The organism is Nostoc sp. (assembly GCF_036917435.1).
In the GTDB taxonomy this organism is placed as follows: Bacteria; Cyanobacteriota; Cyanobacteriia; order Cyanobacteriales; family Nostocaceae; genus Nostoc.
In genome coordinates, this window is record NZ_JBALDM010000031.1 from 1 (window position 1) to 115,343 (window position 115,343).

The 115,343-nt window shown below is 40.7% G+C and carries 84 protein-coding genes, 3 pseudogenes and 1 riboswitch; of the genes and pseudogenes, 36 read left to right on the top strand and 51 right to left on the bottom strand.

Annotation, left to right across the window (positions count from 1 at the left end):
• The 4 genes from V7K98_RS12990 to V7K98_RS13005 form a co-directional block, all read right to left on the bottom strand.
• A partial coding sequence (locus V7K98_RS12990; protein WP_335022341.1) for a tetratricopeptide repeat protein occupies window positions 1-693 on the bottom strand: 693 nt, incomplete at its 3' end.
• Window positions 687-2,135, bottom strand: coding sequence for an NB-ARC domain-containing protein (locus V7K98_RS12995; protein ID WP_335022343.1), 1,449 nt, complete (start codon window positions 2,133-2,135; stop codon window positions 687-689). The genes V7K98_RS12990 and V7K98_RS12995, both read right to left, overlap by 7 nt.
• A gap of 302 nt (window positions 2,136-2,437) precedes the next feature.
• The gene (locus tag V7K98_RS13000; RefSeq protein WP_335022345.1) at window positions 2,438-3,613 is read right to left on the bottom strand and encodes a hypothetical protein; all 1,176 of its coding nucleotides are present in this window, start codon (window positions 3,611-3,613) and stop codon (window positions 2,438-2,440) included.
• A 140-nt stretch (window positions 3,614-3,753) separates the two neighbouring features.
• Window positions 3,754-4,167, bottom strand: a complete 414-nt coding sequence (locus V7K98_RS13005; protein WP_335022347.1) for a hypothetical protein — start codon at window positions 4,165-4,167, stop codon at window positions 3,754-3,756.
• Between the two features lie 253 nt (window positions 4,168-4,420).
• Between V7K98_RS13005 and V7K98_RS13010 the strand changes: the two genes are divergently transcribed.
• The 3 genes from V7K98_RS13010 to aroC all read left to right on the top strand — a co-directional run bounded on the left by V7K98_RS13010 (window position 4,421) and on the right by aroC (window position 7,682).
• Complete coding sequence (locus V7K98_RS13010) at window positions 4,421-4,987, top strand: PadR family transcriptional regulator (protein ID WP_335022349.1); 567 nt, start codon at window positions 4,421-4,423, stop codon at window positions 4,985-4,987.
• Between the two features lies 1 nt (window position 4,988).
• Window positions 4,989-6,371 (top strand): carotenoid oxygenase family protein, encoded by a 1,383-nt coding sequence (locus V7K98_RS13015; protein ID WP_335022351.1) that lies wholly within the window; start codon window positions 4,989-4,991, stop codon window positions 6,369-6,371.
• A gap of 222 nt (window positions 6,372-6,593) precedes the next feature.
• The gene (gene aroC, locus V7K98_RS13020) at window positions 6,594-7,682 is read left to right on the top strand and encodes a chorismate synthase (RefSeq protein WP_335022352.1); all 1,089 of its coding nucleotides are present in this window, start codon (window positions 6,594-6,596) and stop codon (window positions 7,680-7,682) included.
• 87 nt (window positions 7,683-7,769) lie between these two features.
• On the opposite strand, the gene V7K98_RS13025 is transcribed toward aroC, so the two are convergent.
• The gene (locus V7K98_RS13025; RefSeq protein ID WP_335022354.1) at window positions 7,770-8,066 is read right to left on the bottom strand and encodes a DUF3288 family protein; all 297 of its coding nucleotides are present in this window, start codon (window positions 8,064-8,066) and stop codon (window positions 7,770-7,772) included.
• Between the two features lie 339 nt (window positions 8,067-8,405).
• On the opposite strand from V7K98_RS13025, the gene V7K98_RS13030 reads away from it, so the two are divergent.
• Window positions 8,406-10,859, top strand: a complete 2,454-nt coding sequence (locus tag V7K98_RS13030; protein ID WP_335022356.1) for an ATP-dependent Clp protease ATP-binding subunit — start codon at window positions 8,406-8,408, stop codon at window positions 10,857-10,859.
• Between the two features lie 349 nt (window positions 10,860-11,208).
• Here the strand turns inward: V7K98_RS13030 and V7K98_RS13035 are convergent, their stop codons facing one another.
• The 3 genes from V7K98_RS13035 to V7K98_RS13045 form a co-directional block, all read right to left on the bottom strand.
• A complete protein-coding gene (locus tag V7K98_RS13035) occupies window positions 11,209-12,303 on the bottom strand; it encodes an AI-2E family transporter (protein ID WP_335022358.1) in 1,095 nt (364 codons plus the stop codon).
• Window positions 12,304-12,414: 111 nt separating this feature from the next.
• Window positions 12,415-13,848, bottom strand: coding sequence for a bifunctional orotidine-5'-phosphate decarboxylase/orotate phosphoribosyltransferase (locus V7K98_RS13040; protein ID WP_335022360.1), 1,434 nt, complete (start codon window positions 13,846-13,848; stop codon window positions 12,415-12,417).
• Window positions 13,849-13,875: 27 nt separating this feature from the next.
• Complete coding sequence (locus V7K98_RS13045; RefSeq protein WP_335022362.1) at window positions 13,876-14,469, bottom strand: cytochrome b/b6 domain-containing protein; 594 nt, start codon at window positions 14,467-14,469, stop codon at window positions 13,876-13,878.
• A 352-nt stretch (window positions 14,470-14,821) separates the two neighbouring features.
• Between V7K98_RS13045 and V7K98_RS13050 the strand changes: the two genes are divergently transcribed.
• The 5 genes and pseudogenes from V7K98_RS13050 (at window position 14,822) to V7K98_RS13070 (ending at window position 20,293) form a co-directional block, all read left to right on the top strand.
• Window positions 14,822-16,276, top strand: coding sequence for a carotenoid oxygenase family protein (locus V7K98_RS13050; RefSeq protein ID WP_335022364.1), 1,455 nt, complete (start codon window positions 14,822-14,824; stop codon window positions 16,274-16,276).
• Between the two features lie 82 nt (window positions 16,277-16,358).
• A pseudogene (locus V7K98_RS13055) lies at window positions 16,359-16,541 on the top strand (Uma2 family endonuclease); the annotation flags it as partial.
• Between the two features lie 356 nt (window positions 16,542-16,897).
• The gene (locus V7K98_RS13060) at window positions 16,898-17,548 is read left to right on the top strand and encodes a response regulator transcription factor (RefSeq protein ID WP_335022366.1); all 651 of its coding nucleotides are present in this window, start codon (window positions 16,898-16,900) and stop codon (window positions 17,546-17,548) included.
• 46 nt (window positions 17,549-17,594) lie between these two features.
• Window positions 17,595-19,502, top strand: coding sequence for a sensor histidine kinase (locus V7K98_RS13065; RefSeq protein ID WP_335022368.1), 1,908 nt, complete (start codon window positions 17,595-17,597; stop codon window positions 19,500-19,502).
• 53 nt (window positions 19,503-19,555) lie between these two features.
• Window positions 19,556-20,293, top strand: coding sequence for a DUF928 domain-containing protein (locus V7K98_RS13070; RefSeq protein ID WP_335022370.1), 738 nt, complete (start codon window positions 19,556-19,558; stop codon window positions 20,291-20,293).
• 155 nt (window positions 20,294-20,448) lie between these two features.
• On the opposite strand, the gene V7K98_RS13075 is transcribed toward V7K98_RS13070, so the two are convergent.
• From V7K98_RS13075 to V7K98_RS13090, 4 genes are all read right to left on the bottom strand, one after another.
• Entirely contained in the window at window positions 20,449-23,100 is a 2,652-nt protein-coding gene (locus V7K98_RS13075; protein WP_335022372.1) for a CHAT domain-containing tetratricopeptide repeat protein, read from the bottom strand.
• Between the two features lie 185 nt (window positions 23,101-23,285).
• On the bottom strand, window positions 23,286-25,577 hold the full coding sequence (gene glgB, locus V7K98_RS13080) for a 1,4-alpha-glucan branching enzyme (protein ID WP_335022374.1): 2,292 nt from the start codon (window positions 25,575-25,577) through the stop codon (window positions 23,286-23,288).
• A gap of 51 nt (window positions 25,578-25,628) precedes the next feature.
• A complete protein-coding gene (locus V7K98_RS13085) occupies window positions 25,629-25,751 on the bottom strand; it encodes a hypothetical protein (protein WP_335022376.1) in 123 nt (40 codons plus the stop codon).
• Window positions 25,752-25,810: 59 nt separating this feature from the next.
• Window positions 25,811-26,143 carry a hypothetical protein gene (locus V7K98_RS13090; protein WP_335022378.1) on the bottom strand — a complete coding sequence of 111 codons (333 nt, stop codon included), beginning with the start codon at window positions 26,141-26,143 and terminating at the stop codon, window positions 25,811-25,813.
• Window positions 26,144-26,169: 26 nt separating this feature from the next.
• Between V7K98_RS13090 and V7K98_RS13095 the strand changes: the two genes are divergently transcribed.
• Complete coding sequence (locus V7K98_RS13095; protein WP_335022380.1) at window positions 26,170-26,355, top strand: hypothetical protein; 186 nt, start codon at window positions 26,170-26,172, stop codon at window positions 26,353-26,355.
• A 347-nt stretch (window positions 26,356-26,702) separates the two neighbouring features.
• On the opposite strand, the gene V7K98_RS13100 is transcribed toward V7K98_RS13095, so the two are convergent.
• Window positions 26,703-26,924 (bottom strand): hypothetical protein, encoded by a 222-nt coding sequence (locus V7K98_RS13100; RefSeq protein ID WP_335022382.1) that lies wholly within the window; start codon window positions 26,922-26,924, stop codon window positions 26,703-26,705.
• Window positions 26,925-27,535: 611 nt separating this feature from the next.
• Here V7K98_RS13100 and V7K98_RS13105 point away from each other — a divergent pair.
• Window positions 27,536-28,210 carry a hypothetical protein gene (locus V7K98_RS13105; RefSeq protein ID WP_335022384.1) on the top strand — a complete coding sequence of 225 codons (675 nt, stop codon included), beginning with the start codon at window positions 27,536-27,538 and terminating at the stop codon, window positions 28,208-28,210.
• A 315-nt stretch (window positions 28,211-28,525) separates the two neighbouring features.
• Window positions 28,526-30,199 (top strand): peptidoglycan D,D-transpeptidase FtsI family protein, encoded by a 1,674-nt coding sequence (locus V7K98_RS13110; RefSeq protein ID WP_335022386.1) that lies wholly within the window; start codon window positions 28,526-28,528, stop codon window positions 30,197-30,199.
• 148 nt (window positions 30,200-30,347) lie between these two features.
• Here V7K98_RS13110 and V7K98_RS13115 read toward each other — a convergent pair whose 3' ends face one another.
• The 4 genes from V7K98_RS13115 to vnfD (V7K98_RS13130) all read right to left on the bottom strand — a co-directional run bounded on the left by V7K98_RS13115 (window position 30,348) and on the right by vnfD (V7K98_RS13130) (window position 37,872).
• Entirely contained in the window at window positions 30,348-31,694 is a 1,347-nt protein-coding gene (locus V7K98_RS13115; protein WP_335022388.1) for a nitrogenase component 1, read from the bottom strand.
• Window positions 31,695-32,338: 644 nt separating this feature from the next.
• The gene (locus tag V7K98_RS13120) at window positions 32,339-33,868 is read right to left on the bottom strand and encodes a nitrogenase component 1 (RefSeq protein ID WP_335022390.1); all 1,530 of its coding nucleotides are present in this window, start codon (window positions 33,866-33,868) and stop codon (window positions 32,339-32,341) included.
• 129 nt (window positions 33,869-33,997) lie between these two features.
• Complete coding sequence (gene vnfK, locus V7K98_RS13125; RefSeq protein WP_335022392.1) at window positions 33,998-35,383, bottom strand: V-containing nitrogenase subunit beta; 1,386 nt, start codon at window positions 35,381-35,383, stop codon at window positions 33,998-34,000.
• Between the two features lie 398 nt (window positions 35,384-35,781).
• The gene (gene vnfD, locus V7K98_RS13130; RefSeq protein ID WP_335022394.1) at window positions 35,782-37,872 is read right to left on the bottom strand and encodes a nitrogenase vanadium-iron protein, alpha chain; all 2,091 of its coding nucleotides are present in this window, start codon (window positions 37,870-37,872) and stop codon (window positions 35,782-35,784) included.
• A 973-nt stretch (window positions 37,873-38,845) separates the two neighbouring features.
• Here vnfD (V7K98_RS13130) and V7K98_RS13135 point away from each other — a divergent pair.
• The 4 genes from V7K98_RS13135 (at window position 38,846) to V7K98_RS13150 (ending at window position 41,621) form a co-directional block, all read left to right on the top strand.
• Window positions 38,846-39,439: a TetR/AcrR family transcriptional regulator gene (locus V7K98_RS13135; RefSeq protein ID WP_335022396.1), complete on the top strand. Its 594-nt coding sequence runs from the start codon at window positions 38,846-38,848 to the stop codon at window positions 39,437-39,439.
• A 120-nt stretch (window positions 39,440-39,559) separates the two neighbouring features.
• Window positions 39,560-39,691 (top strand): glutamine amidotransferase-related protein, encoded by a 132-nt coding sequence (locus V7K98_RS13140; RefSeq protein ID WP_335022826.1) that lies wholly within the window; start codon window positions 39,560-39,562, stop codon window positions 39,689-39,691.
• Window positions 39,660-41,117: a mCpol domain-containing protein gene (locus V7K98_RS13145; RefSeq protein ID WP_335022398.1), complete on the top strand. Its 1,458-nt coding sequence runs from the start codon at window positions 39,660-39,662 to the stop codon at window positions 41,115-41,117. The genes V7K98_RS13140 and V7K98_RS13145 overlap by 32 nt, the downstream gene beginning before the upstream one ends.
• 138 nt (window positions 41,118-41,255) lie before the next feature.
• Entirely contained in the window at window positions 41,256-41,621 is a 366-nt protein-coding gene (locus V7K98_RS13150) for a hypothetical protein (RefSeq protein WP_335022400.1), read from the top strand.
• Here the strand turns inward: V7K98_RS13150 and V7K98_RS13155 are convergent.
• The 3 genes from V7K98_RS13155 to V7K98_RS13165 form a co-directional block, all read right to left on the bottom strand.
• Window positions 41,599-42,681 carry an energy-coupling factor ABC transporter ATP-binding protein gene (locus tag V7K98_RS13155; protein WP_335022402.1) on the bottom strand — a complete coding sequence of 361 codons (1,083 nt, stop codon included), beginning with the start codon at window positions 42,679-42,681 and terminating at the stop codon, window positions 41,599-41,601. The two genes, V7K98_RS13150 and V7K98_RS13155, sit on opposite strands and share 23 nt — an antisense overlap.
• Window positions 42,678-43,376 carry an ABC transporter permease gene (locus V7K98_RS13160; RefSeq protein ID WP_335022404.1) on the bottom strand — a complete coding sequence of 233 codons (699 nt, stop codon included), beginning with the start codon at window positions 43,374-43,376 and terminating at the stop codon, window positions 42,678-42,680. Before V7K98_RS13160 ends, V7K98_RS13155 begins: the two co-directional genes overlap by 4 nt.
• Window positions 43,377-43,453: 77 nt before the next feature.
• Window positions 43,454-44,338, bottom strand: a complete 885-nt coding sequence (locus V7K98_RS13165) for a substrate-binding domain-containing protein (protein ID WP_335022406.1) — start codon at window positions 44,336-44,338, stop codon at window positions 43,454-43,456.
• Window positions 44,339-44,505: 167 nt separating this feature from the next.
• On the opposite strand from V7K98_RS13165, the pseudogene V7K98_RS13170 reads away from it, so the two are divergent.
• The 5 genes and pseudogenes from V7K98_RS13170 to V7K98_RS13190 form a co-directional block, all read left to right on the top strand.
• Window positions 44,506-44,814 (top strand): annotated as a pseudogene (locus V7K98_RS13170) (Rpn family recombination-promoting nuclease/putative transposase); the annotation flags it as partial.
• 82 nt (window positions 44,815-44,896) lie between these two features.
• Entirely contained in the window at window positions 44,897-45,175 is a 279-nt protein-coding gene (locus V7K98_RS13175) for a hypothetical protein (protein ID WP_335022408.1), read from the top strand.
• On the top strand, window positions 45,168-45,305 hold the full coding sequence (locus V7K98_RS13180; RefSeq protein WP_335022848.1) for a type II toxin-antitoxin system RelE family toxin: 138 nt from the start codon (window positions 45,168-45,170) through the stop codon (window positions 45,303-45,305). Before V7K98_RS13175 ends, V7K98_RS13180 begins: the two co-directional genes overlap by 8 nt.
• On the top strand, window positions 45,262-45,432 hold the full coding sequence (locus V7K98_RS13185; protein WP_335022410.1) for a type II toxin-antitoxin system RelE family toxin: 171 nt from the start codon (window positions 45,262-45,264) through the stop codon (window positions 45,430-45,432). The genes V7K98_RS13180 and V7K98_RS13185 overlap by 44 nt, the downstream gene beginning before the upstream one ends.
• Window positions 45,433-45,641: 209 nt before the next feature.
• Entirely contained in the window at window positions 45,642-46,253 is a 612-nt protein-coding gene (locus V7K98_RS13190; RefSeq protein WP_335022412.1) for a hypothetical protein, read from the top strand.
• Between the two features lie 74 nt (window positions 46,254-46,327).
• On the opposite strand, the gene V7K98_RS13195 is transcribed toward V7K98_RS13190, so the two are convergent.
• The 8 genes from V7K98_RS13195 to nifH form a co-directional block, all read right to left on the bottom strand.
• On the bottom strand, window positions 46,328-46,555 hold the full coding sequence (locus V7K98_RS13195; RefSeq protein WP_335022414.1) for a hypothetical protein: 228 nt from the start codon (window positions 46,553-46,555) through the stop codon (window positions 46,328-46,330).
• A gap of 358 nt (window positions 46,556-46,913) precedes the next feature.
• Window positions 46,914-47,735 (bottom strand): NADPH-dependent oxidoreductase, encoded by an 822-nt coding sequence (locus V7K98_RS13200; RefSeq protein WP_335022416.1) that lies wholly within the window; start codon window positions 47,733-47,735, stop codon window positions 46,914-46,916.
• 75 nt (window positions 47,736-47,810) lie between these two features.
• Complete coding sequence (locus tag V7K98_RS13205) at window positions 47,811-48,521, bottom strand: 2OG-Fe(II) oxygenase (protein ID WP_335022418.1); 711 nt, start codon at window positions 48,519-48,521, stop codon at window positions 47,811-47,813.
• A gap of 136 nt (window positions 48,522-48,657) precedes the next feature.
• Complete coding sequence (locus V7K98_RS13210; RefSeq protein ID WP_335022420.1) at window positions 48,658-48,930, bottom strand: hypothetical protein; 273 nt, start codon at window positions 48,928-48,930, stop codon at window positions 48,658-48,660.
• A gap of 73 nt (window positions 48,931-49,003) precedes the next feature.
• Window positions 49,004-50,122: a homocitrate synthase gene (gene nifV / locus V7K98_RS13215; RefSeq protein ID WP_335022828.1), complete on the bottom strand. Its 1,119-nt coding sequence runs from the start codon at window positions 50,120-50,122 to the stop codon at window positions 49,004-49,006.
• 235 nt (window positions 50,123-50,357) lie between these two features.
• A complete protein-coding gene (locus V7K98_RS13220) occupies window positions 50,358-51,614 on the bottom strand; it encodes a substrate-binding domain-containing protein (protein ID WP_335022422.1) in 1,257 nt (418 codons plus the stop codon).
• A 252-nt stretch (window positions 51,615-51,866) separates the two neighbouring features.
• On the bottom strand, window positions 51,867-52,253 hold the full coding sequence (locus V7K98_RS13225; protein ID WP_335022424.1) for a hypothetical protein: 387 nt from the start codon (window positions 52,251-52,253) through the stop codon (window positions 51,867-51,869).
• 162 nt (window positions 52,254-52,415) lie between these two features.
• A complete protein-coding gene (gene nifH, locus V7K98_RS13230) occupies window positions 52,416-53,240 on the bottom strand; it encodes a nitrogenase iron protein (RefSeq protein WP_335022426.1) in 825 nt (274 codons plus the stop codon).
• 1,211 nt (window positions 53,241-54,451) lie between these two features.
• On the opposite strand from nifH, the gene vnfD (V7K98_RS13235) reads away from it, so the two are divergent.
• Both vnfD (V7K98_RS13235) and V7K98_RS13240 read left to right on the top strand, forming a co-directional pair.
• The gene (gene vnfD / locus V7K98_RS13235; protein WP_335022428.1) at window positions 54,452-56,413 is read left to right on the top strand and encodes a nitrogenase vanadium-iron protein, alpha chain; all 1,962 of its coding nucleotides are present in this window, start codon (window positions 54,452-54,454) and stop codon (window positions 56,411-56,413) included.
• A 236-nt stretch (window positions 56,414-56,649) separates the two neighbouring features.
• Window positions 56,650-56,856, top strand: a pseudogene (locus tag V7K98_RS13240) (DUF4277 domain-containing protein); the annotation flags it as partial.
• A 135-nt stretch (window positions 56,857-56,991) separates the two neighbouring features.
• On the opposite strand, the gene V7K98_RS13245 reads toward V7K98_RS13240, so the two are convergent.
• The 4 genes from V7K98_RS13245 to V7K98_RS13260 form a co-directional block, all read right to left on the bottom strand.
• A complete protein-coding gene (locus V7K98_RS13245; RefSeq protein WP_335022430.1) occupies window positions 56,992-58,884 on the bottom strand; it encodes a sensor histidine kinase in 1,893 nt (630 codons plus the stop codon).
• A gap of 63 nt (window positions 58,885-58,947) precedes the next feature.
• Complete coding sequence (locus V7K98_RS13250) at window positions 58,948-59,619, bottom strand: response regulator transcription factor (protein ID WP_335022432.1); 672 nt, start codon at window positions 59,617-59,619, stop codon at window positions 58,948-58,950.
• Between the two features lie 150 nt (window positions 59,620-59,769).
• On the bottom strand, window positions 59,770-60,375 hold the full coding sequence (locus tag V7K98_RS13255) for a hypothetical protein (RefSeq protein ID WP_335022434.1): 606 nt from the start codon (window positions 60,373-60,375) through the stop codon (window positions 59,770-59,772).
• A 468-nt stretch (window positions 60,376-60,843) separates the two neighbouring features.
• Window positions 60,844-60,966: a hypothetical protein gene (locus V7K98_RS13260; protein ID WP_335022436.1), complete on the bottom strand. Its 123-nt coding sequence runs from the start codon at window positions 60,964-60,966 to the stop codon at window positions 60,844-60,846.
• Window positions 60,967-61,190: 224 nt separating this feature from the next.
• Between V7K98_RS13260 and V7K98_RS13265 the strand changes: the two genes are divergently transcribed.
• From V7K98_RS13265 to V7K98_RS13290, 6 genes are all read left to right on the top strand, one after another.
• Complete coding sequence (locus V7K98_RS13265) at window positions 61,191-61,868, top strand: hypothetical protein (protein WP_335022438.1); 678 nt, start codon at window positions 61,191-61,193, stop codon at window positions 61,866-61,868.
• A 451-nt stretch (window positions 61,869-62,319) separates the two neighbouring features.
• Window positions 62,320-63,225 carry a hypothetical protein gene (locus tag V7K98_RS13270; RefSeq protein WP_335022440.1) on the top strand — a complete coding sequence of 302 codons (906 nt, stop codon included), beginning with the start codon at window positions 62,320-62,322 and terminating at the stop codon, window positions 63,223-63,225.
• Window positions 63,226-63,253: 28 nt separating this feature from the next.
• Window positions 63,254-63,424 (top strand): hypothetical protein, encoded by a 171-nt coding sequence (locus V7K98_RS13275; RefSeq protein WP_335022442.1) that lies wholly within the window; start codon window positions 63,254-63,256, stop codon window positions 63,422-63,424.
• 165 nt (window positions 63,425-63,589) lie between these two features.
• Complete coding sequence (locus V7K98_RS13280; RefSeq protein WP_335022444.1) at window positions 63,590-63,904, top strand: hypothetical protein; 315 nt, start codon at window positions 63,590-63,592, stop codon at window positions 63,902-63,904.
• A 21-nt stretch (window positions 63,905-63,925) separates the two neighbouring features.
• A complete protein-coding gene (locus V7K98_RS13285) occupies window positions 63,926-64,357 on the top strand; it encodes a DUF2752 domain-containing protein (RefSeq protein WP_335022446.1) in 432 nt (143 codons plus the stop codon).
• A 54-nt stretch (window positions 64,358-64,411) separates the two neighbouring features.
• Entirely contained in the window at window positions 64,412-65,191 is a 780-nt protein-coding gene (locus V7K98_RS13290; protein ID WP_335022448.1) for a DUF928 domain-containing protein, read from the top strand.
• Window positions 65,192-65,319: 128 nt separating this feature from the next.
• On the opposite strand, the gene V7K98_RS13295 is transcribed toward V7K98_RS13290, so the two are convergent.
• Window positions 65,320-67,962 (bottom strand): CHAT domain-containing protein, encoded by a 2,643-nt coding sequence (locus tag V7K98_RS13295; RefSeq protein WP_335022449.1) that lies wholly within the window; start codon window positions 67,960-67,962, stop codon window positions 65,320-65,322.
• Window positions 67,963-68,164: 202 nt separating this feature from the next.
• Here V7K98_RS13295 and V7K98_RS13300 point away from each other — a divergent pair, with 202 nt between their 5' ends.
• The gene (locus V7K98_RS13300) at window positions 68,165-70,960 is read left to right on the top strand and encodes a two-partner secretion domain-containing protein (protein WP_335022451.1); all 2,796 of its coding nucleotides are present in this window, start codon (window positions 68,165-68,167) and stop codon (window positions 70,958-70,960) included.
• A gap of 79 nt (window positions 70,961-71,039) precedes the next feature.
• Here the strand turns inward: V7K98_RS13300 and V7K98_RS13305 are convergent, their stop codons facing one another.
• Window positions 71,040-72,416 (bottom strand): cytochrome P450, encoded by a 1,377-nt coding sequence (locus V7K98_RS13305; RefSeq protein WP_335022453.1) that lies wholly within the window; start codon window positions 72,414-72,416, stop codon window positions 71,040-71,042.
• A gap of 71 nt (window positions 72,417-72,487) precedes the next feature.
• Between V7K98_RS13305 and V7K98_RS13310 the strand changes: the two genes are divergently transcribed.
• Window positions 72,488-72,610 (top strand): hypothetical protein, encoded by a 123-nt coding sequence (locus V7K98_RS13310; protein ID WP_335022455.1) that lies wholly within the window; start codon window positions 72,488-72,490, stop codon window positions 72,608-72,610.
• Between the two features lie 145 nt (window positions 72,611-72,755).
• Here the strand turns inward: V7K98_RS13310 and V7K98_RS13315 are convergent, their stop codons facing one another.
• The 15 genes from V7K98_RS13315 to V7K98_RS13385 all read right to left on the bottom strand — a co-directional run bounded on the left by V7K98_RS13315 (window position 72,756) and on the right by V7K98_RS13385 (window position 106,184).
• Window positions 72,756-73,154, bottom strand: coding sequence for a hypothetical protein (locus V7K98_RS13315; RefSeq protein ID WP_335022457.1), 399 nt, complete (start codon window positions 73,152-73,154; stop codon window positions 72,756-72,758).
• A gap of 80 nt (window positions 73,155-73,234) precedes the next feature.
• Window positions 73,235-74,626, bottom strand: a complete 1,392-nt coding sequence (locus tag V7K98_RS13320) for a cytochrome P450 (RefSeq protein ID WP_335022459.1) — start codon at window positions 74,624-74,626, stop codon at window positions 73,235-73,237.
• Between the two features lie 180 nt (window positions 74,627-74,806).
• Complete coding sequence (locus V7K98_RS13325; RefSeq protein WP_335022461.1) at window positions 74,807-76,051, bottom strand: MFS transporter; 1,245 nt, start codon at window positions 76,049-76,051, stop codon at window positions 74,807-74,809.
• A gap of 219 nt (window positions 76,052-76,270) precedes the next feature.
• Complete coding sequence (locus V7K98_RS13330; protein ID WP_335022463.1) at window positions 76,271-80,356, bottom strand: amino acid adenylation domain-containing protein; 4,086 nt, start codon at window positions 80,354-80,356, stop codon at window positions 76,271-76,273.
• Window positions 80,357-80,613: 257 nt separating this feature from the next.
• Window positions 80,614-83,655 (bottom strand): type I polyketide synthase, encoded by a 3,042-nt coding sequence (locus V7K98_RS13335; protein WP_335022465.1) that lies wholly within the window; start codon window positions 83,653-83,655, stop codon window positions 80,614-80,616.
• Entirely contained in the window at window positions 83,648-88,315 is a 4,668-nt protein-coding gene (locus V7K98_RS13340) for a type I polyketide synthase (protein ID WP_335022467.1), read from the bottom strand. Before V7K98_RS13340 ends, V7K98_RS13335 begins: the two co-directional genes overlap by 8 nt.
• 176 nt (window positions 88,316-88,491) lie before the next feature.
• Window positions 88,492-91,887, bottom strand: coding sequence for a non-ribosomal peptide synthetase (locus tag V7K98_RS13345; protein ID WP_335022469.1), 3,396 nt, complete (start codon window positions 91,885-91,887; stop codon window positions 88,492-88,494).
• 369 nt (window positions 91,888-92,256) lie between these two features.
• Complete coding sequence (locus V7K98_RS13350; RefSeq protein WP_335022471.1) at window positions 92,257-96,870, bottom strand: type I polyketide synthase; 4,614 nt, start codon at window positions 96,868-96,870, stop codon at window positions 92,257-92,259.
• Between the two features lie 105 nt (window positions 96,871-96,975).
• A complete protein-coding gene (locus V7K98_RS13355; protein ID WP_335022473.1) occupies window positions 96,976-100,437 on the bottom strand; it encodes a non-ribosomal peptide synthetase in 3,462 nt (1,153 codons plus the stop codon).
• Between the two features lie 43 nt (window positions 100,438-100,480).
• Entirely contained in the window at window positions 100,481-101,995 is a 1,515-nt protein-coding gene (locus V7K98_RS13360; protein WP_335022475.1) for a 3-oxoacyl-[acyl-carrier-protein] synthase III C-terminal domain-containing protein, read from the bottom strand.
• Window positions 101,996-102,103: 108 nt separating this feature from the next.
• Entirely contained in the window at window positions 102,104-102,547 is a 444-nt protein-coding gene (acpS, locus tag V7K98_RS13365; protein ID WP_335022477.1) for a holo-ACP synthase, read from the bottom strand.
• A gap of 14 nt (window positions 102,548-102,561) precedes the next feature.
• The gene (locus V7K98_RS13370) at window positions 102,562-103,884 is read right to left on the bottom strand and encodes an anthranilate synthase component I family protein (protein WP_335022479.1); all 1,323 of its coding nucleotides are present in this window, start codon (window positions 103,882-103,884) and stop codon (window positions 102,562-102,564) included.
• Window positions 103,885-103,909: 25 nt separating this feature from the next.
• Window positions 103,910-105,472: a benzoate-CoA ligase family protein gene (locus tag V7K98_RS13375; protein ID WP_335022481.1), complete on the bottom strand. Its 1,563-nt coding sequence runs from the start codon at window positions 105,470-105,472 to the stop codon at window positions 103,910-103,912.
• A 28-nt stretch (window positions 105,473-105,500) separates the two neighbouring features.
• Entirely contained in the window at window positions 105,501-105,899 is a 399-nt protein-coding gene (locus tag V7K98_RS13380; protein ID WP_335022483.1) for a holo-ACP synthase, read from the bottom strand.
• Between the two features lie 3 nt (window positions 105,900-105,902).
• Window positions 105,903-106,184: an acyl carrier protein gene (locus V7K98_RS13385; RefSeq protein ID WP_335022485.1), complete on the bottom strand. Its 282-nt coding sequence runs from the start codon at window positions 106,182-106,184 to the stop codon at window positions 105,903-105,905.
• A gap of 722 nt (window positions 106,185-106,906) precedes the next feature.
• Between V7K98_RS13385 and V7K98_RS13390 the strand changes: the two genes are divergently transcribed.
• Window positions 106,907-107,689: an ABC transporter ATP-binding protein gene (locus V7K98_RS13390; RefSeq protein ID WP_335022486.1), complete on the top strand. Its 783-nt coding sequence runs from the start codon at window positions 106,907-106,909 to the stop codon at window positions 107,687-107,689.
• Window positions 107,690-107,819: 130 nt separating this feature from the next.
• On the opposite strand, the gene V7K98_RS13395 is transcribed toward V7K98_RS13390, so the two are convergent.
• Both V7K98_RS13395 and V7K98_RS13400 read right to left on the bottom strand, forming a co-directional pair.
• On the bottom strand, window positions 107,820-108,872 hold the full coding sequence (locus V7K98_RS13395; protein WP_335022488.1) for a PepSY-associated TM helix domain-containing protein: 1,053 nt from the start codon (window positions 108,870-108,872) through the stop codon (window positions 107,820-107,822).
• A gap of 223 nt (window positions 108,873-109,095) precedes the next feature.
• Window positions 109,096-111,795 (bottom strand): TonB-dependent siderophore receptor, encoded by a 2,700-nt coding sequence (locus V7K98_RS13400; RefSeq protein WP_335022490.1) that lies wholly within the window; start codon window positions 111,793-111,795, stop codon window positions 109,096-109,098.
• A gap of 281 nt (window positions 111,796-112,076) precedes the next feature.
• Window positions 112,077-112,219: riboswitch (cobalamin riboswitch) on the top strand.
• A gap of 371 nt (window positions 112,220-112,590) precedes the next feature.
• On the opposite strand from V7K98_RS13400, the gene V7K98_RS13405 reads away from it, so the two are divergent.
• The 4 genes from V7K98_RS13405 (at window position 112,591) to V7K98_RS13420 (ending at window position 115,079) form a co-directional block, all read left to right on the top strand.
• Window positions 112,591-112,866, top strand: coding sequence for a hypothetical protein (locus tag V7K98_RS13405; RefSeq protein ID WP_335022492.1), 276 nt, complete (start codon window positions 112,591-112,593; stop codon window positions 112,864-112,866).
• A 118-nt stretch (window positions 112,867-112,984) separates the two neighbouring features.
• Complete coding sequence (locus tag V7K98_RS13410; protein ID WP_335022494.1) at window positions 112,985-114,145, top strand: methyltransferase domain-containing protein; 1,161 nt, start codon at window positions 112,985-112,987, stop codon at window positions 114,143-114,145.
• A 4-nt stretch (window positions 114,146-114,149) separates the two neighbouring features.
• Window positions 114,150-114,614: a hypothetical protein gene (locus tag V7K98_RS13415; protein WP_335022496.1), complete on the top strand. Its 465-nt coding sequence runs from the start codon at window positions 114,150-114,152 to the stop codon at window positions 114,612-114,614.
• A gap of 54 nt (window positions 114,615-114,668) precedes the next feature.
• Window positions 114,669-115,079 carry a DUF1636 family protein gene (locus tag V7K98_RS13420; RefSeq protein ID WP_335022498.1) on the top strand — a complete coding sequence of 137 codons (411 nt, stop codon included), beginning with the start codon at window positions 114,669-114,671 and terminating at the stop codon, window positions 115,077-115,079.
• Window positions 115,080-115,343 lie beyond the last annotated feature (264 nt).

Below are 115,343 nucleotides of genomic sequence, written 5' to 3' on the forward strand. Positions count from 1 at the left end.
AGCTTCGATGTACAAAGGTTCGGCATCGCTATACCTTCCCTGTGATTTGTAGAGTCCTGCCAAATTGTTCAGGCTAGTTGCCACATCTGGGTGTTCATCCCCAAAACGTTTTCTAGTAACTGATAAACTTTGTTCGTACCAAGGTAAAGCTTGCGCGTAGGCTCCTTGACCTTGGTAAAATCTAGCCAAGCCTAAAAAAGGCCAGATTAAATCATCATCACTTAACCAAGCTTGGTAAACTGTAGCAGTTCCGGCAAGGTGAGGGATGACAAGAGTTGCTTGAGCAATTTCTATCAATGTGGGTGTCTGAGGAATATCCTGTGCTAAAGCTACCATTGCTTGACAAAAGCCGCGTTTGAGTTCATCAGCTTCCGCTAACTCTTCTAACTTCTGCTGCAATAATTCTCGAATGCGATCGTGAACTTGGTAAGTGTCTTCTGCCAATTCTTGCAGCAAATAACGCTCAACTAAAATAGTGCAGTTAGCTTTGAGGTCAAATTCTAAATGGCTAGCACTTGCTGCTGATTCAACCATTGACCAGGGGATAGGAGCCAAAGCAAACAAACTCAATAGACTTGCCAATTTTTGTGCTTCTGATTCCAAGCTTTGCCAATTCAACTCAAAAGCTGCTGCTATGCCAGACTCGCCTGCTGATGCTTGCTTTTGTAGCTGTGCAAGTATGTCTGCTAGCATAATACTCCTCCTCCGTTTTGACTATGCCCCGCTATTTGGTAGAGTGCAATGGGTAAATAACCGACTAATTTGCAAATTTTTCTTGCTGTCTCTTTTTCCTGTTGAACATATTCATCCCCCAATAGTTTTGCTAATAATTCTAAAGCTGCATCTTCTGATAATCCACCTAATGGCATTGGGGTATATGGTAACTCTCTATTTAGACGAGTCGTAATTAACACCTTAAACCGAGAACCTTTGAGTGGTAGGTATGGTTGAATTTGTTTCCAGTCTTTAACATCATCAAATATTAATAAAACTTTGCCAGCTTGCCAGTTCTTCCAGCAATATAAAACTTTACCTATTGCATCTAATTGCTCAGGAGGATTGAAGTTAGAGAAATGAATCATTCCAAAGTTGATTAACTGGGTTCCTAAATCAGTTGCTTGGGGATTTAACCAACAACACCCGCCAGAATAATCTTCCAAATATTGCCATGAGTATTGAATAGCTAACTCTGTTTTACCCACGCCACCTTGTCCAGTCACATCGCTAATAGCTACAACATCATTTACTTGCAATAGCTGACGCAAATGTTCTAATTGCTCATCCCTCCCAACAAACTTACGAGCTTGACTCTGTTGGATATTATGCGGGATATCAAACGGGTTGAAATGAGATTTTTCAATATCTCCATCCCAACTGCGGGAATAAAAATAAGTCGGCAGTTGTTTTTTATCTAAACTAATAAATCGCTGCTTAACTGCCTCAGTAACTCCCTTCATATCCGGCGGGAAATTCCCATTAGCTTCAGCGAAAGCCTCTCTCACCGCTTGAGAAAAGTATCCTGTTTTATTTTCAGAATTTACCTCAGCTTTTTCTCCTTCCCGCGTAGCCAGTAACACAAATTGTTGACTATCTTTATGTGGCTGTCCACTCAAAAAAGCTTTGCCACCTAAATTAGTTGGTCTTCCCTTCGACTCTAAAACATAATTGGCACAGGCATCAATAATACAAATATGATTCCGAATATGAAATTTATCGGAACCCAACAAAACTAATAAAGAATTCAAATCTAAATTCTGCCAATTCTGTTTATTTGCATCAGCACAAAGCAACCGACGCTCTCGTTCTGAGGTAATCAAACCATGTCCCGCCCAAAAAATGTAGAGTAAATCCCCCGACTTTGGGGATAAAAAGTTAGTCACAATGTCGGAGATATTTTGCTCAGTTGCAAACTCTACAGTTAACCCACATTCCCCAATTAACTGATGATTTTCTACCAGCGCTGATAAACATAACCGAATATTCTCTTTCGGTACACCGCGCCGATGCAGCCAATGAGCAAATTTCAGCGCGTCATCGGCTGGCCCCCCACCCGTCACATTCCAAGTAGATTCGTGGTACTTTTCAATACCCACAATTAACCCAAAAGTCCGCTCAGGTTTAGCCATCAACTGCATGATGACCTAGCCTCTCACATTATGGGGAAAATGACCTAACCCTCTAACTCCCTTCTTTACTACTAGGCAAGGAGGAAAATTTAAAGCCTCTCTCTTTGTAGAGGCTAGGGTGTACACACAACTCTGAAGTCGTTTACTAATATGGTTTTTACCCCACCCTAACCCTCCCCTTGTAAAGGGGAGGGAACTAGATTTCCGGCTTCCCCCCTTTACAAGGGGGGATTGAGGGGGGTAACTCGAATTGTCTGTACACCTTAGCCTTATTGGAGAGAGGTTTTCTAGATACCGTAAAAAATAAAACATTATGGCAACCTCGAAATAATCGCCTCCCAGGTTTTAGCATTTGTCCAATAAGCACCGTGAGAACGGGGAAATGGTTGTCTGCTATCCACTCGCACATCCTGCACTCTATCAGGGAAAATATTCTTACCAACGTAACTGAGAAAATCCCGTAAATCGTAGATATTCAACCATTCCGGGAAATGCTCTGGTAATAACTGTCCATATTCTAAGCTGTGGAGGGCATTAATCTCATATAAAAATGGTGCTTGGGAACCAACTGTTACCAATAATTCCACTTGAGATAACTGCTGCTGCACTAGCAAATCTACACAAGCGATACCTCCCAAACTATGGGCGATTAAAACTACTGGCGGTTCTGCTTGGGCAATTTGTTGCTGGATAAACGCCCTAATTTTTTCACCTCGCGCCTGATACAACAAAATATCACCAGGCATAGGCGAAATTTTATCAGTTAACTCATGGCGGTTTCCTCTAACATAATTCGTTCCGCCGTGCTGTAGTAGTCCATAAAGTGGCTTTAATAACCAGCTACCAAATCCTAACTCCGCCTCTGTCAAAGCCAGAGTCAGCAATTCCACAACGTTATCGCGCAATTGGGCATCGGTGAGGATGGGGGGAAATTTTTCTTGTTGTTCGCTAATAAACATTGTTTGAGCTACAACTGCTCTAGCTATTGGTGCATAATATTCACTCAAGTCAGATTCAGAAACTGTGAGCAATGCCTGATGATACGGTTCGCTAAGAGTCACAGCCTCTCGTGCTTCGGCAAATATCTCTGCAATTTCCGCCTCTTGCAACTTAGCTTCTAGTTGAGATGTCGGCGTGAAACTCGCTACACGAGATTGTAAAATATCCCCTGAATCTTCCCCAAAAGCATTTCCTGACTCAATGGGTTTCAAAGATAACAGCCGCAATTCATACAAAGGATCGCGGTATAATTTTTCCCATAATATAATATCTGCATCTTCTTCTGGCTGAGATAAAGCCAGTGTCGCATCCTCTAAGGGTACTGATGCCCGATTTTCATTGAACTTTGCACCCAATGCACCCCAAAGGCAGGGAGCAACTTTGATGTCAGGACGTTGAGCGTGAATTTTTTGCTCAATTATCTCAAAAGTTTCGTTATATTCTCGTTCTCTAATGCCAGTGCCATGTACAAATATTACAGTGGTCATTGTTATTATAAATGGGCTATGCCTACGCAAAGCTGGTCTTCTATATTATTCATGACCACGTTATCTGATACAAGAAAACTTATGCCGATAGCCTGTGAAATTGCTCTAGAACTTGGGGTTTAAGCCCCAAGTCTTGGTCTTTAAACCTTAGTCGTGAGAAATCTTGATATTTCCGCATGTGCCAACACAGCAGCAGGTTCGCTCTGGAGAGCATTGTAATATTTTCTCTCGAAGGTGTTACCCGTTTCTAACGGTACAATCAGCGTGCGGACATCAGCAATTAACTTTTCAAAATCTTCCATTGCGATCGGTTCGTCAGCTTGGAGCATTTCATCAACTTGCACAACCATCTCGGAAATCCGATGTAGCCAAGCAAATTGTTCATGAGCGATAACTAGCTGAAGAAGTTCTCCACTTGATACTCGTCCACTAACCTGTTCGTAGGCAATACGTTCTGTGTCGAGCAACATTTTGTGCAGATGAAGCAATTTGTTGCGTAAATCACGCAGATATTGATGTTGACGTATTCTTTCTGAAAGTGTGTTAGAAGTCAATGTTACCCATCCTTTCGTTACAATAATAGTGTTTTACTAATTCGTAATTCGTAATTAAAGTTTTAATTCTGCATCTGTGCAAACAGCATTGTTAACTATCTGCTTAAGCTCGGTTGCTGAATTCGGTTTCCTTGTTAAGGAGCATTCATTACATTATAACTGTTGTATCTTATATTGGATTAATCATATAATAGCATAAACTTATAAGAAGTACATCTATTGAGGAAATGTCAATTATGGGAAAACTGCCTTAATGTCCCTAGCATACATAATTCTAGGTTTTCTTCAGCAGCAAGAAATGACGGGCTACGACCTCAAAACAAGCTGCTTCGATGAATGTATTGCCCATTTGTGGCCAGCAGATCAGGCACAAATTTATAGAACTCTTGATAAGCTAGTTGAGCAAGGCTGGATTACCTGTACAATCGAGATTCAACGCGATCGCCCCAACCGTAAAGTCTATAGTGTAACGGAGCCAGGAAAAGCCGAATTTGCCCGATGGCTTGAGACTCATCAGCCCTTACCGACTATCCGAGAACCTCTGCTGCTCCAGTTGCATTTTGCAGAGCAGTTGCCGAATGAAACCATTATTCATCTACTAGAGCAGCAATTGGCGGCTCGAATCAAAAAGCTTGCTGAGTGTGAAATCATTGATTTGCCATTACTTGATGATGAGTCTGCCAACCGTGAGCAAGTAATGCAAAGACTGGTGCTGGAGTTAGCGATCCGAAGAGAACAGACTTATATTGATTGGTTGAAGATAGCAATAAATGTTATCAGTAAACAAAAGCCATGTACATCACATTATCAGATTTTATAAAATGGCAACAATAGCAGTTAATCCTTATCTCGATCGCAATTTTGCTCCAATCCGTGAAGAAATCACCACCGACAAACTGCTAGTCATCGGTGAATTACCCCTTGATTTGTCGGGGATGTTTGTACGGAATGGCCCTAACCCTCAATGGACACCCATCGGTCAATATCACTGGTTCGACGGAGATGGGATGTTGCATGGTGTACAAATTAGCAACGGCGTAGCCATTTATCGCAACCGTTACATCCAGACAGCCGGATGGAAAAAAGAACGAGAAGCAGGTAAGGCTTTGTGGACAGGATTGTTAGAACCACGACGAATAGATAATCCTCACGGCCCCCGCAAAAACACCGCCAACACCGCCTTAGTTTGGCACGCTGGTCAGATGTTGGCATTGAACGAGGGAGGTAAACCTCACGCTATCAAGCTTCCTGAATTAGAAACTATTGGCGAATATACTTACAATGATAAGCTGATTTCTGCCTTCACAGCCCATCCCAAGGTAGACCCAGTTACAGGCGAGATGATCTTCTTTGGCTACTCTCTGTTTACACCACCATACGTCCAATATAGTGTAGTTTCGGCACAAGGCGAACTGTTGCGGACAGTGCCAATCGAACTGGCCATAGGGGTGATGATGCACGATTTCGCCATCACTGAAAACTACACAATTTTCATGGATTTGCCTTTGACTTTTAGCGTCGAGCGATCGCAACGGCAAGAACCCGTTATGATGTTTGAGCGCGATCGCCCCAGTCGTTTTGGCATTGTACCACGTCACGGTGACAACAGTAATATCCGATGGTTTGAGACTCCTGCTTGCTACGTCTTCCATACCCTCAACGCTTACGAAGACGGCGACGAAGTAGTACTGATTGCCTGTCGCATGAGTTCTACCACTGTTTTGGGTGCTGATGATTCGCAACCCGACTCAGAAGGAGATATCCCCCGCTTATATCGTTGGAGATTTAACCTCAATACGGGGACAGTGCGTGAGGAGATGCTAGACGATGTAGCTTCAGAATTTCCCCGCGTCAACGAAAATCTATTGGGGCGACAAACTCGATATGGCTACACCAACAAAATGGCCAATAGTCCCCTACCATTATTTGAAGGGATCATTAAGTACGACTTCAGTAGTGGAAAGTCCCAAACCCACCTATTCGGACAGGGGCGCTATGGTGGTGAAGCTGTATTTGCGCCGCGTCCTGGTGCAATTACTGAAGATGATGGCTGGCTTGTGACTTTCGTCCACGATGAAAACTCAAACACTTCAGAATTAGTAGTGGTTAATGCCCAAGATGTGACTGCTAAACCTGTAGCACGAGTCATAATTCCTCAACGAGTGCCTTATGGATTTCATGGTACTTGGGTTGCTGAAGAATAGGATGAAGAGTGCTGAGTAAAAAGTGCTGAGTCAGTAAAAGGGACTGGGGATTACCCGGATTTATCACAAGTGAGAAAAAATCATTGACGTAAGCAAAATTTAGAGAATTGAAAAAGTCTACACTATCTAAGTAGCTAATAATACTCCCTCTTGATAGGGAGTATTTAGCATCAATTAACCCGCTAAAGTGAATACATAAGCCTCACTTTTTTCCTAAAAATCATGGGCAATATTTTTGGTCATCTATTTCGTATCAGTACTTTTGGTGAATCTCACGGTGGTGGTGTGGGGGTTGTGATTGATGGTTGTCCTCCACAACTAGAAATTTCGGCAGAAGAAATTCAAGTAGAACTAGATAGAAGGCGGCCAGGACAAAGTAAAATTACCACCCCTCGCAAAGAAGCGGATACTTGTGAGATTCTCTCAGGGGTATTTGAAGGCAAAACGATGGGAACGCCTATCACAATTTTGGTACGTAATCAAGACACTCGTTCCCAAGATTACGACGAGATGGTACAAAAGTATCGGCCTTCTCATGCGGATGCAACTTATGATGCAAAATATGGCATTCGCAATTGGCAAGGTGGAGGTAGGTCGTCAGCGCGTGAGACAATTGGGAGAGTAGCAGCAGGTGCGATCGCTAAAAAAATTCTTCGTCAAGTCGCCAATGTCGAAATTATTGCTTATGTTAAGCGCATTAAAGACTTGGAAGGTATAGTTGATCCTAATACTGTCACCTTAGAACAGGTAGAAAGCAATATCGTTCGCTGTCCTGATGCTGAATGTGGCGATCGCATGATTGAATTAATTGAGCAAACAGGTAGAGAAGGCGATTCTATCGGCGGTGTCGTAGAATGTGTGGCGCGAAATGTGCCAAAAGGTTTAGGCGAACCAGTATTTGATAAATTAGAAGCTGATATCGCTAAAGGTGTCATGTCCCTGCCTGCTAGCAAAGGCTTTGAAATTGGTTCCGGTTTTGCGGGAACGCTGCTAACTGGAATTGAGCATAACGACGAATTTTATATTGACTCAAATGGTGAAATTCGTACAGTAACAAACCGTTCTGGCGGTATTCAAGGCGGAATTTCCAATGGAGAAAATATCATTTTGCGAGTTGCATTTAAGCCGACAGCAACAATTAGAAAAGAGCAGAAAACTGTAACTCGTGAGGGCGAAGAAACCTTATTAGCAGCAAAAGGACGACACGATCCTTGTGTATTACCCCGTGCAGTTCCAATGGTTGAAGCAATGGTGGCCTTGGTACTGTGCGATCATGTGTTACGGCATCATGGGCAGTGTAAAGTCTTGTAGGCTATATCTGGACTGAGTTTGGAGTTTGGAGTTTCGAGTTGGAAGTGCAAGGGAATAATTAATGCCCAATGCCCAATGCCCAATGCCCTAATTCCAATCCTGTTCATCTTTTTTACCGCGACTTTTGTAAATACCCCCTAAATCGTGGATTTGGCGAGTTTTCTCAAAAAGCTCGGCTTCAGTCAAACCCCACTGTTGCAAGACTTTATCTAGGTCTTTTTGAATATCTCTCGCCCCTGGAAAGCCTTGATAACGCATTCGCAGTCTGGCTAATTCTGCTAAGTTATAGTCTGTCGCCTCTTGAGCGAGTAAGATATCAATAAGGGGGCGATCGCGGTTATAAAGAGGATGTTGTTGGTCTTTCCCAACCCTTGGTTCAGTCATTGTGAGTCCTGAGTGTTGAATGCTGTTAGCGGACAGCTATGGTTTAGCCCATCCTAAGTTTCAAGTTTACCTAAGAGAAGGGGGCAGAACAGAGACAAGAAAATTGTCAAATTCTGAAAAATTAACTCTCAACTTTGCAACTCTTTACTTCCTCCACTCAGCACTCATCACTCATCACTCTTAGTAGACGGCTAGTACACCTGATGTCTTACGGCTCTCACCACTGCCACTTAACTTTAAATAAAGTTACATTAGTCCTTAAGAAAATACAAAAAACTTTAGATGAGGGTGAAATTTATCTCACCCAAAGTCCAAGCAGCGAGGGAGCAAGAACCCATTATGTTTGAACACTTCACTTCCGAAGCCATTAGAGTAATTATGTTAGCTCAGGAAGAAGCACGTCGCCTGGGACACAATTTCGTAGGAACTGAACAAATTCTCCTGGGTTTGATGGGAGAAGGAACTGGGGTTGCTGCTAAAGTGCTGGCCGAGTTAGGCGTTACCCTCAAAGACGCACGTCGTGAGGTAGAAAAAATTATTGGTAGGGGTTCTGGCTTTGTACCACCAGAAATTCCTTTCACTCCCAAGGTGAAAAGCCTCTTCGAGCAATCTTTTAAAGAAGCTCATAGTCTGGGACAGAATTACATCAACACTGAACACTTACTCTTAGGCTTAACCGAGGCTGGTGAAGGTGTCGCCGCCAAAGTCCTGCAAAATCTAGGGGTTGACTTCAAGAGTGTCCGCAGTGCCATAGTTCGCCGTTTGGGTGAAAATGCGCCGGCTTTTGCTGGCAGTGGTGGTCAAAAGCGCACCCAACCGCTAACGATGGAAGAATATGGCAGAAATTTGACCAAATTAGCGCAAGAAGGCAGACTTGACCCTGTAGTTGGTCGTGAGAAGGAGATTGAGCGGGCTATCCAAATTCTCGGTCGCCGCACCAAGAATAACCCGGTGTTGATTGGTGAACCAGGAGTTGGTAAAACTGCGATCGCAGAAGGTCTAGCTCAACGTATTATTAACCAAGATGTTCCCGAAACCCTACAGGGTAAGCAAGTTATCAGCCTCGATATGGGGTCATTGGTAGCTGGAACTCGTTTCCGTGGCGATTTTGAAGAACGCATCAAAAAAGTCGTGGAAGAAGTTCGCACTGTGGGCAACATCATTTTGGTAATTGACGAAATTCACACCTTAGTCGGTGCTGGTGGTACAGAAGGTGGTTTGGATGCAGCCAACATCCTCAAACCTGCCTTAGCACGGGGTGAACTCCAGTGCATCGGCGCAACTACCCTTGATGAATATCGGAAGCACATCGAGCGCGATGCCGCCCTAGAGCGTCGTTTCCAACCAATTATGGTTGGCGAACCCTCTGTAGAGGAAACCGTACAAATTCTCTACGGCTTGCGCGGCGCTTACGAACAGCACCACAAAGTCACAATTTTGGATGCGGCCCTTGTCGCAGCAGCAGAATTATCAGACCGCTATATTAGCGATCGCTTCTTGCCCGATAAGGCAATAGACTTAATTGATGAAGCTGGTTCTCGCGTTCGTCTGCGGAACTCTCAAAATTCTCCTAATAAAGAACTCAAGCGTGAACTCGCTGGCGTTACCAAAGAAAAGGAAGCAGCAATCAGAGTCCAAGATTTTGACAAAGCTGTAACCCTGCGCGACCAAGAATTAAAACTCGCAGAACAACTGCAAGCAACGCTTACACCAAACGAGCAACCTGTCAACTGTACTGTAGTTGACGAAGAAGACATCGCTCAAATCGTTGCCTCTTGGACTGGTGTACCAGTCAACAAGCTGACTGAATCTGAGTCAGAATTGCTTCTCCATCTAGAAGACACTCTGCATCAACGGCTCATCGGTCAAGAGCAAGCAGTCTCTGCTGTATCTCGCGGTATCCGTCGCGCCCGCGTCGGCTTGAAAAATCCCAATCGTCCCATTGCTAGCTTTATCTTCTCTGGCCCTACCGGAGTCGGTAAAACAGAATTGGCGAAGGCACTAGCTTCTTACTTCTTCGGTGCGGAAGACTCAATGATTCGGCTGGATATGTCCGAATACATGGAAAGCCACACAGTCGCCAAGCTAATTGGTTCGCCTCCTGGTTATGTCGGATACGACGAAGGCGGACAACTTACAGAAGCCGTGCGGCGGAAACCCTACACAGTGTTGCTATTCGACGAAATCGAAAAAGCACACCCCGATGTATTCAATATGCTGCTGCAAATCTTGGATGACGGTCATCTTACCGATGCCAAAGGTCGGAAAGTGGACTTCAAGAACACGCTGATCATTTTGACTTCTAACATCGGTTCCAAGGTGATTGAAAAAGGTGGTAGTGGTTTAGGCTTTGATTTCGACACTCAAGCCGACGCTAGTTATAACCGCATCCGCACCTTAGTAAATGAGGAATTGAAAGCTTACTTCCGTCCTGAATTCCTGAACCGTCTTGATGAAATTATCGTCTTCACCCAGCTTTCTAGGGATGAAGTGAAGCAAATCGCTGAGATTATGCTTCGTGAAGTTTCTAAACGCTTGACAGAAAAGGGAATTATTCTTGAAGTTAGCGATCGCTTCAAAGAACTTGTAGTACAAGAAGGCTATAACCCCAGTTATGGCGCTAGGCCATTACGTCGGGCAATTATGCGCCTTTTAGAAGATTCTCTTGCTGAAGCAATGCTATCTGGACAAATTACAGATGGAGACACAGCGTTTATCGATGTTGACGATGACTCTAAAGTGAGAGTACAAAAATCAGAAAAACGAGAATTGCTCTTGGCAAATGTTAGCTAATTTTATACCCAATCCCTTTTTGTTGTAATGTAATATTTGAGTAGTACTTTAACCTCTTCTCTAAGTAGAGGCATAAAGCAGGGGCATCTGCAACAAACATAAAGTGAAATGGTATTATTTCTCACCCCTAGTAGAAATACTGGGGGTTTTTTTATGCAATTTTATTTTTAGTGGGTAATACCCAGTTACCCACAGGTGTTTATAATGAGTTTAGGATATAGCAGCAATATAAGAACCCCACCCCCAACCCCCTCTCCGCAAGCGAGGAAGGGGCTATGATGTAACTCATGTGATTAAGAAACGCTATAGCAGTAGATATGGCATCTTAACTGTTATAAATAACTTATTTCTATACTGATTCCTCTGGCAATAATTCTGATGCTACTTCACTATCAACTACCTTCTCAGAATCACCAGACTTAGAAAAACCATCTGCTGCATCTTTGATAAAACCAGCTACAGGTACCGCGATTAGCAAACCCAAGACTCCACCGACATTGGTTCCTACAAGTAAAGCAATTAACACCCAGATTGGTCTAAGTCCAGTAAATCTGCCTAAAAGCCGTGGTGCGATCGCCTGATCGATTAACTGATCAATGACAACAGCTACCGCAAGAACCTTCACTGCTAGCCAAAAGTCATGTGTGGCTATTATAAAAGTGATTACAACAAGACTGATAACATCGCCAAAGGGAATTAAACTCAAAAGCCCAACTCCCAAACCAAAGAGTAAAGCAAACTCAACTCTAAAAGCTAAAAACAATAATGTTATTGAAACACCCATTAGCAAAGCCAAAGTTCCCTGACCAATCAAGTAATTTTGGAAGTTTTGCTGAATAGACTGGCTTACCTGTTGGGCAAAATTACCTGGTAACTTCTTAAATATCCCTTCCCAAATTCTTGGGCCATCTAACAAGAGATAAAAAGTCAATACTACTATGATTAATGCATCAGAAACACTATCAATCGTATCTATAATAATGCTTAAAAGTTTATCGGAAACAAACTCTAATTCATTGGGTAATTGGTCAGTAATTCGTGTTAATAGCTGACTTAAGTTCACATTTACTTTATGCCTAGAAAACCAATCATTTAAAATCTGAAGTTTTTCTTCACTAGAATCAATCCATTGAGGAAGGACTTTCATCATCTCATTAAATTGCTCTAAAACAATGGGAAGCAAAGTGATACCAAAAGCAACGATAATTATCAATGCTGATATAAAAACTAATGCTACTGCATACCCACGTTTGACTCCTCGCTTTTGGAGAATGGCAACAGGGTAATTTAAAACGAATGCAAGCAAAGTAGCTAAGAAAAGAATTGTGACGACAGGTTGAAAATTTTTAACAAGCAAAATTCCTAGCCAACCATTAAGAAACACTAGAGGAAATAGCAGCGTAAAAATTAACCATTTAAGTAGTTGATTGAGTGAAAAATTCATAATTAATTTAAAAATCAAAATTATTCTAGTTACTAGATTCAACCTGGGAATTAAATATACTCAATAGCAAGCAAATGAGAAAAATCTTCCCAAATTCACAATTCCCAATTATTAACTTTCAGCAAAAGCTAAAAATTGCTCCTCATTTATTCGCCCTGCTTGATACAGAGTATTAGTAATTTCCGAGATAGTTAAAACTGCATGACTGCGATAACCATTTTGCTGCAACCTATCTTTTACACCCTGTTCATGGTCGATCAATACCACAATATCATTAACTTTTAATCCTGCTGATTCCAACTTCCCTGCCCCTTCCATAACACTTTTACCACTGATGAGAATATCGTCAACCACTACAACTGTTTCACCAGGATGAAAGTTACCCTCAATAACTCTCCGCGTTCCGTGGGCTTTTACCTCTTTTCTAGGGAAAATCATCGGACAATGAAGACGCAAAGCTAAACCAGTCGCAGTAGGCAAAGAACCATAAGGAATACCTGCTAACCTATCAAAATTAAGATTCTTCAAAATATCCTCATAAGCAGTGAGAACTTGATTAAAAACTTGGGGATTGGAAATAATTTTACGTAAATCGATGTAATAAGGAAATATTGCTCCTGATGCTTGAATAAAGCTGCCAAACATAATGCAGTCAATATCATAAAGTTGTAAAATTAAATCCTGGTAGGGATGCTGATTTAGGAAACAAACATCAGGAAACCACACAGAACATGTAGAATTTTCGTGAATAATTTCAGTTTTTAGTTGATTAATTTCTGCCCGTAGAGACTGGACTTCCTCAGATAGTTGTGTGTTGCCCAACATATCTTGAGGAACAGGAATTAGTAAACCATCACCATTAGCGTTCAAACCTGATTCTAAAATTTGTCTCAGGTTTCCACCCTTCGCCCAGATGCTACGCACCATAATAATTCTTTCTGGTGCGATCGCTCGAATAAGTGCTAAAACTTCAGGATTGGTAGTTCCCACTTCCAAACCCAATTGTTCTGGAGTTCCCCAGGTTTTTGATTCTTTTACCACCTGTAAATAAAGGGGTGACTCGTTTGTAGGATATTGCTGTAGAGCTTCTGCACCTGGATTAGAAGTACAGCATAAGATAAATACCGCTTTCTCAGGATAGACCAAAAAAGGTGCTACATGATCTTGTCCTGTGTAGGGACTAAGAGTGATTGCATCCAAGTGCCATTGTGTAAACACAGTTTGGGCAAAAATGCTACTAGTATTTAAGTCACCGTGTTTGGCATCTAAAATAACTGGTATGTGCGCTGGAATAGCTGCTAAAGTTTTGTACAGCAGTTCTAAACCAGGAATACCTAACGCTTCGTAAAAGCCAAGTGTCGGTTTATAAGCACAAACGTAATCAGAAGTTTCAGTAATAATGAATTGTAACCACTTCTCCAAACCAGCGATGAGTTCTTCCGATTCATAACGCACAGGCATCATCTCTGGATTTGGATCGAGTCCTACAAATAGCAAGCTTTGATTTTGTAAGATATTTCCATTCAATTTATCAAAAAAGTTCATATTTTTTGTTTAAAAAAAGATTATTTATCAAAACATTGATTCTGTTAATTCAGTACCACCAGCTTTTTGCCCTAATTGATAGTGAATCACTACAAATAAGATAACCATCGGTACTGAGGCAAAGTGAACTATTCGCAATGCTTGCCAATTGCCAAACAAATCCACAATCCAAGGAAATCGAGCAGGTTTATACATTCCTATTCCTGTAAATAACGCCAGCAGCAAGATAGGAATAATTGCTGTATACGCAATCCGATGCCAAGCATAAATTAGGCGCTTGGAATTGTGGCTTTTTTGTAATGCTTTGAAGTCATTACCACCGACAAACCGATGTCGCCAGCGCCGGGTAATTAAAATGTAAATTCCATACCATAAGAGATTTAGCGAGAATAGCCACATTGCTGCAAAATGCCAGTGTCTACCCCCTGCAAGCCAACCTCCTAAAGTAAATATCGGAGGAATGTGCAAACCTGTACGTCCACCAAATACAGGGTTGGCGTTATAAATTTGTAGTCCACTGGTGAGCATGATAAACAGACTGATGATGTTACACCAGTGGAAAATTCTGGCTGCGATCGCTTGAGTTGGAGGCTTTCGAGTTTGAGAGGGGGTCAAATTCATAGATTTTGACTGATAAAATTTGCTGTTTATCTGTCTTGGGTAAATAACCAAACAAGTTTGCGGGTGGGTATTACTCACCTTTACTTTTTCATCCCATGATTCAGTATTTTGACATTGATGGTCTACATCTGCTGTTTTAACTATCAGTTTAGATAGGCTGAAGCGTTTTTCATGGGTTCAACCATTGCAGGAGTCGCCGATCGTTAGTACGATGCCTACGGCGGGCTATGAGTCCAACGATCGAGTCAGAAAACTTTTTCTCTCTCGACAATTAATCCACCCTGCTTCCCTATTAGCATTGGGGAGTAATAGTTAAAATCGTCTCTCGTAAATTTCTTAAACAACACTTGACATGCATATTATTAATAAAAAGTCAACAACAAAAGCGTGGGCAGGTGCGATACCTTTGGTGAGCTTCGCTAACGCAGAACCAGCAAAAGAATTTCCATCTACGCAATTGCAAACGATCTCTGGCAAAATCCCAGATGGCTTGCGTGGCACTCTTTACCGCAATGGCCCCGGACGGCTAGAACGCGGTGGCATTGAGATGGGACACTGGTTTGATGGAGATGGGGCAATTCTGGCGATAAATTTTACCGATGCAGTTGCAACTGGAGTTTATCGCTATGTGCAAACCTCTGGCTATCAAGAAGAAGCCGCAGCAGGTAAACTACTCTACGGCAATTATGGAATGACTGCACCAGGGCCAATTTGGAATCAATGGCAAAAGCCCATCAAGAACGCTGCCAACACTTCAGTATTAGCACTTCCAGATAAACTTTTGGCACTGTGGGAAGGTGGTAAACCCCATGCCCTCGATTTACAAACTTTAGAAACTTTAGGCGAAGATGACTTAGGAGGATTAACTAAAGGATTAAACTATTCGGCGCATTACAAGCGTGACAAGCAAACAGGAGAGATTTTTAACTTTGGCATTAGTCCTAGAAAAAATGCGACGCTGAATATTTACAAAAGCGATTCCACTGGGCGGATAATCCAACAAGCTGCATACCCATTAGATGGTATACCATTCGTGCATGATTTCGTTTTAGCAGGACAGTATCTTGTATTTTTCATTCCGCCAGTGCGGTTAAATGTCTTACCCTTGCTAATAGGGATAAACAACTACAGTGATTCTCTCAAGTGGCAACCTCAATTAGGAACTCAGATTTTAGTTATCGATCGGGAAACTTTATCTGTGGTGAGTCGTGGAGAAACCGAACCTTGGTTCCAATGGCATTTTGCTAATGGTTATGTTGATGATAGCGGTTTAGTGATTGTAGATGTTGCCCGTTATGAAGATTTTCAAACTAACCAATATCTCAAGGAAGTCGCAACAGGTAAGACTCACACCCCAGCTAAAAGCACACTAACGCGAGTTTATTTACATCCTCAAACTGGCAAAGTTACATCAATTCAGCAACTATTAAACGGACATTGTGAATTTCCGACTGTACCACAGCAAAACGTGGGGCAAGCTTCTCGGTACACATATATGTCAACATCCCGTTCAGGAACAGATATTAGCCAAGAAATATTAAATGCGATCGCTCGTTTCGACTACAATACCGAAACCTTTACCGAAGCAGACTTGGGAGAGAACCGTTATCCTTCAGAACCCATCCACGCCCAAGACACTCAAAACCCTGAGCAAAGTTGGGTGCTAACCGTTGTCTACGATGGTAATTCTCATCGTAGCGAAGTTTGGGTATTTGATAGCGATCGCTTAGATGCCGAACCCGTTTGCAAACTAGGATTACCCAGCGTCATACCCCACGGTTTCCACGGCACTTGGAACCCAGCCTAGTAAACCTTTTGAGTAAAACGGATAGCATTGATTAGACATATCTAGTCAATGTCAAATCAAAAATCCTAAAGAGCCTTGTCAGATGCAATTACAAGAAAAATGCGACTACTCTCTCACAGAATACCTAGAATTAGAAGTCATTTCCGAGTGTCGTCATGAATATATAGATGGTCAAATTATACCTATGACAGGTGAAACACCAAATCATAACCAAATAGCTGGAAATTTTTATGCAACCCTCAATTTTGCATTGAAACGACAACCTTTGACTTGTATATAAGATTGCAGAAAACTGTATTGCATTTTGACAGATGTGTTGCAAAAATTGCAATAGCACACTAAAAATAGTCAACCAATTTTAGATTTATTCTGCCTACTAAAGGCGGCAGATAAACCATAAAAAAATACCTGGTGATTTATAATCGCCACAATGCAAACAAAACCCGCCTACGCGGACTTGGTTTGTATAAATCTAAACTTCCTTTTTTAGTGCAAGGAGGGGGAACACTACCATTGCACAAGATGAATTATCTAAGTGTCTACAAATATTAAAGATATGGTTAAAAATCATTTTGTGTTGATAATTTATGAGAAGTTAATATTTATCTACAATTACCAGTAATGAAAATCCTACTTATTGATGACCATCAATTAATTTTAACTGGAACCTTTAATTTACTCCAACAACAATATCCCCAAGCAGATATTGTCAAGGTAAAAACAGTATGCGAGGCGCTAGAAGAGATTGCTACTTCTTCCTTTGACCTAATTTTCATGGATTTATCGATACCTGAAAAAACAGGTGTTACAGCCCAAATTGATACAGGTATCAACTTACTTCAACAGTTACTTCAGAAATATCCCCAGCAAAACTTTTTGGTGCAAAGTAGTTATGTAAAGGCATTAGTTAGGATAAAATACGAGATTGATGAACATCAAGGTGGATTTGCGATCGCTGATAAAGGATTATCAGAACAGGAAATGTTAACTCGTGTCTATATAGCAATCCAAGGTGCAACCCACACACAAGACATCAAAAATGGTTTGGAACTAAAGCCAGAGTGGTTAGATGTTTTAAAATTGGCATTTGAAGAAGGATTAACAGATAAACTAATATCCGAACGGATGTTTAGGTCTGAACGTGCAGTGCGTACATACTGGACAAAAATTCAAGATGTTCTCGAACTTTATGCAGAAGATTGTAAAAAAGAGGGGAAAAATATTCGGATTCAAACAGAGATTCGCGCTAGAAAAGAAGGATTAATTGATTAGTTATTCACGATCGAGTATGGGATTTTAAACAAAATGTCAGATGCTTATGGTATGGATTAATTGGAGAAGAATTCAGGCTGAAATCAAAATTTTGCTCCTAGCGTCACTTCCAGGAACAGGATTTTTGATAATCATAGTAACTGCAAGGTTATGTGGTTTATTACAAAATTATGAATTGATGATGCTGGACACATTTTTACGTTTACGTCCTCTAGAAGCAACCGACGATAAAGTTGTAATTATTGGCATTAATGAAGAAGATATCCGCAGTGTAGGAAGCTATCCAATTCCAGATAGAGAAATTGCTACACTAATTAAAAAAATCCAAAAGTATAAACCTACTGCGATTGGTCTTGATATAGTTCGAGACTTACCTGTTGAACCTGGCAATCGAGAATTAATTCAGGTATTCCATGACTATAAAAATCTAATTGGTATTGAAAAAATATTACCTCCAGATCCAATTTTAGCACCGCCACAACTACCAGCAGAGCAAATAGGTTTTTCTGACATAGTAGTAGATAAAGATAGTAAATATCGTCGCTACCTACTTTTAACACCATCACCTCAAAACCCCAAATATCCTCAACAAGACAAATATTCTTTTGGACTTCAATTAGCACAAGCTTATTTATCTGCCAAAAATATTAATATTGAAAATGGGATAATTGACCAAGCGGCAATCAGATTTAAAACCACAGAACTCCCTCGTTTTTTATCAAATTCTGGAGGATATGTCAAAGAAAATGCTACCGGATTAAAGATGTTAATAAATTTCCGCAATAGTAACAAACCATTTAATATTCTATCTTTAAATGATATTATAAATGATAATTTTAATCCCAACTTACTACAAAATAAGATAGTTTTGATTGGTATTGTTGCTAGCAGTACTACCGATTTCGTAAATACTTCTGCAATTGCTCATCAAAAGATTCCGGGACAAATCTATGGAGTAGAATTTCATGCTCATGCTTGTTCCCAGATAATTAATGCAGTGATTAACGGACGACCATTATTAAAAGTTTGGTCGGACAAGTGGGAATATTTATGGATAATAGTTTGGGGTTGTTATCCAATAATTCTTTTTTGGATCACACAATCTTTATGGAAGAATTTATTAGCTGTAGTTGTAGTAGCTTTTGCCTTATTTGGTGTTGGTTACTTACTTATTTTATGCGGTTGGTGGATTCCCATAGCACCGAGTTTATTGACCTTAACAGTAAATGGGTTAGGGTTGAGTGGATTCGCATTCGCTTTATATCAAAACAACCAAGTATTTAAAATTAAGATGAACGAACGTCAACATACAATTGAATTTGCATTTACTGTGATTCATAATGGGCCTTTACAAACTTTAGCAAACGTCTTGAGACAGATGCAGGCTAAAGACTGGTCACACGAGGAATTAAGATCGCAGTTAGAAAAACTTAACTATGAAATTCGAGAAATTGGCGAATATTTAAAGCTAGAAGCTTTATCTCAAGATGAAAGTCTCCGTTTAGGTAGCGGATTAAAAATTGACTTAAAATGCCCGATCCATGAACTTTTTTATGTAGTATACTCTAGTACGTTAGAACGATCGGATTTAGAATATTTAAAAAATATCAAAATCAAAATCCGTACATTTGAACCAGTAGATGAGAAGTATTTAAGCATTCAGCATAAACAGGAACTTTGTTTATTTCTGGAAGAAGCTTTATGTAATGTAGGTAAACATGCTAAAGGTGTGAAATGTATTGAAGCTATTGGGAAGAAAGACAATGATTCCTATACTCTTAAGATTCAAGATAATGGAACTGGGCTAATTTCATATTTAGAAAGCAAAGGGACAAAACAACTTAAAAATATCGCCAGAAACTTGGGTGGTGATTTTAAACGTGAAACTCTTTCTCCTAAAGGAACTATATGTCAAATAACTTGGAAATTAGCAAATAGTAAGAGTAGTAGTTAAGGTTTAATACAAAAATTAAATATTTTTTTATAAGGAAGAACATGAGATATCAAATGTTAGCGTCGATTAGGCAACTTATCAATATTAGATTCGTAACTAGTTCTATTTTGGGCTTATTATGGTTTTTAACACCAGTTGCGATCGCTGATTTTAAGCAAAGCGATCGCAAACCTGCAAGCGACTACACCAGAAGCGGAGGTAGTAGAGGATGTCCCAGCTTAGGTAATGAAATTCCACTGACATTACTTGCACCTAAAACATATATTGGATATACAGCTTCTACACATCCTACTTTTGCAGGTTATCTATCTAGTTCTCAGGAAATAGAATTCCAAATTTTTGAGTTTGTTTCAAACAAAAATGTCAGATCATTAAATGATCCCATTAAACAACAAACTGCACCAGGTATTTTTCAGGTGTCTTACCCTGAAAGCTATCCAAAACTAACTCCAGGTAAAAAATATGTTTGGCAAATAGCAATCAGTTGTCCAGGAGGTGATTTAGTAGAAAGATCAGAATTTATAGTTGTCCAAATGCCATCTACACTCAAAAATAAATTATCTACTACAACGAATAGTTTACAAAAAGCAAATACTTACGCAGCAGCAGGTTTCTGGTATGAAGCTTTAGCTGAAGCTTTAAAGTCAGCCAAACCTGAAAAATTGGGACAGGTAGGTTCAAACCTTGTACAAGAGTTTGCCAAATATGAGTCACCAAGACTCAAAGATAGCGAAGAACTAGTGAAAAAACGAATACAACATTTACAAACCATTGCAAATCAACAAAGGTGATATACAGCCTTTTTCAGGTAAATGAAGTATGCAGGTAGGGGCACAGCAGTGCTGTGCCCTTAAGATCATCTACACCTCACCAAGTCACAATCTGCTGTAGTAATCTATACCAATTTATATCCCCGACTTCTTAAAGAAGTCGGGGATATTTTAATTTATAGCCAATTTCCAATGATAATAAACGGTGCCCAGTAATAAGGGTGATTATATTGGATATCAATCCCCGTTTCCTTTGTATTAATAAGTTTCAATTGGGCAGCTTGCAATGCTTGTGCTTTACTAATTCCCGATTCCCGTAACTTACTATAAAACTCTGCCACCAAATCTGCTGTAGATTCGTCCCCCACAGACCATAGTGAAGCCATTGCACTTTTAGCACCAGCTTGCAATGCTACACCCGCCAACCCTAACGTTGACCGATCATCGCCAACTGCTGTTTGACAAGCAGTTAGTGCTAATAATTCAACTAAGTTAGAACTCTTACCAGTTTGACGCAGCAAACTTTCTAGCTGATTAATTGTGAGTTTGTCATTATTACCTGTGATCAAGAATGTATCTTGTGGAATAATGCCAAATTGTGCATGAGTTGCAACGTGAATAATTGGATAGGATTTATCTTGAATTTCTTTTTCTAAATTCTTGATGGTAAAATCCTCATTTTCCAGCTTTTTGCTATTAGGAAATTGTTGTTTAATAGCCTTCATTTCTGAGCTAACACTCGTCAATTGCTCAAATAACTGATCGTCAATTTTTGCTTCATGACTCACAGCTAATACTAAAGCTCGACTTGATTGCATATTGACTTTTTGTGCTGAAGTCAATTGTAAACTAGGAGTAGTAGCGATCGCATATTTTTGGATCAGATATTTATGGTCATTTTTATCGTAAAGTGCAGCCATAGGCACATTACGCAAAAAGCTATCTTGGATAAATACTAAAGTTTTAATCTTATTAGAGCTTAAGTATTCATCAAACGGACGAATAATTAATTCATAAAGATTTGCTGCATATTTTGGATCGTAATTAATATCGCGTTTTCCCCGAATTAATCCAGTATAAAAGTTTGTAATTTCTTGCCGAAGAGTTTTTTCATTTTGATCTATCCATTTCAAATGTCTTTCTTGATTAGGTAAAATTAAGATAACTCCAGTCTTATCTTCTAGAACAATTGAGCTAATAAATGCAGTATCTTTTTCTACAACATCAGTGACATTTTTATTATTAATTGCTGTTAAGATACAATCATTACCAAAGTAATTTTGAATTTCTGCTAAACGGAGTGAATTTATAGTAGTTAATGCAGCATTTAAAACTGGACTACTAAGTTGCTTATTACTGGGACTGCTTGATGAAGCTAACTCTAATTGAAGCTGTGCTAGCTGGCGATATACAGGCTCAATAACATCCCGAAAATCAAATTGAAAATCGCGATCTGCAATCAGAATATCACTGCGTAGTTGTTCTAAAATATTGTATGCCCGTTCATAAAAAGGAAGTGATTCAGGACTCTTTTCCTGCTTCTCTAAAATTCTTCCTGCTTGCCATTCCCATAAATATAAACTATCTTTAGCTTTTAACTTTTGGTCTGCTAACCAAATTGCCTTACTAGTTAATTTCCAAGCTGATTGATATTCATGGTGACACTCATAAAAATGGCCTAGCGCTCCTAAAGCATAAGACTCAGAACGCGAGTCTTGCAGTGCTTGGGAAATTGTTACAGCTTTGTTAAATAATTTCTTTACTTGTGCTTCTGGTAGTTTTGGCTTTGCCAAACATTGAGTTAATGGTGAAGTTGATTCATCATCAACGGCAGACAAATTTGCTAAATCGATTGCTGCATATACTTTGTTAACAGAATCTGGTAGTTTATCCAGCAGTTCCAAAGCTTGTTGAATATTGATATCAACCTTAGCTGGCTCAATAACATTTATTTCTCTGGAGCGATAAAGAAGCTTAATGAGATTGAGAATACTTCGCATTTCTCCAGATTTATTATCTTGTTCATGAGCTTCTTTAAGACTTAACTGAAAATATTCTAGTGCCTGTTGATAGTCATTTTTGGCATTTATTTGAAACTTACTTACTTGAGAGATATTCTGCTTTTTAGCCGACTTGACACGAAGATTCCAAAGTTGGGCGCGACTGGCGTGGGCATTACCTAAACTATTTAATATTGCAAAATCGTATATTTTATTATCAATATTTTTGGCATCTTCAAAATATTTAATTGCTATATCATAATTACCCCTAAGACGGTAAGCTTCCCCAAGACTTCCTAATGCTGCAATTTTTCCTTCTTTATCCTGTTGTTCGTCAGCTATTTGTAATGCACTTCCTTGCTGACATACTAGTTTTTCGATATTTTTGGCATTAGAGGGATCGCATAAAAAACCAATTGCTTTTTTTGTCTGTCCTAAGCTACTATAAGCTTGTGCTATCTCTGTCAAGATTCGCCCTATTTTTTGCGAGTCTTTTTGGGCACGATAGGAAGCGATTACTTTTTCCCAATAGCTAAGTGCTGCTTCAGTCTGACCTAATTGTTGATACGCTCTTGCTAAATTTTCATTAGCGATCGCCACATTAACATTATTATCATTATTACTGTTTTGATATAGTTTCAAAGCCGATTGCCAAGATTGAATAGCATCCTGAAAGTTTCCATTTTTGTAACTTTCAACACCTTGATTAACTAATGTAACAGTATTAGGAGTTTGAGCATTGACTAACTTTCCTATAGTTGCTTGTAGAGTTGTCAAATGCACATCACCTAACCACAAACAGACTATCAAACTGCTAGCAAATAGCATTTTGAATAAATAACGAGTAATTAATTTATAAATTTTATTTAACACGCGGTAAGTAAAGATTACTAAGTAATTACAAATAAGCTTATTAAATAATTATAAACGCAGAGGTAATACTTTTTTACTTTAAAGCCTACAGGACTGACCATCAAAAATAGTTTTGGGTGGGCATTGCCCACCCAAAAATGTTATCCAATCACCTCAGCAGTCTTCTTCTTATCCAATTTGAGAATCAACACTCCCAAAGGTGGCAAACACAAATCCAACGAATAAGGACGACTATGCAATGACCAATCATCTGTCCACTTACCGCCTAAGTTGCCCATATTGCTGCCGCCATACTGACGCGCATCACTATTGAACAACTCAGTATAAAATCCCTTTTGCGGTACACCAATGCGGTAGTGAGAATGGGGTTGCGGTGTAAAATTGCAAACCACGATCGCAAAATCATCAGAATCCTTGTCACGACGCATAAAAGAAACTACACTATGGCGGTTGTCGCTACAGTCAATCCACTCAAACCCAGGTTCAGCAAAATCCTGAGTGTACAAAACTGGTTCAGAACGGTAAAGATGGTTCAATTCCTGGAAAAACGTTTTTAACTTTTGGTGAGCTTCATTCTGCAATAAATGCCACTCCAAATCTGCCCAAGCATTCCACTCACTCCACTGCCCAAACTCCATACTCATAAACATGGTTTTCTTGCCTGGGTGAGCAAACATATAGCTAAATAAACAACGTACATTAGCTAACTTCTGCCATGTATCCCCCGGCATTTTACCGATGATATTGCTCTTGCCATGCACCACTTCATCGTGAGACAGGGCCAACATGAAGTTCTCACTGTGGTTGTACCACATACTAAAGGTGATATTGTTTTGGTGGAACTGACGAAACCAGGGATCCATGCTGAAATAATCCAGCATATCGTGCATCCACCCCATATCCCACTTCAAGTTAAAGCCTAATCCGCCTGTGTAGGTGGGCCAAGATACCATTGGCCAAGAAGTAGATTCTTCAGCAATTGAGAGAATGCCAGGGAAATAGCTAAAGATAGTGTGATTTACCTGACGCAGAAAGTCTGCTGCTTCTAAGTTTTCTCTGCCACCATACTGATTTGGCAGCCATTCTCCTGGTTCGCGGCAATAGTCGTTATAGAGCATCGAGGCAACAGCATCGACACGAATCCCGTCAATGTGATACTTGTCAAACCAAAAAAGGGCATTTGCTGCTAAGAAATTACAGACTTCATGGCGACCGTAGTTGAACACCAAAGTACCCCATCCTTTGTGTTCGCCTTTGCGGGGGTCAGCGTGTTCGTAGAGGTGGCTACCATCAAAGAAAGCTAAACCATGTCCATCTTTGGGGAAGTGGCCAGGAACCCAATCTACAATTATCCCTATATCATTTTGGTGACATTTGTCAACAAAATACATGAAATCTTCGGGGGTTCCAAAACGGGAGGTTGGGGCATAGTACCCAGTTACTTGATAACCCCAAGAACCATCAAAGGGATGCTCCGCAATGGGAAGTATTTCTATATGCGTGTATCCTAATTCTTTGACATAAGGAATGAGTCGCTCGGCTAGTTCCCGGTAGGTAAGGAAACGTGCGCCCGGCTTAAGTTCAGAAACAACAACTACCGGTTCAGTTTCACCATTTGGCAGTTTAGCAGGTTCAGCACTAGAAGCGTGTAACCAAGAGCCTAAATGCACTTCATAAACTGAGACAGGCTGCGTAAGTGGTTCAGTGCGCCGCCGCTTTGCCATCCAGTTTTCGTCATCCCAACTGTAGGCATCTAAATCAGTGACAATAGATGCCGTTTTCGGGCGGGGTTCCTGCTGAAAACCGTAGGGATCGGATTTTTCGTAAATGTGTCCTTCAAAATTTTTGATTTCATATTTGTAATGCTCTCCCACACCGATTTCAGGAATAAACAACTCCCAAATTCCGGTGGGGCCTTTACGCATCTGGTGTTTCCGCCCATCCCAGAGGTTGAAATCTCCGAGCAATGAAACATTACGGGCGTTGGGTGCCCAAACTGCAAAATAAACGCCTTTAACGCCGGCTATTTCCGTGGGGTGCGCTCCCAATTTTTCGTATATTCGGTGATGGTTCCCTTCACTAAACAAATGCAAGTCAAAGTCTGTCAAGTTGGGAGAACGGAAGGCGTAAGGGTCATAAGTGACACGCTCATTTTCCCCTTCTTTAATCCGTAACTGGTAGTTTGCCAGTTCTGCGGTTTCAATAGTGCATTCAAAAAAATGGGGATGATGCACTGCTTGCATTGGGTATTCTTTCCTTTGTTCAGGAACAACCACCCATACTGCACTTGCATTTGGTAGGTAGGCCCGCACAGCCCAAATAGTTTTGCCGTCTTGTTCTATGGGATGAGAACCTAGTATTTCAAAGGGATCGTTATGCTGATTCCAAACGATGCTGTTAACCTGCTCAGGGGCGATCGTGGTCATGGACATGAAGCTACCTAAGTGAAATAACGTGATTGACTAAATCTACTTTTTTAATATCTATATATATTCTTTACATTTATTTGCAATTTTGTCGCCACCGTTATCGTACATCAGAATGGGGCATTGGGCATTGGGCATTGGGCATTGGGCATTGGGCATTGGGCATTGGGCATTGGGCATTGGGCATTGGGCATTGGGAATTGAGCATTGGGCATTGGGAATTGGGAATAAGTAATTTATCAAAAATTTAAAAATGGGAAAAACTGAAGTAATGTTTTACGTAGGCGAAGCAAGAAAATCTGATCCCGAATTTTTGGGTCTAGTTTTGGTGGTGGGACTTCTTGAAGCTGCGCCTGTAATTGTATGTATTCGGAAGCTGTTAGGGATCTTCCATCAATTGGCGATCGCGCTTCTATGATAATCTTTGTCCTTAATATTTCCTCTGGCGTATCCTCTGGTGGCGGTAATGCTATGACTATTGCTCCCCAATTGCCACTTAGCACAATAAAAGTTGCAATAATCACAATCAATCCAAAGATTTTTACTGACTTTCCCGCTTTAACTCTCCCCATTGCCTAAACTGCGTTCACAACACAGCATGAAAATCTGTTTCCCAATTCCCAATTCCCAATTCCCCATTCCCAATTCCCCATTCCCCATTCCCCATTCCCAATTCCCAATTCCCAATAAAAATCTGGCAACATCAAGGCATATCACTATGTCTCTTCTAACACAGAATAGACTACAGGGAATGCTCTTGAGCAATTGCCAGCGATCGCAATGAATTATTTTGTCCTCTCAAAACTTAGGAGTCTAAGCCATTCTAAACGCTAAATCAGGGAAATATTTTACCCCCAAGATGGCTTAGATATATAGAACTTAACTCCTTTTCCTTGGAATAAGGTTCGGTCAGGCGAGAATTTCAGGCGGATACTGGTTGAGGAAGTAATCTTCATCACCAGTATCCTTTGCTTACTGCCCTACTTAGCTGATATTTGAGCAAACTCTGGGCTTCTGATACACCAATAGAAAGATAAATTTCTAGATGAACCTCATTAATCCAAGCTATATGGTGACGAACATTGTTACTAAGCTGTTTTTGGCATGATTTAAACTAAAGCTTAAAATGCCTTATTTAGGAGTAGCAGTAGGAGATTTAGGAGTTGCTGCGGGGGTAGTTGCGGGAGTAGCTGGGGCAGTAGCAGCAGGTGTAGACCCAGCAGGTGCATCAGTTGGTTCACCTGTAGCAGATGGAGTACTAGTACCACCACCACCAGCACCACCGCCTTCACAGGCACCGAGAATTGTAGCCAGACTTAACATTAGAGCAAAACCAAAGATTTTTGTTTTCATAACTCCTCTTTCACCAATTGTGGCTAGAACAATTTTTCGCCTGTTCAATACGATACCGTATTTATTGCTTTTTTTTTAAATGCTAGAAGATTACATGCTAAAAAAAACAATCCTTTGGGGTATTCTTTTTCAGATTATTTATCATTCAGCCATCTGATTAGTTTCTCTTAACTCAGGAGTAAAACAGAAATTCCCGGATTTTCTAGCAAACCGAGCTATCATAGCAAAAATTTTATCAAACATAATTCAGGAGTCAGGAGTCAGAATGGGCTAAACCTTAGCTATCCGCTAACAGCAATGAATTCTTTCCGAGTCGCGGATCTGAATCCCCGACTGATTGATTCTGACTTCTAAATTCTTCTTCAATTTTTCATGGAGTATTGCACCTTGCTGCCCCGCATTGCCATACTTTAAGTGCGATACCTAAAGGAGAAGCTGTCCAGTTGCTAATTACTGATTGCAAACATTGGTACAGCTACCCATTAGAACAGTTAAAAGGGTGTAGTCTGTTATGTGTGCTTATTGCCCACAGAAGGGGATTGTAACCTTAGCAAAAACAGACAATCAAGAAAATCAATCTAAAGTACAGTATTTTTCATCTCAAAAAATTTATGGTAGTTGCTCGTAAATCTGCTGTTTCTACAAAGGGTAATTGGTTCCGGCGAGATTCTATCCTTTCTTTAGGGAGGCGACGCTCTAAGCCTACGGAGTTGTCAGCAAGGAGCGCTTCTATACCAGCGACCCCAGCCACACCCGCATCCTCTACAAGACAACGGCGTTCCACAAATCAGGCAGCTATACCCAAATCGGTGAAAGAGTTGGGTAAACAACAAATGCCAAATCTTAATGAGCGCTCCAGCGCAACTCAGAAGAGTTTAGGGGTAGATTTTCTTCGCCTTCCCACAACGCCTAATTCTGGAACAGCACCTTTATGGGTGTTGCGCTTGTACACCTTTCATCGTTATTCAACAGTTTTGGCGTTTTTGTTAGTAGCATCAACACTTGCTGTTTATGGCTGGACGGTATATTCTCAAGAGCTTTGGGGTAAGTCATATCGCAGACTGCAAAACCTCCAACGTCATGAACGGATGTTAACGACAACCAATGCCACGTTGACAAATAAAATGGCTAAGGAAGCGGAACAACCAGCAACAGGGCTTGTATCGCCAACTCCTCAAGGGATGATTTTCTTGTCTCCACCATCTCATAGTCCTAAACCAGCATCGTCTAACATAACCCCAAGTTCCCAAACGCAACAGCAAAGGCTCTCGCCACTGGGATACTAATCGTAATTAGTAATCACCCTTGTTCAGCTTTTGCGCTTTATTTTGAAGAATTGGTAACAGGCTAAAAGTCATTAGTCATTTGTCATTAGTCATTAGGACTCAGACTTGTGGCTTGTGACAAAAGACAAATGACAAAGGACAAACTTAATGCAGAAGTCACCAACAAGCAGAACAAAATTAAGAAAGTTTCGGAATCCAGTATTCAAAAGGCAACCGAAGGGTTCTAAACAAGGGTTGTTGAGGACACTTTTCTCTAATATCCAAAACCAAACATCTAATACCAAGTCTCGACTGTTTATAGTCTGGGGCGTATTAATGACAGCAGGGTTGGGGCTAGGTATCAACTTATATAATCTGCAAATTGTCAAGGGGTCAAAGTTAACTCAGCAGGCACGAAACCAGCAAATGGTAAATTTGCGACCTTTTATGCCCCGTCGCCCAGTAGTAGATCGCAATAATAATCTGTTGGCTATTGACCGTCCTGTATATACTTTGTACGCTCATCCTAAGCTGTTTGATAAGTCTAATGAAGAGATGGCAGAGCGGCTTGCCCCAATATTGGCAAAAGATACTGCTGACTTGGTGAAAACTTTTCAAAGCAAAAGAAGCGGAATTATACTTGCTCCAGCCCTACCAGAAGAAATTATCGATCGCGTGACTTCTTTGCGCTTAAATGGCTTAGAGTTAATTGAAAAATACTCCCGATTTTATCCGCCAGACGATTTGGTTTCTGACGTGGTGGGCTACGTGAATCTTGACCGTCGTGGTCAAGCAGGGGTGGAATACTCTCAAGAGAAGTTATTAGAACGTCCTGTGCAAACGGTACGTCTCAGTCGTGATGGTAACGGGGTTGTGATGCCTAATCATGCCCCGGAAGGTTTTTTGCATTTTGATGATTTGCGACTGCAACTGACTATTGATAGCCGTCTGCAACGAATTGCCCGCGTTGCGCTCAAACAACAAATGGAGAAGTTTGACGCTAAACGTGGGGCGGTAATTGTGATGGATGCCTTGGATGGTTCCTTACTCGCCCTGGTTTCTCAGCCTACCTATAACCCTAATGAATATGCGAAAGCTAATATTTCGCTATTTAAAAACTGGACGGTAGCGGATCTTTATGAACCGGGATCGACTTTTAAGCCTTTGAATGTGGCGATCGCTCTAGAAAATGGCATCATCAAACCAGATGATATGTTTAATGACTCCGGTTCTATTCGAGTAGCTAATTACACCATCAAAAATGCCATGAATAATGGTAATGGGCGAATCAGCATCGCTCAGATTTTACAATATTCCAGCAACATTGGCATGGTGCAAATTATCCAACGCTTAAAGCCTTCAATCTACTACAACTGGCTAGAACGCTTGGGGTTAGGACAAAAAGTTGATACAGATTTACCTTTTGAAGTTGGCGGCCGCCTTAAAAGTCAAGAAGAATTTATTGCCTCGCCAATTGAACCAGCTACTACTTCCTTTGGGCAAGGCTTTTCTATGACACCATTACAGTTAGTACAAATGCACGGTGCTTTAGCCAATGGTGGTAAGTTGGTTACACCTCATGTAGTTCGAGGGCTGATTGATACCAAAGGGCAGATGCATGATTCACCCACTCGCACTATCCCACGCCAAATTTTCTCAGCCGCAACAGCCCAAAAGGTTGTAGAAATGATGGAAACTGTTGTTAATGAAGGCAGTGGTAAGGCGGCACAAATTCCCGGATATCGCATTGCTGGTAAAACTGGTACAGCCCAAAAAGCTAGTCCTAATGGCGGCTACATCAAGGGTGCTAGAATGACCAGCTTTGTGGCTATTTTACCAGTGGAATCTCCTCGCTATGTAGTGTTTGCACTGGTGGATGAGCCAAAAGGAGAAAGTGCTTATGGTTCTACTGTCGCCGCACCAATTGTAAAGTCGGTAATCGAAGCACTGATTCCTCTTGAAGAGATTCCGCCTAGTAAGGCAGTTGAGCAACAGCCGAAAACGCCATAGGTGAAAAATTGATATTATTAGATAAAAAGCCAAGGACTTCTCGATAAGTAGCAAGAATTGATTATCTGGAAGTAACTAAAAAACGTCGTGCAATACTTGTTGATAACTCTACATTAGAATATCAAAACATTCTTGACATAATACTTTTCTATGTCCAATGAATCTCTTTTGAACGAAAAGCTCTATCCCAATCGTTAGCAATCACTTCCATGATATTGATCATGCCTTCATAGCCAAAATATGGCTTGTCAACATAGGTTTCTCTGTTAGTGGGACTAAATACATCAAAAGCAATTTTGATTCCCAATTCCTCTGCCATGTATTTTTCCCATGCCGAACCAATCACAGCATCAACACCAAACTCTTCTAAGGTCTGTTTTACTTGATAGCCATCTGCCGAAAATACTACGCGGGAAGTAAGACCGAGGCTGTGCAGTTCTCGCTCCAGAATTGAACGAGAATCAGGCATTGCTGAACGAAATAATAAGACTTCTGGAATCATCTCTAATTCTTCAAAGAGCATTCTGACTAGTCCAATACCAAGCGTTCCATCCGCAGATACGGCAATTCTACAATTACGATATCGGGGAATAATCATCAATGCTCGTTTGCGAAGTGTATCTACGACCATTTCTTCGCCTTGTTTAATTAGTGGTTCGACAAATTTTTCTTCAATCTTGAAATGTGCCGCCAATGCCTTCAACCATCGGCTAGTGTTGTTTACACCCACTGGTAAAGGTATATCATCAAGGATCAAAGGAATGTCATGGGTCTGTTGCATTTTCCGAGCAAACTTATACCCAACATCATGACTGAGAACAATATTAGCTGTTGCCTCACCAGCTAGCTCCAGTTCTTCAAATGAGGTATTATGAGAGAAGACTGTCTGTACTCTAATCCTTAAAGATTTTAACGTCTTTTTTACCCATTCCAAATCAGCCCACCAAGTAGGATTCAAATTTGCTTGTGGCGCAATGATATTTACAATCCTTGGCTTCCTGCCCCTTCTCTTCGTCTGCCTTTTTTTGATAAAAGGAAGTAAAGCATCCATTCCCATCTCCAAGCCATCGTAAGCATTGCCCCGAAACCCACCAGCCATTAAAGGAACGAGTTTAGCTTTAATATCTGGCTGAAGCTGGTTGCACAATCCCGCAATATCTTCACCAATGATGTCTGCCGCACAAGTCCCAACGACAAACATCACCTTAGAATCAAAAGATTGATCTGCCTCTTTAATCATCCCTTTAAGTTTCTCAGATGCTCCCATCACAATGTCTGACTCAAAAAGACGAGTACAACCTACTTTCCGCTTGGTGAAATCAACCTCATGAGCGTCATACCCAGCTGCAACAGTAGACGCACAACCCTGTGGAGACTGAATCACAATACTCACATCTTTAATGCCAGCGACCGTAGTTGCAATACCTTCAAGGGCACAGCCAACTACTGGGTCTTTACTATGGTTACAATTGTCAAAAGTTGTTTCAGCAGACATTTTTTCCTTCCTATTTTTCTAAGGTTTGACTCTGGTAAATGCGTTTCACGCGGACTGTAGCGACTTCTGCCTTGATGTTTTGGTGTTTTGTGCAGCCTGTAACGGCTTCTGTTTTCCCTGTAGCGACTTCTGCCTTGACGTTTCCGTATTTCGCGCAGCCTGTAACGGCTTCCGTCTCGACATTTCCGTGTTTCGCGCAGCCTGTAGCGACTTCTGCCTTAATGTTTTGGTGTTTTGTGCAACCTGTAACGGCTTCTGTTTTCCCTGTAGCGACTTCTGCCTTGACGTTTCCGTGTTTCGCGCAGCCTGTAGCGACTTCCGTCTCGACATTTCCGTGTTTCGCGCAGCCTGTAGCGACTTCTGCCTTGATGTTTCGGTGTTTTGTGCAGCCTGTAACGGCTTCTGTTTTCCCCGTAACGACTTCCGCCTTGACGTTTTCGTATTTCTTGCAGCCTGTAACGGCTTCTGGCTTTACATTTTTGGCTTAAGCCTTGCTCGGATCAAACGCCACCGAATTAGCGTGCAGTGTTTTCCAGTTCTTCAATGCAGCCAGTTCCGGTTTTTTATTAATAATTGCTTGACTTTCAAAACAGTCGCTACAATTTTCTGCGCCTCTGGGTGAGACAAATCCATACTTTTATTTATTACTCGTTCATACATTTTCCCCGTCTCTTCTCTGCATATACGGTACAATCAGGCAAATCTTGAGCTAGTTTTCCAGTCAATGATTGAGCAGATGCTAACCCGGAATTTTTCGGAAATACCATTTGCTTAGTTAAGGAACTACGGGGTCTAAAACTATATTGAAGTGCTGTTTTAATACACTTTGCGACCTTTAAGGCTCCGCGATAGCCGAATCTGGGACGATTTAAGATAGCATTTAAATCGACGACAGGAATATGAGGGAAACTCAAGGAAGAACCAAAATATACTACTGAATCTGAATCAAGACCACCAATAAAATCTAGTAATTCATCTTCCGTTTGTTTCATCGACTCGTACTTGCCAAAGGCCAGCGTCCCCTTCGTAATCAGGATTTCCGGGTCTAACCCTGTTTCCAACAAGTAATCTACACTGGTTTCTCGTGCTTCTGTACTCCACGGATGGAAGTTATAAATTACTACACGCATCCCAAAATCACGATCTAACATGTGGGCAAGGGACAAACACTTGATAGCATCGTGTCCTTCAATAATCGCTAACTTTCCTTCTATATAACCCTTAGCTGCTTCAAATTCAGTCTTGATTGCGGCATATTCCCTTTCCATTAGGGCAGCTGCCTGTTCTTCCATCCCTAAATATTTTGCCGCTCCTTCGAGCCATTTTTCTGTAGCGGTGATTCCATAGGGAAGGATAGTAGAATTTAACGGAGTACCGAACTTGTCTGACATGGCTTTGCCAATGGTATAGCCAAGATCCAAACATAAAGTACAATTAACCGCCGCACTCGGTGCTTGCTTGAGTTCTTCTAAAGTACAATCACCTGCGATGACACTGTGAACCCGTGCGCCCATTCCTTCTATCAATCTTATCAATTCCTTGACATCGGTTTCGACTTCTGTCCTTTCAGGTCCCATCTTTGCACCCACAATATTGACAGCATCGGCTAGTTGTGCTTTCCGTTCTGGAGTTGGCGGCTCCATAAAGTCTACAATTTGCCGAAAGACGATATCAAATCCACTGCGATACTCGCCTGCGAATCCTTCGCAATGTATCGTCATGATCTCAGACTTGATTTCGCTGCGGGCTTTATTCACTACATCATCAACACAGTCGCCAATAATACCAGACGCGCAACTAGTAGCAACAACGATCGCATCGGGATGGTATTTTTCATCTACTTCTCGAATCGCACCTGCTAATTCTTTTTCGCCACCAAAAATTACCGCCTTCTCGCTCATGTTCGTTGTTACCACGGGTTCATAAGGTGAACCACTATTGCGGCTATTGGTTAGTTTATAAGCCCGCTTGACACCATAAGCACAGCCACTCGGCCCGTGAGAAATGACGATCGCATTTTTAATCCCACTTAAAATCTTCGTTGCAGTCCAAAATTTACAGGGGCGGGTATGACTACCTTGTAAACTGGTCTTAATCTTACCCTCTTTTGCCAAGCGATAAAGTTCGCTTAAATTTCCGTAAAATACGACATTCTGATCTATACTTGCAGTCATGATTGATAGTTCTCCAATATTTCATCTTTTTTAACGCAGAGGAACGCTAAGGTTAGCGCAGAGGAACGCAAAGTTTTACTCTGCGCTCCTTTGCGCTTCACTCTGCGTTCCTTTGCGTTTAAACTCGATCTACCAAACGTTTAAGAGCCACTCGCGATCGTGCTTGTTCTCCATATCTGCAAACATGGCGTTAGCAATGTTGTCTGCTAGCCATTCTGCTCCTTTATACCCAATGATTGGGTATTTCCACAGACCTGCGCGGTCAAAGCTGGGAAAGCCAACCCGAACCATCGGAATCTTGTTATCGATAGAAATATATCGACCCTTTGAATGACCTAGAATTAAGTCGATTTCGAGGGATTTATCTTTAATGCGGCGCTCCAATTCCCAGAGGTCTGCATTCCAGATGACTTCGATATCACAGGCTGCTTGCTTCTCCAACTCGGCAATTCTTGGATCTTTGGTGCAGGCTCTGTTGTCGTCTCCCAACAACATCAGCACTGGCTCTAACTCAACTTCTAAGCAGAACTCTGCTAGACCAATTACTAAATCGGGATCTCCGTAAATAGCTACCTTCTTGTTGGCAAAGAACATGTGTGCAAGGTCTGCGATCGCATCAATAGCTTTTCCACGTTCTCTAACCAAAGATTCTGGTATTGCTTTCCCAGTCATTTTGCTGATATTTTGCAGCCAGATGTCAGTATTTTTGATACCAATTGGGGTTGGCCCAAGAATTGCCGGAACTTTGAACTTCTCTTGTAAGAATTCGGCTGCACTACCGCCTTCATATTTACATAAGGCAATAGTTCCCAACGCATTAGCAGAATCAGCGATGTCTTCAATGGTGCTATTCCCAAAGGCAAAACTTGTCTTATCAGGCATCGTGGGCGCATCGAAGGTTTCTGTATCCAGTAAGATGTTTCCTGGAACGTCCATCTCTTTTAAGATGCGCTTAACTTCAGTGACATCTCCAGGGTTAAGCCACCCTGTAATGATGTTCAACTTGCCAGTTGGTTCGCCTTTTTTTGCTAGGGTAGAAATGATTGCGTGTACACCGACATTATAGCCAGTGACTTGAGAGCCTTTGTAACTAGGAGTATGTACAGGAACAAGGATAACCTTGCGATCGGGATAAGTCTCCTTTAAATAGCCGTTAAGCTTGTTAATGGTTCCTTCGATATCGTCCCCAATTGTCTCAGTTGAACAAGTTGTAATAATTGGGATAATCCGTAAATCGGGATATCGTGCGACTAAGGTCTTTACGCCTTCCTCAATCCGTGGCTGTCCTCCAAGAACAGCGCTATTTTCATGGAGTGAAGAAGAAGCAATGTCAAAATTTTCCTTCAAATGCTGGGCAAAGAGGAGGCGAACGAACATACTACACCCCTGTCCTCCATGCACCAAGGGAATACAATCTTTGATTCCGATGGAAGCGTATTCAGCCCCAGCGGGCTGACAGGTAAATATAGGATTGATTATTCCCTTGCGTTCTTTCTGTTTTACGACTAAAGACATTCTATTGACTCCTAGATGGTGTAGAGTTTGTAATTATGTTTGTTTGGCGTTGCCGAACGAAGACATGAATTGAGTTTAAGGAAGTCGAGCGATCGCTGCACCCAACAAGCAAGCTACCCATAACGTCGATTACAGAAGAAAAGTAGAATTGAATTTCGCAAAAGTCTTGAAATCTAGATGAGATGCTTCTGTACTCAAACGGTACGCGGTAAAATGCTAGGAGGGATGAAGAGTTAGGCATAGTCCATCGTAGCGTTAGCGTTAGCTCGCCGCAGCGATCGCTCTTTACCTGTAAGAAATTTTCTGCACAAACACTAACAGGAGTGACAAAACTCTATTTCATGCTCCAATTGAGCAACGCCGTTCGTTGGTTTGGTTGAATTACCGATCTAATTGCTTTAGTAAAGCGAATAATGTAATTCACCATTCTTCGACTTGGTTATTACAATATCAATCAGCATTGCCTTAACAGACTCCAGTACTGCCTTCTTTTGCGAGTTTTCCATGCTATTTAACCATGAAAACCTGATTTCTAGGTCAGCCGAAAGGATCTTCGCATCTGCATAAAAACCCCTTTGGATCAAGCTTTCCAGAACCACCTTTTCTCCAGTCAAGATTTGGGCGGCCATATTGAGAACACCATTGATGTTTTCTTCCCGATCCCATGCACGCGAGTGAAACTGCCACAAACACCGTTCTTGAATTAATTTTGTGACTTCCGCAGCCCGATCTTGAATGTATGACGCGATTTCCTTAGCTTGCGCTTGAACTTGTGGCGCAGTTTCCTTAGCTTGTGGTTGAACTGGCACAATTTCCTTAGCTTGCGCTTGAACTTGTGGTGCAGTTTCCTTAGCTTGTGGTTGAACTGGCACAGCTTCCTTAACTTGCTTTTGAACTTGTGGCGCAACTTCCTTAGCTTGCGCTTGAACTTGTGGCGCAGCTTCCTTGGCTGGCTTTTGAACCTGTGGCGCAGTTTCCTTCGTTGGCTGTTTGACCTGTGCAGTGGCTTCCTTAACTTGCTGTTGAACTAAAGAAACGACTTGCTCAGATAGCTCTTTGGTTACTTTACCGTTGCCATTACCATTGGTACTTGGCAGATTTTTCTCACCACGAATATCAGATTGAGCGAGTTTCATCAAAGGAGAATAAATGGCATTGTACATATCCCGCGCCATATTCACCGCACCTTCAAAACCCATATATGGGCCATTGTGGTAGCCGTGACCATTCACATAAGGCAAATGCAACTTCTTCACCAAAGCACCTACCCTCGGGCCAGTCAACACCAAATCAGGCTTGACCATTTCCAGCACCTCAAAGAACTCCAATTCATTGCCATCATCAATATAGATAGTCCCCTCTTCACCTCTAGCAATGACCTTTTCAAAATCCTCTTGGTGCCCAAACTTCGACGACATCGCCACAACGTGCATCCCCAAATCGTCTTCTAGGGCCTTAGTCCAGTGCCACAAACGCGGGCCACCAGTCCAGATACAGACCTTTTTCCCACTCAAGCGCTCTTTATACCACTCTAACTTCGACTCATATTTAGCAACTTCTTCCGCAATCACCGCTTCGGCTCTATCTTCAATCCCAAAGAAAGCCCCAATTTTGCGTAACCCTTCCTTAGCATAATCAAAGCCCCAAGTATCCACATCGATCCGGGGAATACCATATTTTTTCTTTAACTCATTGGCAATATATCCAGCAGAACGGGCACAGTTAGTCACATTCAACTGCGCTCTGTGCATCCCACGCAATGAGTCATAAGTACCATTTCCGGTAAAATGGGCAATAATTTGGATGCCCATTTTTTCCATGTACTTCTCCATCACAAAGGTATCACCTTGGATGTTGTAGTCACCAATCACATTGATTGTATATGGGCTAGTAATTTCTGGCTCATAAGTTCCTACCTTATCCGTCATCCACCCCATGTTAAACACGTGATGTCCCTTGGATTGACTTACTCCAGCAAAACCAGGACATTCAACGGTGAAAATATCGACATCACCCAATTCTTTTTCTACTTCCTTGACTACAGGCTTGATATCATCGCCAATCAAAGCAGTAGAGCAGGTAGTGTACACCATCATCCGTTTGATGTCAGGAAATTCGGCAAAGGCTTCCAGCATCGCCTTCTTGAGCAGCTTTTCGCCACCGAAGACAACGTGCTGTTCCTTCATGTCCGATGACCAGACATATTTGAGTTGGAAGTTGCCATTGTCGCTGGGATAGCGTTTGGTGTGCCAGGTATCATAAGCACAGCCTACAGGGCCATGTATCAACTGGATGGTGTCTTTGAGGACACCGCCAATTACGAGCTTTGCACCACAGTAGCTGCATCCGCGTTCAGATAATGAGCCGGGAATGGTTTCGACGTGAGCGCTGGGGAGAAACTGGGTTGTATCTTCTCCTTTCTCTTTAATATATATGTGCTTCTCCCGTTCTGGGATGGTTTCGTCGCACTTAAACAACTTCATTGGCATGGCTAGATTGCTCCTTGTGCAAATAGCTGATATCAAGAAATCTACTTTGATATTTCTGTTCTCCGAAGAAAACTTCTTTGACTTCCTTGATTTCAAAATCCTATCAACCTTTCTAATTAATAATAGTAACTCTGATAACAATAACGAAAATAACTATTGGAAAAAGATGGATTAATCTCATTGTAAATAGACAATTCTGTCTAGACTTTAAAACACTATTACCTCTAGATATATAAGATGTTCGACAATATAAATAGACAGACTGTTCTAACTATAAAACAAGAGATAAATGATTGATTTTCTATCTTGATTTTGGATGCCTCACAAAGGAAAAATCGGCGATATTTTATCAACTCTAAATAACAGAATAACCCAATTATTGGCTTTCCGGCTCTTTAGCTAATGACTAATTGTAACCACGAATACTGTTTGTAAATTAATTCCTCAGCGCAAGTAATTTGGCCAGATGTATGATATTCTTTATTTATAGGGAATCTAAACCACTTCATGCACAAAGGATCTCCAAGCACTTGCGCTGTAGTGATGAAGCCAAATCCCATAAATTAACCAATTGTTTGATGAACTGATGGTCTTGCTCCACAAGTTTCTGGAGGATTGTGGAAGTACTTGATCGGTAGCAGTTCTGGAGTTCGGGGGGACTTTGGTCTGCTTGCAGTTCATCAATCACTTTTGGGATAAATCTTTTATTATTTACAGATAGTTTTTTCTTAAATCAATATTATTGGGGATTTACAGCACTTGCTTCAAACAAACTTAATTCAACATCCAGAAGAATGAAATAACCTGGTGTTTTGAATGAATTAAATAATAGTTAAAAGTGCTTTTTTTAATCTAATTTTATTTACTGCTATTGATATACTGAAGTTTGAGCAATCTTTAAATTGGGTAAATCTTTGTCAGTATTATTGATGAAGTATTTAAAAGTTACACATTATTCAAGGATGCGATCTAAATGACTAAACCGAAAACAAGCCGTAAATCTGTTCACGATCGCATCCTCAGTACAGCATCAGGTTTGTTTTATCGAGAAGGAATTCGCAACGTTGGCATTGACAGAATCGTTGCGGAATCTGGCGTTGCGAAAATGTCGCTCTACAATCATTTCAAGTCAAAAGATGCATTGATTGAAGCGTGGCTGCGACAACAGGATGAACAATGGTGCCAATGGCTTAAAACCACCATTGAAGAACGAGCTTCTAACCCATCCCAACAACTACTAGCAATATTTGATGCCCTGCGGGAATGGTTTGAGGGGCCAGATTTTCGAGGTTGTGCATTCATTAATGCTTCAGTGGAACTAGCCAATGCTGACCATCCTGGACATCGAGTAGCATTGGAGCATCAACAATCGATCTACCACTACATCAAGAGTCTAGCTCAAGCCGCAGAAGTTTTATCACCAGAACAGTTAGCGCGACAACTGCTTCTGTTGGTGCAAGGTGCGATCGTGGTTGCGATGATGGAAGGAAGTTGGTCAACTGCTTCACAGGCGAAAAAAGTGGCGGCAACACTAATCCAGACTGCATCAAAATCCGGCGTTACATGAGGTCTATTGTATGATTTAATGTAAAAAATAACACTGCAACTTAGTTTGAAGCAGTCAAAGATGAGAATTTAGCCTTCTGCCTCCTGTCTTCTTCTATGAAGAAGTAATAAAAAAAATAAAATAGTTATTGGCATTTGTCTTGGTTCGCAGCTAATCGCTGATGTTTTAGGTTCCAAGGTTTACAAAGGTCAGCAAAAAGAAATAAAGCACTTAGAGAGATATGACAACCCTACTCGTTCTCGGCAATATTAATCAGTTTACATTTGCGAACTCCATACTTGCAGCTAATGCTAAGGCGGAGGAAATGTTTGATCAGGCTCTAACAAACATATTTGTTGTACATTCAAGAGATTCATATGCCAAGCTAAAAAGTAATGAAGATTGGGTAGATTATATAGAAGCAAATGAAGTCAGCCGAGAATTATTTGTTGACAAAATTGTCGAGATTACAGCAGAAGAAGCTTCAATTAAAAAATTTGTTGATTATGTTGAGTTTATTTTAAAGGGTATTTCAAATAGCTCAAACCTTATTGTTGATCTCACTAATGGAACTTCATTACAGAAAAATCTGCTTTCAATAGCGTCTTATATCCTTGATATAAAAAATCAATACCTAATCGATGTTTCAAAATTATTTGAACTAACTAAAGAAAGAGGATTTCTTCCAATTAATATTTTACTATCCTCCTATACTCCAGTCCCTGATAGCACTAGACTCGATAGCATCGCGTATCTAAATTTATCAGAAATGATACGCTACAGAAAAATTATAGAAGCTCATACTAATAAATATGTAGCTATAGATCCAGATTCTTCTGATAAAGAGTTTTTTAAGGATAACTTAGGTCATTCTATTCAGTTAAAGTTACAAGGTGATCAAAGTAAAGATAATGCTATCTATCGAATAGCAGCTTCGTCAATTTCGGCGAGTGTAGAGGATCTAATTCGACTTCTTGTAAGTAAATTTATCTTGGCTGACACCCCTGACGGAGTAGATCGCAGAACTTTTGGTCAAAAGCTCAAAATTATTCAAGCCAAAATCGAAAAAGATGCTCCATCTGATTTTGACGTAGAGTTCTTTAGCAAGTTCAATGATTTTATTTTGTACTTGAGAAATAGTTCTACACATAAGGGTAAGCTTTTAACTGATTTGGAAAAGTTCAAGGCAGAACTTTCTGTCAAAATGGCTTTTCCTTTTATTGAGTTTTATACAGATATTGTGCATCCTTTGCTATCAAGTGGTGAGCTTTCTAAAGAACCTAAGTATATGAAGAAATTATCGTATGCTGAGATAAAACCGGGAGAGACTTTATATTATGGATTAGATGGAGATGATACAGGAAAGATATTAGAAGAACTTTTCCTTGCCTGTAGCGATGAATCTAGCTTTCGGAAGTTAAGCAAAGATGTAGCTAATGCAATTTCAAGGATTGCTAAGTTTGTTACTGATCAGCTTGGTAAGAATGCAATTGTATTTGAAGCAGGCGACGATCTTCTGTTTAAGGGAAATCTTCAAGAAGAAATGCTTTTAGAAATACAGGCTATGTATTCACAATTAACACCTGGTCTAACATGTTCAATTGGATATGGGCGATCATTTCAAGAAGTATATTTGGCATTGAAACTTGCAAAAACTCAGCCAGGTAAAAATGCTATTGTTGGAATTAAACTTTGTTGAGTTTGTACAGATGAGTTTGTCGGAGCATAAGCATCCCAATGCAGCGCACGGACGCGAACCACTGGTGATGAGTTTGAGGTTATCTGCCGCCGCTAATTGGGAACGTTAGGCTGTTAGTGTAGAAGTAGTTCAGGAAGTATGACTACAGTAGCAATTTTACCAACAAAAGACGCTAGCGGTGAGAAATCATATCGTGCGATGTCTGACGACAAGCCGCTTTGCGTCTACGCAGGAGATAAACATTCTGTTGGCAAAACTGCGGGGCAAGCTTTAGATGCGTTAACTGCCCGGTTGGGTGAGACTGAGTTTAGTGCCCAGCAACAAGAACGATTATCAGAGTTGATGAGATTATGGCGATCGGCACGGGATCGGGGACAAGAATTGCTACCAGAACAACAGGCACAGGTGGATGACTTGGTTGAGGCTGAATTGAAAGCGGCGACAGCCCCTACTGCTGCCTTGATGCAGCCAGAAAATTTTTCTAAACAAAATGTGCATCTTTAGGATTGAATGCTAGTTTAATTATTTCATGGGGATATACATTGCCAAATATATGATTCCGAGGCACTCTGGCGATTAAAGTTTGTTCTCCCACCTTAACCCAAATACTACAAATCCCAATACCATTTAAAACCCGTTCTACTAGCCCTTCAATAATTACCGAGCCAGGTTTGTGTTTCATTAAAGAACTTGGATCGTAAACATTAAAAGTATCGCCAGATAAACAACATGCAGTCATTGGCTTTGTGATTTCCCCAGGATATAAAAACTCTATCCCGTTTGCAAGTTTGATAAAACTACCACGGCTATTGCGTTCTACCCCACACGGAATAATATTATCTATCCCTACCAGTCTGGCAAGTTGCTCGTTAGCTGGTTGGCGGATGATGGTTTCCAAGTTATCATCCTGGATGATACAGCCGTCAAATAAAGCGATCGCGCGATCGGCAAAATGCAGTATATCTGTAAAATTATGACTGACTAATATGACTGCCGATCCCCTCGCTTGCGCCCACTCTCTAATTTTTTCAATCATCTGGGAACGTATGCCCACATCTAAAGAGGCAGAAGGCTCATCCAAAAGCAGCAATTCGGAATCAGCAACTAAACCGCAGGCAATACAAACCCGCTTGGCTTCACCACCAGATAGTGAACGAGCCGAACGTTTTGCCAAGTGTTCGCAGCCAAAAGTTGCAAGGGCAGTATGTACCCTTTGCGGAATCTTGGGCGTTGGTGTTCCCCGAAACTTTAATACTTTGGCAACATTATTAAAAACTGTGTCATCTAGTAGTAATGTTTCTTGAAATACCAGAGCCGAACGACGACGCAACAATGTTTTATTGGCATTGCGGACATCCTGGCCAAATAATTGCATCTCACCACGGTAAGGTTGCAATAGATTGATTGTTCTTAACAGAGTGCTTTTACCAGCACCATTGGGGCCAATTACTGCGACAAGTTCCCCAGGACGGACTGCAAAATTTTCAATTGACAGGATATTTTTATGTGTTTTGCTATCTACACTAACCTGTCGCATATTTAGGACATACTCGTGAGTACTCATAGAATTTTCCTGTCATGCTGTAGGATAGTCAGCAACACGATAACGGTGTATGTGATGATGAGTAAGATGTATGCGATCGCCATTGCCACATCGTAATTCCCTTTCCCTACTTCCGTAACGATCGCTGTTGTCAGAACTCTTGTCTGCCCCTTGATATTGCCGCCCACCATCATAGATGCACCAACTTCCGAGATAACGCGACCAAAACCGGCGATGACAGCAGCCATTAACCCTAACCGTGCTTCCTTAATCAGTAACCAGTTAACTTGCCACTGTGTCGCCCCCATTGATAACAGTCGCCAGCGTAGTTTAGGATTAATACTGATAATTGCTGTAAAACTGAAGCCAGCGACAATTGGAAAAGCAATGATTGCTTGGGCGACGATCATCGCTGTGGGTGTATAAATCAAATCAAGGTTTCCCAATGGCCCAGATCGCCAGAAAAATACACTGACTACTAAGCCGATGACGACGGGTGGTAATCCCATACCAAAGTTAATCAAACTATTTAGAGTCTGCTTGCCGGTGAAATCCACCAATGCTAGCCACAGTCCTAATGGGAGTCCCAGCAAAACGCTAATGGCTGTAGCTGTTCCAGATACGAACAATGTCATTATCATCACCTGGAAAACATCGCGATCGCCATTGGTTAATAGCTCAGAAGCTCTCAAAGCCCCTTCGATGATTGTATTCACAAATCTCTTACAGAATTGAACAGGAATACTGAAATATGCAGTAGAGCAATCTTTGACGATCTGATGCTCAAGTTTGTTTAAAAGCCGTAATCTTTCTCCGTTTTACCCGCATCCACATAAAATAGCGCTTGTTTGAACTCTTTTTTCCCGTGGGCTGCAATTATTGTCTGTCCTTCAGGAGATAAGACATAATTAATAAATGCTTTAGCTCCCGCACTGTTCACTCTGGGGAATTTCTGAGAATTTACTTCCATAACATGGTAGAGATTTAACAGTTTTTTGTCTCCTTCCACCAGTATTGGTAAAGACAGGTTTTTCTTCTGAAATATATACGTTGCTCGATCCGCTAAGGTATATCCTAGTTTTTGATTAGCGACTTGCAAAGTTTCCGCCATCCCTGAACCTGTTTGCTGATACCAACTGCCAGAGGGTGTGACATTTGCCTGTTTCCATAAATCTTTTTCTAGTTTGTTAGTACCGGAGTCATCACCCCGCGATACAAACAATGCTTGGTTTTTGGCAATCAGACTGAATGCTTCCACAGCATTCTTTTTCCCTCGGATCTTTGCCTTGTCAGCATCTGGTCCAACGATCACAAAGTCATTGTGCATTACCAAGTGACGATTAATTACCGCACCACCTGACAAAACTTTGCGTTCAGCTTTAGGTGAATTGACGAATAGCGCGTCAACCTCACCTTTTTCAGCCAGAGCTAAAGCTTGTCCAGTACCAACTGCAACCTTTTTTAACTTATATCCTGTTTTCTTTTCAATCGCCGGCACTAAATCATCTAGTAGCCCGCTATCCTCAATGCTGGTTGTCATGGCTACGATCACATTTTTATTCGCTGGGGATTGTCCAATAGTTGGCTTTTGCTTGATTAGGTTACTACCAAAGCTGATGCAAAGAATCGCCAGGAAACTTACTAAACACACATCGCGCACAGCCCGATTATTGATCATTACACTCTCCTAGCAATCTCTGTGCCAATATTTTTTACTATCGCAAGTAAAACTTACATTGGGAAGTATAAGCAACATTGAGTAGGAAATCAACCATTTATGTTGTTTTCCAGACAATTTAGATGCTCAGAAGGATTCTAAGTATTACAAAGCCGTACAATCTGTCTATGTATGACGATACCTGTCGATTTCTTGCCGAAAACTTCTCAGCCGATTTTGCCAGTTGGCTACTGGGAGAGTCCATTACCCTGACAGAGCTAAAACCCTCTGAACTTTCCCTTGAACCCATCCGTGCAGATGCCTTAATTCTACTTCAGTCTGATGATTCCGTTCTGCATATCGAATTTCAAACCCGCCCCAAACAAGACATTCCGTTTCGGATGTTGGATTATCGGGTGCGAGTTTACAGACGTTATCCTGACAAAAGGATGCGACAAGTCGTAGTGTATCTTCAGCCTAGCGGCTCCGATCGCGTAGACTTTCGGGTAAGCAAATAATATTCTCCTACGATTGCTTGTCTTACAATAGACACTAAACCTTGAAGTTGCAAAGCAAGCGATGAATACTACGGATAATTCCCCAATGGAGGATAGATCGTCAGCAGATTTAGTATCTGTGACAGAGTTACAGCGCCAGCTTAATGACTTACTCAAGCAACTATCGCCAGAGCGATTACAGGTGCTTGCTGATTTTGCGGCTTATTTAGCAAATGCTGAAAGCGAAGCTGCAACCCAAGAACTTTTGGCAATTCCTGGATTGCTAGAGCGAGTTAAGCACTCATCAGCAACCCCTAAAACCCTTTACACACCCTGGAGAACTCTTCGATCTGATGTATGAAGTTGTTCTCCATCCCGATGCTCAAAAGGTTTATATCAATGCTGACAAAGCCTTAGCGAAGAAAATTGCTCGATGTTTGCAGCAGCTTGAGCAAACTCCCCAGTCGCACCCTATACATCAAAGTCCTTAAGGGAGATTATGCAGGGTACTATCGCTACCGAATCGGGGAATACAGGGTCATTTATTCGATAGATGAGGAACTGGTGCAAATATTTATTATAGCGATCGCTCATCGCAATGAGGTCTATAAACCGTGAGGTTATCTGCGGTAAGTTAAGCGGAATATGTTGTGTGTTAGCGAAGTCACCGAAACAGTGCTGAGTGCTGAGTGAAAAAGTAATAATTGCACGGGCTAAACGCCCCGCTATCCATGTACTGCATAGAAGGTTTGAGAGCAACTGCTTTTAAGTATGGAAAAATAAATAAATATTTATTTCGTTAGCGTAGCGGCACAAGGTAAATTAAAATGGCATTTAGTAATTATAAAAGTATTAGTGCAGTCATTAAAAAATTCCAAATCAAGTATGTGCAGTCTAATTTCATGTTGGAGGTAGATTTTCCTGTTAAAGAATCATTCCAAGAAGAATTAGATTTGCTATTGATGGATGGAGTTATTGATAATTCTGAAAATGCTATTTGTGAAAATCTCATCTATCCAGTATTGAAAGAAGTATGGAAACCTTACCGAAGTAAATTAACACTTTGGAGTCATGAAACATTAGCTTACGATGAAGATTTATCAGGTGTTCTAGATTATACGGTGACACAGCGAAACCCTCTTGGTACAATTGTTTTTGATAAACCTTATTTTTTGATGGTTGAAGCTAAACAAGACAAATTTGAGGAAGGTTGGGGTCAGTGTTTAGCTGAAATGATTGCAGTGCAGCGAATTAATGATGATTTCGTCAGCGATGTTTTCGGGATTGTTTCTAACGGGAAAATATGGCAATTTGGAAAGTTGATTGCTGATGTGTTTACTCGGAACAAAAATTTGTATGTGATTCAAGATTTAGATAAGTTATTTGCTGCGGTGAATTATATTTTTCAGCAATGTGAATTAAAAATACAAAAAGCATAACATTTTTAATTTGTGAAAATTGAGAGGCTCAGATCCCCGACTTCTTAAAGAAGTCGGGGATCTTGTTACTCAAACTATTTGGAACCGTTGAGTTTATGTACAGTTTCGGCAGTTTTCATCTGGGATGCTGCGGTTGTTAAGTTATTCGCAGCCTTGATGATCTCTTGTAAGGTTTCGTTAACCAGAGCCTCGTCAAGGGAGGTTTCTGATAAGTAAGTTTCGATGAAAATCTCTACTCGACTAACAATTATTTTGCTTTGAGAGCGTAGTCTGTTGAGGTCTTTGGTAGATAGATTATTCATTGTTTGAAGCTCCTTTCGTTTTGCGGGTTAATTCTACATTTTTGGTCAGCAATTCTCATGACAAGAGCGATTCTTACAGTTCAGCTCTTTTTTGAAAGATAAAGCTTGCTGGAATACTCATTAAATCCTTCGCCTGTTGACTGCTTAAATGCCTTCAGATTCCCTAAATTCGTACAAAGGTTTCAAGCAGGAGAATTGCTATATGTGTCAATTTAGCGGCTTTATTTTAGGACTTACGCACTGAAAAATTGAGATTGAAACTCTTGGAGATACTCTACGAATGCGAGTGTAGCGATCGCATTCGCTGAGGTTTATTTTGCTCCAACTTTTCTGTAAGTGGAGCAAGTATCTTTCTTCTTCAAAGCAACTTGAAGCCGAAATTGTTGAGAGTTTCGCGCAAGTACTTGCACCCTTTTAAATAGTCTAAAGTTGCGATGCGCTCGGCTGAGTGTTGCGACCAATCAACAGCGACATTCATCTTTTGTTCTGTGTAGAACTCTTTCATGATATCGTTATAATGAGCGATCGCTTCATCTTGCTCTGCTAATTTATAGGTTTCCCGGTGGAACACAGCCGGCTGGGGTAGACGCGGCTTAACAGCAGCTTGTACTTCAGGGTTGGCATAACCCACACACATCCCAAAGATAGGGAATACAAAAGGTGGCAAATTCAATAATGTGGCTACCTCTTGAGTGCTTTTGCGGATTGCGCCAATATACAGCGTTCCTAAACCAATAGATTCAGCCGCGACAGTCGCATTTTGGGCTGCGACTGTTGCATCGACTATGGCTTTAACCAACAGTTCTGTGTAATCTAAAGCTACATGAGGTAGTCCACGACTGTCGGCGATATGAGCCAGACGACCTAAATCTGCTAACCAAACCAAGAATACGGGAGCCTGATTAATATACGCTTGGTTATTAGCCAGCTTGCATAATTCTGCTTTGCGTTCTTGATCTTCAATGGCTACCACACTCCAGGTTTGCATATTAGCTGAACTAGCAGCAGATTGAGCAGCTGCAACTAGCCACTCTAGGGTTCCTGGTGGTAAAGGATCGGATAGATAAGATCGAACTGAACGGTGAGCGAGTAATGTTTCTAGAGAGTCGTTCCAGTCAATTTCGTAATTGAAGGGAACTTCACCGTAGCGCGATCGCAATAGTTCTGTAGGATTAGTCATAGTCAAAGGGATTATCAACAACGATAAATAAGGAAGAACCAGAAAATCAGGAGGCTGATTTTCTGACAAAGACTACTAGGCTGCTAGCTGGGTTTTTCCGAAATCTGCAAGGCGATCGTTTTGAAAAAAAGCAACTCGTAAGGCTAGCCGATACTCAGATGCAGGACAAGTAAGCGGGGTTACAGTATGCCAAGAATTATTAGAACGCGCGATCGCAACTGAGGAATCGCTCAGAGGTAAAATATCTTGGAAGGCAGATTCCGGCTGGGAGTCTTTAAGAATTCGCAAACAGCCTCCCCAATCTACAGACCATTGTTGATTGAAAAATAGCAGATGAGTTAAAACTTTGTTCGGCTCATCTGTATGAGGGTGATGCAACTGTCCTAATTGATATCGGCGAAATCCAATATCCATTACACAGTCTTTTAGTTCCAACCCAGACATTTCAGCTAAAGCTGTGCGGTAAGAATCTGTCCACAGTCCTTCTATCAACTGTCGCCAGACTTTACTGAGGTGTCTTAAGTCACAAGTAAGTCTACCTTGCGCCATCCGCTCTCGCCAGCGATGATCGCTAGATTTGAGCATCAAGGAAATATCCTCGCTAGTTGCAAGCATCTTTCCCCAAGAGTATCCGTATCCCTCCCCTTCCGACAAACGAAACTCTTCGTGGGGAAAACTCGCAGTTAGTTCTAAGCTTGCTTCTGGTGAAAGCAAGTTTTTTATCAAAGCCCAGTTATATGGGACTTTTTGCATTGCTGTGGCACGAATAGAATCAAAATTAAGCATGGTAGAAAAAATGCTTTAGTAGAATTAACCAATCATGATTACCCTGGACATCAAGTGGTATTGGAGCATCAACAACCGATTTACCTCTGCACCAAAAAGCTTGGCTCAAGCCGCAGAAGTTTCATCGCCGGAACAGTTAGACTGACTTTTCACGGTATCTGGAAAACCTCTCTCTAAATCTTTCTCCTTTGAGGAGAGAGACTTTGAATTTTCCCCTTTCCCTCTCTTCTCTACGAGAGGCTTCGCCAACGAGACGCTGCGCGAACGTAGGGAAGGGGGTTAGGGGGTTAGGTTTTTCGTGGCTTTTCCACATAACCTGAAAAGTCAGAACAGTTAGAGAAGCGTTCCCATCAATTTCGTAATTGAAAGGAATTTCACGCGATCGCAATAATTTTTTAGGATTTGTCATAGTCAACTTTTGAACTATTTCATAGGGATTACCAACCTCATTCCCCTGTAATGTTTTAGTAGGTGTTGTGCGTTTACCCTTGAGGAACCAAACTCAGGAGTTCTTCAACCGTGAGACTGCGCTTAACTTTTACTGACTGATGTTTTACAGCATCCAGAACTGATTGAATTTCTGGCTGACTGAGGGTGATTCCATGTTCTTGCAGCACACTAAATATCAGATGCCGACCGGAATGTTTGCCTACAACGAGGCGACGTTCCCAACCAACATCTTCCGGCGCAAACGGTTCGTAAGTACCCGGATTTTGCAACACACCATGAGCATGAATTCCCGACTCGTGGGCAAAAGTATTTTCACCCACGATCGCTTTCCAAGGAGGAACTGGCCAGTTTGCAGCTTTAGCAACTAACCGTGACAGTTCCAACAACCGTTTTGTATCAATGCCCGTTTGGACACCGTAGATATGTTTCAGTGCCATCACGATCTCTTCCAGCGCCGCATTGCCTGCCCGTTCGCCGATGCCGTTTACCGTGGTGTTAACCGATAGCGCCCCTGCTTCCAGACCCGCCAGCGAGTTCGCCATTGCCAACCCAAAGTCATTGTGCGTATGCATTTCTATGGGAATGAATAGATGATGGACAAGGGAGCGAACTTTGCTGTAAGTAGTTAGAGGATCGAGAATTCCTACAGTGTCACAGAACCGAAATCGGAAAGCTCCCAACTCTTGAGCATAATACGCCACATCTAGCAAAAAAGATTCATCGGCTCTGGAAGAATCTTCGCCGCCAACAGATACAGATAAACCGCGATCGCAAGCGAAATTTATTGCATCCCGCAAAAGATCCAGCATTTTCTGCTGCTTACCCCCAAACTTGGCGGCAATCTGAATTTCTGAGACAGGAACGGAAATATGCACCCGTTCCAAACCACAATCTATAGATGCCTGAATATCGGACAATTTAGCACGGTTCCAACCAAGTAATTGGGCATTTAATCCCAGATTAGCGATCGCTCGGATCGATTCTGCTTCTTCTTGTCCCATTGCTGGAACGCCAATTTCCAATTCTGGAACACCAATAGCATCAAGAAAAGTGGCGATCGCAATTTTTTCTTCAACGTTAAAAGCTACACCTGCCGCTTGTTCGCCATCTCGTAAGGTTGTATCATTAATTTGAATCGGATGTTTATTCATCAAGAAGTGATGATTCATGATCGGCTAACTTGTTGGGTGATTTTGATTTACTTAAGTAATTCGTAATTGAAGGATAGAGCAACTAACTAGAGTTTTGAAAACTAAAAGACATATTCCTTAGCCGTGGGTTAATAATTACGGATTACATTAGCGACGCGAAAAGCGAGTCTGCGTGCGTAATTACGAATTACAAATTACGTTCGCGGAGCGTACCGGAGGCTCTATTACGAATTATTTAAATATTTGCGACAACTTCCCCAATATTGCTGATATCATAGCCGCCGAGAATCTCTAATTGCGATTGGACTAGGCGATGTCCCAAAATACTGAGAAACTGCTTTACTGGTTCTTCTTCCAAGTATTCTCTAATAATCACCAAGTCATATCGCGCCCGATGCAGAGGGATAAATCCCAACCCAAAGGCAGCAGCTATAGATGCCGTACTGATGCCTGCATCAGCGATTCCTGAGACTACAGATAAGGCAACATCTTGATGGCTGTGAACGATATGATCAGATCCTTTAACTTTATGCAATGGCACTCCTTCTTCTTGGAGTTTCCGTTCTAAGAGCATTCGACTGCCAGAACCCACTTCATGGGTGACAATAGTTGCTCCAAATTCTACTAAGTCGGAAACTGTTTTAACTCCCATTGGGTTTCCTGGTGGGACTAGCAAACCTTCTTCCCAAACTCCAAGGGTAATCAAAACGGCACTCTTACCTGTTAAGGCTTCCTGGACAAAGGGAATATTATGTTCCCCAGTGTCAGCATCGTATAAGTGCATCCCGGCAATGTGAACTTCACCTCGGCACAGACTACGCAATGCAGCCGTGCTGTGGGCGAAACGATAATGAATTCGCAGTTTTGGATGCCAACGTTCAGTTGCTCTTGCCAACAGGGAAAGTACAGGTGTACAACCAGCAATCACAACCGTATTGTGCAGTTTATCTATATCATCCAGAAGCCGAACCTGGACTTTATTTGTACCTGTCTGGCTCTGTGCTTCACTCGCCGGGTGAAGTTCCTCTGTCGCTACCTCCGACGCTAATGGTAATTTGCTTATGCTGGATAATCCCTTCACTCTTACGGATTCTCCAGTTCCTACAATGGGGTACTTTACCGCAACTGTCTCACCATCAGCAGGAATCATTTCGATCCGAAAAGCATCATTCCCAACGAGGGGATAAGCTATCCATTGATCCCCAACCCGCGCTAGACTAACTCGCAATTGCTGTTGCTTAGGGACTGATCCGGCAAGAACTGCCTCAACTTCTGGTAAATCTTGCTCAAACCAGAATAAATCCTCGACTTGGCAACCAAGTGCCTTGGCTAAACGCAGTGACATAGCAACAGAAGGAGCATATTGTCCAGATTCCACACCACCAATACTCTGACGAGTTACGCCAGCTATATTAGCCAATTCTTGCTGGCTCATGCCTAAGCGAGTTCTAATTGACTTCAGGTTGTTGCAAAGATTCACATCCAGTTTCATGAGGCTGTATCTCTCCGTTAGAAAAAGCCGCAACGGACAAACTTAAATCTGTTAGTGCAATAGCAAGGTTTTCTAGTGTTTGGCGTTTTTGTTGTCAGACATATTGATATTTTGACAATTTTGCTTATTTTCTGCAAGTGTAACATACATATTGCTAGAATACTTGCATTGATAGCTACTATTTTAGCGTTGAAGTAGGCGAAGCTAGCGATCGCCTTTTCATCATTTGCTAGCCAAGGGGAACTTTCAGCTTTAGTCCGAGTCCGGTAAGTCCCGATCTAGATACCAATTGCCTTTTTTCGTTGGCACCGCAACCCATTGGAGTTCCAACCATAAGATCGGGTTCTTTTCCTTCAACCTTGAGGCGCGATCGCGGATAATGCGTGTGGCGTTTATACAAACAGCATTCGATATCCCTAAATCTTCGGCAACGCCTCTAAAAACTTCTTTGTTGTCATTAATTGAGGCAAACAGCATATTAGGATAATAAACAACAAAATGTTGTATAAGTTTTGGAGGGCAGCCCCAGTAAGAGTTTACGAGTTCGACATGGCAGTACTGGAGCAACTCGCCGAGTTTTGCACAGCGTCCTTTGACTACGGTAGTAAATTTTTGGACTAATACCTCTTCAGTCAACATGATAAGTTCTACTCCTTCAGTGAGGTAGATAAATTTTGACGTGGTTACGTCGATTTCTCAAATAGTGGTAGGAAACTTACGCAGTTTTTTCTGCTTTTTCGAGTCAGAGGTTGCCAATTGCTCCAGATACCTTATATTAGGGATAATCCCTACTGCATCGTCCTAGTCGAACAACCCAAACTTTACTAGCAGTTCCTCAAGGCGATCGCTAGACATAGATTTTGGAGTCACAAAATCTGTATTCTGGTCAATTGCGGTTGCCAGATTGCGATAGTGTTGCGCCTGTTCACACTCAGGAGCATACTCAATCACCGTCTTCCGGTGGAACTCCGCCCGTTGCACCATATTGTCTCTGGGTATGGAGTAGATCATTTGAGTTCCCAGATTCTCTGCAAGAGCTTTGATCAAATCATCTTCCCGATCGACTTTGCGAGAGTTGCAAATCAATCCTCCCAGACGTATACCGCCTATGGTCGCATACTTTTGAATGCTTCGGCAGATGTTGTTGACGGTATACATCGCCATAATTTCCCCAGAAGTGATCAGGTAAACTTCTTGAGCTTTGCGTTCACGAATGGGCATGACAAATCCACCGCATACCACGTCACCCAGACCATCATAAAATGTATAATCAAGTCTAACTGCATCATCATAAGCACCGAGTTGTTCCAGCAACCCAATAGATGTCAGAATGCCTCTACCAGCGCATCCCACACCAGGTTCCGGCCCACCCGATTCCACACACAGCGTCTTCCCCCATCCCTCCTGACGGAAGTCTGCTAAATTCACATCATCTTCTTCTTTACGCAACGTATCAAGTACAATCTTCTGGTGAAATCCCCCCAAAAGGAGCCGGGTGGAGTCTGCTTTCGAGTCACACCCTACAACCATCACCTTACGACTCATATCGCTCAGTCCAGCCACTACATTTTGAGTCGTTGTGGATTTGCCAACTCCCCCTCTTCCATAAATAGCAATCTTCCGCATAAAAACCTCGGTAATGGCGCAGACTTGTTGATTCGGCTCCCAGATTATGGTGTAATCAAGTACAGTGTTGAACTAAATTAAAGTTTGTAGTCGGGACTTTAGTCCTGATAATCCTTGTTTTGAGCGATGAATCCCTCACTACGAACTAGGATTTTATTTTATGTTTAATTACGCCCACCTACTTGTATAAATATTGCAGTTATCTCCTAAAAGTTAAACAGCTTTTTACAGATATAGCACTCGTATTTGATTTTTGAACAAAATTAGGTATTGTAGCGTGTGTTAGAACGAAGTTCGTAACGCACCAAACCTTCGATAATGGTGCGTCACGCTGTCGCTAACACACCCTACGTATCTTTTCAGAAACCAAACCGGATTCCTATATAGCAGTGAATATTAGTGTTATGCGAGATCCAACAAAGGTGCTAAAAATTAGTCGAAATCTTGTCACTAATAATTCAAAAAACTTCCAGAGCTACAGCAGATGAATGAGAAATTTCTGCTTCATCATAGCAAGACAAACATTATTTTCCCTTGAAGAAAGATACATAGAAAAATCAGTCCAGCCTAGTTTATGGCAACAGCTTCGCCAAACGAAAAACCGATTTTTAGGCGGTTTTGCTCCACTTCGATTAACGTTATGCCGTCACCAATAAATGATGAGGCTGGTCTGATACTCACTTCAAAGGAATCTAAGGAGTTTTTGTCCTTGTATTTAGATTCCCTATAAATAAAGAATATCATACATCTGGCCAAATTACTTGCGCTGAGAAATTAATTTACAAACAGTATTCGTGGTTACAATTAGTTATCATCTAGAGAGGTTCAAAGCCAATAATTGCGTTATTCTGTTGTTTAAAGTTGAGCCTAGATCGTCTATCTCTCCAAATAAAACATCCATAATCAAGAGATAAATTAAATTATTTATCTCTTCATTTATAGTTAGAATAGTCTGTCTATTTACATGAAGAAACCTCTTGTATATATGAGCAAGCTATAGTTTTAATCTAGACAGAATTGTCTATTTACAATGAGATTAATCCATCTTTTTCCAATAGTTATTTTCGTTATTGTTATCAGAGTTACTATTATTAATTAGAAAGGTTGATAGGATTTTGAAATCAAGGAAGTCAAAGAAGTTTTCTTCGGAGAACAGAAATATCAAAGTAGATTTCTTGATATCAGCTATTTGCACAAGGAGCAATCTAGCCATGCCAATGAAGTTGTTTAAGTGCGACGAAACCATCCCAGAACGGGAGAAGCACATATATATTAAAGAGAAAGGAGAAGATACAACCCAGTTTCTCCCCAGCGCTCACGTCGAAACCATTCCCGGCTCATTATCTGAACGCGGATGCAGCTACTGTGGTGCAAAGCTCGTAATTGGCGGTGTCCTCAAAGACACCATCCAGTTGATACATGGCCCTGTAGGCTGTGCTTATGATACCTGGCACACCAAACGCTATCCCAGCGACAATGGCAACTTCCAACTCAAATATGTCTGGTCATCGGACATGAAGGAACAGCACGTTGTCTTCGGTGGCGAAAAGCTGCTCAAGAAGGCGATGCTGGAAGCCTTTGCCGAATTTCCTGACATCAAACGGATGATGGTGTACACTACCTGCTCTACTGCTTTGATTGGCGATGATATCAAGCCTGTAGTCAAGGAAGTAGAAAAAGAATTGGGTGATGTCGATATTTTCACCGTTGAATGTCCTGGTTTTGCTGGAGTAAGTCAATCCAAGGGACATCACGTGTTTAACATGGGGTGGATGACGGATAAGGTAGGAACTTATGAGCCAGAAATTACTAGCCCATATACAATCAATGTGATTGGTGACTACAACATCCAAGGTGATACCTTTGTGATGGAGAAGTACATGGAAAAAATGGGCATCCAAATTATTGCCCATTTTACCGGAAATGGTACTTATGACTCATTGCGTGGGATGCACAGAGCGCAGTTGAATGTGACTAACTGTGCCCGTTCTGCTGGATATATTGCCAATGAGTTAAAGAAAAAATATGGTATTCCCCGGATCGATGTGGATACTTGGGGCTTTGATTATGCTAAGGAAGGGTTACGCAAAATTGGGGCTTTCTTTGGGATTGAAGATAGAGCCGAAGCGGTGATTGCGGAAGAAGTTGCTAAATATGAGTCGAAGTTAGAGTGGTATAAAGAGCGCTTGAGTGGGAAAAAGGTCTGTATCTGGACTGGTGGCCCGCGTTTGTGGCACTGGACTAAGGCCCTAGAAGACGATTTGGGGATGCACGTTGTGGCGATGTCGTCGAAGTTTGGGCACCAAGAGGATTTTGAAAAGGTCATTGCTAGAGGTGAAGAGGGGACTATCTATATTGATGATGGCAATGAATTGGAGTTCTTTGAGGTGCTGGAAATGGTCAAGCCTGATTTGGTGTTGACTGGCCCGAGGGTAGGTGCTTTGGTGAAGAAGTTGCATTTGCCTTATGTGAATGGTCACGGCTACCACAATGGCCCATATATGGGTTTTGAAGGTGCGGTGAATATGGCGCGGGATATGTACAATGCCATTTATTCTCCTTTGATGAAACTCGCTCAATCTGATATCCGTGGTGAGAAAATGCAAACTGTTATCCCTGAAGAAAACAGGAAACTTATAGAGAGCGAAGTACAACAATCGAAATCTACATCAACCAAACCTATCACAGCACTTGAAAGTTCAAATTTTGAAACTCAAGTATTGCTACTAGCTGCTGATAAACCATTACATTGGGAAAGTGAAGTACAACAATCGAAACCTTTTGATATTACATCAACCGAACCTATCACAGCACTTGAAAGTTCAAATTTTGAAACTCAAGCATTACTACTACCTCAATGGCAGCAATTTGGCAGTAAATTTTCTGCCTTTTTAGAGCAATTACCTAAATACTTAGGTAAATTTTCCACTGAATACCAACTGCCAATTATTTGTTTTGCTACAATTATTACATCGACTATGGCAGTTAAACTGATTATAGCTGTATTAGATGTACTAAATGAAATTCCGCAGTTAAATCTAGTTTTTGAGTTGACTGGAATTGGTTACATAACTTGGTTTTTTTTCCGATATCTTCTCAAAGCTTCTACTCGGCAAGAATTAGCTGCACAAATTAGTTTTATCCAAAAAGAAATTGTTGAGGGACAAGATTAATAAGCTGCTATGCCTGTACATTTGCTTTCTTTCACTATGAAAGAAAGCACAAAGCAAACGAACACATTCATACTACCTAAAACCCATTTTTCGGACTTAAAAATACAACATAAAATGTTACAAAGAGAGGACTGATGGAAGTAAATAAAAGGATTCAGAAAGCTCAGATAAAAAATAAGACAATCAAAGAACTAAAAAATATATTAAAGGCACAAAAATTGTCTCCAATCTCATAAATAAAAGTGAAAAATATCGATCACTTACGAATAGTAACTGGATTAATTGATAAAATAGGAATAGTTGAAACAATCAACTCCAAATTAGGCATAGATGGGAGAGAAAAAATTTCATTAGGAACAGTGGTAAAAGCAATTCTAATCAATGGGTTAGGATTTGTCTCAAGACCTTTATATTTATTTATACCGATTCTCCGTGAGCTTGCATTTAATTATTACTCCTTCTCTCTTCTCTACGAGACGCTACGCGATGGCGTACTTGGCGCTTCGTTTAATAATTAAGTGCATCTTCATAGCGAATTAGTATTACCCAAGGTAATTAAAATTAACAATAATTACATATTAAAATAGTCGCCAAAACCAAAGTTTATTGGCAGACCAACTAAGCTGACAAACCATCCCTTTTGGGAAATGAGGGTATCGCTTAAATTCACCACCCAACTGTTTTCCTAAATTTTGAGCTAGCTTAGTTCCGAACCCTAAATGTGAGGATAAATCAGCCATTGTTTCAAACTTTAAACCATTATCTGCTACTCGAATTACATTTTTACCATCCTCTTGAGTACAAATTACTTCAAGACGAGTAATACCAACAGCATACTTTTTTACATTACGCAATGCTTCTTCTAAAAAGCTGCAAAGACTCCGCTTTTGTTCAATAGTTAAATTTCGTTCATCCATTGCCTCAAACTTGAGTACCTTTTGTTTTATATTATTAAAATAAGTATAATCTTGCTCAACAACTTCATTATAAACTTCAAAGAGAATGTCATCAAGTGGTTGAGATAAATCTAATCTTTTCTCTTGTTGAAAATAAAAACTATCTAATTCACTTACCGCCTCTCTTTTTATTAAATCATAAACATCGCGCAGCTGCTGATTTAGTTGCTGAAGTTTTGATATGAATTCTTGGGGTGATAAACTTTCATCACTTTGAACTTCTCTTAAGATTATATTCAAAGTTTGCAAGGGATGACTATGAATTGCATCGAAGATTTGGTCAATAATTAGCTGTCGGTCTCTAATCCGGTAACGTAATGCTTCATCATATCGATAAAAAGCTGCTAAACCTACACCATTGAATACTAAAGTTAAAAAAGCTGGTACAATTGGCACCCACCAACCAATAATTATTAATAGATAACAGATGAGAATTAAACAAATAGTAGCGATAGTAATAGAAAGAAGCATCTTTAAGGGATTGCGAATCAAACGCCCTAAACTTAAACCAAAAATCCCCCAAACAATAATCCATAAATACTCCCATCCATCTGCCCAAACATTTATCATTGGTCGATTATCTAGTACAGCACTAACTAATTGACTAACTACATGTGCTTGTATTTCAACACCATAATTTAAAGCAGCATTTTCACTATTCATTCCAGATGAATTTACATAATCTTTAGCGCTGGGGCTAGTCATACCAATCAAGACTATTTTGCCACGAATCCAATCAGGATTAATCTTTCCATTTTGAATCTGTGTGAGAGAAACCAGATGAAAAGGTTTACGTCGATTGCGAAAATTAATTAATATTTGACTACCAGCAGCATCTGCTTGTATATATCCGCCTGAGTTAGGCTGAAATCGTGGAAGTTTAGTTGACTTAAATCTCATGGCATAGGGATCATCATCTACATTTTCTAGAGGAAAACCTTGAGTTTTTAAATAGGTTTTTGCCAATTTCAATGTAAAAGAAAATCTCCATTTTCTTTGGAGATTTGAGACAGCTAATAAACTTCGGCGTTGCTTCCCATCTGTGTCAGCTACAGCATCAGTAAAGCCTATCTGTTCTTGTGGTAAACTTGGTGGTGGATTGAAAGTTGAACCACTACGGTCAGGTAAAACTTTTTCAACTACAATTAAATTTTTAATTTCTTTGAAAGTTTTTATAAGTTCTGGATGCCCTGGTACTTGTGGTAAGTCTCTAATAATATCCAGTCCAATTACAGTAGGTTGATAAGTTTTTAATTTGTTTAATAATACGGTGATATCTCTATCAGGAATTGGATATGCTTTAATCCTATTAATATCATTTTCGTTAATACCTACAATTAGAATTCTTTCATCAATTGATTCTTCTGGACGCAGTTGCATAAATGTATCAAATGCAGTGCACTCGAAAAATTGTAACCAACCCACTAGGCGCAGCGAAATTACGAATGCAATTGTGGTAAACCCTGTGCGCCAAATATTATTAGAGGAATTAACTTTTGTCCAAATTTGCCGCATTATACATTGTGTTTATTGTAATTTTTATTTGTAATCAAATAAATGTTGACTATGGACTATTGACTAATCAATTAAACCTTCTTCTCTTGCTCGAATTTCAGATTGAATTCGGAGATTTTTTCCCTCATCTGGGTAAACTCCCAAGACATCATAAATTTTAGTCCAATAATGCCGTACTGTTCGTTCAGCAATATTCATCTTCTTGGCAATGGGTAAATCTTGTAAACCTTCTTTACAAGCAAGTTGTAAAACTTCTAGCCATTCTGGTTTCAGTTCCAAACCAGAACGTATTTCTCTAGGAGTGTTCTGTAAACCCTTTAGAGACCAATCAACTTTGGTTAACATTTCACTCATTGGCAAACTTTTTTCTGCAACTGTAAAACCACCTTCGTGATTGCTAATTGCTGCTTTTAGCCTGATTAAAGCACGAGGAGTGGCAGTTTGGATCACAATATTGAGATTTGGATATTGGCGCATCAATATCTTAAGTAACTGAATACCATTGTTAGCTTGGGCAGTTCCTCCCATTGTTTCTGGCATAGCTAAATCAACTATAATCAAGTCAAAGTTGACATTTTCTAATTGTTTAAGTGCTGATTTTATGGTTTGCGCTTCGACAATTTTAGCTTCTGGGTATTGCTGTTTTAATATATTGACGGTTGCATATAAAACGGATTCATGGTCATCAATTACTAAAATTTTCTGTGGGTTTGAATTTTGTACAGATTGATACATATAGGTTATTTGATATTTGAAGATTTACTATCTTGAAAAGGAGGTATTTATTTTTAGGCTTGGTAATTACGAAAATTGATTTTTATATCATCGGTTTGTATGTACATAAATGTTAAATTTTGGCTGAAATATTTTAAAAGAAAAATATTTTTATATATTTAAATCTTTGTGCAAATGCCTCCAACGAAAATACCATATTTCTGCATTATGGTTATGCTGATAAAAGCATTTTCCCCCAGTCAAAAAATTAAAGGCATGACGAAGATAAGCTACTTCTGTAAGATTTGATATATAAGTTTGTTTCGATTTATTTAAATCAGTTAATTGAACCATGAGTTCATTGAAGTTACCTCGTGGTTTCAAACTGACAAATATAGATAATCTACCGGAAATATTTGATAAGATAATTTGCAGCAATTCTTCTAGTGCCATCAAAACAACGCGAAGAGTATAAAGTGACTCTGGAGTCCAGTCAGTTGGCAGTTCCATTTGCAAATTTAATTCGGGAATGCGCGATCGCCATCTCACTAGTATATGTCGAATTGCTAAGGGTAGACTGTCGTCAATATGTGCCGGAGACAAGTAGTCACTCAGTTCTTTGAGGGAATGATGGAACTTCTCGATAGTCGCTAAGTAACTTTGCTCTTGCTGCTGTTGATAAACAGAAGGATTTATTGAAGATATTTCTAAATTCCGTCGGATCACGAATGATTCTTGTAGCAAATCATTGTGAATCATCTCTGCTTCCTGATGCATTCTTATCCATTGCCTGTTATGCCACCAAATTAATGCTCGTTGTGTTTGCTGGTGATATAGAAACAAACACAACACAACTATAATATAAGTAATCAGAACTATAAACCCTGTAACAATTAGCATGTGTGTATTTTAGAGATGTAATTTTCTATAATCACATTAGTACTTACGTTTCATCTATATGATGAGTATAAAGATTACTTAGTTATACTTTTTTTAATCTGAGGTAGATAGTAAGAAGTAGCCAAGCTATTGGCATGAAAGTGCAATCATTCTGACTAACAATGAGTTATATCAGATGAACAGCAACAAAGCATAGCGATTTCTTTCTAGACGCAGATATCACTTCATCATTTCCCCAATTTTCACAGCCTCACCCTCAAGGGTATAAACTATACCCCAAACCGCAGCAATTCATACGGCAAACCCTTAGCCCCACTTTTTCAGGTTTTGGGACGGATGGAACTTTCACGTCATAGCGATCGCATTCTGCCAATGATCCTTGATATTTTCCCATAAACACAATACAGACACCCGATGTAGAGACGTTGCATTGCTAGATTTGGCAACTATGTACAACCAAGTTGGCACGAAGCTGCAATGTAATTTCAGGTTAATTGTTTATTGTATTAATCAAAGGCTATTGTATTGCGATCGAATTTACAGCTTAAGTACAACTAAGCTATTGTTTGAGAAATGGTGGATTACCATATCGGGAAGATTTTACGCCGTTTGTGGCTTGTCACCCGGTGATTCGCCCCGGATTATTGGGTGATTCTGACTAATTAATATAAACATTCTTCTGGGGATAATAAATGATGTTCAGATTACTAAAGCTTATTGGATTATTATCCTTAAGTACTAGCTTTTTTTCGGTAGGAATTATTGCACCAGCATTATCACAATCTCAAAAGACACCAACTCAAGAAACAACAGAGTCTAAAGAGTATCCAACTCAAATAGCAACAGATTATATAGGAGGAGGAGCAAATATTACCATAACGTGGGACTTAAAATCTTGTGCGAAAAAAAAGAATCATATTGTTAGTTGTATATTTTCCTTTAGTAGTAGCGAAAATCTCGATTACAACGTTTCTTCTAAAAATGAAACTAAGTTAGTAGATAATGAAGGTAATGAATATCATGTAAGCAAAATTGCAACCTCAAAAAAAGTTGTTAGTTATAATAACTATTTGGGCTTTAATGTTTACAATGACGTACAGTATAAAGTCATTATTGATTTCACCGATGTACCTGATTCGGCTTTATATGCAATAGAGTTAGATATTGGAACTCATAGTAGATATCTTGATCAAACAATGCCAGTATTTCATAATGCTCCTTTTATTAATCTCGACGGTTCAATAAGTGAAGTTCCTATCTCGGCTAGACATAACAAAAAACCGAATCATCAAGATTCTAATGAAAATCAAAATACTAATCCTATTATCAACATTCCAAAAATTTGCTTACCTCTAATTGGTTGTCATTAAAGGGCGTTTGAAAAGTTTTAGGGACTCAAAAATACATATTATGGCAAGGCAGATAAAAGTTTCAGAAGTTTGGGGTTATAACTCATATACTAAACACGGGTTGAATCTTTACTTTTAAATAATGCTTATAAGCTTGACTTCACAATACTTATAGCTATTAAAAAAAAGTCATAATGAGTGGTTCTTATCAAATTCTTTGTTATTCTTGGCTTTTATATCTGGTGATTAAGCAATGTATAACAACAAGTCAATTTCTACCCTACTTATTTAAGAGTTATCGTCAACAGCCTAAAACGAACGAATTTTTGACGCTGCTGAATCGGACTATCAATTGACAACAATTCTTTATACCTTTATACCTTGGCGTGAGGCTAATTGATACTTTGAATTAGCAATGCCTTTTTTCGCACAAGTAATTGAGGAGTAACTCCTATCACTTTGAATTTATATTATGACTAAAAGCCATCGGATTAATCGGATTAACTGGACTTTAATTTTAGGTATTCCTAGTGCATTAGCAGCCCTAGCAAGTGTATTGACTTTTGTAATTAGTAAAGATTTTAGATGTAATGTTACACATTTAGTAGGTATTAAGTCTGCTCAATGTGCAGATAATCCCATAGCACCTAATATTAATCTACTCGTATCAACAGAATCAGGAGAGCCTATAGAAAATGCTAAAGTTGAATTTATAGGTATTGATAATCCTGAACCTAGATACACTGATAATTCTGGTTTTGTAGCGGCTCAAATTAAAAATGAAGGATTTATTATAGTTCGTGTAAGAGCTAAAAATTATCCTACACAAAACACCACTATTAATGTGAATACACAGCAAGTTACCACCAGAGAAATTCGGTTGAGTCAAAGTGGTACACCAGCAGTTAAAGACCTTAATCCTACGCCCACATCTATACCCACACCTACCCCTACGCCTACTCCTATTGCTGCTACAACACCTATTTCTACAAATCCTGCTCCTGCTGTATTACCTATTACCGAAGTATGGGGTTCTGTAACGTTTCAATTAGATTCTTGTACAAGAAAAAAAAGTAATATTGTCAGCTGTCATTTTTCACTTATAAGCACCCAAGATATTAATTTTCAAATGTCTTTAGCTAATTTTACAAGAATAGTTGACGGTTCAAATAATCCTTACTACGTAAACAAAGGTTATAGTGGGAAATTAGCAGCCGGGGTTAATAACGATTTGCCTTTGAATATGGTAAAGGATGCCCATTCTAACGTTATTATCGACTTTGCAGGAGTACCAGATTCAGTTTCACAAGCTTTTTTATTAAACGTAAGGCTTAATGGTGGAAATAATCTAGAGTTTAGAAATATACCCATCCAGTAACATCCAAATACCAAGGTCATTTTTTTGTATGGGTAGAAAAAATTCGGCAATATGTGATTTGGGTTGTGGCGATCGCATCATGCCAATAATTTTTGATATCTTACCATATTCAACGCCATACAAATACCCTATGTACAAACGTTGGATTGCAATGGCAACGATATGCAACCAGATTGGCACAAAGGTGCAATCTAATTAGCAGAAACGGCTAGCAAATTCTCAGGTCAATTATTTATTGTATTAATTAAACGCGATCGCAATGAAATTTACACTTATTTCTTTGCAACACCACAACAACAAGTCTACGAACACGAATCAGTTTTTGTCCAATTATTTGTTCACTTAACCATAAGGAGTATGAGATATGGCAAAGGAAGCCTCAGCCGCAACTACAGTAATGTCGGTAATTTCGCTAGTTTTTGGAATTATAGGTTTGTTAGCATCCTTCATTCCATGCCTTGGAACATTTGCCATCTGGCTGGCATTGCCATCTTCTGTTTTAGCTGGAATAGCTACTTACTTGGCTTACTCCAAGGCAGAGTCGAAGGTGTTTCCCTTAGTAGCACTTACTATCAGTTGTATTGGTCTAGTAATTTCTGGTACTCAAATTGTTGCATTAAATGGTGCTACTCATAGCATTCAAGATGGTCTTCAGCAAGGCCTTCAACAAAGACGTTAAAAAGCAATAATCGTTGTAATTGTGAATTTCTTTAAGTTCTTACCGGACATCTACAGAGAGTATCGATATGTCAACTACGGCTTACTTATACTCGCTGTGATTTTTTTACTCTACCCGCTTGGGGTTTCTATTCCCGGCGAGGTAGAGCCTTATCTCCCCTTCGAGTTACCTACGGTTCCAAGTTATATTGCCACAAATTATCCCCATGTACCCTGTTCAAGTTGCGGTTTAACACGAAGTGTTGTTTCTCTGTATCATTTTGATCTAGATGCTGCCTTCGCTTTTAATAAAGCGGGAATTTTAATTGTAGCTTTAGCGATCGCTCAATTTTTGCTCAGGTTTCCGTTATTGTTCTGGAAATCTTCAGGACTTTGTTGGTTTGACTTGATTCAGTTAATTGCTTGTGGCTTAGTTATTCGGGTGGTTCTAGATACAAGTATAATTCTTAGATAGTAATTTTCAACTGATTGAAACGCTAATATAGTCTGCGATCGCACACCAGTAGCCATGAGTAAGTATTTCTGCGTCATTCGACAATCTTTGACTAGCAAACTGCTGCTTAGTTGCACTTTTATACTATATTTAACACTGGCAACTACAGCCATAGCCACCTACAAATCACCTCCAAATCCTTCTAGTCCTAGAACCCCTACAGGTTCAAATAGTAGTAGAACTAATGAATGTACGGGAAATGAAAAGACAAGTCTCACAGTACTTGCTCCTTTTGCTTATGTTGGACAAACGGTTTCTTTGCAACCGACATTTGCTTGGTTTGTACCAAATTCTCAAAGTCGGGATATTGAATTTAGTCTTTATAAGTATGTAAACGGCAAACCTCATCAGATTGGCAAAATACCAATGCAAAGTTCGCCAGGAATCATGACATTTTCGCTTGCTGATAAACAAATTAGTCTAGCGGTGGGACAAAGGTATTTATGGCAAGTCGCTTTGTTATGTAACCCGAACCATCCTTCAGAGGATTTAATTGCTAGTGCTGAAATTGAAGTTGTCGCCATATCACCTAAGTTAAAAAATCAGATTTCGCAGACAAAAGAATTCTGGAAACGTTCAGATTTATATGCTGAACAAGGATTGTGGTATGATGCACTAACTGAAACACTCAATAATCCTCAAAATAAAGCATCTATTTTAAATTTATTGGCAGAACTCAGTCAGTTAGAAAAAGAAGCAAGTGGCAAAGTTACAGAACCAAACCATAAGCAAGATTTAGACCAACAAGTTTTACGACTGCAACAAATTATAAATGCTGAACAAGCCTTAAAGTAATTGATAACTCGTAATTCGTAATTCGTAATTTAAAGACTGTTTGGGACTAGTGCTACACTTGATTTATCAATTTAGATTCCTGACTTCTTGAATAAGTCGGGAATCTGTGAATGAGCAGACACTCATCTCTACAACCAATTTCCTATTAAAATTAAAGGCGACCAGTAAACAGGGTGAGTAAATTGCCCTGCTCCTATCTTTCCTGTAATCAATTCTATTTGAGCAGATTGCAAAGCCTCTGCTTTACTTATACTAGGATTATTTAACAATTTATTATAGAAATTAATGGCAATTGTTGCTGTAGAGTTATCTTGAATTGCCCACAGAGATGCTAAGGCACTTTTCGCTCCCGCCTGGACTGCAACTCCTGCTAATCCTAGTGCAGAACGTTCATCTCCTGCTGCTGTTTGGCAAGCAGTTAAGGTTAATAGTTCTAATAACTTATTATTGCGAGTAACTTTACGAATTTGCTCTTCTAATTTCTGAAATGAGAGTTTCTCATTTTTACCTGTGACAATGAATGTATCTTCTGGAACAGCCCCAAATTTGCCATGTGTGGCAATGTGGATAATTGCATAGGCTTGTTTATCGAGTTCTTGATTTAGGCGATCGCTGGTAAAATCATCATTAAGTAGTTTCTTTCCGTGAATGCTCGCTAAGACTCCATCTATTTCTTTACTAACATCAGCAAGGGGTGCTAATATCTGACCATCAATAGTAGCATTGACAGTTAAACCCAATGCAAGTACCCGCAATTCTTGTCTATCTAAAGGTTTAATATCAGTCAGGTTTAAAGTGGGAATTGTGGCGATCGCATATTTTTGAATCAAATATTTATTGCCATCAAAAAGTGCAGCCATCGGGACACTTCGTAATATGCCATCTTGCACAAATACTAATGTTTTAATATTAAACTGCTGGAGTTCTTTAGTAAAAGGCTCAATTAACCAATCATAGATTTGTTTTGCTATTGTAGTGTCATAGTCAATATGAGCATCACGCAGTGCTTCTAAACTTCTGCGAAATGTATTTATATTCTTGATAAAATCTTCTCGTTTAATAGAAATCGACTTCACATAATTTTGACCTTTTGGCAGGGTTAAAACTACTGCAGTCTTATTTTCCAAGATAATAGTGTTTATAAAAGCAGTTGTCTGATTAGCAATTTCTGCAATGTTTTTTTGCTGAGATGAAACAATAACACAATCGTTACCAAAATAGTTTTGTAATTCTGCTAATCTTAGCGAGTCCATCGTCGTGAGAATCGAATCCAAATTATGTTTACTATCTTGGGAAACTAACGATTTATTTGCAGTTTGTCGTGATTCTTCCAAACTCAATCTCAATCCTACTAACTCGCGGTAAATTGGCTCAATCGTATCTCGAAAATCAAATTGAATATCTCGATTTGCCGTTAAAATATCACGACGAATAGTCTCTAGAGTGTTAGTTGCTCGTTCATAAGCCCAAATCGCTGCATCTGGTTTTCCCAAGGCTTGTAAAATGCGTCCTGTTTGCCACTCCCACAGATATAAACTATCCTGTGCTTTTAAGCCTTGTTCGGCCGCTAATCTGGCTTTATGGGTAATTTCCAGAGCTTTTGAGTATTCTTGGCGACATTCATATATGTGTCCTAGTTCTCCAAAAGCAAATGATTCAGCCCGAAAATCTTCGATTCTATGGGCTATTGTCACTGCTTGATTGAGTAGGGATGTTGCTTTAACTAATGCATCAGGTTTCAGACAGCTAATTCTAAACGATTTTGCTTCACTGGTAATAGGTTCCAATAAATGCACCAAGTCGATAGCTGCATACACACGCCTTCGATTTTCAGGCAGACGTTCTAGAAGGTTAATTGCTTGTTGTAGGCTGCTTGCTGCCTTAGTGGTGGCATTTTGGCGGTAATATGTGGGGATGATTTGTAAGTGCGATCGCATTTCACCTGCAACATCATTCTGAATGCTGGCTAAATCTAAACTTTGCCGCAGGTAATTCAAAGCCGTGGTATCTTCTTGTTGAGCATCATCCAAGAGTTTTTTCCCATCATCACCCCTTTGTTTCGCTGAATCTGCTTGTCGATGCTTAACTAAAGCCTGACTAATATGTGCATTACCCAAACTATTAAGAACTGAAACACGCAACGCAGATATATTAAATTTATTAACAATATTTAGACTTTTTTCGAGATGTATGATGGCTGACTTATAATCTCCTGTCAGTCGATTAGCATCACCCAAACTTCCCCAAGCTGCGGCTTCACCGATGAAATCTTTATGAATTTGGGCAATTTCTAAAGCGCTGTCACTGCTGCAATTACTTTTTTGATCAGGATTGCATAAAAGTGCGATCGCTTGCAAGGGTTGTCCTAAACTACTATACACCTGGGCAAGTTCGGTGAGCGATCGCCCCACTTGCTGCAAATTTTCCACTTGGCGATAGTAAGCAATAACTTGCTTCCAGTGGATAATTGCTTGTTCGCTTTGTCCAATTTCCTGATAAACCCGCGCCAAGTTTTCTCGAACAATCACTTCTGTCGCAGCATTGTGATTTTGTTGGTAAATATTTACAGCTTTCTCCCAGATAGTAATAGCTGCTTTCACATCTCCAACTTGGTAAAGTTCAAGCCCTTGCTGTACCAGTTGATTTTCATCAGGAGACTGGGCGCTGACTACTCCTGCAAATTCCAGTGGCGTGATTGTTTTTGGTAAATTACCCAGCCATAAGCAAAATGTCAAACTACACAGAAATATAGATAGTAGCCAACCAGGCACTCTGAATTTATGATTTTTATTTCCGATCAAAAAAATTTTACTTATAGGCTGAAATTTTAGCACAGTACATTTACGGTAAAGATTTTATAAAGATAGTTTTGTATTTTAGCTATAATTTAGTATATTTACTCTGAATAATCAATCAGATCCCCGACTTCTTTAAGAAGTCGGGGATCTTAATACTTTCGCGCAATCATAAATCGTGCAAAAAATTATAAAGATTCTCACACAACTAGGTCTAATAAGTTGGCTGGTTTGGATTGTACCTGGAAAATCAGTCTTAGCTCAGAGTAGCAATATTGTTCCAGATGATACTCTTAAATCCGAAAGTTCTCTAGTGCAACAAAACTTCTTTGGTCTGCCGATAGAATTAATTCAAGGAGGAGCAATTAGAGGTGCTAATTTATTCCACAGCTTTCGGGAGTTTAATGTCAGCGAAGGACGAAGTGCTTATTTTATTATTCCTAGCGCTGACATTCAAAATATTTTGGCACGGGTGACAGGAAAAAACCCTTCTGAGATTTTTGGCGTTTTGGGTACTCTTAAAAGTGACTTTACTCCTTCCAACGCCAATTTATTTTTAATTAATCCCAATGGCATTATTTTTGGTAAAAATGGTAGCCTAAATGTTGGTGGTTCATTCGTTGCTACCACTGCCGATGCTGTACAGTTTAATAACCAAGGAATTTTCAGCGCTTCTACTCCCGAAGTTCCGCAACTTTTAACGATTAACCCTTCGGCTTTTTTGTTTAATCAAATACAACCTGCATCAATTATTAATCAGTCAAGAGGAGCAAATATTTATTCAAATGCAAGTACAGGAATTACTGCTTACTATGGTAAAAGCATATTATTCTTAGGCGGTAATGTCATTTTGGATGGAGGCATAATCACAGCTTTTGCTGGAAAAGTTGAAGTAGGAGGATTGGCTGAAAAGGGTAGTGTTGGATTAAATATAAATGGGGATAATCTCGATTTAATATTCCCGACAAATGTTGCTAAAGCAGATATTTTTTTAACTAATCAAGCACTCATCAATACTTATGCTTTTGTTGGTGGTGAAATTCAGTTAGTAGGTAATAATATCAAAATTGCTGGACAATCTGAAATTGGTTCAGGAAGCCTTAGTAATCAAAATAGCCGAGACATAAAAATTCAAGCATCACAGTTAGATATTTCTGAAGAATCTCATATTGATACACTTAAATATGCTGCTGGAACGGGCGGAAATATTATCATTGATACCCAAAATCTCAATATGTCTGGTGCTTCTGGCATCGATACAAATACAGAAGCTGCTGGAAAGGGCGGAGATATTATCATTAATACCCAAAACCTCAATATGTCTGGTGTTACTGGTATTCCTGTCATTGGGACAAATACAGACGGGGCTGGAAATAGCGGAGATATTTTAATTAATACAGAAAACTTGAACATGAATTTGGCTGCTGTTGTCACTGGAACTTATGGCGGACAGGGTAATGCAGGTAATGTATCAATACAAGCTACTAATTCTGTCAACTTGAATAATAGTACATTATCTACTTCCTCTTTTGGGTTAGGTAACTCAACTACTCAAGGTGCTGGAGGAAATATTATGATTTCTGCTAAAACGTTAAATCTGAAAAATGTATCAGCTATTGCAACTATCAGCTTTTTGGGACAAGGAAATCCCGGTGATATAACGCTCAAAATTTCCGATTCTATCAATTTGTCAAATAGTGAAATATCTGGTACTTCTTTTAGTGCTGCATCAGGCGGTAATATTAATATCGAAACCGATAATTTCAATATAAGTGATGGTGGCCAATTAATTAATAGTAGTTTTGACCCTATCAGCAACAGTTATTTAGATATTTTAGCGAAAATAAATAATTCTTTAGATCCAGTAGTTCAGCAGAATATACTTGCTATATTACCACAATTAATTAATAATATTAATTTGCAGAATACACAAAATCTCGGTCAGTCAAATTCTGGAAATATCAATATTCGGGCGACAAAATCATTAGTAATGACTGGTATATCATCTACTGACAAAAACCGTCATAACCTGATATCAACTGAAACTCAAGGTGCAGGAAAAGCCGGAACTCTCACCATACAAACAGGAGAATTCATTGCTAGCGATGGTTCAGTACTTTCAACCCAAACTACAAGTTCAGGGGATGGAGGTAATTTAATCCTGAAAGCTAACGCAGTTGAGTTAACTGATAATTCACAAATTGCGGCACTGAGTCAAGGCACAGGCAAAGCAGGTAATATCAATTTGAGTATTGCAAAAAACTTCAGTGCAACTAATAGTCAAATCCTGACATCCTCTATACAATCTTCTGGAGGAAGCATCAATCTTACTGCCAAAAATATCCATCTTTTTGGTAATAGTGACATTCGCACAAATGTTTTTAATGGTGCTGGTGGAGGCGGTAATATTACCCTCACTGCTAACTCAATTATTGCCCTTAATGACAGTGATATTCTCTCATTTGCGCGTGATGGCAAAGGCGGCGATATTAGGTTTAATACCAGCGCATTTCTCAGTTCTCCGCTTTATCGCCCTACTCCATTCACCACTGATGTTGCTACTATCAACAAGCTTGATGGCAATCAACAAGTCGATGTCAATGCTAGCGGTGCAGTTTCTGGAACCATTACGGGAGTACCTGACATCAGCTTTCTGCAAAACAGTTTGACAGAACTCCCGAAAAATGTGATTGATACTAACGCAATAATTGCTAATAGTTGCATTGCTAGACGCAAAAATCAACCAGGTGGGACTTTTTTTGTTACAGGTTCTGGTGGCTTACCTGAACGTCCTGGTGATGCACCCCTTCCACCGTATCCTACTGGAATTTTGCGGTCTGTACCTAGTAAAAACAATTCGCCTATAAGTAATGTTACCCCTCCCAAATGGAAAATTGGCGACCCGATTGTCGAACCGCAAGGAATGTATCAACTACCAAATGGGAAGAGGATTTTGAGTCGGGAATGTTCTTAATTAACAGCAAGTTCTTATTTTATAAGCACTAAAATGCTTACTAAAAATAATCAGATTAACAAATAGATGTGTTCGCGCACTAAATTAAGTTGGCGAGTAACTCTGGCGATCGCTCTTGTTTTTGACGCTGACCAAGCATTATCATCTTCAACGAAGCCGGAGGAAAATTAGCACCGCGACGTTGTGGTTTTACTGGTTCTTGTGAAGCTAGAGATAGTTGATAATGTGACAATATTGTTGCCAATACCAGCTTCATTTCAAACATAGCTAAAGCTTCACCAGGACAGCGACGGGTACCTCCACCAAAAGGTAGAAATTCATAAGAAGAGAATTGTTTTTCTAAGAAGCGTTCGGGCTTAAATTCTTGAGGTTGTGGATACAAGTCTTCGCGTTGATGCGTTGAATAAATACCAACTCTTAACAATGTACCTGGACTTAACTCATAGCCCATTACTTCAATTGGAGATTCCACTAGCCTTGGTAATGTAACTAGCTGAGTTGGATAAAGTCGTAGTGCTTCATTACAGACAGCATTTAAGTAAGGCAATTGAACAATGCTCATCGGATCTGGAGATTCACCAAGGCTATCTAGTTCTTGGAGCAATTTCTCACGGACTGTAGGCACATGATGAGTCGAGTATAATAACCAAGAAATTCCTGTGGCTGCCGCATCTCGACCACCGAGTAGTAATGTGAGAAAGAGATCCCGCATATCTTGATTTGTTAGCTGTTCACCTGTTTCATCACGAGCCAATATAAGTTCCGAAAGCAGATTAGTGGGAAGCAAGTCTGATTTTTGGCGACGTTCGTTAATTTCTCCATAGAGCAAATCATCCAATTGTCGTTGGAGACTAAGAAAGTATCCCCACGGACTCCATCGACCTAAATCCCGTTGTAGTGGAGGTAAAGATGCAAAGATTTCCCACAAAGGAGTTCTGGCGAAATTTAACAAAGCTGGAATTGCTTGTATAAGTTGTTGGTAACGTTCTCCTTCATTCAAACCACACCAAACTTTTATCAGTACTTGTAGGGTAATAGTTTGGATAGTAGGGAATAGTAAAAAAGATTGACCAATTGCTTGCTCTTTGATGACTGTTTTTGTCAGTTCACAGATTTGCTGTCCGTAGGAATGAATACGCGCACCATGAAAGGCAGGCATCATCAGTTTCCGTCGATGTTGGTGGCGCAGTCCATCAAGCAGGAGTAATCCATTGTTCCCTATTAAGGGAGCTACAATTTGTTGTAACTTACCAGGAGCTGTAATCTCCTTCGTTTTGGTAAAAATCTGCTTAATTCCGTCTGGGTTGCTCACTAAAACTGTCGGTGTATGACCAAAATTTATGGTGCAGATATCGCCATAATCCTTGGCAAGAGCATCCATATAGCCTAAAGGATCAGATCCGAATTTAATATTGTTTAAGAAAGCTGAAGTTTTCGGTCCTTGAGGTAGTTTCATCGGTATTCTGAGTTGGTAATTTTTAGAAATTAAGCTGGTATCAAGCTAGTACAAAAAGGCTGAAGTATGAAATGAATAAACTCGTACAGCGAGCTTTTCAAAGATTTGGAATGGGTGGTTTATTTACGCCTACCTGTACTAGTGCGATCGCATTGCCAATAGAAAAACATATCGGTATACTTAAACAAAAATAATGTAGACATATCAAAGCCAAGCTTAGACACAACCAAACAGAAAGCTTTATAAATTCCTATAGATGTACAGAAAAGACTATGAAAATCTATCTTTCGCCTACACGCTTAAACTTATTTTAAAAACTGTGTCCAAATTTCCCCGCTATCATATACTTTGACTACAACGAATTCTAAACCATTCTTCTGCTTTATCTAAACTATAAAATAGTTCGCAATCGCATCCAAATACACGCTTTCCTGCTCCTTTCAAGATTATTCGTTTTAGGAAAGACTCCATACTAGGAGAAGTAATCATAGCTATACCCAAGCAATATTTCTCAAGTTCTTTCTTGTGTACACGCAGCCAATCACTTTCCATTTTTTCGCCAGCTTTCGATTTTCGAGGCTTACTACCCAGGTATTGAAAAGCAAAGCCTATGCGCTCTTGATGATTGACGAGATGTGTAAAGCGAGTAAGATATTTTTGAGCATCCTGTTCAGTCACTTCCTCACCAATTTGGATTATGCAATATGATTGTTCTAGTTTTTCGATGATATTGATCATAGAGTTTTTCTCTTTTATCTTACTGTTGATAGCAATCCAATATTGATCGCAAAATATTAGATGAAAAAAGTAGTCTCACATTAATGATTAACGTTAGTAGCCAACTGTATTGGTAATGAATTGCTAGTAGTTCCTGAGCGCTGTCCGAGCAAAACCATTTTCAAGCCACTGGCAGGAAGGAAGTTAATACCATTGCGCTTGGGCCGTTCTGGTTTCTGAGTCGCTAGTTCTAATTGGTATCCTAAAATAATCTTTGCCAATACTAGTTTCATTTCAAATATGACCAAAGTAGCACCCATACAGTAACGCTCACCAACACCAAAGGGGAAAAATTCGTAGGGAGAGAATTGCTTTTCTAGAAATCGCTCTGGTCTAAATTGCTTGGCATCTGGGTATAAATCCTCTCTTTGATGAGTCAGATAAATATTCCCAATTACCACTGTACCAGGACTCAATTCATAGCCCATCAACTCGATTGTTGATTCTACCCGTCGAGGAAAAGTAAATACTTGAGTCGGATAGAGTCTCAGGGCTTCATTGCAGACAGCACTGAGGTAAGGTAATCGGACGATACTCATAATATCTGGTGACTCTCCAAGGCTGTTGAGTTCTTGGAGCAATTTCTCACGAACTGCGGGTAGATGATGAGTCCAGTACAAAGACCAGCTAATTGCAGCTGTAGTTGCATCACGTCCAGCAAATAAAGGTGCAAGCATGAGGTCATGTATCTCTTCATTGCTTAGAGGTTCATTGGCTTCATCTTTAGCTGAAACTAGTAATGAGAGGAGATTATTGCTAGAAAAATCTTGTTGTTGACGACATTTATCAATTTCGGCATAAAGCAGTTGTTGTAATCGCTGCTTGATACGGAGAAAGTATCCCCAAGGACTCCATGAACCAAAATCACGTCGCAGAAACGGTATAGATACAGATAACTCCCAGAAGGGATACTGCGTAGAATTCAGCAAAGAGTCCAGTTCCTTCTCTATTTTTTCGTATTGTTCCCCTTCATGCAAGCCCAACACAGCTTCCAAAATTACCTTCAAGGTCAAAATTTCCATCGTGTTGTAGGCTGAGAAGGGTTTGCCAATTGTCTGTTTACTCATAACCTCATCTGTCAGGTCATAAATACGTTGTCCATAAGCTTGTATTCGCGTACCATGAAAGGCGGGCAACATGATCTGACGACGATTTTTGTGTTTTAAGCCATCGAGTTGAAGTATTCCTTTTTCTCCTGATGTATGAGCCGCATTTCTGTTTAACTCTCCTGGGGCTGCAATATTTTTATTGGTGTAAATCTCTTTAATTCCCTCTGGATGGCTAACAAAGACTGTAGGTGTATCAACAATTAATGACAAGGTGAAGATGTCACCATAAAGTTTACTTGTAGCTTCTAGATACCCAAGAGGGTCAGACATCAATCGAATCATCTGTAATACAGGAGGAGTTTTTGGCCCTTGAGGTGGTTTCATGACTATTATGAATTGCTGATTGGTTTTAGATAAAATCTGGTTGATATTTGGATGTATCTTCAACAAGATGTCAAGTTTACAAAGAGTCATCAAGCATTCAAGTCATACTAATTGTTCTTATTTAATATTTGTTTGATTGAGATTTAAGTAAAAAATTATATGGGAAATTAAATATAATTTTTATTTAAATATAACTGGCGATCGCTGTTGAGTTTCAGTACTGACAAAAACTTTATTAATTATCATGATATCGAGGAGAGTAATACCGATGCCGATTGCAAATACTCCCTTGTAGCTAACTATCTGCGCTAGCAAACCGCTGATAGCTGAGGCACCGATAGTACCAAAATAAAGGAATGAAGTTTGAACAGTAAAATCTGTGCCAGCAGTTGCTAACTGGCTCTTATCCATGATGATAGTAAACACAGTAGTAGCTGCTGCACCAAGAGTTATTTGCACGCTGATACCTACCAAGTAAAGTATCGGCAAATTGGTGATGCCAAAGGCTGGTAAAAAGTAAGCAGTCATTGCGATCGCATAAAGTAAGCCAAATAAAATTAGCGATCGCTTCCTTCCTAAAGGTGCAATCAAAAAACCAGCAGCGATCGCACCAATGATTCCCGCAGTATGACTCACAACTCCCATTAACCAACCGATATCTGCCAAAGATAGCCCAATATCCACCAATAATGGACGAAACATGGTGTTTGCCATATTGCCACCAGCCAAATACAGCGACAAAATCAACAACCAACTCCATTTTCTGCGATCGCGGTAAGGATTGATTAGAGTCCTAAAATAACTCTTAACGATCCCTGAAGTCTGCAATTCTTTCACATTCGGTATTTGTTGCTCTTGGTGTAGCAGTACAGGAATCAGTGCTAAAATCATCACTCCGGCCAAAAGCAGCAGACTTATTCTCCATCCCCAGTAATTGAACAAGATCAGCATTCCCCCACCACCAATCATTGCACCAAGATTGTGACCGGAAGTTTGTATTGCATTTCCCAAACCTCGATCTTGTGGTTCCAACAATCCCACAGCCAAAGCATCTGTAGCGATATCTTGACTTGAAGAAAACAGACACATTAGTAATACACAAACTAACAAACCAGTAAAGTTTGTCTCAATATCAAAAAAGGCACAAACAACCGTCAGAGTAGCAACTAAGAGTTGAAAGAAGATAATCCAAAATCGGTAATGTCCCCAACGAGTAAAGCCATAACGATCGATCAGAGGAGACCACAAAAATTTCAGAATCAACGGTAGAGCTATCAGTGAGAGTAAACCGATAGCATCAAGATTCACTCCCTGCTGACGCAGGAACACTGGCAAAGCTTGTAAAAGAAACATAATCGGAATGTACTGTGATATGTACAAACTGGCGAGTAATCCTAGCTTATTCAGACTTTGAGTGTTCTTCATTGTGGTGAGATGTATGGTAATGGCTGGGAAAACCGTTGCATAAGATCATCTTTAGTAGACTCTCTTTATTGAAAACAGTCTAGGGAAATGACATTTTTATCACCCAGCAGGACAATCTCCTTTGTCTATTTTCAAGACAGGAAAGTACATATCTGGCTAACAAAGTTTGATGACAGCCAAAATTTAAATTTAGTCAACCTTAAGTAAATATCATACAGCTTAAGTGAGTTTATTGATAGTCTTTCTCAATTCTTTACTCAATTCTTGAATATGCGTGTCATTAAACATCGAAAAATGGTTGCCAGGAACCTCAATCACCTCAATTTGTTGGACAGAACATTTGCCCCAACCTAACAACGGGTCATCAGTGTACAACTCTGGACTTTGAAAATCGTGGGGAATTGTCTCTTTAGCTTTAAACAGAGTAATTTTATTAGGATAGACTTGCGGGACATAATCTCGCATAGCTTGGGCATGAGTCCTGAAAAGTCTGTAACTACAAAAATGTTGCTGCATTTCTGCGTCGCTGATGATGTGAAGTCGTTTTAACAAGAGCTTGAATTGTTCATCTGGTGACAGTGGTAGGACTTCTTCATAGGAGATTGCCAAATCTATGCCAAATAAGTATTTTATCGACTCGGCTGAACGAACTATGTATTTGGCATCATCATCATCTGCTGGTTGGATTGGACTGTCTGGTATTATGGCATCAAGTACGGCAAGTAAACTTATTGTCTGGCCTTGCCTTTGTAGTTGTTGCGCCATCTCGAAGGCAACGATCGCACCGTAACACCAACCCCCTAAAAGATAAGGCCCTTCTGGCTGTACGGTACGAATTGCTTCTAAATAATCACTAGCTGTCTGTTCTATAGAAATAACTTCTGGCTGCTGCTGGACAGGGTTTTGTTCCAGAGCATAAAATGGCTGTTCTGCATCCAGTCCACGGGCTAAATTTGGATAGGTGATGATAGTACCTCCAGCTGGATGTATGCAAAAGAAAGGATTTTTGCTACCTGAAGACCGAATTGCGACTAGAGGAGAACCGGAACCTGAGCCAAATTGTTGTCGGATAGTCTTAGCTAACTGCTCAATTGTTGCACCTTGGAAAAGGGCAGACAAAGAAAGTTTTTGCCCAAAACGCTCGTTAACTTGAGCCATTAAACGTGCTGCTAACAGCGAATGACCACCCAAATCAAAAAAGTTGGCTGTGACACCAATCGGATTTATCTGGAGGAGATTTTCCCAAATCTGCGCCAGAGTAAATTCCCAATGATCGCGGGGAGAAACAAAGGATGCAGTAGAGTTGGGTTGAACATCATCTAGGGATAAAAGCGATCGCCTATCCACTTTCCCACTCGGTGTTAACGGGAGTGCATCTAAAATCGCTAAGGCTGACGGGATCATGTAATCTGGCAAGTTCTCTTTCAGGTAACTTTGCAGCGAGGGGATTAAGTTTTGTTCGGTTGTCACTACATAAGCCACAAGATAGTCACCACCTTGGGCATGATTGCGGACAATCACAGCCGCTTGTTGAACAGAGGGATGTTGAGCGATCGCCGCTTCAATTTCCCCTAGTTCAATCCGAAAACCTCTAATTTTTACTTGATTGTCGCTGCGTCCTAAATACTCAAGTTCACCATTATTTAGATAACGTACTAAATCACCAGTTTTGTAGAGCTTACTTCCTGGTATAAAAGGGTGATCGATAAACCGTTCTTGGTTGAGTTCTGGACGCTGCCAATAACCTCTTGATAAAGGAACTCCACTAATATATAGTTCACCGAAAACTCCTACCGGAGTAGGCTGTAAATGACGATCTAACACATAAACCTGTGTATTATTTATCGGACGACCAATGAAAACGCTAGTTGCTTTTTCTGGTAATAAACTTGTATCACAGCAAATGACATTGGCAGAAACTTCAGATAAACCATAAAAGTTGAGTAGTTTCGCCGACGGCATCAATTCATAGAAAGTTTGTGTTAAGTCCAGAGGCACTGCTTCTCCACTTGTAATCCAAATTTTGAGGTGCGAAAGATTTTTAGTTTGCTCACTGTAACTTTCTAAAAATAGCCGCAGCAATGATGGCACAAGTATAATGCGCGTCACTTTACATTGAGCAAGGGTTTCTAGAAAAAGGCGAGTATCCTTGACAATCGCATCAGGGATAATTACTGCTGGTAGCCCTTGGATTAAAGGGCTGAAAATCTCCCAAAGAGAATCTGCAAAACTAATGGCAGTCTTATGACAAGCTATTTCATCAGCTGCGGGTGGGTAATTTTCCCATAGCCAGTTCAAACCATTGACTGTACCTCTATGAGTGCCAAGGACACCTTTGGGAGTTCCCGTAGAACCTGAAGTATAGAGTATGTATGCTAGATGATCTGGTGTTGTATTGCTAACAGGATTTTCAACAGATTCTTGTGCCAGAATATCTTGATGAACATCTAGACAGACAGTTCTAGTAGGTAGCACATCAGATTTAGCCAGCTTTTCTAATATTTTTTGTTGAGTTATTAATAGATTTGCTTGGCAATCAGCAAGCATGAAAGCTAGACGATTACTAGGATAATTTGGGTCAAGGGGAACGTAAGCACCACCAGCTTTAAAAATAGCTAAAATCCCAATAACGAATTCGATGGAACGTTCTAGGGAAATGGCGACGCGGGTTTCTGTAGTCACTCCTAACTTTTGTAAGTAATGTGCAAGTTGGTTGGCCCTTTGGTTTAGCTGTTCAAAGGTTATATGTTCTGATTTATCAATTAATGCCAAAGCATGAGGTGATTGTTGAACTTGCTGTTCAAATAATTCATGGAGAGTCGATTGGGGATAATTTTTTGTCGTATTATTCCACTCAGTTACTATTTGCGATCGCTCATTAGCAGTTAATAAAGGTAGTTCCGAAATCTGCTGATTTGGTTCGACAATAATGCTTTCTAGTAAAGTTTGAAAATTTGTGACTAATCGGGCAATAGTTACTGAGTCAAATAAATCAGTATTGTACTCTAAAAATCCACTTAATTCCTGCTCATATTCGACTATTGACAACAGTATATCAAGCATTGCCGTGCCATTATCCACATCCAAGGGACTCAAGGTTAAACCAGAAACCTCGTGTGCTGGCATTGGGGTATTTTGCAGGATAAACATCACCTGAAACAGGGGATTGATTCTTAAATCTCGCTTTGGTCGTAATTCCTCCACCAGTTTCTCGAAAGGTAAATCTTGATGGCCATAAGCACTAAGAGTAACATCGCGTACCCGACTTAAAAGTTCACGAAAGTTAGGCTTATTACTTAAGTCAGTACGTATAATCAATGTATTGACAAAAAAGCCAAGCATTCCTTCAAATTCAGGACGATTCCGGTTAGCAATTGGCGTACCAATGAGGATATCTTCTTGTTCTGTATAGCGGTAAAGTAATGTGTTAAAAGCTGCCAGCAGAGTCATGAATAAAGAAGCTTCTTCTTGTTTGCTAAATTTTTTGAGTGCTGCTGTTAATTTTTTAGAAAGTTTAAAGTAGTGTTTTTTACCTACAAAAGTAGCGACATTAGGTCGTTGATGATCCGTTGGCAGCTGAAGTACAGGTAGTTCTCCCCCTAGTTGTTGCTTCCAGTAACTCAGTTGCGTTCTCAACAGTTCACCTTGCAAGCGATCGCGCTGCCAAACTGCAAAGTCCCCATACTGAATCGGAAGTTCCGGTAACGGTGAGGGTAAACCTTTAGTAAATGCAGCATACAGCGTTGCTAATTCCTGCACAAATACACCAATAGACCAGCCATCTGAAATAGTGTGGTGCATATTTAACAAGAAAATATGCTCTTGTTCATTAACTCGCAGTAAAGTTGCTCTGACAAGTGGTACTTTAGTTAAATCAAAAGATTTTTGAGTTTCTTCAACTGCTAGTTTTTGAACTTCTGCTTCCCAATCTTTGTTAGAGAAATGCTCAAGACTAACAATAGGTAAATCCCAGGTTAATTCAGCTATAATTACCTGCATTGGCTCCCGATCTATTTCGACAAAAATCGTGCGCCATGCTTCATGTCGCCTGAGAATTTCGTTGAGACTTTGTTGGAAAGCTGTGATATTCAGTTCACCTCTTAAATGAATAGCACCTACTAGATTGTAGAAAGAACTACCGTAATAAAGTTGGTCAATAAACCATAATCGCTGCTGAGAAAAAGATAATGGAGCGGAGTCTGAATTAGAGCGTTTAGGAATAGTCTGTACTTTAAATTCTCCTGCCTTCATTTTTTGTAGCAGGGCTTGTTTAGCAGATGATAAATTAGAGTATTGCTTATCCATATTTTGATTCTCTGAATTTTGATTTTCTGAAGTTTTGATCTAAGAGGGTGTTTGAAAAGTGGTTGGCTGTGATTTTAATCGAATTATTACCCCCCTTAATCGCCCCTTATAAAGGAGGGAAACAAGAAAATTCGGTTCCCTCCCCTTTATAAGGGGAGGGTTAGGGTGGGGTAAAAAATATTTGACACATCAATCATGAATTTTCAAACATCCTCTAAATAAACCTGAGTTAAAACTTTTCTCTGAATTGCGATCAATTAATTAGCTAAAAGAGATTTTATTTCTTCTTCAGATAATTCTGCAATTTTTTCAAGAATAAGTTGGTCTAACATTTCTGCTTGTTGAGCTACAGTGGGAGCTTGAAATAAAATTTTTCCCATTGATAACTCTACAGGAAAAGTTGTTTGCAAACGTGAAAAGATTCTCGTGGCAATTAAAGAATCTCCTCCCAATTCAAAGAAATCATCATTAATACCAACTTCTTTCACACCAAGAACTTCTTGCCACATTTCGGTAATTTGAATTTCTAACTCGCTATTTGGTGCAACATAAGGATTACCAAGGTTTAATCTGGAGTAGCGTTGACTAGAAGATGTTTTGTCAGTTTCATTAATATCTGGTTTTTGATGGTCGAGGGCAGACAAGAATCGTGGTTTGCTATCAATCCAATAACGCTGACGCTCAAAGGGATAAGTGGGTAGAGGCAGACGATTACGATTTTCGTGAGCATAAAAACCCGACCAATCTATCTCTATGCCAGCTATCCAAAGTCGCCCCAATGTATTTAATAAAAAGGCAACATCTGAGTGTTGTTCTTTAGGATGATGCAAGGAAGAAAGCACAAGCTGTTTTGCACCAGGCTCTAAATGCCGTTTGGTCAAGGTACTTAGCGATCGCCCCGGGCCAACTTCTATTAAAATGCTTTCAGACTGTTGCAACAGTTCGGAAACTCCCAAAGAAAACCTCACTGGTTGCCGCAGATGCTGCGCCCAGTAATCGGGATTGGTAGCTTCATCAGCAGTAATCCACGTACCAGTCAGATTAGAGATGTAAGGAATTTGTGGGGGCTGAAGCTGTACCTGTTGCAGCCGTTGCGTAAATTTTTGCACAACCGGCTCCATCATCGCTGAATGGAAAGCATGAGAAGTGAAAAGAGGCTGAGTATCTATGCCTTGTGCCGCTAATTGCTGTTGTAGTGTTTCAATTGCCAATGTGGAGCCGGAAACAACGCAGGATGACAAACTGTTGACAGCAGCTAAAGAAAGTTGTTGACCTAACAGTGGTTGTATTTGTTGCTCTGTTAGGGGGACTGCCAACATACTCCCACTTGGCATCTGTTGCATCAATTCACCCCTAATGGCGACTATAGCCAAAGCATCTTCTAGGGAAAATACACCTGCGATCGCAGCAGCGACATATTCCCCGATACTGTGACCAATCATCGCTACAGGGCGGATTCCCCATGACATCCATAACTGCGCTAGGGCATATTCAATTACAAATAAGGCAGGTTGAGCAAGTACAGTTTGTTGTAATTGCTGTGTGGCAAGTTCTGTTTGGGCAACGCTAGGGTAAAGGATGTGACGGAGATCAACTCCTAAGTGAGGTAAGAGAATCTCTGCACATTTGTCTATTTGCTCTCTGAATGTTGGCTCTAATTCATAGAGTTCTCGCCCCATATTCACATACTGCGAACCTTGCCCAGAAAACATAAAGGCGATCGGGTGCAGGATGGGCTTTTGGTAGTGAGTCAATACTCGTTGTGAGTTTGCTGCCAGCGCTGATACAGCATCTTTCATGTCTTGACAGACTACGAAGCGATGATGATCGAAAGTCCGGCGACCTACTTGAAGGGTATAAGCCACATCAGCTAAATCTAAGTGAGGATATTGCTGGAGGTGGCTTTTCAAATTTTCAGTTGCCACTTCTAGGGCTGAGTCGGTTTTGGCTGAAATGACTAACAACTGCCAAGTCCGAGACTTTTCGGATAGCTTTTGTACTGGTGCTTCTTCCAGAACGACATGAGCATTAGTACCGCCAAAGCCAAAGGAACTAACACCAGCCCGGCGCGGTGTACCATTGGTTTTCCACTCAGAAAGTTTGGTATTGACGTAGAAAGGACTGTCCTCAAAGCCAATTTTGGGATTGGGTGTTTCAAAGTGAAGGTTAGGCGGAATAACTTGATGTTTGAGTGCCAGAACAGTCTTAATCAGACCCGCTACACCCGAAGCTGTATTTAAATGACCAACATTTGTCTTAACCGAACCAATGGCACAAAAACCCTTTTTTTGAGTACTAGCATTAAATACTTTCTTGAGGGCACTAATTTCTATGGGATCGCCCAAGATAGTACCAGTTCCGTGGGTTTCGATATAGCTAATTGTTTCTGGATTAATATCTGCGATCGCCTGAGCCTCAGCAATTACTTTCGCTTGTCCACTAATACTAGGAGCCGTAAAGCCTACTTTTGCTGAACCATCATTATTTATAGATGAACCTTTAATGACAGCATAAATACAGTCTCCCTCTGCTAGGGCATCCTCTAATCTTTTGAGTACAATAATACCGACTCCGTTGCCCATAACTGTCCCTTGAGCATTAGCATCAAAAGCACGGCAGTGACCGTCGGGAGAAGTCATCCCTTCTTTTGTATACAAGTAACCTAGGTGATGTGGAACTTGGATCGAAACCCCGCCTGCCAATGCCATATCACACTCATAGTTTAATAATCCTCGACAGGCTAGATGAACTGCTACTAGTGAGGTAGAGCAAGTTGTACTAACATTGAGACTCGGCCCCTTAAGATTTAACTTGTAGGAAACTCGTGTAGGTATATAGTCTTTGTCATTACTAGCAGGAAATTGCCTACTCAAAGATTCCAGGGTGTAAAAATTAGTTAATAGTAAGTTTTCTATCAGGTATGAACTGAGGTTCCCCCCTGCATAAACACCTATCCATCCTTTGTAGGCTTCAGAATCATAGCCTGCATTTTCAAGAGCTTCCCAAGCACATTCCAAAAAAATACGTTGTTGTGGATCTGTCACCTCAGCTTCCTTGGGTGAGAAACCGAAAAAGGAAGCATCAAACATTTCAATATCAGAAATTGGTGCGCCAGCTTTCACATAGCTAGGATTATTTACTAAAGCTTGGTCTACACCCAAAGCCAGCAATTCCTCATCACTGAAAAATGAAATACACTCCCGTCCAGCACACAAATTTTGCCAATACTCATCGACATTTTTAGCTCCTGGAAAACGACCAGCCATGCCAACAACAGCTATGCCTTTGGGGTTATTCACGGGCCTTTCTCCTTTTTTCAATCATTTGTGCATCTTGGGCGATCGCTTTTTGTAGCTTTTCGGCACGTTCATTAATTGGTTGAGATACCGATTCTTGAGTCTGGTCTTTGCTAAGATATTGAGCTAAAGCACTAATTGTTGAATACTCGAAGGCATCATTAATTGAGAAGTTGATATTTAATCTTTTTTGGAATTTGCTACGAACTTGGACTATCAAAAGAGAATCTCCACCCAAATCAAAGAAATTGTCATAGCGTCCAACTTCATTAATACCCAGAACCTCTTGCCAAACTTTAGCGATCGCCTGTTCAATTTCATTCTTAGGTGCTATGTATTCATTTCTCAAATTCGGTCTAGCGTAAAGCGATGCAGTTGCTACTTTATTCGCAGATTCAGTATTTTTGAAAGGTTCTCGTTTAATCCATTGGTCAATCCTGGCTTTCAGGTCTGTTGTAGAGACAACTACTTGAGGATACGTATTAGATAAAACACGTTTAAATACTTCAATCCCTTCGTTGGGAGCGATCACTTCTGACGCTAATGTTGCTCTCAACCTGACATTTTCTTTTTCTGCTGGGATTTTCCAGCCATCCCAGTTGACGCTGAACCAGGGTAGCATATTAGATTGAATACACTTATGAGTAAAGGCATCCATAAACATATTGGCAGCAGAATAAGCCACAAACCCAAGTCCACCGAGAACAGATGATAAAGATGAGGTCAGCAAACAAAAATCAAGTTCTTTACCCTGTAATATTTGTTGCAGTACAAATAGACCGTGTACTTTGGCGTGAAATTGCTGTTCGCACTCTGCTTTATCTATTTGCTGTATATTCTTAAAGTACTGGTTCTGTACAAGACCGGCCGCATGGATGACACCATTAATTTCGCCAAAAATCTCACATGCAGTAGCGATCGCCATCTGCATTTGTTCTAAGTTAGCAACATCAGCACTCTTGACTATAACCTTTGCACCATAAGCCTCTAAAGCTTGCACCTTGCAGATTTGCTGGCTAATTTTATCTTGGGTATCGTGAGTATCCAACCATTGCTGCCATGTTTCTCTAGCTGGAAAAGGCGAACGCCCAATCAAAATTAATCTCGCCTCTACAGTTTTTGCTAAATACTCTGCTAGCACGAAGCCAATGTTACCTAAGCCGCCAGTGATTAAGTATACCCCCTGTTTTCGCAACTCAGGTTGATCTTGAACAGGTGCTTCTAATTGCACAGGCTCAAAGGTTTGTAACCATCGACGATGACCGCGATAGGCAACAATCGGATCAGCCGATTTTGTTAGGAGTTCTGATAAAATGCAATCTATCAGCTTTTCTTTTTGCCAACTCTGTGAAAGAGGCATTGTAATATCAATACTTTGGCAGGTAATATGCGGGTATTCTTGGGGAATAACGAGACAAAGCCCCAATACAGTTGCTTTCTCTGGACAAAGCACTTCTTCGCCTGTAACTAGCTGCATATTACTAGACACAACACAAATTTGTACTGAGTCGGCTAGATGCTCTTTGCCCAATGCCTGTGCCAAAAATAGTAAACTGTAAAATCCTAAATTTTGTGTTTTCTCAAAAAACTCTATTTCCGCAGGTGCGTTATCATTCTCGGTAACACTCCACAAATGCAGAATTTTGTGAGGAATTTTGTTTAATGTGTGGAGTTGATTGAGTAAAGCCTCGTAGTCATCCAGATTTTGAGGGTTAATAGTATATAGGTGTTGTCCTGGTATGCTGTTGCAACTAAATTTCTCCCCAAGTCTGACGGTAACTACATCTTCTTTTGCTAGTGCAAGTCGCTTCACTAATTCGCTACCTATACCGCACTCATCAGCAAACACTAACCAGCATCCCGACTGAGCAACACCTGAGTGAGAATCTTTAGGTATGACTGAACTTTTCCACGAAGGAATGTAGAACCAGTTGGCAATATCTAGCTTTTTGTCTAATGAGACTGGAATTTTTTGCTCTATTGAAGAAGAGGGGTTTTCTGGCTCAATCCAGTAGCGCTGGCGCTCAAAGGGATATGTAGGTAAGGGAAGGCGACAGCGTTGTTCATGGGCATAAAATCCTGACCAATTTACTTGTGCCCCATTCAGCCAAAGATAACCTAATGTGTTTAACAATAACTCTAAGTCAGATTGAGGCGCTCGCGGATGGTGTAATGAAGTTAATACCACCTGTTCAGGATGTTTATTTGGATGTTGCTTAGTTAATTTACTCAACGTCCAACCAGGGCCAACCTCTAATAAAATTTGAGCGGGTTCTTGCAATAACTTTTCTAAACCTTCAGCAAAGCGTACAGTTTGCCGCAGATGCTGCGCCCAGTAATCGGGATTGGTAGCTTCATTAGCAGTAATCCACGTACCAGTCAGATTAGAGATGTAAGGAATTTGTGGGGGCTGAAGCTGTACCTGTTGCAGCCGTTGCGTAAATTTTTGCACAACCGGCTCCATCATCGCTGAATGGAAAGCATGAGAAGTGAAAAGAGGCTGAGTATCTATGCCTTGTGCCGCTAATTGCTGTTGTAGTGTTTCAATTGCCAATGTGGAGCCGGAAACAACGCAGGATGACAAACTGTTGACAGCAGCTAAAGAAAGTTGTTGACCTAACAGTGGTTGTATTTGTTGCTCTGTTAGGGGGACTGCCAACATACTCCCACTTGGCATCTGTTGCATCAATTCACCCCTAATGGCGACTATAGCCAAAGCATCTTCTAGGGAAAATACACCTGCGATCGCAGCAGCGACATATTCCCCAATACTGTGACCAATCATTGCCACAGGGCGGATTCCCCATGATATCCATAACTGCGCTAGGGCATATTCAATTACAAATAGGGCAGGTTGAGCAAGTGCAGTTTGTTGTAGTTGCTGTGTAGCTTGTTCTATTTCTTCGGAATTGGGGTAAAGAATATGACGGAGATCAACTCCTAAATGAGGTAAGAGAATCTCTGCACACTTGTCTATTTGCTCTCTGAATGTTGGCTCTAATTCATAGAGTTCTCGCCCCATATTCACATACTGCGAACCTTGCCCAGAAAACATAAAGGTTATTGAGCGATCGCCTGATTCATGAAATTTGCTAGGCTGCACCTCACTCAGTAAGGGCTGTGTCTGGGCAATATCCTGACAAACAAACATCCGTCTATAGTTGAAAGCCTTACGACCTTTGCTTAAGGTGTAAGCAACATCAGCTAGGTTAAGTTCGGGGTGCTGCTGCAAGTGTGCAGACAAATTGGCGATCGCTAACTCCAGCGCCGAACTAGTTTTCGCTGAAATGCTTAACAACTGGTAGGGACGAGATTTTCCAGATGGCTGTTGTGGTGGGGCTTCTTCTAACACCACATGAGCATTCGTACCCCCAATGCCAAAAGAACTGACACCAGCCCGACGCGGTGTACTTTTAGTTTGCCACTCAGAAAGTTTGGTATTGACGTAAAAGGGGCTGTTAGCAAAGTCTATTTTGGGATTACGGCTTTCAAAGTGTAAGCTTGGGGGGATTTGCTGGTGTTTGAGTGCCAAAACGGTTTTAATCAGACCTGCGACACCAGCCGCCGCATCTAAATGACCGACATTGGTTTTAACGGAACCAATCGCGCAAAATCCCTTGTTTTGGGTATTAGTAGAAAAAGCTTGTGTAAGTGCAGTAATTTCAATCGGATCTCCCAAAGGCGTACCGGTTCCATGCGCCTCCATATAGGTGATTGTTTCTGGAGAAATTCCAGCTACAGTTTGAGCCTCTAAGATCACTGCTGTCTGACCATCTATACTGGGCGCTGTATAACCAACTTTTACCGCACCATCATTATTTATGGCAGAACCTTTAATCACCGCCTGAATAAAATCGCCATCTGCAAGAGCATCTTCTAATCTTTTTAAGACAACAAGACCAACACCGCTACCACTAATCGTCCCAGCTGCTTTGGCATCAAAGGCTCGGCAATGTCCATCGGGAGAAAAAATCATCCCCTCTTGATATAAATAGCCAGTTTTTTGTGGCACTCTAACTACAACACCACCAGCCAAGGCGATATCACACTCACCATTTAACAAACTTTGGCTAGCTAAATGTACGGCGACTAAGGAGGTAGAACAAGCAGTTTGAACAGTAATACTCGGCCCCTTAAGGTTTAACTGGTAAGAGACGCGAGTAGATAAAAAATCTTTATCATTGCCAATCAGTAGTCTATATTTGTAATCATCTATCGGTTTAGATGTATCAAACTTTTTATAAAGGTTATTAAGTAAATAAGTATTAATGCCACAACCAGCGTAGACACCAATGGAACCCTTGTAAGTTTGAGGGTCATAACCTGCATTTTCAATCGCTTCCCAAGCTTGTTCTAAGAAAATCCGATGTTGCGGATCGATCATTTCAGCTTCTCTAGCGCTGATGTCAAAAAAGAAAGCATCAAACATATCTATGTCTGATAGCACACTATTAGCTTTGACGTAGTTGGTGTTATTCAATAACTCAGGATCTACACCAGAGGAAACTAGTTCTTGAGAGTTAAAAAAGGAAATACACTCTATACCTTCTTGGAGATTATGCCAAAATTCTGCAATGTTTTTGGCTTTGGGGAAACGACAAGATATGCCAATAATGGCAATTTCTGAATCGTTATCTAAATTAGGTAAAGGCTGTTGATTCATGATTATTAAAAAACTGGATGAGTATTTTAAAACAAGAATTTTAACGTCAATTTTACCTCTCCCCCAGCCCCTCTCCGACGCGGAGAGGGGAGTAAAAAGCTTAATTTTTCTTGCTCCTCCTTTTCCGTTTCGGAGAGGGAGGCTGGGAGGGAGAGGTTCATCAAAATCACGTAATTTTAAGGATTATTTGCTCGATGTTTTTGCCTGAGTTGTCTTTTTTGGATTGTCATAGCTTTGCGAGAGTTGCGATTCTCCGCTTTTTCGTATGCTTGCTGAGAATAAGTGGACTCATTATTATTTTCAGTTAAATACTCAGCTAAAGACTTGATAGTTGGATATTTAAATAATTCTATAATAGGTATTTCTTTATCAAAAATTTCATTTAATTCTACTTGTAATTTGACAATGAGTAATGAATGTCCTCCTAGATGAAAGAAATTATCCTCAACTCCCACCTTTTCTATTTGCAATAATTGTTGCCAAATATTAGTAATAAGTTGCTCTACTTTAGTTTGGGGTCTGATATATGGTATTTCCAACTGACGACTTTCTGGTACAGGCAAAGCCCGATGGTCGATTTTACCGTTGGGCGTTAGTGGCATTCTTTCTAAGAACACGAAAGCTGATGGCATCATATATTCAGGTAGCTTTTCTTGGAGAAAGTTTCGGAGTTCACTTATAGTTAAAACTTTTTCCTGATTGAAAATTTCACTTGTTTTTTGGTCGGCGACAACGTAAGCTAATAAACGCTTGTCGGCGAGTTGGTCTTCTTTAGCTAAGACCACAGTTTCTTTGATTTTTGGATGAGTCAGGAGTACGGCTTCAATTTCTCCAAGTTCAATGCGATAACCGCGAATCTTAACTTGATGATCGATACGACCGAGAAACTCAATATTACCATCAGGTAGATAACGGGCGCGATCGCCAGTTTTGTAAAGACGATCTCCTAATTTATCGCTAAAGGGATTACGAATAAATTTATCTGCTGTCAACTCTGGACGATGGAGATAATCTCGTGCTAGTCCAGCACCGCCAATATACAATTCACCCACAACCCCAATAGATACTGGTTGCAGATGGAAGTCTAAAATATAAACTTGCGTGTTGGCAATAGGACGACCGATATTTGGTGCTTTGCTTAACCCGAATGGCACCAAGGTAAATGTAGAATAGGTGGTTGCTTCTGTGGGACCATAGAGATTGAATACTTTTATGCTTGGGTGATCTTGGTATAGTTGTTGTACCAATTGATGAGGAAGAGGTTCGCCAGCTAAGTTAATTGTCTTGACTCCATCTGGTATGCCATTAATTTTTAGTAATTCAGCAATTACTGAAGGCACTGTATTCAGTAAAGTAACATTCAAATCGGCAGGTAAGGTCGGTAAATATAAAGCGTTTTCAGCTAAAATAACTCGCCCACCCCAACACAAGGGTACAAACAGTTCAAATACCGAAAGGTCAAAGTTAATAGAAGTGCAGGCAAGGACACCAGCAAGTTGCTCTGAAGTATATACTTCTCGTGCCCAGTGTAAAAAGTTAATCGTGCTGCGGTGTTCTACCGTTACTCCTTTTGGTTTACCTGTAGAACCGGAGGTGTAGAGGACATAGGCGAGGTTTGTTGGTTTGGTATTTGTAATTGGGTTGTATTGGTTTTGTTGGCTAATAAGTTTCGAGTCTGTATCTAAGTAGACTACAGATGCTTTATGCTTAAGTAACTTTGCTGCTAACTTCTCTGTAGTTAATAGCACCTTTACCTGTGAATCAGACAACATATTGGCTAGGCGCTCTTGGGGATAAGCTGAGTCTAAGGGTACATAAGCACCACCAGCTTTCAGAATACCCAAGAGTCCTACGATCATCTCTAGGGAGCGTTCAACACAGATACCCACCAGTACCTCTGGCTCAACCCCTAGCATTTGCAAATGATGTGCTAATTGGTTAGCGCGGCTATTCAGTTCTCGATATGTTAGTTGCTCACCCTTAAACACCACTGCTACAGCATTTGGTGTTTTTTGTACCTGCTGTTCAAACAGCTGATGAATACACAAATCTTTGGAGTAATTTAGTTGAGTATGATTCCACTCTAAAAACTGCTGTTTTTCTTGCATGGTTAACAGTGGCAAATTATGCAAGTGTTGATCGGGATTAAGGACGATCGCTGCTAATAAAGTTTGGAAATGATTTGCCATTCTAGCGATCGTATTTGGTGCGAATAAATCGGTGTTGTACTCCCAAGCGCCGATTAATTTCCCAGATGTCTCTGTTACAGCGAGAGTTAAATCAAACTTGGCTGTACTTGTGTCAGTTTCCCAAAGACTGGTATTCAAGCCCAACGACTTTAAAGCCGACAATGCTGATGTCAACTCATTTTGCAGGATAAACACTACTTGGAATATAGGTGAATGGCTTAAGTCTTGATGTGGTTGTAGTTCCTTGACGAGTTGTTCAAAGGGCAAATCTTGATAAGTCTGCGCCTCTAATACCATTTGACGTACCCGACTTAAGAGTTCCCGAAAAGTGGGATTACCAGAAAAGTCTGTTTGCATAGCGATCGTGTTGGCAAAAAATCCCACGATGCCTTCTGTATTTTTGTCTTGGTTACGATTGGCAATGGGTGAACCAATGACAATTTTCTCAACCGAAGTATAGCGGTACAGCAGTGTTTTGAAGGCTGCTAGCAAAGTAATGAAGAGAGTGAGATTTTCCTGTTTGCTCAGATCCTTGAGGGCTTGAGTCAGGTTAGCGTCCAGAGAAAAGTGTTGCCTAGCACCACGAAAGCTTTGCACTGATGGCCGAGGATAATCTGTTGGCAACTGTAGTACAGGTGGATAATTACTTAACTGCTGTTTCCAATAAGTCAGCTGAGACTCTAGCACTTCTCCCTGTAACCACTCCCGTTGCCAAAGCGCAAAATCTGCATACTGAAGAGGCAATTCCAGGAGTGGAGAAGGTTTACCTTGAGAAAAAGCTGTATATAATGCTGCCAATTCCCGAAACATTACACCCAACGACCAACCATCAATAATAATGTGGTGCATGGTGAGTACTAACAGATAATCCTGTTTCCCTAGCTGTACAAGCATCCATCGCAGCAGAGGGCCTTGAACAAAGTTGAAGGAGGGTAGGCGATGTTCGGCTGACAACCGTAAGATTTCAAGTTTCTGTACAGCTTGGGGTAACTCACTCAAGTTGACTACAGATAGAGGTACATCCATAGAAGCGGCAATAACTTGTACTGGTTGTCCCGCAATTGTATCGAAGGTAGTACGCAAAGACTCATGACGGCTTACAAGTTCTTGTAAACATTGTTCTAGTATGCCTATGTCAAGCACACCCTGGAATTGGATAGCTGCATGTTCATTGTAGAAAGCGCTGTCGGGGTTCAACTTATGGAGAAACCAAAGACGCTGTTGAGCAAAAGATAAAGGAACAGGGGAAATTGTCCCTCGTCGAGGTACAACATTGAATTTTTGGTCAGATTCAACTTTACCTTGCAAACGTTTTGCCAACAATGCTTGTTTTGCTGGTGAAAGTTGAGACTTTATTTTTAAAATATCTTGCTCTAAAGACATGAATATTATTTTCCCTTACTGAATAATTACAGCAGTTTTCATGTAGACCAAACTCTTGTATTTCTCTCTGCGTGAGATAAAAAAGATGTGGTTCATTAATACTTGGTTTGTAGTGAGCGCTTTACCCACATTTCTCACAAGCAGTAGGGGCGGGTTTACAGATATGCTCAATCATTCATGAATATCTCCCTAAACCCGCCCCTACGACCTCTGGACTTAGGTCGCAAGAAATACATCGTCACGGCATTCTACAAGAGCCAAGCCAATTTTTCCGTAACTGCCATATTTATCTTCATACCACTTCTTTAAAATCCAGCAACAGATTCAAACCTAGAAACCCAAATCCAATTTGAATTTCTTAATCACGTATTACCCAACTTTTTCTAAATTTGATTCGACTTCTTCATCAGTTAATTCTTCTAATTCCTCTAGAATAATTTTTTCGACAACCATAGATAGTTGAGCAACAGTAGGGGCTTGAAAGAGTGTACGAAGGGGTACTTTTATTTGGAAGTCGTCACGCAATTGGTTAATCATTACACTTGCTGTTAATGAGTCTCCTCCTAAAGCAAAGAAGCTATCATAAATCCCCACTTGCTCAAAACCTAAAAACTTTTGAAAGCTTTCAGCAATCTTATTTTCGATTTCGTTAGTAGGAGCAATGTACTCATTCTTTAAAATTGGTCTTGGACGGACAGAAGAGATATGATCTTCTGGGATATTTGCTTTCTGTTTTACGGACTTTAATCTAGTTGGTTCTTCTAACCTAGTGGTGAGATTTCCACTAGAGACAAATACCTGATTTAATTCATTCCAAGACAAAACCCGTTCAAGGACATCGATACCTTCCTCTGGTGTCAGGATAAATTCAGCTAAACTGGCATCAACCGATAAAAATTTTTGTTGATTTTTCCCAACTTGCCAAATACCCCAATTTACGCTAATCCAACGAACAGAACTAGTTTGATTGTGTTGGTGAACAAAAGCATCCATGAAGAGATTTGCTGCTGAATAAGCTATCAGTCCTCGTCCTCCTAAAACTGAGGATAAAGAAGACATCAACAAGCAAAAATCTAACTCTTTAGATTCTAAAACTTTTGCCAGGACTAAAAGTCCGTGTACTTTAGCTGCAAATTGCTGCTCACACTCTGTCTTAGTTGTTAGTTCAATAATACATACTTTGTCAGTAATTGCGGCAGCGTGGATGACACCGTTGATTTTACCAAACCTTGCTTCGGCTTGGGCGATCGCACTTTGCATTTGTTCATGGTTGGTGGAATCAGCGCCAACAACTAAAACTTCAGCACCCAGTGCTTCTAATTTTAACACTTTTTCTAACAGACTATTTGACCAGTCATCACGGTTGGGTAAGACTGAACGTCCTGTTAAGATTAGTTTCGCCTTGACAGTTTTTGCTAAATATTCTGCAAAAAGGAGTCCTAATTTTCCTAAGCCACCTGTAATTAAATAAACTCCTCCATCTCGCAATTGTGGTGTTACAGTTGCTACATCCCACTGGATTTGCTCAAAATGTTGTACCCAGCGATGATGATTGCGATAGGCAATAACTTGATTTGTGGATGGCGTAGAGATTTCTTTGAGCAAGCTATCTACAAGTTTATCAACTGTTCCACAGGGAAGTACAACATCAATACTACGACAGCTAATATTTGGGTATTCTTGCGGAATGACCTTACAAGCTCCTAATACAGTTGCTTTCTGTGGGGAAAGTATTTCGTCTCCTGTTACATACTGCATATTGTTAGAGATTAACATGATTTGCAACTGTTTAGTCCAATTCTGTTGATCCAGAACCTGAGCTATAAATAGCAAGCTGTAAAATCCCACATCTTGAGCTTGGTCAACTTCATCTACTCCTAAGATTGTTTCATTGAGCGGCGTAACACCCCATAAATGAACAATGGTTTTTGGTGTGAAATTTAAGGCGGAAAGCTCCTGAAACAGGTTGTGGTAGTCATTTGGTTGTCGAGGATTAATTGTATATGCATACTGCTTTTCATCTACTGCAAATTGCTCTCCAACTCTGACGGTAATCACATTTTGACCCTCTAGTTTCAGTCTTTGAGCTATTTGCTCACCCAAGTTGCTCTCATCAATAAAGATCAAATAAGATTCCTGTTGATTTGCCTGCTGCTTTAATACTACAGGTGGCAACATTGAACGTTTCCATGATGGGATGTAAAACCAGTCTGCAATGTCAGGCTTTTTACCCGATGAAACTTGCTGCACTTGACTCGCATCTTCTGAGGGTTTTATTGTGTCAATCCAGTAACGTTGGCGCTCAAAGGGATAAGTTGGTAAAGGAATCCGACGACGACGCTCATGTGCGTAAAATGCTGACCAGTCTATCTCGACTCCTGAGAGCCACAGTTGTCCTAAAGTGTTGAGCAAGAATGCTAAATCTGATTGTTGCTCGTAGGAATAACGCAGAGATGGAAGCACAACTTTATCTACAACCTGCTCGCTCTCTAAATATTGCAAAGCGAGGCTACTCAAAGTTTGTCCCGCCCCGACTTCCAATAAAATGGGATTCTGCTTTTTCCATAATTGTTTCACCCCTTCACCAAAGCGCACAGGCTGACACAGATGCTTTGTCCAATAGCTGGCATCGGTTGCTTGGTCGGCTGTAATCCATGTACCTGTGACATTAGACAGATAGGGGATTTGCGGAGGCTGGCGCTTTACGGTTTTGACTAACTCGGTGAATGGATCTGCGATCGCTTCCATCATGTAAGAATGGAAAGCATGGGAAGTTTGCAAACGCCGACATGCTAAACCTTTCTCAGTCAATAGACCAGCTAATTCATCGATTGCATCAACATCTCCAGCTACAACGCAGAGTTTTGCCCCATTGATGGCTGATAGGGAAAGTTTTTCATTCAAGAAAGGACGTACTTCTGATTCCGAAAGAGGTACAGCCAGCATTGCCCCATTTGGCAACTCTTGAATCATTTGCGCTCTTTTAGCCACTAGAGTTAGGGCATCTTCTAAAGATAATACCCCGGCTAAAGTAGCTGCGACATATTCCCCAATGCTATAGCCAATCATAGCTACAGGACGAATTCCCCAAGAAATCCACAACTGAGCTAAAGCATATTCGATGACAAAAATAGCTGGTTGGGTGAGATAAGTTTGATTAAGTTTTTCGGCTGCGGCATCGGGTTGTTCAACAGTACGTCCAAGCATTTTACGCAAATCGAAACCCGGTTGAGATGCGCCGTTTAGATTAGGTTGTGAAGAATTTTTGGGATAAATGACATCTCTTAAGTCAAGATTTAGCAGGGGTTTGAGGATTTCACAACATTGAGCAACTGTTTTTTGAAATGTCGGCTCTAGTTGGTAAAGTTCCTCGGTCATGTTGACGTATTGTGTACCCAATCCCGTAAACATGAAGGCAACGGGGCGATCGCTCGTCGTTGCGACGCTAGTGAGAACTCGTTTAGTATCTTTGAGGGCAACTATGGCATCTTCCACATCTTGGCAAACCACTATCTGCCTATGCTCAAACTCTCTCCGCCCTATTTGCAAGGTGTAAGCGACATCGGCTAAATTCAGTTGGGAATGCTGTTGTAAGTACTGGACTAAGTTGGCTGTTGTTGTCTTTAAGGCTGAGTTGGTTTTGGTAGATACCATCAGCAACTGCCAAGGGCGAGAGGGTGCAGATGTTGCCACCGGGGGAGCTTCTTCGAGAATTATATGGGCGTTTGTCCCACCAAATCCAAAAGAACTCACTCCAGCCCGACGGGGTAAGCTGTCGGTTTTCCATTCTGCTAGCTGATGATTGACATAAAATGGACTATTAGCAAAATCGATCTGAGGGTTTGGGGTGGCGAAATTTAGGCTGGCTGGTATGGTTTGACGATCTAGTGCCAGAATGGTTTTGATTAAGCCTGCAATACCTGCGGCTGCATCTAAATGCCCAATATTGGTTTTGACTGAGCCAATGGCACAGTAGCCTTTTTTGTCTGTGGCAAATGCTTGGGTGAGGGCGGCAATTTCAATGGGATCGCCCATTGGTGTGCCAGTTCCATGAGCTTCTATATAGCTAATGGTTTCTGGCTCTACTTCCGCCATAACTTGAGCAGCACGAATTACCCTAGCTTGTGCATCTTGGCTCGGTGCGGTGTAGCTGACTTTTACAGCCCCATCATTGTTGATGGCTGAACCTTTGATCACTCCATAAATATAGTCTTGATCGGCGATCGCATCTTCCAGTCGTTTGAGAACTACAACTCCAACGCCATTGCCGCCAATCGTACCCTGGGCTTGGGCATCAAAAGCTCTACAGTGTCCATCGGCAGCAATACCTTCGGGACATAATGTCTCTACGGTTTGGGGCGCTTTAATCGAAACCCCGGCTGCTAAAGCCATATCGCACTCACCACTCAGCAAACTTTGATAGGCGAAATGCGCGGCCACTAACGAACTCGAACAGGCTGTGCCAACACAAACACTAGGTCCTTTGAGATTTAATTTATAGGAAACCCGGGTAGGAGCATAATCTTTATCGGAGGCTAAGAGAATGGGAAAATATCCCATTGACTGCTTCAAGTTGTTGGGAAAAAGATTGTACAGTAAGTAAGTACTTGTTCCGACTCCGGCATAAACCCCAATGGATCTTTCTTCCCGTTCCGAGTCATAGCCGGCATTTTCTAGTGCCTCCCAAGCACATTCTAAAAAAAGACGCTGCTGAGGGTCCATAATTTCAGCTTCTCTGGGATTAAAGCCGAAAAATGCAGCATCAAATTCCTCAATATTTTCTAGTAAAGCAGCCGCTTTAATACTTTGATTGGCTGCGGCAGACTCTACATCTGGGTCTGTAGTTTTGGAATCTTGTAAGACTGAAGAAAACTCAATGCCTTGGCTCAAGTTTTGCCAAAATTCCTCAATGTTTTTGCTGCCTGGAAAACGTCCGGCAAGACCTATTATTGCTACTTCTAAGCCGTTTTGCTCAGATTTCATGGCTTTGCTATCTCTTGTTAAACTATTTTTTTACTTACTTTTATACTCAGTTCAGATTCAGGCATATTTAGGTAAGTTCAATCCCTAAAAATCAATCCAGTAGATTTACAAATTAGCCACTTTTGATTTGTTTAATCTTTGTTGGAGACGACTTTTACCGTCTTGAAGTTGTTTTTTTAATTTAGCAGTTTGCTGCTCTGATAATGCGCTTTGTTGAACTTGATTGCAATACTTAGCTAAAGACTTAATTGTGGGATATTTAAACAAATCCACTAATGATATAAATTCTACATGATCTGGCAAAATCATTGTGAGTTTATTGAAAATCTTTATAATTAATAATGAGTTACCACCAAGTTCAAAAAAATTATGATTAACTCCCACATTTTCTATGTTTAAAACCTCTTGCCAAAGGGTAGCAATTCTTTGCTCAATATCAGTTTGAGGAGCTACATAATTCTCTTTCCAGTTGGCCGGTAAATTTTCTGGCTGCGGCAGGCTGCGGCGGTCTACCTTACCATTACCTGATAGGGGGAAAGTATCTAGAATTATGAAGGCGGATGGTATCATATATTCTGGCAATTGCTCGCGCATCAAATGGGGTAATTCGTTACTCGAAATTGTATAGTGTAGAACCACATAAGCAATCAATCGGCGATCGCTAGGCGTTTCCCCGACGACAGTGACAACAGCCGCACGCACGGCAGGGTTTTGCACTAATACAGCTTCAATTTCACCCAGTTCAATCCGGTATCCACCTATCTTGACTTGGGAATCTTCTCGACCTAAAAATTCAATAGTGCCATTTGGTAGGTAACGACCTAAATCCCCTGTTCTGTACAATCTCTCACCTGTACTAGGGTGAGTCAGAAAATTCGTTGCTGTTTTTTCGTCTTGTCGCCAGTAACCACGAGCTAGTCCCACGCCGCCAATGTAAAGTTGTCCAGTGACCCACACAGGACAAGGTTCTAGTGTGGCATTGAGGACATGAAAATGCTGGTTAATCATTGGATAACCATAAGGAATACTTTTCCAAGTGGAATCAACCGTCTCTATAGGATAAAGAATTGACCAGATAGAGGCTTCGGTGGCACCACCTAAGCTAATAACTTGGATATCTGGGCTAAAAGCTTGAATTTGAGTAGGTAAAGAGAGAGGAAGCCAATCTCCACTCAGCAAGACTAATCGTAGAGGCGCTAAAACTTCAGGGTGATTTATGGCGTAATCTACCATCATCTGCATCAGTGCGGGTACTGAGTTCCAAAGGGTGATATGGTGCTGCTGGCATAATTGTGCCCAGTGAGACGGTTCGCGATCGCGAGCCGCTTGAGGTATGACAATGGTTCCCCCGGCAGCTAAGGTGCCAAAAATGTCATAAACTGACAAATCAAAGCTCAAGGATGAAAGTGCAAATACTCGATCCGTAGCATTCACACCAAAGCGCTGATTGATGTCAAGAATAGTATTGACTGCGCCACGATGATTAATCATGACTCCTTTGGGAAAACCTGTAGAACCAGAGGTATAGATCAAGTAGGCTAAGTCATCTGGGGTTTGAATTGGCTCTAGCGGCTGTTGGGGTTCATTAGCTAGGTCTTCAATACACAGTTGGACGATATTTGTCGGTAAGTCTAATACTTCCCGCAGCCAAGACTGGGTGAGGATTACTTGAGCTTCACTATTCTCTAATAAATATTCCCGTCGCTCTCGCGGCAATTTAGGATCAATAGGAACATAAGCAGATCCAGACATTAAAATCCCCAGAACAGCCACAACTTGCTCCCATCCCTTTTCCATGACTACCGCTACTAGCTGATTAGGATGAACTCCCAAGCGTCGCAGTCGATGGCCTACTTGATTAGCTAGTTGGGATAATTCCCGGTAAGATAGGGTGCGTTGAGGTGCAATCACGGCAGGTTTCTCTGCCCTCATTGGTATTTGTGCTGTAAATAAAGTGTGCAACAGTTCGTCCGTAACCTTCCCAGTTGTAGCGTTGACAGCATCTCGTTGCGCTAATTGAGCCGGAGAAATTAATTGCCGCGTTGTTTCCAACCATGCCGTTTCTGTAGTAGATAGTTGTTGAAGAAAACGACAATATGCTTCAAACATATCCTCAATCAAACCGACAGGAAACAGTTCTTCGACTACATCCCAGTTAAAAGTTAATACCCCTTTTTCCTCCCAGACTTGAATATCTATCCATACTTGGGATGCTTGACTGATGCCATAAACTAATTCACCAAAATGACTGAAAGTTAAAGTTTCCTGACTGAGTTTATTTAAGCCAAGGGTGCTAGTGAAGACAACTGGCATGGCTATAGGATATGTACCGTGTTTGCGGGCTAATTCCCGTGTGACTTTTACTCCACTAAAGTAACGGTGTTCTAAATCTTGCCACAATTGCTGCTGGAGGGAGAGGGCGCGGTCAGTAAAAGCGGCCGGTGTGGAATTATCGATTGCTAATAAAGTTGCAGAAGTAAAATCTCCTAAAATGTCCTGGACTTGGGGATGGAGGGGCAAGCGATTAAATAGGGCAATATTCAAGGTAAATTGAGAATTTTTGCTCCAAAGAGTTAATATTTCGGTAAAAGCCGCCAATAAAACTCCAGAGGCAGTTAAACCAACTTGAGCAGCCTTTTGTTGTAATTGTTGCCAGTCGTCTGGATGCAGATGCCTTTGATAACGCTTGCACCGGGGCTGTTTGAGTTCTTGGGGGTTTTTAGCTAAGGGTAAGTCTGGGGGTGGAGGTAAGTGGTCTAAACGACTGTACCAATAATCTTGCGATCGCTGATATATTAATGTCTGTTCTATGCGTTGTTCTGCCAAAACATAATCGCGGAAAGACAGTTCTAGATGAGGTAATGCCACATCAGGATTTTGGTACAGTTGAAACCACTCTTCAAATAAACGAAAGAGACTCCAAGCATCGAAAACTAACAAATCATAGCTAACATGCAACCGGACACGCTTTTGATCTAAAAGGGTGACACAAAATTCAAACAAAGGCCACTGATGGGCTGGTAGAACTTGATGAGAAAGGCGATCGCGAATGGCTGCTAGTTCTTGGTTAACTGTTTCTTCATCTTTGCCTCTAAGATCCACAACCGGAATTTCATACAAAGCAACCTTGGCTAAAATCTGCTGTTGACCTTCTGGCAGAACTATAGCCCGCAGCATCTCATGGCGTTCAATTAATTGTTGTAGTCCCCAGTTCAATCGTTCTAGATTCAGGTCATACCCTTCAATTTCGTAGTAACCATGATTAGATAAACTACCAAGTTCTAATACCCCACTGCGTCCTACCCAGAAGGCGTGCTGCATATCAGTCAGGGGAAAAGGTTCGTAGCGATCGCTTGGCGCTGGTACAATTTTCGGTAAATCTGTCAAACTCCCACTGATGCTGTTTTCTTGCAAAAATCGCAGAATCTCTAATTTATGTTCTACTAATGAGTTACGTAATTCTGAGGTTAGTACTCCCTTGGGCGCATCAACATCTAGTAAATCTCCATTAGCAGCTAGTTTTACCCCTTTGTCAGAGAGAGTGGTTAAAAGTGAACGCAAATTCATGATTTTATACCAATTCGTAATTAAGAAAATCAGACTTACTTTTTTATAAACTCAATTTTTCTCTTTCTTTTAGATTGAGGTCAGCAGACGCGATCGCTTCTGATACAGTTAGGCTGGCTAAGGTTAATTGGTTCAGTAATAGCTCGGCTAGTTGAGCTATGTTGTTAACTAAAAATTTATCTATAGGTACTTGCACTTGTAGATTAGCCTCTATTTTGCGCCTCAGTTCAATAGCCATTAAAGAATCAAGTAATGAAGCAGTAGACTGCTGAGTATTAAGGCTGGCTAAAGGTAAATGTAGTGAGGTAGCTAACCATTCCAGAAGATAAGTTTCTAGCATTTGCTGTTGTTGCTCTGGTTTAGCAGCCAAGAGTTTTGCTTTTGAAAAAGCGGTTTGTGTTGCAGTGAAGACTTTTTCTTGGAAAAGATGATCTTGTGTTGTTGGTTCAGATATAACGCTAATTGGGGGGGCTGGAACTTGTCCAAGGGCCACATCACCCCAACGCATAACAACTGCTGCGGCAGTAGCTGCGGCACCGTTAGTATAAACCAGAACTAAATTATTTTCGCTGATTTTTCCCTCTGCTGCTGCATGGTACAAATTAGCGATGGGAATTACTGGCCCGATATTTGCATATCGTGGGTAGAGATTAATTGTCCGCTCTTTATCGATACCTAATGCTCGTGTACAAACATCGACGTACCAAGCACTAGGAGTATTGAATGCAAAAAAGTCAATATCATCAAGGGTGACACCAGCAGCAGCAGTTGCACCGTAGCAGCAGTTACGGACAAAATCTACTGCTGTTTCTGCAAGCATATTGGCATTGTTTCCCGTGCGAGTAGAAATTCGGGGCTTGCCTTGTGTATCTGTTGTCAGTTTATATGAGTAAGCGCCATGTGTGGCGATCGTATTAACAATTTTAGTACCCAGAATTCCCTGGTTAGGTTTAAGCAAATCAACCACAAAAGCTCCAGCACCATCACCCATTGACCATGAGAGTGTGTCTGCTTCATCTACAGCATTAGATCCAATCTGGGAAATAACTACTAGTACGTTACGATAGGTTCCAGTTTGTACGAGAGCCTGAGCATTTTGAAGTGCCACTAAAGCACTTGAGCAAGTTGACTCTAAATTCCATGCAGGACAGCATAGTTTTAATTGTTCAGCTAAGTAGGTTGCATTTCCAGCCCCGACTTGTTCGGAGAAAAGCGAAGCGACAATCATAAGTTGGACTTCACTGGGAGCGAGTTTTGCAGCCTCCAGAGCATCTTTGGCAGCGCGATATTCTAACGTTAGGGATGACTCTTGAGAACTAAGCACTCGCCGTTCAATGTTACCTCGAAAGGGATCTGATAAGTATGGTGCTACTGCTATTGACCAAATATCCAGCCCATTGTTGTCGGTAGTGAAGTCATCAGATTTAGACCTCTTTGGGTTTCTGAGTTTTGTTTGTGTAAATAGGTCGGGATACTTGTTTTGCCAGTATTCATTTGTCCGAATGATATCGGGAAAGCTAACTGCAAGTGCGCGAATACCTACTGGAAGGTTAGTCATTTCAAAAAGGGAATAGATTTTACTTAGGGACTTCCAGGAAATAAATTATCCAAATGAACGAACCACGGAGGCGCAGAGAACGCAGAGAGAAGAGAATTTTCCCTCCTTCTAAGAACCAAGAGCGATCGCACTCGCAGTTGCATAAGATGATACATGGCTGATGCTAACTAACCATTTGGTAATCCCAAGCGCTTCTGCAATTTCTTGACATTTGCCATTTAGTACAATTGCTGGTTTACCTGTTGGTAATCGTTGTACTTCTAAATCCCGCCAGTAAATATCTCGGTTATATTCAACCCCAAGGATTTGAAGTACAGCTTTTTTGACGCAAAAACGACCGCCTAAATACTGGATACGATCGTTACCAAATCCAGATTCATTCAACTCATGTTCTGTAAACCATTGCATCTCAAAAGACTTGCCTGCTCGTTCTATAAGTTTTTTAATAGAACTTATAGCCACGATATCAATACTATGGCCAATGACTTCGAGAGCATCAGGCTCAAAGGTGAGCAGGTTTACAGGTAAACTTTCAGACTCAATTGCAAACATCAGATTAACTTGGTTTAAGACTGCAAAACTAAATTGGTCAACATTGTATTCATTTTGTTGACAGACTCGATATACTCTTTTTCTGGAACTGATTCAGCCACAATACCAGCGCCAGCATTTAAGTGAATAGTACTTCCGTATTGATACACTGAGCGAATAGCGATCGCAATATCTGATGAACCATTACTATCTACCCAACCAATACCACCAGCATAAATTCCTCTTGGCTCGTCTTCTAAGCGATTAATCCATTCTAAAGCTTTTTCTTTATCAATACCAGAGACTGTAATACCGGGAAACAATACTTTCAATGCATCCCATAGAGTATTTCCTATTTTGAGTTTACCACCGACTCGTGATGATAGATGTTGTACACATCGGTACTTTTTAACTTCCATAAAGTCAAAAATACGTACAGTTTCTGGTAAACACAAGGAAGCAATCTCACTTTGTGCTAACCAGGCTGAGAGTGAGTGTTCTTTAACTTCTTTAGCATCAGTAAATAATTCATCAGTTAAGCGTGTATCTTCTTCTATACTTTCACTACGAGGGCGAGTTGCAGCTAGGGGATTAGTGACAACATACCCATCTCCATTGGTTTCCATGAGAATTTCTGGACTAAAGCCAACTGCACGCACATCTCCGATATCTAAACAATAAGAACGTGCTGCATTATTGGCTCTAGCTCCTACAACATAAGTTCCGATGGCATCTAAATCACCTGGTATTTTGACTGAGCGAGAAATTATCGCTTTGTGCAAATCACCTTCTTTAATTGCTTCGATCAGAGTCTCAATACGATTTTGATAATCTTCGCGATCGCTAAAGTCCAATTCCAAAGATACTGGTGTATAGTTTGGCAGTGGATTATCAATAAATAATTGATTTTTTATCTGTTCTAATGACTTAGTAGTTTTGATATGAACTCCTTCTACTGTACAACGAAGTTCCGTTTCAGGAATCATAAAATAAAGCAGTTCTTGCTGGATTGCTTTAGAGTATGAAGAGTAAAAACGAGCTATATCAAACGCTACATAACCATAAGCTGTCCAATTTTCAATATTCAAAGACTTAAGTAAATTCTCTACTTGCTTTAAAGGATCGCTGACTGGCTCACAGTGAGAATTACCTGAACCGTTAATGGAGACAAAATCTTGATTTACTGCTACCCTAAATAACTCATTACCAGCAATCCGAACTTCATTTTTCCCTTCATACATGACATATTTGGTAATAATCCCAGCTTGTAGCAGGTTCTTTAAGATAACGATGGGTTCTCTTTGTCCAGGTACAAATATTTCTTGATATTTTATTTCGGTCTTTAACTCTGTTACCATCTATTTTATCCTTGCAAATAATTGTTTAACCAATTGTTTTTGTCGCTAAAGTATGATTTTTTCCTAATACTTTGCGGTTGATTTTACCGGTCGAGGTGCGTGGTAAATTTTCTAAGAAGTAAACTTTTTTTGGAGCTTTAAAATGAGGTAATCGCCGTTTAGCAAACTTCCGAATACTATCCTCTACTTCTGGCGAAGACTTTTCTCCAGGTTTGAGGCTGACATAAACAACTACCTGAATTAACTCTTCTCCATTATTTGACTCTGGTACTGCTGCTACCTCAAAAATTTGCGGATGCTGATGCAAAATGTCTTCAATTTCTAAAGGTGATAGCCATTGACCATTAACCTTAAAAAGGTCATCCTGACGACCCATAAACCAGAAATATCCTTCTGCATCGCATAAATATTTATCTCCGGTTCGCATCGTCTTACCATAGATAACTTTTCGCGTTTGTTGCAGTCGGTTCCAGTACCCTAACATGAGACTTTCTCCAGTTACTTGGAGGTCGCCAATCTTGCCAGCACCACAAGGAAAACCATCTTCGTCAATCACCTGAACATCGTAACCAGGAACCGGATGACCAGAACTACCTGGTTTACATTTTCCTAATTGATTACTTAGAAAAATGTGCAAAAATTCAGTTGTGCCAATACCTTCACAAATTTCATGATTGTAAGTCAAAAGCCATTTATGCCAGATACTTTTAGGCAATTGTTCAGCAGCTGATACACATAAACGTATAGAGGAAACATCTAGAGGAGAAATATCATCTGCGCTGAGAATACTTGCATAAGCGCTGGGTATACCAAACAAGACTGTAGGTCGATAGTGATGGATATCAGCAATGATGTCAAAAGCATTATTGGCATCAGATAGTATAGATGCTGCACCAACAGCCATTGGCATATAGAGAGTATTACCTAAACCGTAGGCAAAGGGCATCTTGGCAACTGAATAAATGATGTCATCTTGATGCAAGCCCAGCATAGTTTTACCGTACTGCTCTGCACACACCACCATACTTTGATGAAGATGAATCACACCTTTAGGCTGGCCTGTACTCCCAGAGGTGTAAAGCCAGAAAGCTGGTTCATCACGAGAGGTTTCGGCGCAAGGTAATGTTTCCTCTTGTTGAGTGAGTAGAGAAATTAAGGGATTTTCACCATCTGCTAACAGCTTATGGCGTAAGAACTGAGACTGAATAGGAGCTAGTTTCTTTTGCCACTCTTGAGTAGTTACTAAAAGCTTGGCGCGGGAATTTTGCAGAATATACTGAATTTCATCCAAACTACAAGCAGTATTAATCGGAACTGGTATAGCTCCTAGCCAGATAGCACCCCAAAAAGTAAATACAAATTCCGGAGTGTCGGACAAGAGAATGGCTATCCGATTTTCGCGCTCTAAATCGAGATGAGAAAGTAGTTTGGCTGTGCGTTGGACATAGCTGTTCAGTTGGGCGTAAGTGTATGTCTCACTTTGATAGTAAAAGGCTGTTTTCTCGCTACGTCCTTGTACTAAGTTGCCTTCTAAGAAGTAAGCTGCAACGTTAAAGACCTCTGGTAATCTTTCTGAAATACTACCCATCCAAATTTTCCTGTGAGGCTGATATGCTTTACTGAGCGAGGACTTGAACTAGTACGTGTTGATCCCAATAGCACCAAGTAGCTAAGAATTCTCTGATGCCTTGTTGTTTTGCTTGGATACTTGCTTCTCCTTGCAAATGAATAATTAATTTGGTGTGTATGATATCTACTTCAATTTCATTCCAGCCAATGCCGGCTAATCCGGTTCCCAAGGCTTTACCTACGGCTTCTTTGGTGGCAAAGCAGATTGCATAATGCTGGTGGGGATCATTAGCTGCTTGACAACGGTCGATCTCATCAAGAGTAAACACTAAATTTAAGGTTTTGCGATCGTGTCGGTCAATGAGTCTAGCAATTCTTTGGATGGGTGTGATGTCAATACCAAGACCCTTAATACTGAAAGTTCTACTAGAAAAGAGGGAAGCCATTGACTAGCCCAAACTTCTCGGTATAGTTGCGCTGTACTCATTTGGACTTACAAGCATTGCAGTCTGTACCAGATGACAAAATTGATCTAGCGTCATATCTTGCCGACCTTCAAGTTTGACACTAACTCCCAACTGACGTTTGAGTTCTAAGGATACTTCTACTGTTTCAGTGGAATCAAGCTGTAAATCTTTACGCAGTAAAGCATCTGGATAAAGCAACTCTTCAGTAATACCTAAATCAGTAAGTATTTTATTGATAGTTTCCATCACTTTTAGAGTATCCATAAAGCAAAATTTCTCAATGGGTTTAAACTTCAGGATTTAGGGCAGTTTTTAATTCAGGACTTACGCAAAAAATAGCCCAAATCTTGAGTTTCCGGTAGGGGCAATTCATGAATTGCCCCTACCGCGTGTAGTTTGGCGTAAGTCTTATAATTACCTGCGATATGCTCTCATATCAAGTTGGCCATTAAATAGTAATGAGAACTATTTGCATCAGTTTTAATGTTGAAAACTAAATTTCACTTTTATTAGGAACTATTTTCATTAGCTTTGAGTAGCTTATTACAGAAATCATCTCTTAGCAAGCCCTAATTTAAGATTTTATGTATTGGGAAAACGTCTTTGACGAGCAAAAATGTATAGAAATAGGCTGTTTCAGCAATCTCTAGCTTGCAAGAATATAATTAAATACATGGTAGCAGTGATGGTATTATAGAAATTAATTATCAATAGGGTGGGTAGAGCGATCGCTAACCTGGGTTTTGTCCAGTGCTAAAAGATGAGCTACAACTCCCAAATTCTGAAGTTTCCTTGCTTTGCACAGCATCATGCTTCACAAACACCGCAAGTTTAAGTATACTACTGAAAATAAATGATAATTTTTATCGTTTATCTGTAAATTCAAGATATTTCTGTTGCCTATTGTCTTCAGCACTAACAAGCCCCGCCCAAGACAATGAGCAATCTACCCAGTCGTTGACTCAATTCGATTTGGAGTTTTTTAAGTGACAGTCAGACAACCACCACTATTTCAGGTGCGTGAAGTGACTAAAAAGTACCGGATGGGAGAAGTAGAGGTGCAAGCCCTCCGCTCCATAGACCTCGACCTTGATGAAAAAGAGTTTATGGTCATACTAGGTTCTTCTGGCAGTGGGAAGTCAACCTTACTGAATATCTTGGGAGGACTAGACGTGCCCTCAAGTGGCAGTGTGTATTTTCGCGATCGCAACCTGACCAATGCTAACGAGAAAGTCTTGACTCGTTTTCGGCGCGATTGTATCGGCTTTGTCTTCCAATTTTACAACCTGATACCCAGCCTAACGGCGCGGGAAAATGTTTCTCTAGTTACAGAGATTGCTGCTCATCCCATGCGTCCGAGGGAAGCTCTAGAATTGGTAGATTTAGGCGATCGCCTCGACCATTTCCCATCTCAATTATCAGGTGGAGAACAACAAACAGATTTAGCGATCGCAGTTATTTGCATCAGTGTTGGCGCAGCTTGTTTAGGAGGCTTTGGATCTGTTCGCAAAGCTATTTCCTTACCCCCTGCCGAAGCTATGCGACCAGAGCCACCAGCTAAGTTTCGACCATCAATCATTGAGCGCCTGGGTATTGGACGCTTTTTATCGCCAGCCGGTCGGATTATTTGCCGTAACCTCGAACGCAAATCAGTTCAGGCAGGCTTTTCTATTTTGGGGATTGCGATCGCATCCGTGCCCAGAAATTACTCTTGTGGGGTGGGCATCTTGCCCGCCCTGGTTGTGCAAATTAAATACGCGACAGCTTAGTCTGTCAAGTTTAAATTGATGGGTAAGAAAGTTCGTAGTAGGGACTTCACTCCTTATTTTCTAAGCACTAAAGTGCTTACTACAAACTTTTCATTACTAGCTTGACAGAATACCTAGCCTTGTTTTGCCATCAGCCTTGGCGTAGTCCAACCCAGGCAATCATCCCAGTGATTAATAAAACAGTGGGCATTAAGCCGATAAGCATATAGAGGATGCGAGTAGGTAGTCCACCGAAGATGCCGAAGTGAAAATCTGCAAGGATAATCAGCATCTTAGACATTGCATCTTTAGGTTTACTGACTTTTTTAACTTGTAAAACTTCACCTGTGTAACGATTCAGTTCAACGCTACTGAAGTTAAAGTAACCTGTTTGTTGATTAGGTAACTTCTTTGTGAACGTCAGATTCTGTGGTTGTGCTTCAGAAAAGCTCACGTAGGTTGTTTTACCATCAGGGATAGCCATATCAGCTTTACGCAACAGTTTGCTGAATGCAACTGGTGGTTGTTGGGGTGCAGCTTGCACTTGCACCGGTTGATTAAACATCGGCAAAAAGTGGACGATGGCAATCAATACACCCGTGAACGAAATAATTAGCAAGAAAAAATTGGAGACAATACCACCAACGTTATGGATATCGTAACTAACTAAAGGCAGAGGAGCATTCCAGCGAACTTTAAAACCTCTTGTCAGATTTCGCCAACCAGTCCACAAAATTGCTCCAGTAATTGCCATTAGCAGGAGTAAAACCCCTGTAATACCGACGATAATCATCCCTACTTTGCCCACAAATAAATCGTGATGCAAGACGTACAAAAAGCCAATAAGCGATCGCTCCCAAACTCTTGAACCCAAAACCTCGCCTGTGTAGGGGTTGACAAAGGTTTGTAACTCTTTACCATCTTTTGCTTTCACCTGTAAAAGATAGCTTTCATCTGGCTTTTGCGGCCAGCGAATAGACTGCACAGAAAAGTTGGGAAAATCTTTCTGAACAGTGGCCAGCATTAAATCCGGCGATATTTGTGTTCCTTCGGGAGTAACTGACCACAGCGATCGATTGAGTGTGCGATCGAGTTCCTGATGGAAAACGATGCTGGCACCACTAAAACTAATCACCATTAATAGCAATCCCATCACAATGCCAATAGAACTATGCAGCTTTAACACCAAATTACGGAATTTCATGGCTAACCTCAACAATAATAGGACATACGCACTGTACAAAGTACTTATGGTGTGCGTTAAGGTAAACATCTGGTTTCAGGTTTTTCATTGATGGTAAATAGACCTGTGTTGTAGGGGCAATTCATGAATTGCCCTACGACGGATCTGGTTTTCCAATCATCTATACTTGGTCTTTTTTATCAATGCGTAAGTCCTATAATTGTGAATTCATCAAAGCTTTCCATCAAAATTGAAATGTTACCGAACCAATCACAGTCAATGGTTCGCCGAAATCATTGCCTCTGACTGGGTTATCACTAACGGTTCCAATGTAATTGACATCGAACAGATTCTTAAAATTCAAACCAAATCGCCAATTATTGCGGCGATAAAACAGCCCTGCATTGGTGACAAAGTAACTATCAACTTGAAAAGTATTTGGTAATCCACCCTCTCGTTCGCCTACATAGTTAAATCCCAGTCCAAAGCCTAAACCCTGCAAACTACCAGCTTGAATTTCATAAGTTGTCCACAAACCTGCGCTGTGTCTGGGAATACCTGGTAATTTGCTGCCAACGGAATTGAGATTCGTGTCTTTTGTAACTTCAGCATCTGTGTAAGCATAGGAGGCAATGATATTCCATCCGGGTAAGATTTCCCCAGTAATATCTAGTTCCACCCCTCGACTTTGTTGTTCGCCGGTAGCAAGAGAAGAGCCAAAATTAGCAGGATCGGCAACAGCAACATTTTGCTTTTTTATATCAAAGTATGACAAAGTTGCGAAGAGTTTGCTTCTGAGCAAATCTGCTTTCACACCCACTTCATAACCTTCTCCTGTTTCCGGTTCTAGAGGAGAACCACTTGCTGTTGTTCCTGTGTTGGGATTGAACGATCGCGAATAGCTAGCGTAGAGTGAAAATTCTGGGATCACTCGATAAAGAATTCCGAATCTAGGTGATATGGCATCATTGCTTTGCGATTGCTCACTACCATTTGTATTATCAGTTACTGTCTGGTCTACAGTGTCGTAGCGAAATCCTGCTAGTAAAAACAAGTTATCGAGTAGCGTTACCTGATCTTGTGCGTAGACACCGAGTCTTTTGGTGTTGGTACTAGTATTACTCAAAACAGCTAATGTACTTGGATCGGGTTCAGTACCATAAACAGGATTGAAAATATTGATAGTATTTGGGTTCCCAAAACCAAACTTAGTCGTAGCACTCTCGTCACTATTATTAAGGTCAACACCTACTACAAGATTATGCTTAATGGAACCTGTAGTTAATTTTCCAACTACATTCGTCTGAAGTGAGTAATCTTTTATGGTGTCGTCTTGATCGGCAAAGAAACGAGTCAATAATCCTGTTGTGCCATTAAAACTTAAAGGCAGTGCTAAAGGACTGTAATTGTAGCTGTAATACAGATACCGAAAGGCGTTGCGGATTGACCAATTGTCGCTAAATTTATGCTCTAAATTGTAGCCAACGCTGAGGTAAGTATTCTCGATAGTGTCGTTGGGATTATTACTGACGCGGCTACGAGGAACATCAACAATTCCGTTGTTCGAGGCAACGATACCAAAGTCGGCAGGGCCTCTATCTTTGGTGTATTCCAAGCTGAAAGTTAAATTAGTGCGATCGTCTATTTTCCAAGTAACAATCGGTGCTATAGAAAAGCGGTCGAGATTGTTGTCGTAGTTCCGAAAGCTCTCACTATATTGGTATAAAGCATTCAGTCGATAAAGAACCTTACCATCGGTTGTTAATGGGCCGGAAATATCAAAGCGAGGACGCACAAATGGTTGACTACCTACTTGCAGTTCAGCTTCATAAAATGGTTCAGCTAGTGGTTGCTTGGAAACTAGGTTAACTACACCCCCTGGATCAATCTCGCCGTAGAGAATAGAAGCTGGCCCTTTGAGAACTTCAACCTGCTCCAAATTGGAAAGTTCTGGAAACCCCTGACTTCCATATACCCTAAAGCCATCTCGCAACACAGGAACACTACCTGAATATGCCTGTGCGCCAAACCCTCGCAAACTAAACCGAATACCTCGATTGTCATTATTTCCCGCAAATGTGACACCACTCACATTCCGAAGTGCTTCATCCAAGCGAGTCGCTTGCTGGTCTTTAATCACCTGTTGGGGAATTACTTGAATAGATGCCGGAATATCCCGGATTGGAGTATCAGTTCTGGTTGCAGAGGTAGCATTGGGGACACGATAACCGTCTTGCTCACCTGTCACTACGAGTTCAATCGGTTGATCAGTTTGTCCCGATGGTTTCTCTGATGGGGTTTGATTCTCTGGTTGTGGTGGAGTGGGTGGTGTTTGTGCCGAAGATGCAACAGGTTTCAATCCGAATATCAAGCCTTCATCACTATCAAATAACTCTACAGATGGCATACCCGTTTCACCTGTAACCGTCAGTCGGATAGTGTTACTATCTTGATTAATAACTGTTATTTCACTAATCCCAACAACAGGTTTTTGGGATCGAAATGTGAATGCATCGCCATTGGGTAGACGTAGTTGTGCGTTAGGAATATCAGCAACAAAACTATTTCCCTCATTGCGATTCGATACTTGCAACTGCTGACCTTTAGAAGTGACTAAAATTACTTCTACACCTTTATCTGTGCCATTGGCCTTGACTGATGTCACCTCGATGATTTCATTTGCAGGCGGTGAGTTTACTGTTGGTGACTGCACAAGTGTATCTGCACTCTTGAGCGGCAGATTTACTTCACTCAGTTGCCGAATCTCTCTAGTTGGCTCAATGGGCAGTCCTGCACTCAACAAGCTTGATTGTTGATTAATATTTGCAATTGTACTATTGGTGTGACTAGATATCTGTCTCTCTTCTGCATTAGCAAAATGTATCAATAAGCTCCAAAAAGAGCCTGTAAGCAAGAAAAATTGAAGTAATAGCCGTAGTTTCATCTGTTCACCCACACGCCTTTCGCCCGTCTGCTGTAATCAAGCGGGCAAGATTTAGTTAAATTCTCAATATTTATACTTTATATGTTCTAGGCTATTAAGAATATTTTTTATTAAAATTCGGTCGGTTTACATTTCCAAAAATTTGGGTAAGTCCAAATGCCAACTATCCAGACTGACGGTGACAGCACCTACTAGTTTGCCAAGGATTGGGGTTAGCTTACCCAACTCCCCGTTGCGCGAATGCGAGATTTATTTTTATGCAAGCAAATCAGAGTTGTGTTAATATTCAAAGGAATCTCGGTTCTAGTGGGGAACAGCCACTAGAGGAAACGGGGAAAGTCCGGTGTGAACCCGGCGCTGTCCCGCAGCTGTAATCAAGGTTTACCTTGTGAGTCAGAATGCCCGCCGAAGTTAAATTGTAAATTTTGCACATCTGCGAGGCACAGATAAGTATCTTTATGAATATTTCTACAACTACTAGGCAATACAATCTCATAGCTCCAGATATCAGGACGCTACAAGTTATGGCTTTCTATGAGACTGTAGGCGATTGATTCACAACAGAAATTGCGTAAGATCGATCAGCGATAGTGACAGTTTATCTCTGTGGAAATATCGTTTGAAAATAATCGCAGCGACAACGAAACCCTGGATTAATTAACAGATGGAAGTTGTTCCAAACAGGTAGGAAATGGTGTGGATGACTTACACAATCCTGTTCCATATTGAAAAAATGCTTTCTCAATCACGCATAGAAATTGCTAATTTACTAGATTAATACTTCGGTTAATTATCATGCCGAAATTCTATCTTCACCGAGTTGGGAAGATTCCCACTACTGCTCATCCCTTTGTCAAACAAACGACTCTTCTTCAAGACAAATGCAAGCCCCGGCTACTTCAAGCGAAAATTATTCGAGGTGTGCGAAATATAGCAATGTCGATGTATGGGGGGATTTATACTGCGATCGCTCCGCTCGCCATAGGCATCGCTAACCGTGGGTGGTTAGGCGATCGCTCATCTGATTCTGGACGAGCAACGAGCAAACCGTTAGATCGACTTCAAAAGTAAATCCTCTTTTTATTCTACCCCTCTGCTTTCTTGTCAAGGGTTCCTGCTACAAAATTCATGGCTATGAGATTCGTGCAAAAAATTTATCCACGGTAGGCGTACAGGAGCGTTCAAAACAATGTCAACTTTATTATATTTTGTAATTGGTTTTCTTCTGCTTTTGGTAGTAGGAATTGCAACTTATTTCCTGACTGCCCGCAAGTATCAATCCTCAGCCACAGTTGCCAATTCCTACGATCAATGGACTCTTGACGGCATCCTAGAGTTTTATTGGGGGGAACACATTCACCTCGGTCATTACGGTTCGCCGCCACGACAGAAGGATTTTTTGACTGCTAAATCTGACTTTGTACATGAAATGGTTAAATGGGGTGATTTAGATAAATTACCTCCTGGTACTACGGTCTTAGATGTTGGCTGTGGAATTGGTGGCAGCAGCCGAATTTTAGCTCGAGATTATGGGTTTGCTGTCACAGGGATTACGATTAGTCCTATTCAGGTTAAACGCGCTCAGGAGTTAACGCCCCAAGAGCTAAACGCCCAGTTTGCGGTCGATGATGCGATGGCATTGTCGTTTCCAGATGCCAGTTTTGATGTGGTTTGGTCAATCGAAGCAGGGCCTCACATGCCAGATAAAGCTGTTTTTGCTAGAGAATTAATGCGGGTGCTAAAGCCTGGTGGTGTGTTGGTTGTAGCTGACTGGAATCAGAGGGACGATCGCCAAAAACCGCTAAATTTCTGGGAGAAACCAGTGATGCGACAACTCCTAGATCAGTGGTCTCATCCAGCTTTTTCTAGCATTGAGCGATTCTCCGAGCTTTTAGCAGAGACTTGCTTAGTCGAGGGAGACGTAATTACGGCAGACTGGACGCAAGAAACGCTTCCTTCTTGGTTAGATTCAATCTGGCAAGCAGTGGTTCGACCGAGCGGATTTCTGCGTTATGGACTATCTGGTTTCCTCAAGTCTGTGCGCGAGTTGCCGACATTTTTACTGATGCGTTTGGCATTTGGTGCAGGGCTATGCCGATTTGGAATGTTCCGCGCTGTGCGGGCAAACACGACTACAGAATTAATGGTGCAACAGCAAGAAATTTATCAAATTAAGGGATTTGTAGAAGTTCCAAACAAAGCCATGCATCTGATCTTACAGGAAGTCGGTAATCGATTTGACTACTTTTATGCCCGTCTTTGGCAACCCCGCGAACCTCGTCAAACGCGATTAGTGTTGATTGGTAGGGATCTTGAGCAAGTTCGCATTGAATCACTGCTGCGGGAGTAAATGAATGCGACCATCCAATAGTGTTTGGCAAGGAAATTTTGGCTACTGGCAAAATAGTTTTATCCATAATAATCTGCTGGTAATTGGTTACACAGCATGGAAGGGATTTCAGTCATTTGGGCGGGGAGTTGTTTTATGTGCTGTGGATACTCAAGTTACTCATCCTACAATTACAAGTTTTGATACAGTTCCCTTCACCCTGCAATTTCTTCCTTGCGATCTGATTGGATGTTATTTGCGATCGTTTGAGGATTGCGGAGCTATACCGCAATCAATCTGCTCATCAATGATCTCATCTATTTTCCCAGCAGTCGCAACATACAATCCCGATCAAGATATTCTTCTGGTGCTAAAGGCTGAACCTCAGATTGAGGTTAATTTTTTACACCAACTAAAAATTACTCCACCCGATTGCTACGAACAAGTTTGCAAGCGTTGGTCAGAATTTCAACCAAGTTTAATGCCTTAAAACTTACCAAACAGAATTCAGAATTCTTCTTCAATCCTACACACTTCAAAATTAATGCTTGACAAAAAACATACTTTATTTGTTTGCACAACCTGCGCCAGCGTGTGGCAAAACGGTAAACGAGTTGGTATCAGTGGAGGCGAACAACTTCTACATCGGCTTCAGGAACTCTCACAAGGCTGGGAATTACAAGAAAAATTCTCCATTCGGGCAGTTGAATGTATGAGTGCTTGTAACCGTTCTTGCGTCATTGCCTTTGCAGCAGAAGGAAAATCAACCTATCTTTTTGGGGATTTACCAGTTAATGGCTCTGCATCTGCTGTACTGGAATGTGCGAGTCAATACTATACCAAGTCTGATGGTTTGTTGCCTTGGTCAGAACGAGCTGAACCTTTGAAAAAGGGTATTTTAGCAAAGATTCCACCACTAAGTAAGTGGGCAAAATTAAACATAAGTTGTTGTTAAGTCCTCACTAATAGCAGTATTAAAAGCCTGGGGAATAGCTCAATTGATGCAAAGCTGTGATGGCGTAACCGCCCCCGGAGGCGATCGCAAATAGCATCATCTATGTGATAATAATAATCATTATCTTGTAGATGCACTACGGCTTTACTTACACCACTTTTAGTATCGCAGTCTATTTTCCATTGCCATGCACTTAGTAATGATTGCTGCTTATGCTTATTGTGTTTTTTCTGAACAAAGACTCAGCTTTTATTTTAGTTTTGT

Bases quoted from the DNA above. Each gene is read 5' to 3' on its own strand.
- V7K98_RS12995 (WP_335022343.1), bottom strand. From the start codon at position 2,135: ATGCAGTTGATGGCTAAACCTGAGCGGACTTTTGGGTTAATTGTGGGT.
- V7K98_RS13000 (WP_335022345.1), bottom strand. From the start codon at position 3,613: ATGACCACTGTAATATTTGTACATGGCACTGGCATTAGAGAACGAGAA.
- V7K98_RS13010 (WP_335022349.1), top strand. From the start codon at position 4,421: ATGTCCCTAGCATACATAATTCTAGGTTTTCTTCAGCAGCAAGAAATG.
- V7K98_RS13015 (WP_335022351.1), top strand. From the start codon at position 4,989: ATGGCAACAATAGCAGTTAATCCTTATCTCGATCGCAATTTTGCTCCA.
- aroC (WP_335022352.1), top strand. From the start codon at position 6,594: ATGGGCAATATTTTTGGTCATCTATTTCGTATCAGTACTTTTGGTGAA.
- V7K98_RS13025 (WP_335022354.1), bottom strand. From the start codon at position 8,066: ATGACTGAACCAAGGGTTGGGAAAGACCAACAACATCCTCTTTATAAC.
- V7K98_RS13030 (WP_335022356.1), top strand. From the start codon at position 8,406: ATGTTTGAACACTTCACTTCCGAAGCCATTAGAGTAATTATGTTAGCT.
- V7K98_RS13035 (WP_335022358.1), bottom strand. From the start codon at position 12,303: ATGAATTTTTCACTCAATCAACTACTTAAATGGTTAATTTTTACGCTG.
- V7K98_RS13040 (WP_335022360.1), bottom strand. From the start codon at position 13,848: ATGAACTTTTTTGATAAATTGAATGGAAATATCTTACAAAATCAAAGC.
- V7K98_RS13045 (WP_335022362.1), bottom strand. From the start codon at position 14,469: ATGAATTTGACCCCCTCTCAAACTCGAAAGCCTCCAACTCAAGCGATC.
- V7K98_RS13050 (WP_335022364.1), top strand. From the start codon at position 14,822: ATGCATATTATTAATAAAAAGTCAACAACAAAAGCGTGGGCAGGTGCG.
- V7K98_RS13060 (WP_335022366.1), top strand. From the start codon at position 16,898: ATGAAAATCCTACTTATTGATGACCATCAATTAATTTTAACTGGAACC.
- V7K98_RS13065 (WP_335022368.1), top strand. From the start codon at position 17,595: ATGGTATGGATTAATTGGAGAAGAATTCAGGCTGAAATCAAAATTTTG.
- V7K98_RS13070 (WP_335022370.1), top strand. From the start codon at position 19,556: ATGTTAGCGTCGATTAGGCAACTTATCAATATTAGATTCGTAACTAGT.
- V7K98_RS13075 (WP_335022372.1), bottom strand. From the start codon at position 23,100: ATGCTATTTGCTAGCAGTTTGATAGTCTGTTTGTGGTTAGGTGATGTG.
- glgB (WP_335022374.1), bottom strand. From the start codon at position 25,577: ATGTCCATGACCACGATCGCCCCTGAGCAGGTTAACAGCATCGTTTGG.
- V7K98_RS13085 (WP_335022376.1), bottom strand. From the start codon at position 25,751: ATGCCCAATGCCCAATGCCCAATGCCCAATGCCCAATGCCCAATGCCC.
- V7K98_RS13090 (WP_335022378.1), bottom strand. From the start codon at position 26,143: ATGGGGAGAGTTAAAGCGGGAAAGTCAGTAAAAATCTTTGGATTGATT.
- V7K98_RS13095 (WP_335022380.1), top strand. From the start codon at position 26,170: ATGAAAATCTGTTTCCCAATTCCCAATTCCCAATTCCCCATTCCCAAT.
- V7K98_RS13100 (WP_335022382.1), bottom strand. From the start codon at position 26,924: ATGAAAACAAAAATCTTTGGTTTTGCTCTAATGTTAAGTCTGGCTACA.
- V7K98_RS13105 (WP_335022384.1), top strand. From the start codon at position 27,536: ATGGTAGTTGCTCGTAAATCTGCTGTTTCTACAAAGGGTAATTGGTTC.
- V7K98_RS13110 (WP_335022386.1), top strand. From the start codon at position 28,526: ATGACAGCAGGGTTGGGGCTAGGTATCAACTTATATAATCTGCAAATT.
- V7K98_RS13115 (WP_335022388.1), bottom strand. From the start codon at position 31,694: ATGTCTGCTGAAACAACTTTTGACAATTGTAACCATAGTAAAGACCCA.
- V7K98_RS13120 (WP_335022390.1), bottom strand. From the start codon at position 33,868: ATGACTGCAAGTATAGATCAGAATGTCGTATTTTACGGAAATTTAAGC.
- vnfK (WP_335022392.1), bottom strand. From the start codon at position 35,383: ATGTCTTTAGTCGTAAAACAGAAAGAACGCAAGGGAATAATCAATCCT.
- vnfD (WP_335022394.1), bottom strand. From the start codon at position 37,872: ATGCCAATGAAGTTGTTTAAGTGCGACGAAACCATCCCAGAACGGGAG.
- V7K98_RS13135 (WP_335022396.1), top strand. From the start codon at position 38,846: ATGACTAAACCGAAAACAAGCCGTAAATCTGTTCACGATCGCATCCTC.
- V7K98_RS13145 (WP_335022398.1), top strand. From the start codon at position 39,660: ATGACAACCCTACTCGTTCTCGGCAATATTAATCAGTTTACATTTGCG.
- V7K98_RS13150 (WP_335022400.1), top strand. From the start codon at position 41,256: ATGACTACAGTAGCAATTTTACCAACAAAAGACGCTAGCGGTGAGAAA.
- V7K98_RS13155 (WP_335022402.1), bottom strand. From the start codon at position 42,681: ATGAGTACTCACGAGTATGTCCTAAATATGCGACAGGTTAGTGTAGAT.
- V7K98_RS13165 (WP_335022406.1), bottom strand. From the start codon at position 44,338: ATGATCAATAATCGGGCTGTGCGCGATGTGTGTTTAGTAAGTTTCCTG.
- V7K98_RS13175 (WP_335022408.1), top strand. From the start codon at position 44,897: ATGAATACTACGGATAATTCCCCAATGGAGGATAGATCGTCAGCAGAT.
- V7K98_RS13180 (WP_335022848.1), top strand. From the start codon at position 45,168: ATGTATGAAGTTGTTCTCCATCCCGATGCTCAAAAGGTTTATATCAAT.
- V7K98_RS13190 (WP_335022412.1), top strand. From the start codon at position 45,642: ATGGCATTTAGTAATTATAAAAGTATTAGTGCAGTCATTAAAAAATTC.
- V7K98_RS13195 (WP_335022414.1), bottom strand. From the start codon at position 46,555: ATGAATAATCTATCTACCAAAGACCTCAACAGACTACGCTCTCAAAGC.
- V7K98_RS13200 (WP_335022416.1), bottom strand. From the start codon at position 47,735: ATGACTAATCCTACAGAACTATTGCGATCGCGCTACGGTGAAGTTCCC.
- V7K98_RS13205 (WP_335022418.1), bottom strand. From the start codon at position 48,521: ATGCTTAATTTTGATTCTATTCGTGCCACAGCAATGCAAAAAGTCCCA.
- V7K98_RS13210 (WP_335022420.1), bottom strand. From the start codon at position 48,930: ATGACAAATCCTAAAAAATTATTGCGATCGCGTGAAATTCCTTTCAAT.
- nifV (WP_335022828.1), bottom strand. From the start codon at position 50,122: ATGAATAAACATCCGATTCAAATTAATGATACAACCTTACGAGATGGC.
- V7K98_RS13220 (WP_335022422.1), bottom strand. From the start codon at position 51,614: ATGAAACTGGATGTGAATCTTTGCAACAACCTGAAGTCAATTAGAACT.
- V7K98_RS13225 (WP_335022424.1), bottom strand. From the start codon at position 52,253: ATGTTGACTGAAGAGGTATTAGTCCAAAAATTTACTACCGTAGTCAAA.
- nifH (WP_335022426.1), bottom strand. From the start codon at position 53,240: ATGCGGAAGATTGCTATTTATGGAAGAGGGGGAGTTGGCAAATCCACA.
- vnfD (WP_335022428.1), top strand. From the start codon at position 54,452: ATGCCAATGAAGTTGTTTAAGTGCGACGAAACCATCCCAGAACGGGAG.
- V7K98_RS13245 (WP_335022430.1), bottom strand. From the start codon at position 58,884: ATGCGGCAAATTTGGACAAAAGTTAATTCCTCTAATAATATTTGGCGC.
- V7K98_RS13250 (WP_335022432.1), bottom strand. From the start codon at position 59,619: ATGTATCAATCTGTACAAAATTCAAACCCACAGAAAATTTTAGTAATT.
- V7K98_RS13255 (WP_335022434.1), bottom strand. From the start codon at position 60,375: ATGCATCAGGAAGCAGAGATGATTCACAATGATTTGCTACAAGAATCA.
- V7K98_RS13265 (WP_335022438.1), top strand. From the start codon at position 61,191: ATGATGTTCAGATTACTAAAGCTTATTGGATTATTATCCTTAAGTACT.
- V7K98_RS13270 (WP_335022440.1), top strand. From the start codon at position 62,320: ATGACTAAAAGCCATCGGATTAATCGGATTAACTGGACTTTAATTTTA.
- V7K98_RS13275 (WP_335022442.1), top strand. From the start codon at position 63,254: ATGGGTAGAAAAAATTCGGCAATATGTGATTTGGGTTGTGGCGATCGC.
- V7K98_RS13280 (WP_335022444.1), top strand. From the start codon at position 63,590: ATGGCAAAGGAAGCCTCAGCCGCAACTACAGTAATGTCGGTAATTTCG.
- V7K98_RS13290 (WP_335022448.1), top strand. From the start codon at position 64,412: ATGAGTAAGTATTTCTGCGTCATTCGACAATCTTTGACTAGCAAACTG.
- V7K98_RS13305 (WP_335022453.1), bottom strand. From the start codon at position 72,416: ATGAAACTACCTCAAGGACCGAAAACTTCAGCTTTCTTAAACAATATT.
- V7K98_RS13310 (WP_335022455.1), top strand. From the start codon at position 72,488: ATGAATAAACTCGTACAGCGAGCTTTTCAAAGATTTGGAATGGGTGGT.
- V7K98_RS13315 (WP_335022457.1), bottom strand. From the start codon at position 73,154: ATGATCAATATCATCGAAAAACTAGAACAATCATATTGCATAATCCAA.
- V7K98_RS13320 (WP_335022459.1), bottom strand. From the start codon at position 74,626: ATGAAACCACCTCAAGGGCCAAAAACTCCTCCTGTATTACAGATGATT.
- V7K98_RS13325 (WP_335022461.1), bottom strand. From the start codon at position 76,051: ATGAAGAACACTCAAAGTCTGAATAAGCTAGGATTACTCGCCAGTTTG.
- V7K98_RS13330 (WP_335022463.1), bottom strand. From the start codon at position 80,356: ATGGATAAGCAATACTCTAATTTATCATCTGCTAAACAAGCCCTGCTA.
- V7K98_RS13340 (WP_335022467.1), bottom strand. From the start codon at position 88,315: ATGAATCAACAGCCTTTACCTAATTTAGATAACGATTCAGAAATTGCC.
- V7K98_RS13345 (WP_335022469.1), bottom strand. From the start codon at position 91,887: ATGTCTTTAGAGCAAGATATTTTAAAAATAAAGTCTCAACTTTCACCA.
- V7K98_RS13350 (WP_335022471.1), bottom strand. From the start codon at position 96,870: ATGAAATCTGAGCAAAACGGCTTAGAAGTAGCAATAATAGGTCTTGCC.
- V7K98_RS13355 (WP_335022473.1), bottom strand. From the start codon at position 100,437: ATGAATTTGCGTTCACTTTTAACCACTCTCTCTGACAAAGGGGTAAAA.
- V7K98_RS13360 (WP_335022475.1), bottom strand. From the start codon at position 101,995: ATGACTAACCTTCCAGTAGGTATTCGCGCACTTGCAGTTAGCTTTCCC.
- acpS (WP_335022477.1), bottom strand. From the start codon at position 102,547: ATGTTTGCAATTGAGTCTGAAAGTTTACCTGTAAACCTGCTCACCTTT.
- V7K98_RS13370 (WP_335022479.1), bottom strand. From the start codon at position 103,884: ATGGTAACAGAGTTAAAGACCGAAATAAAATATCAAGAAATATTTGTA.
- V7K98_RS13375 (WP_335022481.1), bottom strand. From the start codon at position 105,472: ATGGGTAGTATTTCAGAAAGATTACCAGAGGTCTTTAACGTTGCAGCT.
- V7K98_RS13380 (WP_335022483.1), bottom strand. From the start codon at position 105,899: ATGGCTTCCCTCTTTTCTAGTAGAACTTTCAGTATTAAGGGTCTTGGT.
- V7K98_RS13385 (WP_335022485.1), bottom strand. From the start codon at position 106,184: ATGGATACTCTAAAAGTGATGGAAACTATCAATAAAATACTTACTGAT.
- V7K98_RS13395 (WP_335022488.1), bottom strand. From the start codon at position 108,872: ATGAAATTCCGTAATTTGGTGTTAAAGCTGCATAGTTCTATTGGCATT.
- V7K98_RS13400 (WP_335022490.1), bottom strand. From the start codon at position 111,795: ATGAAACTACGGCTATTACTTCAATTTTTCTTGCTTACAGGCTCTTTT.
- V7K98_RS13405 (WP_335022492.1), top strand. From the start codon at position 112,591: ATGCCGAAATTCTATCTTCACCGAGTTGGGAAGATTCCCACTACTGCT.
- V7K98_RS13410 (WP_335022494.1), top strand. From the start codon at position 112,985: ATGTCAACTTTATTATATTTTGTAATTGGTTTTCTTCTGCTTTTGGTA.
- V7K98_RS13415 (WP_335022496.1), top strand. From the start codon at position 114,150: ATGCGACCATCCAATAGTGTTTGGCAAGGAAATTTTGGCTACTGGCAA.
- V7K98_RS13420 (WP_335022498.1), top strand. From the start codon at position 114,669: ATGCTTGACAAAAAACATACTTTATTTGTTTGCACAACCTGCGCCAGC.